Annotated in this window: 99 protein-coding genes, 2 tRNA genes and 7 pseudogenes; 44 read left to right on the forward strand and 64 right to left on the reverse strand. The window is 39.3% G+C overall.

What is annotated here, in order from left to right:
- From FTV25_RS06375 to FTV25_RS06385, 3 genes and pseudogenes are all read right to left on the reverse strand, one after another.
- Nucleotides 1-318: pseudogene (locus FTV25_RS06375) on the reverse strand (hypothetical protein); the annotation flags it as partial.
- An 11-nt stretch (nucleotides 319-329) separates the two neighbouring features.
- Nucleotides 330-2,333: a peptidoglycan DD-metalloendopeptidase family protein gene (locus FTV25_RS06380; RefSeq protein ID WP_180002690.1), complete on the reverse strand. Its 2,004-nt coding sequence runs from the start codon at nucleotides 2,331-2,333 to the stop codon at nucleotides 330-332.
- Nucleotides 2,334-2,350: 17 nt separating this feature from the next.
- Nucleotides 2,351-5,179: a type VI secretion system Vgr family protein gene (locus FTV25_RS06385; protein ID WP_180002688.1), complete on the reverse strand. Its 2,829-nt coding sequence runs from the start codon at nucleotides 5,177-5,179 to the stop codon at nucleotides 2,351-2,353.
- A 273-nt stretch (nucleotides 5,180-5,452) separates the two neighbouring features.
- Here FTV25_RS06385 and FTV25_RS06390 point away from each other — a divergent pair, with 273 nt between their 5' ends.
- The 3 genes from FTV25_RS06390 to FTV25_RS06400 all read left to right on the forward strand — a co-directional run bounded on the left by FTV25_RS06390 (nucleotide 5,453) and on the right by FTV25_RS06400 (nucleotide 9,605).
- Nucleotides 5,453-6,607 carry a methionine aminotransferase gene (locus FTV25_RS06390; RefSeq protein ID WP_180002685.1) on the forward strand — a complete coding sequence of 385 codons (1,155 nt, stop codon included), beginning with the start codon at nucleotides 5,453-5,455 and terminating at the stop codon, nucleotides 6,605-6,607.
- 103 nt (nucleotides 6,608-6,710) lie between these two features.
- Entirely contained in the window at nucleotides 6,711-8,075 is a 1,365-nt protein-coding gene (locus FTV25_RS06395) for an MATE family efflux transporter (protein ID WP_180002683.1), read from the forward strand.
- A gap of 162 nt (nucleotides 8,076-8,237) precedes the next feature.
- Nucleotides 8,238-9,605 carry an LLM class flavin-dependent oxidoreductase gene (locus tag FTV25_RS06400; RefSeq protein WP_180002681.1) on the forward strand — a complete coding sequence of 456 codons (1,368 nt, stop codon included), beginning with the start codon at nucleotides 8,238-8,240 and terminating at the stop codon, nucleotides 9,603-9,605.
- A 149-nt stretch (nucleotides 9,606-9,754) separates the two neighbouring features.
- On the opposite strand, the gene FTV25_RS06405 is transcribed toward FTV25_RS06400, so the two are convergent.
- The 11 genes from FTV25_RS06405 to FTV25_RS06450 all read right to left on the reverse strand — a co-directional run bounded on the left by FTV25_RS06405 (nucleotide 9,755) and on the right by FTV25_RS06450 (nucleotide 19,108).
- Entirely contained in the window at nucleotides 9,755-10,570 is an 816-nt protein-coding gene (locus tag FTV25_RS06405; protein WP_180002679.1) for an ABC transporter ATP-binding protein, read from the reverse strand.
- Between the two features lie 335 nt (nucleotides 10,571-10,905).
- Nucleotides 10,906-11,718 (reverse strand): ABC transporter ATP-binding protein, encoded by an 813-nt coding sequence (locus tag FTV25_RS06410; protein WP_180002677.1) that lies wholly within the window; start codon nucleotides 11,716-11,718, stop codon nucleotides 10,906-10,908.
- Between the two features lie 18 nt (nucleotides 11,719-11,736).
- Nucleotides 11,737-12,498 (reverse strand): ABC transporter permease, encoded by a 762-nt coding sequence (locus FTV25_RS06415; protein ID WP_180002675.1) that lies wholly within the window; start codon nucleotides 12,496-12,498, stop codon nucleotides 11,737-11,739.
- A 10-nt stretch (nucleotides 12,499-12,508) separates the two neighbouring features.
- The gene (locus FTV25_RS06420) at nucleotides 12,509-13,363 is read right to left on the reverse strand and encodes an ABC transporter permease (RefSeq protein WP_180002702.1); all 855 of its coding nucleotides are present in this window, start codon (nucleotides 13,361-13,363) and stop codon (nucleotides 12,509-12,511) included.
- A gap of 27 nt (nucleotides 13,364-13,390) precedes the next feature.
- Complete coding sequence (locus FTV25_RS06425) at nucleotides 13,391-14,458, reverse strand: ABC transporter substrate-binding protein (RefSeq protein ID WP_180002673.1); 1,068 nt, start codon at nucleotides 14,456-14,458, stop codon at nucleotides 13,391-13,393.
- 24 nt (nucleotides 14,459-14,482) lie between these two features.
- Complete coding sequence (locus tag FTV25_RS06430) at nucleotides 14,483-15,970, reverse strand: hypothetical protein (RefSeq protein WP_180002671.1); 1,488 nt, start codon at nucleotides 15,968-15,970, stop codon at nucleotides 14,483-14,485.
- Between the two features lie 13 nt (nucleotides 15,971-15,983).
- Nucleotides 15,984-16,199 carry a molybdopterin-binding protein gene (locus FTV25_RS06435; RefSeq protein WP_159124130.1) on the reverse strand — a complete coding sequence of 72 codons (216 nt, stop codon included), beginning with the start codon at nucleotides 16,197-16,199 and terminating at the stop codon, nucleotides 15,984-15,986.
- A 110-nt stretch (nucleotides 16,200-16,309) separates the two neighbouring features.
- On the reverse strand, nucleotides 16,310-16,492 hold the full coding sequence (locus FTV25_RS16065; RefSeq protein ID WP_257218928.1) for a helix-turn-helix domain-containing protein: 183 nt from the start codon (nucleotides 16,490-16,492) through the stop codon (nucleotides 16,310-16,312).
- A gap of 9 nt (nucleotides 16,493-16,501) precedes the next feature.
- A complete protein-coding gene (locus tag FTV25_RS06440; RefSeq protein ID WP_257218926.1) occupies nucleotides 16,502-17,014 on the reverse strand; it encodes a Crp/Fnr family transcriptional regulator in 513 nt (170 codons plus the stop codon).
- A gap of 118 nt (nucleotides 17,015-17,132) precedes the next feature.
- Entirely contained in the window at nucleotides 17,133-18,074 is a 942-nt protein-coding gene (locus tag FTV25_RS06445; RefSeq protein WP_171505607.1) for a TauD/TfdA family dioxygenase, read from the reverse strand.
- 185 nt (nucleotides 18,075-18,259) lie between these two features.
- Entirely contained in the window at nucleotides 18,260-19,108 is an 849-nt protein-coding gene (locus FTV25_RS06450) for an SDR family oxidoreductase (protein WP_180002669.1), read from the reverse strand.
- 219 nt (nucleotides 19,109-19,327) lie between these two features.
- On the opposite strand from FTV25_RS06450, the gene FTV25_RS06455 reads away from it, so the two are divergent.
- The 3 genes from FTV25_RS06455 to phoR all read left to right on the forward strand — a co-directional run bounded on the left by FTV25_RS06455 (nucleotide 19,328) and on the right by phoR (nucleotide 22,334).
- Nucleotides 19,328-20,020 (forward strand): TetR/AcrR family transcriptional regulator, encoded by a 693-nt coding sequence (locus FTV25_RS06455; protein ID WP_180002667.1) that lies wholly within the window; start codon nucleotides 19,328-19,330, stop codon nucleotides 20,018-20,020.
- Nucleotides 20,021-20,240: 220 nt separating this feature from the next.
- Entirely contained in the window at nucleotides 20,241-20,951 is a 711-nt protein-coding gene (phoB, locus tag FTV25_RS06460) for a phosphate regulon transcriptional regulator PhoB (protein WP_159124126.1), read from the forward strand.
- A gap of 24 nt (nucleotides 20,952-20,975) precedes the next feature.
- Nucleotides 20,976-22,334 (forward strand): phosphate regulon sensor histidine kinase PhoR, encoded by a 1,359-nt coding sequence (gene phoR, locus FTV25_RS06465; protein ID WP_180002665.1) that lies wholly within the window; start codon nucleotides 20,976-20,978, stop codon nucleotides 22,332-22,334.
- 52 nt (nucleotides 22,335-22,386) lie between these two features.
- Here phoR and FTV25_RS06470 read toward each other — a convergent pair whose 3' ends face one another.
- From FTV25_RS06470 to FTV25_RS06480, 3 genes are all read right to left on the reverse strand, one after another.
- Nucleotides 22,387-23,037 carry a glutathione S-transferase gene (locus tag FTV25_RS06470; RefSeq protein WP_179992735.1) on the reverse strand — a complete coding sequence of 217 codons (651 nt, stop codon included), beginning with the start codon at nucleotides 23,035-23,037 and terminating at the stop codon, nucleotides 22,387-22,389.
- A 120-nt stretch (nucleotides 23,038-23,157) separates the two neighbouring features.
- The gene (locus FTV25_RS06475) at nucleotides 23,158-23,556 is read right to left on the reverse strand and encodes an OsmC family protein (protein WP_180002663.1); all 399 of its coding nucleotides are present in this window, start codon (nucleotides 23,554-23,556) and stop codon (nucleotides 23,158-23,160) included.
- Between the two features lie 34 nt (nucleotides 23,557-23,590).
- Nucleotides 23,591-24,538, reverse strand: a complete 948-nt coding sequence (locus FTV25_RS06480) for a pirin family protein (RefSeq protein ID WP_180002700.1) — start codon at nucleotides 24,536-24,538, stop codon at nucleotides 23,591-23,593.
- 495 nt (nucleotides 24,539-25,033) lie between these two features.
- Between FTV25_RS06480 and FTV25_RS06485 the strand changes: the two genes are divergently transcribed.
- Nucleotides 25,034-26,386, forward strand: coding sequence for a GGDEF domain-containing protein (locus tag FTV25_RS06485; RefSeq protein ID WP_180002661.1), 1,353 nt, complete (start codon nucleotides 25,034-25,036; stop codon nucleotides 26,384-26,386).
- 159 nt (nucleotides 26,387-26,545) lie between these two features.
- A pseudogene (locus FTV25_RS16190) lies at nucleotides 26,546-27,774 on the forward strand (GGDEF domain-containing protein).
- Between the two features lie 53 nt (nucleotides 27,775-27,827).
- On the opposite strand, the gene FTV25_RS06495 reads toward FTV25_RS16190, so the two are convergent.
- Nucleotides 27,828-28,760, reverse strand: a complete 933-nt coding sequence (locus FTV25_RS06495) for a restriction endonuclease (RefSeq protein WP_004780654.1) — start codon at nucleotides 28,758-28,760, stop codon at nucleotides 27,828-27,830.
- A gap of 93 nt (nucleotides 28,761-28,853) precedes the next feature.
- Entirely contained in the window at nucleotides 28,854-30,422 is a 1,569-nt protein-coding gene (gene guaA, locus FTV25_RS06500; protein WP_180002660.1) for a glutamine-hydrolyzing GMP synthase, read from the reverse strand.
- A 481-nt stretch (nucleotides 30,423-30,903) separates the two neighbouring features.
- Between guaA and FTV25_RS06505 the strand changes: the two genes are divergently transcribed.
- Nucleotides 30,904-31,542, forward strand: a complete 639-nt coding sequence (locus FTV25_RS06505; protein ID WP_034704672.1) for a DedA family protein — start codon at nucleotides 30,904-30,906, stop codon at nucleotides 31,540-31,542.
- Between the two features lie 25 nt (nucleotides 31,543-31,567).
- On the opposite strand, the gene FTV25_RS06510 is transcribed toward FTV25_RS06505, so the two are convergent.
- The 5 genes from FTV25_RS06510 to FTV25_RS06530 all read right to left on the reverse strand — a co-directional run bounded on the left by FTV25_RS06510 (nucleotide 31,568) and on the right by FTV25_RS06530 (nucleotide 34,370).
- Nucleotides 31,568-32,161 carry a threonine transporter RhtB gene (locus FTV25_RS06510; RefSeq protein ID WP_180002659.1) on the reverse strand — a complete coding sequence of 198 codons (594 nt, stop codon included), beginning with the start codon at nucleotides 32,159-32,161 and terminating at the stop codon, nucleotides 31,568-31,570.
- A gap of 194 nt (nucleotides 32,162-32,355) precedes the next feature.
- Entirely contained in the window at nucleotides 32,356-32,748 is a 393-nt protein-coding gene (locus FTV25_RS06515; protein WP_108675631.1) for a hypothetical protein, read from the reverse strand.
- Nucleotides 32,749-32,761: 13 nt separating this feature from the next.
- Nucleotides 32,762-33,598 (reverse strand): ParA family protein, encoded by an 837-nt coding sequence (locus FTV25_RS06520; RefSeq protein ID WP_034704678.1) that lies wholly within the window; start codon nucleotides 33,596-33,598, stop codon nucleotides 32,762-32,764.
- 61 nt (nucleotides 33,599-33,659) lie between these two features.
- Nucleotides 33,660-34,052: a SirB2 family protein gene (locus FTV25_RS06525; RefSeq protein ID WP_180002658.1), complete on the reverse strand. Its 393-nt coding sequence runs from the start codon at nucleotides 34,050-34,052 to the stop codon at nucleotides 33,660-33,662.
- A gap of 9 nt (nucleotides 34,053-34,061) precedes the next feature.
- Nucleotides 34,062-34,370, reverse strand: a complete 309-nt coding sequence (locus FTV25_RS06530) for a BolA family transcriptional regulator (RefSeq protein ID WP_004780643.1) — start codon at nucleotides 34,368-34,370, stop codon at nucleotides 34,062-34,064.
- A 230-nt stretch (nucleotides 34,371-34,600) separates the two neighbouring features.
- Here FTV25_RS06530 and FTV25_RS06535 point away from each other — a divergent pair.
- The 4 genes from FTV25_RS06535 (at nucleotide 34,601) to FTV25_RS06550 (ending at nucleotide 36,750) form a co-directional block, all read left to right on the forward strand.
- Nucleotides 34,601-34,676: transfer RNA gene (locus FTV25_RS06535), tRNA-Gly, on the forward strand.
- Between the two features lie 45 nt (nucleotides 34,677-34,721).
- Nucleotides 34,722-34,797: transfer RNA gene (locus tag FTV25_RS06540), tRNA-Gly, on the forward strand.
- A gap of 349 nt (nucleotides 34,798-35,146) precedes the next feature.
- A complete protein-coding gene (locus FTV25_RS06545) occupies nucleotides 35,147-35,464 on the forward strand; it encodes a helix-turn-helix domain-containing protein (RefSeq protein WP_180002657.1) in 318 nt (105 codons plus the stop codon).
- Nucleotides 35,461-36,750, forward strand: coding sequence for a type II toxin-antitoxin system HipA family toxin (locus FTV25_RS06550; protein ID WP_180002656.1), 1,290 nt, complete (start codon nucleotides 35,461-35,463; stop codon nucleotides 36,748-36,750). The genes FTV25_RS06545 and FTV25_RS06550 overlap by 4 nt, the downstream gene beginning before the upstream one ends.
- Before the next feature lie 17 nt (nucleotides 36,751-36,767).
- Here FTV25_RS06550 and FTV25_RS06555 read toward each other — a convergent pair whose 3' ends face one another.
- Nucleotides 36,768-40,115, reverse strand: coding sequence for a DEAD/DEAH box helicase (locus FTV25_RS06555; RefSeq protein ID WP_180002655.1), 3,348 nt, complete (start codon nucleotides 40,113-40,115; stop codon nucleotides 36,768-36,770).
- 247 nt (nucleotides 40,116-40,362) lie between these two features.
- Between FTV25_RS06555 and FTV25_RS06560 the strand changes: the two are divergent.
- Nucleotides 40,363-40,599 (forward strand): annotated as a pseudogene (locus tag FTV25_RS06560) (hypothetical protein); the annotation flags it as partial.
- Nucleotides 40,600-40,628: 29 nt separating this feature from the next.
- Here the strand turns inward: FTV25_RS06560 and FTV25_RS06565 are convergent.
- Nucleotides 40,629-41,978: pseudogene (locus FTV25_RS06565) on the reverse strand (fructose-specific PTS transporter subunit EIIC); the annotation flags it as partial.
- A 12-nt stretch (nucleotides 41,979-41,990) separates the two neighbouring features.
- Here FTV25_RS06565 and FTV25_RS06570 point away from each other — a divergent pair.
- The 3 pseudogenes from FTV25_RS06570 to FTV25_RS06580 all read left to right on the forward strand — a co-directional run.
- Nucleotides 41,991-42,134: pseudogene (locus tag FTV25_RS06570) on the forward strand (IS4 family transposase); the annotation flags it as partial.
- Between the two features lie 120 nt (nucleotides 42,135-42,254).
- Nucleotides 42,255-42,389: pseudogene (locus tag FTV25_RS06575) on the forward strand (IS3 family transposase); the annotation flags it as partial.
- 113 nt (nucleotides 42,390-42,502) lie between these two features.
- Nucleotides 42,503-42,625: pseudogene (locus tag FTV25_RS06580) on the forward strand (VF530 family DNA-binding protein); the annotation flags it as partial.
- A gap of 624 nt (nucleotides 42,626-43,249) precedes the next feature.
- Here the strand turns inward: FTV25_RS06580 and FTV25_RS06585 are convergent.
- Both FTV25_RS06585 and FTV25_RS06590 read right to left on the reverse strand, forming a co-directional pair.
- A complete protein-coding gene (locus FTV25_RS06585) occupies nucleotides 43,250-43,651 on the reverse strand; it encodes an NUDIX domain-containing protein (RefSeq protein WP_034170792.1) in 402 nt (133 codons plus the stop codon).
- A complete protein-coding gene (locus tag FTV25_RS06590) occupies nucleotides 43,648-44,238 on the reverse strand; it encodes a TIGR00730 family Rossman fold protein (protein ID WP_159123826.1) in 591 nt (196 codons plus the stop codon). The genes FTV25_RS06585 and FTV25_RS06590 overlap by 4 nt, the downstream gene beginning before the upstream one ends.
- Before the next feature lie 519 nt (nucleotides 44,239-44,757).
- On the opposite strand from FTV25_RS06590, the gene FTV25_RS06595 reads away from it, so the two are divergent.
- The 9 genes from FTV25_RS06595 (at nucleotide 44,758) to glmS (ending at nucleotide 54,713) form a co-directional block, all read left to right on the forward strand.
- A complete protein-coding gene (locus tag FTV25_RS06595; protein WP_180002654.1) occupies nucleotides 44,758-45,726 on the forward strand; it encodes an alpha/beta hydrolase in 969 nt (322 codons plus the stop codon).
- 336 nt (nucleotides 45,727-46,062) lie between these two features.
- The gene (locus tag FTV25_RS06600) at nucleotides 46,063-47,574 is read left to right on the forward strand and encodes an aldehyde dehydrogenase family protein (RefSeq protein ID WP_166135102.1); all 1,512 of its coding nucleotides are present in this window, start codon (nucleotides 46,063-46,065) and stop codon (nucleotides 47,572-47,574) included.
- A 411-nt stretch (nucleotides 47,575-47,985) separates the two neighbouring features.
- Nucleotides 47,986-49,107, forward strand: coding sequence for a bifunctional 3,4-dihydroxy-2-butanone-4-phosphate synthase/GTP cyclohydrolase II (gene ribBA / locus FTV25_RS06605; protein WP_180002653.1), 1,122 nt, complete (start codon nucleotides 47,986-47,988; stop codon nucleotides 49,105-49,107).
- Between the two features lie 11 nt (nucleotides 49,108-49,118).
- Nucleotides 49,119-49,589, forward strand: coding sequence for a 6,7-dimethyl-8-ribityllumazine synthase (gene ribE / locus FTV25_RS06610; protein ID WP_004280926.1), 471 nt, complete (start codon nucleotides 49,119-49,121; stop codon nucleotides 49,587-49,589).
- Nucleotides 49,590-49,593: 4 nt separating this feature from the next.
- Nucleotides 49,594-50,043, forward strand: coding sequence for a transcription antitermination factor NusB (gene nusB / locus FTV25_RS06615; RefSeq protein ID WP_005233270.1), 450 nt, complete (start codon nucleotides 49,594-49,596; stop codon nucleotides 50,041-50,043).
- Nucleotides 50,044-50,060: 17 nt separating this feature from the next.
- Nucleotides 50,061-50,978 (forward strand): thiamine-phosphate kinase, encoded by a 918-nt coding sequence (gene thiL / locus FTV25_RS06620; protein WP_180002652.1) that lies wholly within the window; start codon nucleotides 50,061-50,063, stop codon nucleotides 50,976-50,978.
- A 22-nt stretch (nucleotides 50,979-51,000) separates the two neighbouring features.
- On the forward strand, nucleotides 51,001-51,477 hold the full coding sequence (locus FTV25_RS06625) for a phosphatidylglycerophosphatase A (RefSeq protein ID WP_051069698.1): 477 nt from the start codon (nucleotides 51,001-51,003) through the stop codon (nucleotides 51,475-51,477).
- Nucleotides 51,478-51,497: 20 nt separating this feature from the next.
- Nucleotides 51,498-52,862 carry a bifunctional UDP-N-acetylglucosamine diphosphorylase/glucosamine-1-phosphate N-acetyltransferase GlmU gene (gene glmU / locus FTV25_RS06630; protein ID WP_180002651.1) on the forward strand — a complete coding sequence of 455 codons (1,365 nt, stop codon included), beginning with the start codon at nucleotides 51,498-51,500 and terminating at the stop codon, nucleotides 52,860-52,862.
- A gap of 12 nt (nucleotides 52,863-52,874) precedes the next feature.
- Entirely contained in the window at nucleotides 52,875-54,713 is a 1,839-nt protein-coding gene (gene glmS / locus FTV25_RS06635; protein WP_180002650.1) for a glutamine--fructose-6-phosphate transaminase (isomerizing), read from the forward strand.
- 56 nt (nucleotides 54,714-54,769) lie between these two features.
- On the opposite strand, the gene FTV25_RS06640 is transcribed toward glmS, so the two are convergent.
- A complete protein-coding gene (locus FTV25_RS06640) occupies nucleotides 54,770-55,834 on the reverse strand; it encodes an acyltransferase (RefSeq protein WP_180002649.1) in 1,065 nt (354 codons plus the stop codon).
- A gap of 143 nt (nucleotides 55,835-55,977) precedes the next feature.
- Here FTV25_RS06640 and FTV25_RS06645 point away from each other — a divergent pair, with 143 nt between their 5' ends.
- On the forward strand, nucleotides 55,978-57,348 hold the full coding sequence (locus tag FTV25_RS06645) for a phosphomannomutase CpsG (RefSeq protein ID WP_180002648.1): 1,371 nt from the start codon (nucleotides 55,978-55,980) through the stop codon (nucleotides 57,346-57,348).
- Between the two features lie 73 nt (nucleotides 57,349-57,421).
- On the opposite strand, the gene FTV25_RS06650 is transcribed toward FTV25_RS06645, so the two are convergent.
- The 18 genes from FTV25_RS06650 to tviB form a co-directional block, all read right to left on the reverse strand.
- On the reverse strand, nucleotides 57,422-58,297 hold the full coding sequence (locus FTV25_RS06650) for a beta-1,6-N-acetylglucosaminyltransferase (RefSeq protein ID WP_180002647.1): 876 nt from the start codon (nucleotides 58,295-58,297) through the stop codon (nucleotides 57,422-57,424).
- A gap of 6 nt (nucleotides 58,298-58,303) precedes the next feature.
- Complete coding sequence (gene galE / locus FTV25_RS06655) at nucleotides 58,304-59,320, reverse strand: UDP-glucose 4-epimerase GalE (protein ID WP_180002646.1); 1,017 nt, start codon at nucleotides 59,318-59,320, stop codon at nucleotides 58,304-58,306.
- A gap of 22 nt (nucleotides 59,321-59,342) precedes the next feature.
- Nucleotides 59,343-60,998: a glucose-6-phosphate isomerase gene (gene pgi, locus FTV25_RS06660; RefSeq protein WP_180002645.1), complete on the reverse strand. Its 1,656-nt coding sequence runs from the start codon at nucleotides 60,996-60,998 to the stop codon at nucleotides 59,343-59,345.
- On the reverse strand, nucleotides 60,998-62,254 hold the full coding sequence (locus FTV25_RS06665) for a nucleotide sugar dehydrogenase (RefSeq protein WP_180002644.1): 1,257 nt from the start codon (nucleotides 62,252-62,254) through the stop codon (nucleotides 60,998-61,000). The genes pgi and FTV25_RS06665 overlap by 1 nt, the downstream gene beginning before the upstream one ends.
- An 11-nt stretch (nucleotides 62,255-62,265) precedes the next feature.
- Nucleotides 62,266-63,147 (reverse strand): UTP--glucose-1-phosphate uridylyltransferase GalU, encoded by an 882-nt coding sequence (gene galU / locus FTV25_RS06670; protein WP_180002643.1) that lies wholly within the window; start codon nucleotides 63,145-63,147, stop codon nucleotides 62,266-62,268.
- Nucleotides 63,148-63,173: 26 nt separating this feature from the next.
- On the reverse strand, nucleotides 63,174-65,048 hold the full coding sequence (locus FTV25_RS06675; RefSeq protein ID WP_180002642.1) for a nucleoside-diphosphate sugar epimerase/dehydratase: 1,875 nt from the start codon (nucleotides 65,046-65,048) through the stop codon (nucleotides 63,174-63,176).
- A 135-nt stretch (nucleotides 65,049-65,183) separates the two neighbouring features.
- The gene (locus FTV25_RS06680; RefSeq protein WP_180002641.1) at nucleotides 65,184-66,353 is read right to left on the reverse strand and encodes a DegT/DnrJ/EryC1/StrS aminotransferase family protein; all 1,170 of its coding nucleotides are present in this window, start codon (nucleotides 66,351-66,353) and stop codon (nucleotides 65,184-65,186) included.
- A gap of 31 nt (nucleotides 66,354-66,384) precedes the next feature.
- On the reverse strand, nucleotides 66,385-67,041 hold the full coding sequence (locus FTV25_RS06685; RefSeq protein ID WP_180002640.1) for a NeuD/PglB/VioB family sugar acetyltransferase: 657 nt from the start codon (nucleotides 67,039-67,041) through the stop codon (nucleotides 66,385-66,387).
- The gene (locus tag FTV25_RS06690) at nucleotides 67,034-67,645 is read right to left on the reverse strand and encodes a sugar transferase (RefSeq protein WP_180002639.1); all 612 of its coding nucleotides are present in this window, start codon (nucleotides 67,643-67,645) and stop codon (nucleotides 67,034-67,036) included. Before FTV25_RS06690 ends, FTV25_RS06685 begins: the two co-directional genes overlap by 8 nt.
- Before the next feature lie 3 nt (nucleotides 67,646-67,648).
- Nucleotides 67,649-68,791: a glycosyltransferase family 4 protein gene (locus FTV25_RS06695; protein WP_180002638.1), complete on the reverse strand. Its 1,143-nt coding sequence runs from the start codon at nucleotides 68,789-68,791 to the stop codon at nucleotides 67,649-67,651.
- 2 nt (nucleotides 68,792-68,793) lie between these two features.
- Nucleotides 68,794-69,657, reverse strand: a complete 864-nt coding sequence (locus FTV25_RS06700; protein WP_180002637.1) for a glycosyltransferase family 2 protein — start codon at nucleotides 69,655-69,657, stop codon at nucleotides 68,794-68,796.
- Nucleotides 69,657-70,697, reverse strand: a complete 1,041-nt coding sequence (locus tag FTV25_RS06705; protein ID WP_180002636.1) for an EpsG family protein — start codon at nucleotides 70,695-70,697, stop codon at nucleotides 69,657-69,659. Before FTV25_RS06705 ends, FTV25_RS06700 begins: the two co-directional genes overlap by 1 nt.
- Before the next feature lie 21 nt (nucleotides 70,698-70,718).
- Complete coding sequence (locus FTV25_RS06710) at nucleotides 70,719-71,786, reverse strand: glycosyltransferase (protein WP_180002635.1); 1,068 nt, start codon at nucleotides 71,784-71,786, stop codon at nucleotides 70,719-70,721.
- Nucleotides 71,787-71,808: 22 nt separating this feature from the next.
- Entirely contained in the window at nucleotides 71,809-72,825 is a 1,017-nt protein-coding gene (locus tag FTV25_RS06715) for a RimK family alpha-L-glutamate ligase (protein WP_180002634.1), read from the reverse strand.
- Nucleotides 72,822-73,886 carry a sugar-transfer associated ATP-grasp domain-containing protein gene (locus FTV25_RS06720; protein ID WP_180002633.1) on the reverse strand — a complete coding sequence of 355 codons (1,065 nt, stop codon included), beginning with the start codon at nucleotides 73,884-73,886 and terminating at the stop codon, nucleotides 72,822-72,824. Before FTV25_RS06720 ends, FTV25_RS06715 begins: the two co-directional genes overlap by 4 nt.
- On the reverse strand, nucleotides 73,879-75,162 hold the full coding sequence (locus tag FTV25_RS06725; protein WP_180002632.1) for a flippase: 1,284 nt from the start codon (nucleotides 75,160-75,162) through the stop codon (nucleotides 73,879-73,881). The genes FTV25_RS06720 and FTV25_RS06725 overlap by 8 nt, the downstream gene beginning before the upstream one ends.
- 1 nt (nucleotide 75,163) lies before the next feature.
- Complete coding sequence (locus tag FTV25_RS06730) at nucleotides 75,164-76,189, reverse strand: NAD-dependent epimerase/dehydratase family protein (RefSeq protein WP_180002631.1); 1,026 nt, start codon at nucleotides 76,187-76,189, stop codon at nucleotides 75,164-75,166.
- Nucleotides 76,190-76,210: 21 nt separating this feature from the next.
- A complete protein-coding gene (gene tviB, locus FTV25_RS06735; protein WP_180002630.1) occupies nucleotides 76,211-77,488 on the reverse strand; it encodes a Vi polysaccharide biosynthesis UDP-N-acetylglucosamine C-6 dehydrogenase TviB in 1,278 nt (425 codons plus the stop codon).
- 295 nt (nucleotides 77,489-77,783) lie between these two features.
- Between tviB and FTV25_RS06740 the strand changes: the two genes are divergently transcribed.
- From FTV25_RS06740 to FTV25_RS06755, 4 genes are all read left to right on the forward strand, one after another.
- Nucleotides 77,784-78,884, forward strand: a complete 1,101-nt coding sequence (locus tag FTV25_RS06740) for a polysaccharide biosynthesis/export family protein (protein ID WP_180002629.1) — start codon at nucleotides 77,784-77,786, stop codon at nucleotides 78,882-78,884.
- Nucleotides 78,884-79,312, forward strand: coding sequence for a low molecular weight protein-tyrosine-phosphatase (locus tag FTV25_RS06745; RefSeq protein ID WP_180002628.1), 429 nt, complete (start codon nucleotides 78,884-78,886; stop codon nucleotides 79,310-79,312). The genes FTV25_RS06740 and FTV25_RS06745 overlap by 1 nt, the downstream gene beginning before the upstream one ends.
- 35 nt (nucleotides 79,313-79,347) lie before the next feature.
- Nucleotides 79,348-81,537: a polysaccharide biosynthesis tyrosine autokinase gene (locus FTV25_RS06750; protein ID WP_180002627.1), complete on the forward strand. Its 2,190-nt coding sequence runs from the start codon at nucleotides 79,348-79,350 to the stop codon at nucleotides 81,535-81,537.
- A 267-nt stretch (nucleotides 81,538-81,804) separates the two neighbouring features.
- Entirely contained in the window at nucleotides 81,805-82,662 is an 858-nt protein-coding gene (locus FTV25_RS06755) for an IS982 family transposase (RefSeq protein ID WP_180002626.1), read from the forward strand.
- 29 nt (nucleotides 82,663-82,691) lie between these two features.
- Here FTV25_RS06755 and FTV25_RS06760 read toward each other — a convergent pair whose 3' ends face one another.
- From FTV25_RS06760 to rfbB, 12 genes are all read right to left on the reverse strand, one after another.
- Nucleotides 82,692-83,330 carry a sugar transferase gene (locus tag FTV25_RS06760; protein WP_180002698.1) on the reverse strand — a complete coding sequence of 213 codons (639 nt, stop codon included), beginning with the start codon at nucleotides 83,328-83,330 and terminating at the stop codon, nucleotides 82,692-82,694.
- Nucleotides 83,331-84,172: 842 nt separating this feature from the next.
- Nucleotides 84,173-85,138, reverse strand: a complete 966-nt coding sequence (locus tag FTV25_RS06765) for a GNAT family N-acetyltransferase (protein WP_257218924.1) — start codon at nucleotides 85,136-85,138, stop codon at nucleotides 84,173-84,175.
- A 72-nt stretch (nucleotides 85,139-85,210) separates the two neighbouring features.
- The gene (locus FTV25_RS06770; protein ID WP_180002625.1) at nucleotides 85,211-86,365 is read right to left on the reverse strand and encodes a glycosyltransferase family 4 protein; all 1,155 of its coding nucleotides are present in this window, start codon (nucleotides 86,363-86,365) and stop codon (nucleotides 85,211-85,213) included.
- The gene (locus FTV25_RS06775) at nucleotides 86,362-87,231 is read right to left on the reverse strand and encodes a glycosyltransferase family 2 protein (protein ID WP_180002624.1); all 870 of its coding nucleotides are present in this window, start codon (nucleotides 87,229-87,231) and stop codon (nucleotides 86,362-86,364) included. The genes FTV25_RS06770 and FTV25_RS06775 overlap by 4 nt, the downstream gene beginning before the upstream one ends.
- A 2-nt stretch (nucleotides 87,232-87,233) precedes the next feature.
- Entirely contained in the window at nucleotides 87,234-88,376 is a 1,143-nt protein-coding gene (locus tag FTV25_RS06780; RefSeq protein WP_180002623.1) for an O-antigen ligase, read from the reverse strand.
- 129 nt (nucleotides 88,377-88,505) lie between these two features.
- Nucleotides 88,506-89,393, reverse strand: coding sequence for a glycosyltransferase (locus FTV25_RS06785; RefSeq protein ID WP_180002694.1), 888 nt, complete (start codon nucleotides 89,391-89,393; stop codon nucleotides 88,506-88,508).
- Nucleotides 89,394-89,408: 15 nt separating this feature from the next.
- Nucleotides 89,409-90,653, reverse strand: coding sequence for an O-antigen translocase (locus FTV25_RS06790; RefSeq protein ID WP_180002622.1), 1,245 nt, complete (start codon nucleotides 90,651-90,653; stop codon nucleotides 89,409-89,411).
- Nucleotides 90,654-91,769, reverse strand: coding sequence for a DegT/DnrJ/EryC1/StrS aminotransferase family protein (locus tag FTV25_RS06795; RefSeq protein WP_180002692.1), 1,116 nt, complete (start codon nucleotides 91,767-91,769; stop codon nucleotides 90,654-90,656).
- 86 nt (nucleotides 91,770-91,855) lie between these two features.
- Nucleotides 91,856-92,944: an acyltransferase gene (locus FTV25_RS06800; RefSeq protein WP_180002621.1), complete on the reverse strand. Its 1,089-nt coding sequence runs from the start codon at nucleotides 92,942-92,944 to the stop codon at nucleotides 91,856-91,858.
- A 101-nt stretch (nucleotides 92,945-93,045) separates the two neighbouring features.
- On the reverse strand, nucleotides 93,046-93,471 hold the full coding sequence (locus FTV25_RS06805; RefSeq protein WP_180002620.1) for an FdtA/QdtA family cupin domain-containing protein: 426 nt from the start codon (nucleotides 93,469-93,471) through the stop codon (nucleotides 93,046-93,048).
- Nucleotides 93,472-93,476: 5 nt separating this feature from the next.
- Nucleotides 93,477-94,352, reverse strand: a complete 876-nt coding sequence (gene rfbA / locus FTV25_RS06810; RefSeq protein WP_104426847.1) for a glucose-1-phosphate thymidylyltransferase RfbA — start codon at nucleotides 94,350-94,352, stop codon at nucleotides 93,477-93,479.
- Nucleotides 94,352-95,410, reverse strand: coding sequence for a dTDP-glucose 4,6-dehydratase (gene rfbB / locus FTV25_RS06815; RefSeq protein ID WP_104427030.1), 1,059 nt, complete (start codon nucleotides 95,408-95,410; stop codon nucleotides 94,352-94,354). Before rfbB ends, rfbA begins: the two co-directional genes overlap by 1 nt.
- 747 nt (nucleotides 95,411-96,157) lie before the next feature.
- Here rfbB and FTV25_RS06820 point away from each other — a divergent pair.
- The 11 genes from FTV25_RS06820 (at nucleotide 96,158) to FTV25_RS06870 (ending at nucleotide 106,475) form a co-directional block, all read left to right on the forward strand.
- Nucleotides 96,158-97,234: a polysaccharide biosynthesis/export family protein gene (locus FTV25_RS06820; RefSeq protein ID WP_180002619.1), complete on the forward strand. Its 1,077-nt coding sequence runs from the start codon at nucleotides 96,158-96,160 to the stop codon at nucleotides 97,232-97,234.
- Nucleotides 97,235-97,664: 430 nt separating this feature from the next.
- Nucleotides 97,665-99,848: a polysaccharide biosynthesis tyrosine autokinase gene (locus FTV25_RS06825; RefSeq protein WP_180002618.1), complete on the forward strand. Its 2,184-nt coding sequence runs from the start codon at nucleotides 97,665-97,667 to the stop codon at nucleotides 99,846-99,848.
- 168 nt (nucleotides 99,849-100,016) lie between these two features.
- The gene (locus tag FTV25_RS06830) at nucleotides 100,017-100,721 is read left to right on the forward strand and encodes an FKBP-type peptidyl-prolyl cis-trans isomerase (RefSeq protein ID WP_180002617.1); all 705 of its coding nucleotides are present in this window, start codon (nucleotides 100,017-100,019) and stop codon (nucleotides 100,719-100,721) included.
- A gap of 48 nt (nucleotides 100,722-100,769) precedes the next feature.
- Nucleotides 100,770-101,459 carry an FKBP-type peptidyl-prolyl cis-trans isomerase gene (locus FTV25_RS06835; protein WP_005233205.1) on the forward strand — a complete coding sequence of 230 codons (690 nt, stop codon included), beginning with the start codon at nucleotides 100,770-100,772 and terminating at the stop codon, nucleotides 101,457-101,459.
- Nucleotides 101,460-101,622: 163 nt separating this feature from the next.
- Nucleotides 101,623-102,357, forward strand: a complete 735-nt coding sequence (locus FTV25_RS06840; RefSeq protein ID WP_159124503.1) for a dienelactone hydrolase family protein — start codon at nucleotides 101,623-101,625, stop codon at nucleotides 102,355-102,357.
- A 78-nt stretch (nucleotides 102,358-102,435) separates the two neighbouring features.
- Nucleotides 102,436-102,795 carry an HIT family protein gene (locus FTV25_RS06845; protein WP_005233203.1) on the forward strand — a complete coding sequence of 120 codons (360 nt, stop codon included), beginning with the start codon at nucleotides 102,436-102,438 and terminating at the stop codon, nucleotides 102,793-102,795.
- Nucleotides 102,796-102,961: 166 nt separating this feature from the next.
- Complete coding sequence (gene mutY / locus FTV25_RS06850; protein ID WP_125279707.1) at nucleotides 102,962-103,990, forward strand: A/G-specific adenine glycosylase; 1,029 nt, start codon at nucleotides 102,962-102,964, stop codon at nucleotides 103,988-103,990.
- Between the two features lie 90 nt (nucleotides 103,991-104,080).
- Nucleotides 104,081-104,584 carry a M23 family metallopeptidase gene (locus FTV25_RS06855; protein ID WP_171431287.1) on the forward strand — a complete coding sequence of 168 codons (504 nt, stop codon included), beginning with the start codon at nucleotides 104,081-104,083 and terminating at the stop codon, nucleotides 104,582-104,584.
- Between the two features lie 15 nt (nucleotides 104,585-104,599).
- Nucleotides 104,600-104,845 (forward strand): hypothetical protein, encoded by a 246-nt coding sequence (locus FTV25_RS06860; protein ID WP_004780440.1) that lies wholly within the window; start codon nucleotides 104,600-104,602, stop codon nucleotides 104,843-104,845.
- A gap of 21 nt (nucleotides 104,846-104,866) precedes the next feature.
- The gene (locus FTV25_RS06865; protein ID WP_179992911.1) at nucleotides 104,867-105,448 is read left to right on the forward strand and encodes a DNA-3-methyladenine glycosylase I; all 582 of its coding nucleotides are present in this window, start codon (nucleotides 104,867-104,869) and stop codon (nucleotides 105,446-105,448) included.
- Between the two features lie 4 nt (nucleotides 105,449-105,452).
- Nucleotides 105,453-106,475 (forward strand): NAD(P)-dependent alcohol dehydrogenase, encoded by a 1,023-nt coding sequence (locus tag FTV25_RS06870; protein WP_180002616.1) that lies wholly within the window; start codon nucleotides 105,453-105,455, stop codon nucleotides 106,473-106,475.
- A gap of 85 nt (nucleotides 106,476-106,560) precedes the next feature.
- On the opposite strand, the gene FTV25_RS06875 is transcribed toward FTV25_RS06870, so the two are convergent.
- Nucleotides 106,561-107,451 carry a LysR family transcriptional regulator gene (locus FTV25_RS06875; protein ID WP_180002615.1) on the reverse strand — a complete coding sequence of 297 codons (891 nt, stop codon included), beginning with the start codon at nucleotides 107,449-107,451 and terminating at the stop codon, nucleotides 106,561-106,563.
- A 113-nt stretch (nucleotides 107,452-107,564) separates the two neighbouring features.
- Between FTV25_RS06875 and dkgB the strand changes: the two genes are divergently transcribed.
- The gene (gene dkgB, locus FTV25_RS06880; protein ID WP_180002614.1) at nucleotides 107,565-108,371 is read left to right on the forward strand and encodes a 2,5-didehydrogluconate reductase DkgB; all 807 of its coding nucleotides are present in this window, start codon (nucleotides 107,565-107,567) and stop codon (nucleotides 108,369-108,371) included.
- Between the two features lie 9 nt (nucleotides 108,372-108,380).
- Nucleotides 108,381-109,556 carry an MFS transporter gene (locus tag FTV25_RS06885; protein ID WP_180002613.1) on the forward strand — a complete coding sequence of 392 codons (1,176 nt, stop codon included), beginning with the start codon at nucleotides 108,381-108,383 and terminating at the stop codon, nucleotides 109,554-109,556.
- A 53-nt stretch (nucleotides 109,557-109,609) separates the two neighbouring features.
- On the opposite strand, the gene FTV25_RS06890 is transcribed toward FTV25_RS06885, so the two are convergent.
- From FTV25_RS06890 to FTV25_RS06905, 4 genes are all read right to left on the reverse strand, one after another.
- A complete protein-coding gene (locus FTV25_RS06890) occupies nucleotides 109,610-110,254 on the reverse strand; it encodes an START domain-containing protein (protein ID WP_180002612.1) in 645 nt (214 codons plus the stop codon).
- Nucleotides 110,255-110,311: 57 nt separating this feature from the next.
- Nucleotides 110,312-111,133 carry a 4-hydroxy-tetrahydrodipicolinate reductase gene (gene dapB / locus FTV25_RS06895; protein ID WP_180002611.1) on the reverse strand — a complete coding sequence of 274 codons (822 nt, stop codon included), beginning with the start codon at nucleotides 111,131-111,133 and terminating at the stop codon, nucleotides 110,312-110,314.
- A gap of 521 nt (nucleotides 111,134-111,654) precedes the next feature.
- Nucleotides 111,655-111,852: a hypothetical protein gene (locus tag FTV25_RS06900; protein ID WP_004780426.1), complete on the reverse strand. Its 198-nt coding sequence runs from the start codon at nucleotides 111,850-111,852 to the stop codon at nucleotides 111,655-111,657.
- A 607-nt stretch (nucleotides 111,853-112,459) separates the two neighbouring features.
- On the reverse strand, nucleotides 112,460-113,359 hold a 900-nt coding region (locus FTV25_RS06905; RefSeq protein WP_180002610.1), incomplete at its 5' end, for an IS3 family transposase.

A 113,359-nucleotide genomic window follows, 5' to 3' on the forward strand; every position in this document is an offset into this window, starting at 1 on the left:
TAAATCTACAGTTGATTTTAAAGGCACAGTACCTTGATATAAAATATAAGTTTTTTGATTATTTAAAACTTCGACGCCATAACTCTTAAGAATGTAATCTCCACCAGAATATTTTTTGTTTTTATCCCCATAATCAACTAAACTTAATTTTAAATTTTTATTTAATTGAGAGAATCTACCAAATTGATCCAGAAATAAAACTGGTTCTTTAATTTGGGTAGCACTTTGCTGGTAATCATTCCAATCTATATTTTTTGCGTGACATAATAGTGAAAAGAAGCTACTGCTAATTATTACTATAGATTTAAGTATTTTCATATTTTAAGTGCCTAAATCAATTTGGTTATAAAAAAAGGAATAGGGTCAAATCTTCCTTGCAAGCCTGTACCGAGCAATGCTGAACTTCTTGCCTCGAAATGCAAATGTCCCCCTTTCGATATAGTAGTCATTCCCCTCGCATTTCCAGTAGAACCTGTTTTACCTAAAATTGTCTTAGCATCAACAACATCTCCTTTTTCAACATCTATGGTAGATAGATGTGCATAAAAAAAATAAATTGATTGGCTGTTTGTAATATTTTTTGATGCATAAGTTTTTTGCTTTTCAGGCAAGTCATCAATGTTTACTTCTAATACTATAATTTTGCCATATGCCTTTCCACTATCTGTTGCAATAGCAATAACCCCACTACATACCGCAAAAATATTTGTACCGGAATCAGCAGCTAAATCTATACCTTGATGGTTTCTAGTACCTCCATTTCTAACTTTCCCAAAAGTAGCACTTTTTACATTAGCTAGACCGGCAACTCTTAACTGGTTTATTGCTAAAGGATCTACCCACATTCCGCTGCCTCCAACAATTTTATTTTCTTGTATTTCGGTACTTGGTGTTGGTGTTGGTGTTGGTGTTGGTGTTGGTGTTGGTGTTGGTGTTGGTGTTGGTGTTGGTGTTGGTGTTGGTGTTGGTGTTGGTGTTGGTGTTGGTGAAGAAGTTTGCCCCAATAAAATTTTAATTGTTTCATCTAAAGATAAATTTATTCCAGAAGTTTTAGATTTATCCAATACATAATCATAAATATTAATATGTGCATCGATGTATGCTCTTAGCCATATTCCATAAGCAACTTTTGCATCGTTGTTATATCTTTTCAAATAATCTAAAGCATTTTGTTTACCCTTATTTCCAAATTGTGCAAGCAATAACATTTTTGCTCTTTCTGGGGAAAAACTATTGTTTATGAATGACCTCGCACCTCCAGCTCCTTCATGATGTAATAGATAAGCAAATTTAGCTATTGAGCTCGGCTCTGTTAATTTTTGATAAGGTAGTTTTGACCATTTAAAATTTATAATTGCATAAGCAGCTGCTGCATCAATCGAAAACTCAGAGTTGAATCTAAGATTTAAAAGTTGCTCCTCAGTAAGATATTTATTTTTTGAAGCATATTGCCCTATTAAAGATTCTTGGTTTTTACAAAGTTCAAGCCAAGTACCTTTAAGAAATTGTGTTAATCCTGCGGCATTTGTAGTGGTATTAAAACTTTTGGAATCCCATTCTCCATTACTTTTTTTTGCAGCTTCAGCATGAATTAAAGCTGCTAGACTATGTGGAGTAAATCCATGACGTTTCGAAGCGTCTATAACAAATTTTCTATATTTATTATTTACTGTATTGAGTATGAAGTTCTCTTCTGTAAATTGGCTTGCAATTATATGGGTACTATTACCTAAATCAGTTCTTTTTTGGCTATTTACTGGCTTAGGTAAAATTATAGATGGTTGACTAGTATCTATTTTTTCATTTACCCCTTTTTCAATAGGATCTGCTAAATTTTTTAAGGATTTTTTGATTTCCTCTATTGTCTGTTGAACTATACCCGATTGAGGATAGTGACTGCCGGAGACTTTCATTTGCCTTGAAGTCAGCCTTAAAACTTTTTTCCCTATTGGTAAAGTTTTATGATTAGCTATTAAATCAAAATTACTTTTTATATTTTTATAATAAACTTTTAAACCTTTTGAATGATCTAAGATTTCTATATCATTAATTACACCATCTTTAAAATTTATTTCTTTTGATTTACCATCATATTCTAGTTTTACAATTCCTTTTGAAATAGGTTTAAAAGATAAATCTAATAATATAATTTTTAAAATCAATTCAGCTTCAATCTTATTGATCTCATCAATATATATTTTTTGACCTACTTGTATTTTATGAATAGAAGAACCATTCAATTTATTAATTTTAGCTAATTTTTGTACTGTAATATTAAATTTTTTCGAGATACCCCACAATGTATCTCCTTTTTTTACAATATAATAATTCACAGAGAACACCTTTATAATTATTGAATATCTTCAATTTGAATTCCATGCTCACCCACATCAAATTCCTCCTCTAAATCTTTAGTATCTAAATCTTCAAAGATATTTGACCATTGCTTAAATCCTACCAATGCTTCATAAGCAACCCATTCTTGAGAAATAGATAATTGCGTTTTACCATTAGAATCAGTTTTACCTTCCCATAAAATTTCCTTATTTTCAGGTATAAACATAGTTACTTCAGCACCTTCAATTCCACTACCACCTAAACTATTAAATAAAAAATCTACAGCGTATGGTCCAGATTTAGGCAACTCAGGAATCTCATAAATAGTTTTGGCTCCTTCTTTAAATATATGCTGCCCCGCTTTACACTCAAACTTCCCATCTGTTACTCCAAATACACCTTGTCCATTAATCTTTAACTGAGAACCACCAGCAGTAAGCACAATTTCTTTAGGGCTTATAATTTCAATTCGATCTTCAGTTGAAATAATTTTTACTTTATGACGAGCAATTGTTTCTATTGCGTCATCTTGTGCCTGGAGTTCGACCTTTCCCTTTGCCGCAACGGCTTTTAATCCTTGTTGGGCTGCAAATAAACTGATCTTGTCCTGAGAGTGAGCAATCAAAGATTTCTGTGTGGAAAAATTAATATTATCCGCAGCACTGTGGTTAATCTGCTGATCAGCTGAAAGGTATAGATCTTCATTAGTTGAGAGTGCAATTGAATTCGGTGCGCACAGCAGCATTAAAGCCTGTTTAAAGGTTTCAGCCTTGCTTTGATCTTGCTGTTCAATCTGATCCAGAAATTTTTTCAGATGATCTAACCCTTCTAAGGGGTCTGTTTGCTGATTTTTGGCAATCTCACTTAAGGCTTTACTATGATTCAAACTAGATTCAAGCTGGCTTTTCGCAGGACTGGCATTTAAGTGATTGGCATTGGCATTTTCTTGTTTATAGGTAGAGAGAAGCAAGCCAGCTCCCGCTCTAAGTGCTCCCCATTGATCTGTTCTTAACTCAAAGCCCTCACCACGCCCGTCGCTAGCCTCATCTTCTTTTGGATGACTTAGATTTCCTAAATTTAGCTGACTGGCCCCATGACTACTTTGCAGCTGTGCACTAATCTGTCCAGTTGTATCATCGAAGCGAAGCTGGTTAAAACCTTCACCCTCCACCTCTTGAGAACGGATACCACTTAGTTTTTTAGTGAATGGCAACTGCCCCTTCTTATCAAACATAGTTTGATAACGTTCAGCTTCATGAATACGTCCAACAATAAAGGGACGATCAATATCCCCTTCGAAGAAATCAATCACTACGATTTCCCCGATACGTGGATGGAATCGGGCGCCATAACCTTCACCTGCCCATGGCGTTAGCACATCTACCCAGGCCGAATCAGTGTCATTATCATTGGCGCCAGCACCACCATCATGCTGATGATCTTCACTACGGGTAAATAAAAAACGAACCTTCACGCGTCCCCATTCATCGACATAAATAGTCTCACCTTCAGGCCCTACCACTTTCGCCCGTTGTGGATAGGCCACGGGCCGATGTTGTAGTGGATGATATTCAGGTATCACCAGAATATCTCGACGAATTAAATACAGCTCATTGCCTTGTCTCTCGTCATCCAGAACTTTCCAGCGACTGGACAGCATGAGCTGATCCACCTGTAGCAAAATGTCTTTTGGTAAATTATTCTGGTTATAGAAGTGTTTGCCCAAAATTAAAAATTCACGCTCATTGCACGGATGTTGATCAATTTCGGGATGATCATGCAGTTCAAACCAGTAACCTACTTGGGCATCACGAACACTACTGCTGGCCTTAAAATATTTGGACTGCATGGCATGATAGTGACTAAGTTGCTGACTAAGTTGATCCAGTTGAGCTGGACTGGATGATGTAGCCTGATCTTCTCTATTTAGGTCACTGGTCCAAGCTGGGCTGATGTTCCAGACATCTTCCAGATTTAAACTAGTATGATCCTGAACACTACTTTGCTGAATATTCACCAACTGCTGGTTTTGCTCTTGCTCCAAATCTATAGCTTGCCAGCGTTGCAATCCAACATTGTTTGGCACTAATTGGCGCTCAGCAATTAGGCTGGTGATAGTATCGAATTGCTCAGTTGCATGACTGCGATGGAAGCGGATGGAACGGCGCTTTAAGGCTTGAAAATATTGCTGCTCATCAACAAGACGCAGGACTTGTGGCTGAATGGTTCGAGCTGATATTGAAATGATTAATTCCTTTTCATCAATCAGCCAGTTAATACCCTCACTACGCCATAGGCGGGTCAGAAAGTCATAATCACTTTCATTGGACTGTATGACCAATGGCCGTACATCATATTCACGGTTTAGTCCGGAAAGATCCAAACTTAAACTTCTCGCAAATAAGCCACTTCGCTTTTGCCATTCAGTAAACAGAATTTCACTAATCGCTTTGACACTTTTATTCAAAAACACACGACTATTACGGCGTTTATGCCAAAGTGAAGTCGCATCTTCGAGAGTCAGCTGATAGACACTTAAAGCACCATCGCTATGCCCCTGTTTAGCTGCGGTAATGATACCTGTAGTCCGGAAAAGCTCACCTTGATCAGTGACCTGATCAACAGCAACCTGACAGCCAATAAACTGTTTTAAGGCAATATAAGGATGGGTGGATAGACAAAGTAATTCAGCATGTAGCCCCTCATTGATCCAGTGCCTGCCTTCAATATGCTGAATCAGAACCTGAGAATTTAAAATTTCATTAGAAAATCGGAGATGAAGTGCACGCTTCTGTGAGCTTAGACCCAAGCCTTCAAGCACCGTATAAATACTCTGTAGCATTTTATAATTATTATTTGAGGTTATTTTTATCGCACTGATTTTAGGGAATAAGCTTAGAACAATCCATCTTGGTATTTATTTCACATGAATTAACCACGAATAGCCTTAACCTGACCTTATATCCTCTATGCTTATGAAATAGAAGATGTATTCTGTTTCAACCTTTTCAATTTTTCTGATTATTTGCCGATTCACTTACTGCTACACTGAAAGCCGAATACTTTATATCTCCTACATCATCCTCGATTACAGGATAAGCCAGAGGCCAAGGACATGCTTGAGTTACATTCTAAACTCCCCAATCTGGGCGTCACCATTTTTAGTACCATGTCGGCCTTGGCACAAAAACTCGGGGCAATTAACCTGTCACAAGGTTTTCCAGATTTTCCTGCTCCACCGCAATTGATTGAAGCCCTCAGTCGGGCAGCTGAAAATGGTTTTAACCAATATGCACCGGGTGATGGCTTGCCAGTATTACGTGGGCTGGTCGCTGATCTTTATCAGCATCGTGACCAGCTCACTTTAGATCCGGTAGATGAAATCACCATTACCCCTGGTGCAACGATTGCAATTTTCTGTGCAATTCAGGCAACGGTACGGGCGGGTGAAGAAGTCATTATTTTTGATCCCAGTTATGACAGCTATGCGCCAAGCGTGAAGCTGGTCGGTGCCAAACCGGTACATATCGCTCTGGAATATCCTGGTTTTTCTGTGGACTGGAATCAGGTCAAAGATGCAATCAATGACCGTACCCGCATGATTGTAGTGAATACACAGCATAATCCCACCGGAACGGTATGGACAGAGCAAGACTGGCAACAGCTGATTGAACTGATTCGTGATCGTAATATCGTGGTTCTGTCTGATGAAGTTTATGAACATCTGGTATTTGATGAAGTTCGTCATCATTCTGCAGCATCATTTCCGGAACTCCGTGAACGCAGTTTTGTGATTGGTTCTTTTGGTAAAACCTTTCATGTGACCGGCTGGAAAACTGGTTTCTGTGTTGCACCGCCAGCCTTAATGCAGATGTTCAGACAGATTTACCAGTTTGTCAGCTTCTGTGGTGTAACGCCAATTCAGGTGGCTTTGACTGAATATATGCAGCTACATTCTGAACATATCCATGAGCTGTCCGGTTTTTATCAGGCCAAACGGGATTTGTTTAATCATGCACTGACAGACTCCCGTTTTCACTGGACGCCATCACAAGGCACCTATTTCCAGAATCTGGATTACAGTGAAATTCGTCCTGATCTGGATGCACTGTCGATGTGCCATTATCTGGCGAAACAACACGGTGTTGTGGCGATTCCGGTATCAGCGTTTTATCAGGAGCCGCCTAAAGATTTACACTTATTACGCTTCTGCTTTGCCAAAAAAGATGAAACCTTGATAGAAGCAGCACATATTCTTTCCAAAGTTTAAAAAAATAGACTTATTGGTTACTGAAAAGCTAAGGCGTTCTTGATGCGGATCAAGGATAATTTAGTCCTGATAAATATATGAAAAATCAAGAACAGGATGTCATATGGCACAGCAAGCATTGGTTCACCAGCAGAATTTATGGAAAACATTTTTTATTTTCCTGTTACCGCTGGTGGTTACCAACATCCTGCAAAGCCTGTCCGGTACGATTAATACTGTTATTGTCGGGCAAATGCTCGGCGTGCAAGCAATTGCCGCTGTGGCAGTATTTTTCCCGATTCTGTTCTGTCTGATGGCTTTTGTGATTGGTCTCTCTGCAGGTTCTACGGTTCTGGTAGGACAAGCTTGGGGTGCCAGAAACCTGGAAAAAGTGCGCTGTGTAGTTGGCTCTACCCTGTTTATGACACTGATTGGTGGCAGCCTGATTGCCCTATTGGGTGTATTTTTTGCTGAAAATATCCTGCAATTATTAGGTACAGATCCGGATGTGATGCACCTGTCTTTGCCTTATGTGCAATGGATGCTGGCTGGTAGCCCACTGATTTTTATTTATATTATTTATACTTCAATTTTACGTGGGGTCGGAGACAGTACTACCCCACTGTTTGCCTCTGCTTTGACGATTGGCGTTGGCTTAGTGGTGACACCAGTCCTGATCGCCGGTTATTTCGGTTTTCCTAAAATGGGGATCATCTCTCCTGCAATTGCAACCATTCTGGGCAACTTGGCTGTTTTGTTATTTCTCATTCTCTATTTAAATTATAAGCGTCATCCTCTAAGACCAGACTGGGCGTTGATCAAAGATATCCGTCATCAGCCCCAGCTCAGCAAGATTATCCTGCGCTTAGGTATTCCAACCGGGGTTCAAATGGTCACAACTTCAGTCGCTGGTCTGGTCATTGTAGGTCTGGTCAACCGTTATGGTGCAGAAGCGACGGCGGCCTATGGTGCCGTGAATCAGGTGCTGAATTATATTCAGTTCCCTGCCCTTTCTATTGCCATTGCGGCTTCCGTCTTTGGGGCACAGGCCATTGGTGCTGGTAAAAATGATTTGCTCAATAAAGTGACCCGAACTGCCTTAAGTATGAATATCTTGTTCACAGGTAGTCTGGTGATTCTGGCTTATCTGTTTTCTAAATATCTCATGGCACTATTTATTACTGATCCGCAGGTCGTGGTATTGGGTCAGCAACTTCTCTTCATTGTCCTATGGTCGATTTTGTTCTTTGGTGCTAGTGCAATTTTTGCTTCGATCATGCGGGCCAGTGGCACAGTAACAATCCCTATGTTGATCAATATCATTGCCATTATTGGAATTGAAGTACCAGCTGCCTATATGTTCAGCCGCTGGTGGGGTTTACAAGGGATCTGGTATGGCTATGCCCTTGCCTTTGTCTGTCTTTGTATTATGCAAGGCTTGTATTACCAGTTTATCTGGAAGAAAAAGACCATCGAGGCACTGGTTTAATCTTCCGGCCTGAACTACTGGATAAACCTTAGTAAACCACCTCTAAAGAGCGTATTTCCTGCTTAATCCATATTTTTTATATGGATTCATTTTTATTATATTTTTCAGGCATGAAGATCCTTGTTATAAGCAGTGTATTGTATAAAAACACAAGGTCTTCTCATGGCTAAACGACAAATTAAACTGGGTGCTTTTATTCCAACGACTTCGCAACATGCGGCAGGTTGGCGCCATCCTGAATCTCGTCCTCAGGATCATTTAAGCATTGATTATGCGATTGAATTAGCAAAAACTGCTGAACGCGGCCTGTTTGATGCCTATTTCCTTGCAGATGGTCTGGCAGTCAACTGGAGTCATGGCGCTTCCAAACATAATAAGAATGTCGGTTATAGCGATAAAGTTGTGGGCTTTGAACCCGTCACCTTATTCGCAGCGATTTCAGCCGTCACCCAAAATATTGGTTTTATTGCCACTGCTTCTACCACCTATGAAGAACCATATCTGTTGGCACGAAAATATGCCTCTTTAGACCATATCAGTAAGGGTCGTACCGCATGGAATGTCGTGACCACCATTTCTGCTGAAACCGCGCGGAACTTTGGTTTTAGTGCGCATCCGGATGCCAAAGTCCGTTATGAGCGCGCGGATGAATTTATTGAAGTTGTACAGAAGCTCTGGGACTCCTGGGAAGATGATGCATTCCTCTATGACAAAGAAAATGGTCATTTCTTTGATACATCTAAACAGCACGAACCCCTGCATAGCGGCAAATATTTTAATGTCCAGGGTGCACTCAATGTCCCTCGTCCACCACAAGGCTATCCAGTGATTGTTCAGGCGGGCCAATCTGAAGATGGACGTGAGCTGGCCGCCAAATATGCCGAAGTGATTTTTACCGCCCAGCAAAGCCTGTCTGATGCACAAGCCTTCTACCGTGATGTTAAAGGCCGTCTGGCTAAATACGGTCGTCATCCGAATGATTTAAAAGTAATGCCGGGGGTCTCTGTCTTTGTAGCTAAAACTGAACAGGAAGCCAAAGAAAAATATGAATTACTGAATCGTCTGATTCATCCAGATGTCGGTTTGGGCTTACTGTCTGGTCTGGCAGGGGATATTAATCTTTCAAACTATGATTTGGATGCCCCATTTCCTCTCGAAGATATTGAGATCAAGTCTAGCCGTCAGCAAATGATGTTTGAGATTGCTGCGAAGCATCACTTTAGTATTCGCCAGCTATATGAATATATTGCCTCTGCTCGCGGTCACTGGACACTGATCGGGACACCTGCACAGGTAGTCGACCAGCTACAGGAATGGTTCGAAAATGAAGCGGCTGATGGTTTTAATGTCTTGCCACCAACTACGCCTACCGGTCTGAATGACTTTGTCGATTTCATCGTACCTGAGCTACAACGCCGTGGTCTGTTCAGGACCGAATATGAAGGCACAACCTTACGTGAAAACTTAGGATTGAAACGTCCAGAAAATCAGTATGTGATTGCGCAACAAAATACTGCGGTTGCCTCTTAAACCATCCATTATAAAAAATGCCCGATAGGGCATTTTTTATTTCTTTAAGTTAAGTACTGGGGTAATTGATGCTAATAAAAATGACAAATATGGGCGAGGTTGTGTCGCTGTTGATTTCTGTTTAATTTAAAATGAATGAAGACCCTAGCCTACCAGCAAAACTGACCAGAGCCTGTGAGTAGCGGCTGTTGATCCTTCACGATTGAAAAATTTAATACTTTTAGAATTTCTTTTTTCAACTGCTGTAAACGCGTATTCTGGCGCTTGCGTGGATAAGATAAAGACACTTTTAAAACCTGTTCGATTCGTCCAGGATTAGCCTGCATTACCACAACTGAAGTGCTCAGTAATAAAGCTTCAGCAATATCTTGGGTCGCTAAAATCACGGTAATTTTTTTGGCTTTCCAGATTCGCTGTAATTCTTCATGCAGATGATGACGCATCAGCGCGTCCAGTCCAGCAAAAGGATCATCTAATAATAATATATCCGGTTGAGTAACCAGGCTTTTGGCAATGGTCACTTTCAGATTCATGCCAGCAGACAAGTGCGATGGATAAGCATCCTTAAATGGTGTCAGTTGCAGCAATTCCAGCTGTTCCTGAATTCTTCGGTTTTCCTCTTCTTTGCTTAAAGGGATTTGATGTAAGGCCATGCGGATATTTTCCGTCACACTGAGCCAGTTAAACAGTCGATGATCCTGATAGACAATACTGAGATTTGGAAGATGTTCAGCTGGCTGTTTTCCCTGAATCAGAATCTGGCCCTGCTGATGCTGTTCCAAGCCCATCAGTAAGCGTAACAATGTGGATTTACCGCAGCCAGCATACCCTACCACACTGACAAAATCACCTGCATGAATATCTAGATTAATATCTTCGAGGACTTGGGTCTGCTGATCTGGTGCGGTGCTATAACTTTTATATAAATTTTGAATCGTGATTCTACATTGAGATTGCTCCGTCATTTTTCCTCACCTTTTGCTGCAATACATATTTAATGATTGTTCTAGACTAGATCTATCCTACTTATGAACTTGGATAAATTTCTGTCTCTTTTAGATCTGCTGAAAATAGGGCTCTTTTGACTATAAAAGAGTTTAGGGTAAGGAGTTATCTTGATTTTTTATTTGGTTATCAAAAGCATGTATAGATTTTAATAGTTATATATAAAATTATATATTTCAATAACTTAAAATTTTTTCTTCTAGAAAACGTTATTTAAAATATTCCGAACAACCAAATCGCAACAATGCTTAGGGCAATAAAAAACCCGCGAATGCGGGTATTCAAATGGCTCTGCTTACCAGGCCAATTTATATTGTTCTAATTCATGCGGCACAAGCTCGACCTGATCCTGGAAGTCAAGCAAGATGTCATTTTTAATGGCCGCCAGACGGTAGTCTTCACGTTTACGCGGACGTTCCAGATCCACTTTCATAATACGTTTGATTCGTCCGGGATGTGGCTGCATTACCACTACGCGATCACCTAACAATACCGCCTCCTCTACATCATGAGTGACCAGAATAGAGGTGATCTTTTCCGACTGCCAGATCCGCTGTAATTCCTGTTGCAAGTTGGCACGGGTCAAGGCATCCAAGGCACCGAAAGGTTCATCCAGCAATAAAATTTGTGGACGATTCACCAGACTACGTGCAATTGCCACACGCTGGCTCATCCCCCCGGACAGCTGACTTGGATAGGCAGTTTTAAACTGGCTCAATTGCACCAGCTCCAGATGATAATCAATGAGTTCCTGCTTTTCGGCTTTGCTCAGACCTGATTTTTCCAGCGCTAAAGCTACATTCTGCTCGACACTCAGCCAAGGGAACAAACGGTGATCCTGAAACACAATACCGCGATCCAGACTGGTGCCCTGAATCGGTTTGCCATCAATCAAAATACTGCCTTGAAACTCGGCATCAAGGCCCACCAAAAGCCGTAATAAGGTTGATTTACCACAGCCACTATTACCGACAATACTAATGAACTCGCCTGGCTGGATATTCAAATTAATCTGATCTAATACCTGCAACTCTTCCCCATCTTTAGGGAAGAACTTGTCGAGTTTCTGGATCTCGACATGACCCTTAATATTCACCTGTTGATTCATGTTGTTATCTCACATCTTTTATTTATTGGCCGCCTGACGCCAGCGTAAGTTATAGTTTTCAAAAAACTGTGCTGCCTTGGAAAATAACAGCCCGACAATCGCAATAATGGCCATGCCATATAGCACCACTTCCATCTGGAACAGGTTCTGTCCGTCCATGATTGGATTGACCACGCCAACCGAGGACACAAAAAAATACTCCGCGCCCACAGTCGCCACCCATGAAAATACCAGCGCAATATTCAAACCGGCAAAAATACTTGGGGCTGCTGCGGGTAAAATCACTTTAAAAAAAGTACGTACCGGACTGAGCTGGAAGATCTGCGCCACTTCTTTAATTTTGACCGGCACATTCTTGACCCCGTCATAGGTATTAAAGAACACCGGATAGAACACCACTAAGGCAATAAAAATCACTTTTGAAACTTCACCGTGTCCAAACCACATGATCATCAGTGGAATCCAGGCAAATACAGCCACGTGTTTAATGGCATTCAGTGTTGGAGAAAAGATTCGATCCAGCCAGACATTTAGACCCAAGGCCAAACCCAGCACTGCACCCATCACTCCACCGGCAATAAACCCTGCCGTGTTGCGAAGTAGACTGGCGATAATGTTTTCTGTCACCTCGCCTGCCTGCCAGCTTTCTACAAAGGCCTGCCATACAGCAGCTGGCGGTGCCAGCAAAGCAGGATCAATCCATTGTTTTGCGGTCACGATCAACCAGGCAACCCACAGAACCAGAGGAATGACCCAGCCGCGATAATCTATTTTTTTCATGATATTTTCCCTATCTAGCCTGATCCCAACCACGGAACTGTTTTTGTATGAGGCGGATAATGACGTCAAAGCCAAATCCCACCAGTCCAATCACCACTACAGTTGCCATCACCACATCGAGCTGGAAAATCTGACGGCCATAGACCATCACATAGCCGATCCCTTCACTTGAGGCCAGCAGTTCTACTGCAACCAGAGCGCCCCATGAACTTGCCAGAGATAAACGCAGACCACCGATAAAACTGATAAAGGCACCTGGCAGAACCACATTTTTAAATCTGGACCAGGTGCTCAACTGATAAACTTCCGCGACTTCGGTCAATTGCTGTGGAATATTGCGCACGCCTTTAAATACATTGATGGTCATCGGTACCAGCGCGGCTTTAGCAATCAGAATAATCTTGAGGGCTTCATCAATCCCGACCAGTAAAATTAACAGTGGAATCCAGCCGATCACGGGTACCAGATTAATGGCTTTGAATGTGGGCCAGATATAGGCTTCTGCTCGACGTGACAGCCCCATAGTCAGACCTAAGACCAGTGCCAGTACAATGCCGGCACTAAAACCATAGCCAATCCGGCTCAGACTGACACTCAGATTGCTCCACAGTTCGCCAGTTTGATACAGATCTTTCAGGGCGACCCAGACCAGTTCAGGTGCAGGCAGCAATAAAGGATTCACCCAGTTCCGTTCTACCGACACATGCCACAGATAGAGCAGCGCGATGGGGAAAATGATTCCGATTCCCCATATGAACACCTGATTCTGTTTTAAAAAATTCAGAATACTTTTTCGGTTCAATCTGGATGCAGCACTGTCCTGTGTCGGTGTCTTGGCTGTTTCAAGCTCGATTTCCTGTAACATCACTCAACCTCCTCAAGGGCATGATGGTTATTGCCCATTGGCATTGAGAGGTTTCCAATAATTCTGTAAATTCAGTGTTTTTAGAGCATTATTGACATACTTCGGCTCAATCCATTTATCCACATCGACATTACCGCGAATCAGTTTCAAATCTTGACCCGCTTTAAGCTTCTGCTTAATGAGTGACACGTTATAGGCATCAAAAATCGGGGCACTATGACGTTTCAGATCTACCCCAATATGGGCTTTATTGATGTTGCTATACGATATTCCAGATTTTGCCCAGAGTTTAAACAGGGCATCTTTATTAGCGGGCTTGCTTTCCCAAGCCGCTTGTTTGACCAAAACATTCACTACACGCTGAACCACTTCAGGATATTTTTGCTCAAACTTGGAATTCACCAGTACATAGCCTGAGGTTTTATAGAGATCAGGTTCATTTTTGGTACTATAAATAATCTTGGCAATACCGCGATCGACTACAGGAAAAATATAGCTACTGCTCCAGATTGCATCAATATCACCACTGGCTAAAGCGGAATACGCCACTGGGCCATCCATGTTGACAAAACGGAAGTCTTTCTCACTGAATCCGTATTTTTTGACCACATTAATAATCGATAAATGCAGATTGGTTCCTTTAAAGAAGCCTATTCGTTTCCCTTTTAAATCAGCAATCGATTTAGCCGGAGAACCCGGTGCTACCACCAGATAAGTATTATCCTGTGAGCCAGCCATGGCGACCAGTTTAGTGTCCAGACGACTGGCTTTGCCAATCAGTCCAGGCAAATCACCAATCCAGGTAATATCGACCAGGCCATTGGCATAAGATTCATTAATCGCAGGACCCGCTCCTTTAAAGTTATTCCATTGTACTTTGATGCCATCTTTCTGGAATTCTTTTTCAAATAAACCCAAGGTCTGTGCAGTCGCATAGTAATTACCATAACCTACAGGGCGATTACCTGTACCGACCATCGGCGAAGCAAAACGGATCACGCTGGGTTTCGCCTCTGCGGCAGAGGTCTGAATCGCTGGCAGCAGTGTTGCTGTAGAGAGAAGGCCAGCAAAGAATACTTTTGACCATTTAAACATGTGAAAATTCCTCAAAATATAAAATTAGAATCCGTACTGGAATTGTGCGACCAGTTCGTTATAGCTCTTGTTTGTAATGTCGTTGTTGACATGGTTCAGGTTGATCTGAAACTTGGTGGTTTCCGCAAAGAATGCATTCAGGCCCAGACTGTGAATATCAACAGTTTGATCGGCTAAATTCTTTTCACGATCAATGGTGTCGTAGCGATAGAAGGTCTGGTAAGACTTTGGCCACCAGTCGTCATAACGGCCCTGATTACGGAATCCTTTGACAAACTGCTCACCAAAGTTCCAGAACAAGGTACCTGTGTGCGACTCACTTTCACGCTTATAGGTCTGTGCAGTTTGTGAAATGTAGGTGTCATCTTCACCTTGTACATATTCATAGGTCACACCGAATGGATGGTGGTTATAGTAAATATCGAAGCCTTTACGCAGCACATCGCCCTTACCAGCAAAGGCCGCGCTGGTACCATCAATTTCAAATAGATTGCTCTTGCCTTGATACCAGGACAGACCAAAACTCAGTTCACGCAGCCATGAGTTATATTCCGCAGGCAAGGTATAACGCAGACGTCCAATAAAGTTTTTGTCATCATTGTCATCCGATTTATTGGCTCCATTACCATTCACCAGACCAAAGGCATAGCTAATCATTGGCGAGCGATAGTTATATCCATAGTCCACGGTTGGTAAGGCATCCCCACGTACAATCAAGCCGACTTCACGCAGTGCCAGTCCATAACCTAGGCCCGGCAAACTGAACAAGGCATTGTTAATGGTAGGTTTTAGGTCTTCAGTGGCCTGAACTTCCTGGCCAAATGGCAACAGTTGCTGACCTAAAGTGACGCTCAAGCGCCCCGTGTCGGCACTTAAGGTTGGCAATACGTGATAAGTCAGTTGCGCATCCAATAAGTTCAGATAACTGTTATTGGTTCCTGTCTGTGGAGAAGTACCAAAACGCAGATTGAAATCCAGGTTTTTGCCTTCTTCATAGTCTTTGTACAGATTGCCAATAAAACCAATTTGGACTGCACCTAAATCAAACGAAGAGTGGCGGTCTTGAACTGCCATCCCGGTATTGGTACCCGTAGGTGGAGTGCGCTGTGCTTCATCGATATAAGAAGCTTTGGCCTGCACGACTCCATTAATCAGCAGTTGACGTGTTGATAATGCCGTTTTGGTATCGCGGTCACGTTGTACCTGATATTTATAGTTTTCCAGATCGCTTTGCAGACCTTGCAACTCGGCACGTGTCACAAAGCTTTGGTCATCATCAGATTCAGTTTCTGCATCAGCAGATAGTTCAGCCTCATCAGCAGTAGTGGCTTCTGTAACGGCTTCGTTCTGATTCTGAATCTGCGCTAACTGGGTTTTTAATTGTTTTAATGACTGCTCGAGTTGACTGACCTGTTGTTGTAACTGACCTACCTCCGCATCTGCATGCGTTAAGCCAATACTCGCGCTTAGCAGAGTCAGTACCGTTGCCCCTTGTTTAAAATATTGCTTCATACAATCGACACACCTACAGTTTTGCCAGTGAAACATCAGTCGATTTGATCAGCACAATCACCTGACTTCCTATCTGCAAATCCAGCTCTTCTACAGAACGTGTCGTAATTACCGAAGTGAAAATACCTGAAGCAGTCACCACATCGACTTCAGAAACCACATCACCTTTTACAATTTCCTGAATAGTACCTTTTAACTGGTTACGCACATTAATAGATTGAATTGTCATTATTAATTCCTGTTGTTTTGGTTGGAATTAATATGCATGATTTTTAATATGCAGAAAAATAATATAAATAGATTTTGATATATTATTTTATAAAATCCAAAAATATTATTTTAAATCCAGTTAATCTGATAATTTAAATATTCTTTGTTTTTAATCACGATATTTTCATATTGCCAATCCAGAATATTTTGACTGGCTAGATTCTTTATTTCTTTATTAATGGTTTGGCGTGAAGCAGAGAGTAAATCTGCTAAATCATGCTGGGAGATCTTGAGTTTAATTTCAGTTCCCAGAGGATGAGATCAACCGTACTGAATCGAAAGGTCATGCAAAACCTTGCATACTTTTTGATGTAAATTAGCGACTTGCAGGAATTTAACCTGCTGGATCAGATATTGCATCCGACGGCTGAGAATATTTAAAGCATCCTGCTTTAAGTGATTGTTATCATTTATTTCTTCTATAAATATATGCTGTGGAATTTGCAGGACCTTGACCTGATTAAAAGCATAATAATCATAATCAATCACTTGTGTATTGAGGCAAGGAAGCAGGTTAATCAGATGCTTTTCCGAGAAATAATTAAAGGCATGAAAACGACCTGATGGGCTTAAATATCCAATCTGGATAATCCCATCAAGCAATATATATAAAGCAGTATGGCAATTTTCTTTATTTAATATCAAATCGCCTTTTTGATATTTTCGAATCGTTGAATATTTTAAAATATAATCCAGCTTATCCTCAGAGATATTTTTAAATATATTTTTTAATATGTCATAATCCACATTATTTTTTGCAGTATGAATTTTCATAAAATGATCCACCCTATATTTTATTTAAATATTAGATGGATCATTAATGACTGGCGAATCATTTATTCTTGATTCTTTAGCTATTTATATGCAAAGTTTCCAATTGAATAAGAATTACTTATGAAACTTTTTCATAAATACCGTCTTCGCTGTTATAGCGGAAGTTGCTAATGTCCTGCTTGACATCTTTACGCAGTTCACGGCTTGGACGGCCATCCACACCGACTGGCACATCACCCTCTAAAGTTACACGGCGTACTACACGGTGCTGGTCACCATAATCATTAATCGCACGGTGTTGCGTTGCACGGTTATCCCAGATCGCCACATCACCTGCACTCCAGCGCCAGCTGACAATATTTTCCAGCTTCTCTACATAACTTTGGAACAGGTCGAATAAACGGCGTGATTCACTTGAGCTATAACCGACGAAGCTCTTAAAGAAATGGCCCAATAACAAGGTTTTTTCACCTGTTTCAGGATGAACGCGTACTAATGGATGTTCAGTTTCATATTCAGTTGAATTGAAGTAGTTTTTATATTTTTCCAAAGCTTCTTTTGGAACACTGACTTTTGCAGCATAGTCAAAGTTGTTGCTGTGAATCGCACGCAAGCTATCCGCCAGTGTTTTCAGTTCTTCAGGTAAATCATTGTAGGCAGCGGTTGTATTTGCCCATACGGTATTGCCACCTACTGCGGGTGCAACCACGCTACGAAGAATAGAAGCTTTTGGATAAGCATCAATAAAGCTGATGTCCGTATGCCAGCTGTCTGCACGTGCACCACGTGAATCAATTTCCAGAATATGTGCAGAGCCATCTTTTACCGGCACAGTCGGGTGATTTAACGGCGTGCCTAAACGTGCTGCAAAGGCTTCTTGAGCGACATCATCCAGATGTTGCTGATCTTTAAAGAAGATCGCTTTATGCTGCAATAATGCCTGGTTGATTTCATTCACCACTTCATCAGCCAAATCCGCTGACAGTTTTACGCCCTGGATTTCAGCGCCAATACGGCCACCAATTGGTTGAACCTGGATGTGTTTATATTCATAAGCCATGATCATTTCCTCTATCTATAATTATGTCGACCTTCGGTCTGTGAAATCATCATGCCGAATCGGCTTATCTAACGCTGTCAATTTATTGACATTCTTATGCACCATTTTTGATTTATAAAATACTTTAGCTACTTAAGTTTTCAGGCATAAAAAAACCCGCTTAGGCGGGCTTTGATCAGGGTGTTTTAAGCTGACTTTTTCTTCTGCTTGCCGAGACGGGTAGCTAAAGCCGTGACTTTCTGATAGCCAGTTGGCATGAGGCGCTGAATTAAATCAATCGCTTTGGCATCATTTCCAATCAGCAGACGGCGTTTATCTTTTTGTACCGCTTCCAGAATTTGACGCGCTGCTTCTTCCGGTGGGCAACGCAGCAGCTTATTGAAATTCTGTGCAGATTTTTCCGGATGCATTCCCAGACTACGAATACTGTCATTCATTTTCGCTGCAATGGCGATATTGGTACGGATTCCGCCCGGGTGTACACATAGCGCGCTTACGCCGCAGTTTTCCATATCCAGTTCCTGACGCAAGGATTCGGTAAAACCACGCACAGCGAATTTAGTGGCATTATAAGCAGACTGGGTTGGCTGAGCAGTTAAACCGAACAAGCTGGAAATATTAATGACATGACCATCACCGGTTTTCTTGATTAAAGGCAGGAACTCTTTGGTGCCATAGACCACGCCCCAGAAGTTAATACCTACAATCCATTCCAGCTCTTCATAGCTGGTGCCTTCTACAGTAGAACCAAGGGCCACGCCAGCATTGTTAAAGATCATATTCACGCTGCCATGATCTTTCTCGACCTCAGCGGCCCAAGCGTGCATTTCTTCCAGATTAGCCACATTGACCTTTTTGGTTGTGACACGAACATCAGTACCTTTCAACAGCTCAACGGTTTTAGCCAGACCCTGTTCATTCACATCGCTTAAAGCTAAATGACAGCCCTGCTTTGCTAAAAGCACCGCAAGTTGCTGGCCGATACCTGAACCTGCGCCAGTAATGGCCGCGACTTTATTATTAAAATTTTTCATTGAATTTCCTTGATTAAAACACTGCCCTTCCATGACAGCCTGTTTTTCTGTCGCATAGGGATACAGCACACGGTTTCAATATAGTTTTGACAATCCATATTGTCAATAATTCCAGCATGTCTCTACGGGCCAATTTTCAGGTTTGAATTTCAGCATAGGTCAAAGCCGGATTTATTGATAAGATACTTAAAATCTCAAGCACATGAGTCTATGGTCTTTATGACGGATGCAGTAAATTCAGGACAAAAACTAGCAAGTAAAAGTAAGGAACGTCAGTTTAAAGGGCTTTCCATGGCTGAGCGTCAGCAGGCGCGTCGTGAAAAGCTGATTGAGGCCGGGATCGAGGCTTATGGTCGTCATGGTTTTTTTTCAGTCACAGTGAAGGATATCTGTAACGAAGCCAAACTGACTGAACGTTATTTTTATGAATCCTTTAAGAAAAGCGAACATCTGTTCCAGACTATTTTCCTCAAGCTGATTGACCAGTTACAGCAGAATGTCATGCAAGCCATGATGCAGGCTTCTTCTGATCCAAAGAAAATGATCGAAGCCGGTCTGACTGCCTTGCTAACGACCTTACGTGACAATCCGGGTATGGCACGAATTATTTATATCGATGCGATGCTGGTTCAGGAACTGCATAATCAGGCTACGATTCATGAAACCATGGGACGTTTCGACCGTATGATTCAGGCCTTTGTCATGCTGATGATGCCGAACCTGAATCGTTCTGAACGAGAGATTTCCCTGGTCTCGACCGGACTCAATGGTTATGTTACCCAGATTGCCATTCGTTGGGTCATGAGCGGCTTTAAACAGTCACTGGAAGAAATTCTGTCTTCCTGTAGTCTGGTGTTCTTTGCTTTATTAGACACTTTGGGTACAGAAAAACCGACAGATCCGGTTAGATAATTTTAAATCAAGATAAGTTCCAGATAGATTTACTTGTAAGTGATCTACAAGCCTTTGAATTAACACCCTCTTATAAAATAACAGCTTAAATTGTGACAAATCTTTGCGAAAGGCCCCGGAACTACCTATTCTGCAATGATACTGTCATAATTAATCTTTGTAATAAGCCTGTCATAAATATAAAACGGTCCACCGTTTGCATGAAATAGGGTATTGCGCTGTGAAAGATGACTACATTCTAATTGTTGATGACGAACTGCCGATTCGTGAAATGATCCATACTGCTCTGGATATGGCGGGCTTTCAATGTTTACAGGCAGAAGATGCCAAGCAGGCTCATCAAATGATTGTGGACCAGCGTCCAGCATTGATTTTGCTGGACTGGATGATGCCAGGTGGCGTGAGTGGTGTGGATCTCTGTCGTCGTCTGAAACGTGATGAAAATCTGTCCGAAATTCCGGTCATCATGTTGACCGCGCGTGGTGAAGAAGATCATAAGGTTCAGGGACTGGATGCCGGTGCCGATGACTATATGACCAAGCCGTTTTCGACCCGTGAGCTGGTTTCACGCATTAAAGCCGTACTACGTCGTTCCAATGCGCTGAGTGGTGAAAAATCCATTGATGCTAACGGATTGGTATTAGATCCGGTCAGTCAGCGTGTGAATTTTGGCAGTACTATTCTGGACATGGGACCCACTGAGTATCGCTTGTTGGCATTTTTCATGACCCATCCGGAACGTGCTTATACCCGTGCGCAATTGCTGGATCAGGTCTGGGGCGGCAACGTCTATATTGAAGACCGGACCATTGATGTGCATATCCGTCGCCTGCGCAAGGTGCTTGAACCTTATGGCGCTGACCGCTATGTACAGACTGTACGTGGCACCGGTTACCGTTTCTCGACCCGTGCCGATGTTGCACTCGGTTAATTGTTTTTAGGTAAATCTTGTTTTATGTATGAGCCCTATCCTGTTCCCGAACTGTCACACGAGCACAAAAGACTCCGTTACAGCAGCCTATGGGATTTTGCCAAGCAAGATTTACGTCTACTTCTTCTCTTCCTGGTCATTGCCAGTTGTATTGGTCTAGGCATCGGTTATTTCTGGATCTGTATCGTTCTGGCCTTTGTTGCCTTCTTTGGCACACAGTTGCGTTCACTCTACCTGGTCAATGAATGGATCTCGAACCGTCCCTATGATGTACCGCCAAACATCAACGGAATCTGGGGCGCTTTACTGTTCAATGTCTATCGCGCCCAGCGTCAGGAACGTGTCGTTCAGGCTGAAATGGTCGAGCTGATTGACCGTGCACAATCCTCACTAGTCGCCCTGCAAGAAGCCGTGGTACTGATTGATGAAAACCAGCAGATTGAATGGTGGAATCCGGCGGCAGAACGTTTACTGGGGATTGGTCAGGAAGATCGCGGCCGCAATATTCTGAGTTTGCTGCGCCAACCGAGTTTTATTGATTACTATCATCATATTGATGATGCACCTGATGGCCTTAAAATGAAGTCTTCGATATTCGAAGATCATTATGTGCAAATCAAAATGACCCGTTTTGGCGGTGAAAGCCGCTTACTGGTCGCCTATGATGTGACCCGGATGCATAATCTGGAACAGATGCGTAAGGACTTTGTCGATAATATTTCGCATGAACTGCGTACCCCTTTGACTGTGCTCAGCGGTTATATCGAAACCTTTACCGATCAGGAAGATATTAGCCCGCGCTGGAAACGCGCCTTTGACCAGATGCAGTCCCAGACTCGTCGCATGAATGCACTGGTCAATGACCTGTTGCTGCTATCCCGTCTGGAAAATGACAAGAATATTGCCAAGAACCAGATTATTGACATGCCTAATCTGATGAACCAGCTGTTTGATGATGCGCAAGCCTATAACGTGGATTATGGCCATACCCTAAATCTGGATATTGACAGTCACTGTGACCTGATCGGCTCAGATATGGAAATTGCCAGTGCCTTCAGTAACCTGATTACCAATGCTATCAAGTACACGCCTAAAGGTGGAACGGTCACCATGGGCTGGCATGATGATGGTGAATCGGCCTATTTTGTCGTAGAAGATACCGGAATTGGGATTGATCCTAAACACTTGCCTCGCTTGACTGAACGTTTCTACCGGGTAGATTCTGACCGTAGCCGCCGTACTGGTGGCACAGGACTGGGTCTGGCGATTGTGAAGCATGTACTGATGCAACATCAGGCTCAGCTCGAAATTGATTCCCATGAAAATCAGGGATCCACCTTTAAGGTGATTTTCCCTAAAGAACGTCTCAGTTTCCCAGACTGATTCAAAAATAAAAAAAGGTGCAAATCGCACCTTTTCTTTTTTAGCGAAGGCTTTAAGACTTTAATGCCTGCTCTTTGGATAAGGCCCGGAAATAAGCTGCTCGATGCGAGATCCGTTCCAGATAGGCTTGAATCGCCGGATAACTTTTACCAGTACGGCTTTGCATGGCTTCGAGTGGGAAGCTCATCTGAATATCCGCAAAACTGAAACGACCGGCAAAATATTCATGCTGGCTTAAATGATCTTCCAGAAACTGGATATGGTCTTTTAAACGGCTTTGCACAAACTGCTTCTTCACCCCTTCACAAATTGTTTTAGCCACGGGACGTACCAGAAATGGCACTTGCTCAGGAACTTTAGTCATCACCAGCTGCATGACCAGTAAAGGCATCAAAGACCCTTCTGCATAATGCATCCAGTAGCGGTATTGCGCCTTGTTCTCAGCACTGATCGGTTGAAACTGATGGGTCGAATCATAGGTTTCTTGTAGATATTCCAAGATAGCGGCAGACTCAGCCAGTACCAGATTCTGGTCTTCCAGAATCGGGGCTTTACCCAGAGGATGAACCTGTTTCAAAGCAGGCGGAGCAGAATAGTTAGGCAAGCGTTTGTAATACTTGATCTCATAATCAAGTTCCAGCTCTTCCAAGGCCCACATGATTCGAAATGATCTTGATTGTTCGAGATGATGTAAAACACGCATATTAGACTCATGATTTTATTGTTATTACTGCGTGAGCATAGCAAAAAGTCTGGCTCTAACTAAAGAGTTTATCAGTCTACTTACATTTTCCCTACCGGATATAGCGTACCCTCTTTTAGCTTAAATCAGGCTGGTCCGAATCTCCAGACTGCGTAACAGGGTTTTGGTCACTGGGGTTTTGGCACAAATCTCTAGAATTTTCTGCTGCAAAGCCGAATCATGAGTAATATCAAAATTTAAGCGTCGTTCAATCCATTCCTGTCCTTCTTTATTGGCAAAGAATTCTGCTTCAACCTGAAAGTCGCCCAGTTCAATGTCCTTATGTTTGGCATACATGCGCAAAGTAATCATGGTGCAAGAGATCAGACTGCCTAAAAGCAGATCATAAGGTGCAGGACCTGCATCCTGCCCACCGAAGGATTCCGGTTTATCGGTTAGATAATGATGCTGACCATGACTGATTTCTCCCTGCCACGGTATGGTTAAGCTCTGTATTTTGGCAAGTGCGATACGGGCCATACTGATCCTTTGTTCTTATAGTTATATGAAAGATTTATCGAGAAGCACGCATATGTTCCGGAAATGCTGGTGCTTCCATACGCGGCCCATCATAGCTTGGAATGGTGCCAAAACGCGGGTGCCCCATCATCCACTGTTCACGGGCCAGCTTCAGTTCTTCCACATCACGACCAACCAGATTCCACCACAATAAAATAGGGCTTTCAAATGGCTCTCCACCAATCAGCAAGATTCGCCCACCCGCATGAATTTCGACATCTACATACTGTAATCCCGGCTCAAGAATCACCATATTATCTTCAGTCAGTTCATGCCCATTAATACTTGCCAGACCCTCAAGGGCCATAAAGCCATATTCAAATCTTGGATCTAAACTCAAACGGGCACGGGTACTTTCAGCAGCAAATAGATCCACCCCCAAGAGTTCGGTATGCACTTTAACCGGTGATATTGTATCCAGGAATTCCCCGACCAGGACCGTACATTGAATGCCTTGTTCTTCGATCACAGGTAATTCCGGATAATGATCAAACGCGGGAGCCATATTGATCTTGTCATCAGGCAGGGCGATCCAAAGCTGTGCTGCATGCATCTTGGTTTCAGTTTCCGGTGAAACCTCTGTATGCGAAATGCCATAGCCTGAAGTCATCAGATTAACCTGTTTCGGCCGGATCAATTGCCGGTTACCCAGACTGTCACTGTGCATCATGGTGCCTTCAATCATCCAGGTAAAAGTTTGCAGGCCAATATGCGGATGCGGTCCGATATCCAGGCCATCTCCCTGAGGAAATTGAGTGGGACCGGCATGATCCAGAAAACACCAGGCGCCAATCATGCGTTTATGCCGACTCGGCAAGGCGCGTTTAATGACTGTTCCCTGCCCGATTTCCGCACGCCGTAAAGGAACTTCCTGTATGAACTGATTGATATACTTTTCACAATCATCTGAATTTGACAGTTCAATATCATTATTATTCGACATGGTTGAGCTGACCTCGGCAAGTTCATTCTGGCTGTATGCTGCATCAAGACATCTTTCCCTGATCATTACAAGATGTCTACCTCATACAACAATGTACCGCGTCTACCCACAAAATCTATCTTTGGAAATATTTCGATACGTATAAAATGTGCTACTCATCAGAACAGTTCAAATACTTAAAGGCTTCAGTCTTCCAAATCCTGTAATCAAGATCTTGGTGATGAATCATATAATCATTCAAGCACCTTACATCAGTTCGTTTAAATCAACTTATTCATCATACTCATGTTTCACGTGAAACGCCTATTTTTATTGATATAAATGATTAAAATCAGCAATCTATAAAAATGTGATCCGTATAGCTTCATATTTACAAAACAAAAATTTTGTTACGTTTTCTTTTTAAAATTCGTACTACCCCCTGATTCTAGGGAGATTTTTTTTTATTCATTTGGTCCATAATAGGACCCAATAAAAATAAGATTGGATCAGGACATGTCATCCTCGAATGAAAATATATATTCAACGGCGAATATGTCTTTTCAAAACTCGACCACAGATAGATCATTAAAGTTGGCCGAATGTGATCTGCAAAATCGCCAGTTAATTGAAGATGCGCTTGTACATCGCGCTGCACCTATTCCTGCGCAATTCCAGCAGTACTTTTATAACTATCTTTATGTGCATCGTCATCAAAATCTTCGCCAGATTAATTACATGGCGCAGATCGCCTTTTTGCTGTATTTCTTTGCCGATATTTTTATTATTCCTGACATGTTTTTCCTGTCTGGCCTGATCCGGGTATCACTGGTCATTGCTGTCATGTTTTGCTGCTATTACCTGTTTAAGCATCAAAAGAATATCCGGGTTCTGGACATGATTTTGCCTGTGGGCACGACTGTGGCTGCAGCGACCTGGATTAGCCTGCTCCTGCTGTCGAGTAGCCCGCATGTGTCAACTTATATCTATGCCTCTGCGATTTTTGTTTTAATTACCAATCTCTGTGTACAGACCGAGTTTAAGGGTGCGCTGTATTGTTCTATTTTTATCGCCCTGTTTATCATGATTGGGGTAACCCATCTCATGAGTCTATCGCAGGCCTTTATTTTCGCCGTTGTTTTCACGCCTCTCTGGGCGTTTAGTATTTATATCAACTGGAATAATATCATCAACATACGGCGCTCTTTTTTACGCACTTTGCTGGATGAATGGAACTATCAAACCTTAAAAAATCTTGCTCATACTGATGATCTGACGCAGTTATTTAATCGTCGTCATTTTGTGGATATGGCGGAACGTTCAATCCATCAATGGCCAAAGCCTGCCAGCACCTGTCTTTTGATGTTTGATGTCGATTATTTCAAGAGAATCAATGACAATTATGGCCATGATGTGGGTGACCGGGTGCTACAACTGATTGCTGAAATTACCCGTAAAGAAATGCGCTCTAGCGATGTACTGGCACGTTTTGGTGGAGAAGAATTTATTGCCTTGCTGGAAGATACCCAGCTACAGGACTGCCTGATGATTGCAGAACGGATTCGCTGTTCGATTCAAAAGCAGGTGATGCACATCAATTCTGACCAGAAAATCCAGTTCACGATTTCTATCGGTATTGCTGAACTTGAATCTCCGCAACAGGAGCTTGAAGACCTGATTAAGCATGCAGATATTGCGCTTTATGAAGCTAAGAAAGCGGGAAGAAACCGGATTCGGGTCTATCATCCTAATATGCTGCAACCGACTAAACCCCTATCTCCAAATCCCTGGAATGTATTTAAACCACTGAATAAACAGGAGTATCCTGGCGCTCATCATAAAGCGAAACAATCTTGGTCTGCTTTGTAAGTTGAGAGCAAAATCAAGATTATTAGACAAGAATTTAAGAATTAGATCTAAATCTATTTGGGATGCTTTTCAAATAATTCCTAAAAGAATAGAATATTTTTCATACAAATATAAGTATTCATCTTATTCATTTCTTTGGATTTAATGTGGGAAGGCGATATGCCAGATAAATATGAAGAAGAAGCTCGCTTCCTGCTTCAGGATGCCCTTCAAGATCCTCTCGTTCGTATTCCTGCGTTTTTAAAACCTGCCTACTTTAACCATCAGAAACAGCTCACTTTAAAATATCTTTTACAGGTGAATCTATTTGCACAGGTGGCATATGCCTCCTACACCCTTGCCGATATTCTGGTGCTGAATAACATTATGAATTTGCTCATTCTGACCAAGCTAGGCTATACCTTGGTGATCGTACTAATAACCATCTGGATGTATCATTTTTACCGGAATTTGCCTGTATTTGACCTGCTGTTGCCGACCTCGATTATCAGAGCAAGTGCAATCTGGTTTTTTAATCTGAATCAGTCTGAAAGTCCGCATACGCTCATTTATCAATATGCTTCACTGGTCTTTATTGTCCTGGCCAATCTATTTGTACAGATTCGCTTCTGGCCTAGCCTGATTAATTCCGGTCTGATTACACTGGTGATTTATATTGGTGTGTATTTCAATACCCAAGCTGATCTGTATCAGATGTTCTTGTTTTCCCTGATCTATATGCCGGTATTGACCTTCAGTTTATATATCAGTTGGAGCTCTACACTAAAATCCCGTTTGGTATTCCTGTAACATACCCTGAATGAATATCATCGTCAGACCTTTGAAAATCTCGCCCATACTGACTCGCTGACAGGCCTGAATAATAGACGCTGTTTTAAATATCTGGTGCAACAGCTGATCCGAAAGAATCTTAAACAGCCTGCTCCAATCAGTTTGCTGGTCTTTGATGTCGATCATTTTAAGCAGATCAATGACCGTTATGGGCATGATGTTGGAGATCAGGTACTCCAGATGATTGCGCAGACCACACGTAATGAAATGCGGCGCCATGATGTGCTGGCACGGTATGAAGGTGAGGAATTTATCGCATGCCTGCCTGAAACTTCACTGGATTGGATGATGCGTTAAAAATTGCCGAATGTTTAAGACACAAAATCGAAAATATTGTGGTCAATCTGGAACATGGGCATCGTCTTGATTTCACCGTTTTAATTGGTGCGGCCATTCTGGAAAGCAGTGAAACGGATTTAATGGCGCTGATTAAACAGGCTGATATTGCCCTGTATCAGGCTAAAGCCAATGGTCGGAACAGAGTGGAATGTTATGACCCTGAACTGGATCAGAGCTTGCTTGGAGAGCTTCAAAACTGGCAGGTTAAACCGGCTTAAATTCATTTGAAAGATAATAAAAAAAGAGCGCCGAAGCGCGCTCTTTTTATGAGTTAAAAATTATCTTCATCAAAACGATCTTGATCAATTTTATAGATATGAAAACTGCGTTCTATTTGTACGCCTAAACCAAATTCAATCATTAAAGACGTTAACTTATCACCATCAATTAATACAATTCCCGACTTCTTTGCGGATTCAATTGCCTCTTTACTAAAATTAGAAGTAGTAATAAATACGCCTTTCTTGGCAACCTGATCCGCTAAAGCCCCTTTAAACTGCTGAATATCAGGACGTCCTACTGTATTTTCCCAACGTTTTGCTTGAATATAAATTTTATCTAATCCTAATCGGTCTTCACTGATGACTCCATCAATTCCACCATCGTTGGTTTTACCAATTGCTTGGGCTGCATCTTGATGTGAACCACCGTAGCCCATAGCAACAAGCAGATCTACAACAAGTCTCTCAAAAAATGAAGGAGACTTTTCCTTTACCATTTGAAGTAAATCACTTTTCAAATTGAACCTTAATAATTCAGTCGTAGTCTGAATTGTTTCTTCAGGTGTTTGTGTTTCTTGTAATTTATTTGAGTTTTCAAAATTTTTTAAAATTTCGACCTCTAATCCCTCTTCGTTTTTCTTTCCAAATTTAAAATCTATAAATCCATCAAACTGTGCTAAAAATTCATTAGTTATTGCTTCTAAGTTTTTTAAATCAATTTTTCTTCCTAAATCGCTAATTTCACAATATGCTCGTTTTGGTTGATGAATTAAACCTGCTTTGACTAAGTATGTCTTTGCCCAAGCAACTCGATCTTTAAATATATTTTTACCACTTGGTAGTACCTTATTTAGATCTTCTTCAGGTAAGCCAGAACGCTCAGCTAGGATATTGGCGGCATCTGAAATTTTAATTGGCCCTTCTATTTCTGATAATAATTTCATCAAAGGCAGCATTAACTGATCATAAGTAGGTAATGACATATATTTTTTAGCTTAAGAATTAATTTTTCTTGAGTATAAATGAAAAAAAGAGCGCCTAAGCGCTCTTTTTTATAGGTAATTTTCGTTAGAAAATTACTCCCATTCAATTGTTGCTGGTGGCTTAGATGAAACGTCATAAACCACACGAGAAACTTCAGCAATTTCGTTCATGATACGTGTAGAAATACGGTCAACCAAGTCATATGGCAGATGTGCAAAACGCGCTGTCATGAAGTCGATAGTTTCAACTGCACGAAGTGCAATTACCCATGCATAACGACGGCCATCACCGACCACGCCCACAGATTTCACTGGTTGGAATACGGCAAAAGCTTGAGCAGTTTTGTCGTACCAGCCGCTTGCACGAAGTTCTTGCATGAAGATGTCATCAGCAAGACGAAGAATATCTGCATATTCTTTTTTTACTTCGCCTAAGATACGAACACCAAGGCCTGGACCTGGGAATGGATGACGGTAGATCATGCTGTGTGGCAAGCCTAGAGTTGTACCCAATTTACGTACTTCATCTTTAAACAGGTCACGCAATGGTTCAACTAGGTCAAATGCCAAGTCTTCTGGCAAGCCGCCTACGTTATGGTGTGACTTGATGACATGTGCCTTGCCTTGTTTGCTGGCAGCAGATTCAATCACGTCTGGATAAATCGTACCTTGTGCAAGGAAGGTTACGCCATCGAGCTTACGCGCTTCTTCAGCGAAGACTTCGATGAATTCACGACCGATGATTTTACGTTTTTTCTCTGGATCAACTTCGCCAGCCAATGCAGAAAGGAAACGATCTTCAGCATCAGCGCGGACCACGCGGATCCCCATGTTGTCTGCAAACATCTGCATCACTTGATCGCCTTCGTTCAAACGAAGCAGACCGTTGTCTACAAATACACAAGTCAACTGATCGCCAATTGCCTTGTGTAGAAGTGCCGCTACAACTGATGAATCCACACCCCCTGAAAGACCTAACAATACTTTTTCATCGCCAATCTGTTCACGAAGCTGTTCTACACGCAGGTCAATAATATGTTCTGGTGTCCACAGACCACGACAACCACAAATCTGGTGTACGAAGTTAGACAGTAATTCTGCACCTTTCGAAGTATGTGTCACTTCAGGGTGGAACTGGATCCCATAGAAACGGCGAGTTTCATCAGACACCATGGCAATCGGACAGCTTGGTGTGCTTGCAGTCACCTGGAAGCCTTCTGGAATACGTGCAACCTTGTCACCATGACTCATCCAGACATGCAGCTGGTTTTCACGGTCTTGCAGCTGACCAATCAGCTGGTCACGTACCACGATATCCACTTCTGCATAACCGAACTCATGTACAGTACCTGGCTCAACTTTACCGCCAAGCTGTTCACACATGGTTTGCAAGCCATAACAGATACCCAGTACAGGTACACCTAACTCAAATACCACTTGCGGCGCACGCGGGCTGCCTTCCAGGTGAACACTTTCAGGTCCACCAGACAAGATGATACCGTTTGGATTAAATGCGCGAATGTCTTCTTCAGACATGTCATAGGCATACATTTCAGAATATACACCAGCTTCACGGACACGACGTGCGATGAGCTGACTATATTGAGAACCGAAATCCAGAATCAGGATACGATCTTCAGTAATTTGAGTATTGGTAGTCATGACAAACAACTATGAAAGGCAAACGAAAGATAAGCGCCGTATTCTAGCATTTTTATTAGGCTTAAGCACACTATTCCCATCCGCATAATAATTAAGCAGTTTATTTTTTAGATGGAATAACGCTTTCGATTCAGCAGAAGAGTCTTCCCTTCTCTCCACAGAATTCAACGTATTTACGCTATTTGGATTTCAATATTTTAGGATCGGCCAGTTAAGTAGCTATTGAAAGTTTATTTCACCTGTCTCTATCACGGTCTTCACTTGGATGGCGTTTAGGGTTTAACATGGGAGCCACCTTTTGATTTTTATTTTAATGACGTTTTCATGCCAAGCCGGTTTTCTCAGGAATTCACCGCCAATTTGTAAGATAAATTTTTAATTCACCCATCAGGGATGAGCGGGCAATTATTTTCCTGTTCGGTACTGACTTTCATGCCGCAGACTGTTACGATTTGATCACCTTTTCGCTTGTTTTTTCCCTATGGAACTGCTTGATTTTATCCTCCACGTTGATGATCACCTGCTCGAATTCATTACCAATTACGGCATCTGGATTTATGGCATTCTTTTCCTGATTATTTTTGTTGAAACGGGACTGGTGGTGATGCCGTTCCTGCCGGGAGACAGTCTGCTATTTGCATCAGGTGCGCTTGCGGCTTCAACGGGTGCTATGGATCCATGGGTACTGATTCCGCTACTGTTCACTGCGGCAGTGCTGGGCGACACCCTGAATTATCATATTGGTAAATATATTGGGCCACGTGTATTTGAGATTGAATCACGTTTTATTAATAAAAAGCATCTGCTTGCTACCCAGCAGTTCTTTGTGAAACACGGTGGTAAAACCATTATTTTTGCCCGTTTCATTCCTTTCGCACGTACCTTTGCACCTTTTGTTGCCGGTGCGGGAAGTATGAATTACAAATATTTCCTGACTTACAATATGATCGGTGGCTTTCTCTGGATCAGTTCGTTTGTGATCCTGGGTTATCTGTTCGGCAATATGCCAATCGTCAAAGATAATTTCACTCATCTGATTTTCGGCATCATTATTTTAAGTGTCATGCCAGGTGTAATTGGCTTTATTCAGCAGAAACTCAAGAAAAATAAAATTGCCTAGAAGCCTAGAGCTGTTGAGTGAACATTTACTCCAGCCAATTGATCAGCAAGGGCACCAGACAAAGCAGTAAAAACAGAGCCGACCCTTTATAAATCAGGTCGGCTTTTCTTTTTGCCGACTCTCCCGCCAGAATCGCTTGTCCAAAGATCATCCAGAACAACGCAACCAGCAAGGCAATCCCAGTAAAAATGGCAAAGACCAGAACAAAGTTACTCGGACTTTCCCAAGTAGAGAGCGGTAAGATTCCGGTTGCCAGAAGCGCTGCTTTGGGATTTTTTAGGGTTCCCTTAAACATCTGCCAGGGACGGATTTGAGGATGACTCTGATTATATTGTTCCAGTTGCCGAGCCTTGAATAAATGGAAGGTCATCCAGCCCACACCGATTGCACTCAGCACATGCACCAGTTCCTGAAAACTGGGCCAGATCGGTGAAAACAGATGAACCAGCAGAGCCCACCCATTGATCGCGTATAAATACCCCACCAAAATGACGGGAATATGCAGACTGGTTTTGGCTGTTCCCTGCTGATAGGCAGAACTGGCCACCAATGCATTGGCAGGTCCAGGGATCATCAGCACTGCTATTGTTGCAAAAACAAAGAGCCAGTTTTCAATCATGGTGGTTAAACATATCAGACAAGGTGATTACCTTAACCAATCTCGTGTTCTGATCACAAGACGAGATCTTTCAAAATTTTATGCGCATCGGTCATTTTTTCTGGCAAATACTGTGAACTCTGTCACTTGACCAATCACTTTTAAGATATAAAAAATGCCGACCTAAAGTCAGCATTTTTTTGATGTTTAGAGGACTATTTATTGGTATTTTGACGGACAATAATCGGGCAGGCTTTAAATTTTGCAGCTTGTACAATAGCTTCCTGTTCACCCAGTAGACGTGCCGTTTCAGTGCGTTTGGTATTGGAAGACTGCCCCATATTCACTGATACACTCGGACCAATGCCCCAGCCGCCGCGGCTGCCCCAGCCACCACCGACGCCTACCCCTACGCCGACACCTGTACGTTTAGGCGGCTCAACACCATTATCAAGATACTGCTGAATACGGTTGTATTCACCCTGAAGCTGCTGACAGTTGAGGGTCTGATAATGGGTCGGTGAAACATAGGTCGGTTTGACCGTCGTTGCACAGGCACTCAGCAAGCTAAGTATGCTGATTGCCAGGCTTATTTTCACAAGTTTCATAGTTAACTCGATCTTAATGCTGCTCTATCTCATTGAACAATGATTGATAGGCCTGAGTCAATTTATGATCAGTTGCCAAGTGAATTAATGGCTGATTTTTTTGATGCGACTCTTTCATCAGCACCGACGGCGGCAACATGCTGTTCAGCACTGGAAGACCTTCATCTTTCAGTTGCTGTACCACTTCGCGTGGCAGTTTTGCCTGAGCCTGAAACTGGTTGACCACGATGCCTTCAATTTCCAGACGTTCATTGTGATCATCCTGAGTTTCGATGACATTCTCAATCAAGGTTTGTAAGGCCCGTTTAGAAAACACATCACAGTCAAACGGAATCAGGACACGGTCTGCAGCAATCAGGGCTGAAAGTGTAAAGAAATTAAATGCCGGCGGAGTATCGATAAACACCCGGTCATAATGCTCAGCAAGTGGTTGCAAGGCATCGCGCAGCTTGTAAATCTTATGCTTGGATTCCAGTGCATGGGCCAAGGTGCCCAAACTCGGACTCGCCGGAATGACATCCAGATTTTTAAAAGGTGATTGATGCAGATAACTTTCCAGCCCTTTGGCCCGGGTCTTGAGAATGGAGCCAATCGCATTACCAATTAAGCTTTTGCTCTGCTGATTCCCCAATACATCTTCAAAATAGTTTTCAATATTCGGCTCCAGCGCCGGCTTGTCACTGGAATAGGTTGCATCATCCCCTAGTAAATACTGGCTGGAGTTTGCCTGCGGATCAAGATCGATTAACAGGGTTTTAAGCCCTTGATGTGCACTGATTGCAGCCAGATTGACTGCAATACTTGACTTCCCCACCCCACCTTTCTGGTTAAATACCACACGAGTATGCATAAACACCCCTCTTTATTTTTCTAATGATCAGTATGTTTTAGTTCATTGACTGATGAATAATTTAGCCAAAATTCGGCTTGATCATGACCAATACTATAATCGCAATAAGTGAAACCACAGCAATAAATAAGCCAGCACGGCGTTGTACCAGCAGGATTGAATCATCTTTTTTATAGGCTTTGCCCAAGGATGAAATCAGCACCAGGAATAAAATGATTTTGGCATAAAACCAAGGCTGTACATCAAAATTCTTTAAAAACAGGGCAATAATCCCAGTTAAGGCAATCACGCTAATGACCAGGTGCTGTAAAGCGACTAGAAATACACGTGCTTTCGGATTCGGCTGGTTGCCCTGTGTTCCCACAAACAGGGTAAGAGCACGTGCAAGAATGGCCACGATGGCCAGTCCTGCCGCAGACATATGAATAATTTTGACTAAAAGCTGGATATCCATAAAGTCCTCTTAGTTTTTCGGTGCATGTGCACATTCCGGACTAGACGTGTCCTGTCCTGTCCACTCTTCAGGCAAGAAAGCATGAATTGCCAAGGCATGAATTTTATCTTTAGACAGCAAATCACCTGCCGCAGCATAGACCTTTTGATGGCGTTGCACCGCACGTAAACCGGCAAAAGCTTCACTGACAATCACCGCCTTAAAATGCGATTCCTTACCCGGAAAATATCCACCATGACCCGAAGATTCATTCACGACTTCCAGATAGGTAGGTGACAATTGTGCCAAACGGTCTTTCAGTTGTTGTTCTAAGCTCATGGCCTGACTCCGATTCAAGATATGGGTCCAGTATACCCTGTTCTATCCGCTATTTCGGTGCAAGAAATGTCTGCAATTATTTGATTGTGCCGAGATTTCATTAAATTTTGCATAAATTTTGTCTAATTGTCTGGAAGCACAGAGAATATTGCTTTTATTTTATGCAATCGACACAAGATTTTTCATAAAGTTATTGACCCTGTTTTTGCATGCTGTATTATACACGGCATGCGGGAATAGCTCAGTTGGTAGAGCACAACCTTGCCAAGGTTGGGGTCGCGAGTTCGAGTCTCGTTTCCCGCTCCAAATTCTTTTTTGTTCATTTTTTAAAGTAAAAAATTGATCGACCCTGCGGGAATAGCTCAGTTGGTAGAGCACAACCTTGCCAAGGTTGGGGTCGCGAGTTCGAGTCTCGTTTCCCGCTCCAGATTCAAAAAGCCCTGATCGAAAGATGAGGGCTTTTTTATTGTTGTTTTATTCAATATTTTACTTCATAAGAAATTTTTATACTTAAAAAAGTAAGTTTACAAAAGTGCTCTTTCAAAACTGTGAACAAAAAACCGTGTAGATGATGCTCCAGAGTATCAATCATACAAGATAAAAAAAACTCCAAAACAAAAGATAGTATTAGCTACTACTAAGTGGCTTATGTTAAACAAGATCAGCTTGCCTAGATCCTAAATATTGATGCCGCGGAGCCTGTTAATAATTTCTGTCATTGCTTCTTAATAAAAAAGCAACTAATATGCTTCTTATACCACCAAAAAGCAATAAATATGTCTACACTAAATAAGTCTTTACTACAGCAAATCAAAAAAAGACGAACCCAATTGGGCTTAAAGCAAGTTGATATGCAATCCCGTACAGGCATTTCAAGACAGCAGTACCAAAAACTGGAAAGTCAGGGCAACCCTCGATTAGAGACCTTAGAAATTATAGCGGCAGGATTAAATGCTCAACTGATGCTCATCCCTGATGATAAGGTTCATTTGATTAGACAATTATTGAATGATGAAATTAAAGTCACTATTGAAGATCAGGATGACTTAATGACTAACCCATGGAAGGGTCTTCTCGGAGGAGAGGAACCATGAATACTGTTGCCGTCCTGAAATTAACATTACATCACGCTGTCGTTGGATACTTGGCAGGATTTCAGAGCGGAAAAAATATTCTGGTTTTTACAGATTCTTTCCGCTCTGATCAGCAACGCCCAACCTTGAGCCTGCTGACTTCCCCCTTGTATCCTCAAGTGGATAAGATTTTAGAAAAGACCTATGTTACACATCAGCGTTTACATCCCTTGCTATCAAACTTGCTACCAGAAGGTGCATTACGCGAACTGATTGCACAAAGCCTCAAAGTACATATAGACAATGAATTTCAGTTATTGGCAGCTTTAGGTCATGATTTACCTGGAGCACTCATTGCGACTCCATTAGATCCAGAAGAAATTCCAGATGAAATAAAATTCAAACTGCAGATCTCTAATCCAGATCAGATCTTAAAGCAAGAGATTCGAACAGATAATAAGTTTTCCTTGGCCGGCGTCCAAATGAAGTTTTCCATGAAAGCCAAAGATGGGCGTTTTACACTAGTCCAGGCAACGGAATCGTCTCTACTCGGGGACTGGATTATCAAAACTCCTTCTTCCAGACATGCTTTTGTTCCGCTAAATGAATATTCTATGATGAGCCTTGCCAAAATGGTCGGAATAGATGTCCCTGAGATTCGCTTGGTAGATATGGCACTCTTACAAAACCTTCCACCATTAAATTTACCCCAAGAGCAATATGCTTTTGCAATCAAAAGATTTGATAGACAGAGTACTGCTGATACTACAGAGCTTATTCACATCGAAGACTTTGCTCAGATCTTCGGTGCATATCCACAGCAGAAATACAGCACCACAAATTATGAGCAGATAGGAAAGATCATTTATCAATTTTCAGATAACAAAATTTTTGATATTCAGCAATTTGCCAGCCGTTTACTCGTCAATATTTTACTCGCCAATGGAGATGCACACTTAAAGAACTGGAGTATGATTTATCACGATAAAACAACGCCAAGATTATCCCCTGCATACGATATATTGATGACAAGTGTATATATTGAAAATGAGCGTCATTTCGCCTTAAATCTTGCCAAAAATAAAGATTGGTATTTAGCTGAGATGAAACACTTTGAACAATGGGCTGAAAAAGTCGGTGTTCCATGGCGTGTTATTGAAAAACAACTTCACGCGATCATGGACAAAGCACGGTCGGTATGGCCAGTGCTATTACTAGACTTACCTATGATTTCTGTTCATAAAGAAAAATTAAGAGAACATTGGAAAAAATTGCATCCAGACTTTCAGATACTTACAGATGATTAGGGTAATCTGAAACCAAACTAAAATTTCTCAAACAAGTTCATCACGTCATTTTCCGTCAGTTTCGCTTCGCCTTCATGATCTGTACTTAGAATAGAGTGTGCCAGTTCTGCTTTATTTTGCTGTAAGGCAAGAATTTTTTCTTCTATGCTTTTATTAGTAATCAGCTTATACACAAATACCGGCTTGTCCTGTCCAATCCGCCATGCACGATCTGAAGCTTGATCTTCAGCAGCAGGGTTCCACCATGGATCATAGTGAATGACCGTATCTGCGGCAGTTAGATTCAGACCAACCCCTCCTGCTTTCAGACTGATTAAAAATACCGGCACTTGTCCAGACTGAAATGCTGTAATGACTTCATCTCGCTTTTTGGTCTTTCCAGTCAGCTTCACATAGCCAATTTCTGCGTGATGGAGCTGTTGTTCAATCAGTTCCAACATTGAGGTAAACTGAGAGAAAATAAGAATTTTTCGTCCCTCTTCCACCATTGGAACAACCATATCCATCAACTGTTCAAGTTTGGCAGAATACGCCTGCCCGGTTTTAACTGAATCCAGTTTCAGCAAGCTAGGATGACAACAGACCTGACGCAGCTTCAGCAAGGCATCTAAAATTTGGATTTGACTACGCTTAAAGCCTTTTTCTGCCACAATTTTCTGAATATTTGCCTGCATCGTGGCGCGAACAGCCTCGTATAGCTTGGATTGCTGCTCATTCATGTCAATATTGACTTCAATCGTGGTTTTTTCAGGCAATTCCTTGGCAACGTCAGTTTTCAAGCGTCGTAAAATAAAGGGTTTAATGCGGTTTACCAACTTTTGCCTTAACTGCTGATCACCGCGCTTTTCAATCGGATGACGGTACTTTTTATTAAAAATTTCTTGTGAATATAAAAATCCTGGCATCAGGAAATAAAATAGTGCCCACAGCTCACCCAAATGATTTTCCATAGGTGTACCGGTTAGACATAGACGATGTCGCGCTGTTAATTGCCGTGCTACCTGTGCAGCTTTGGTACGCGGATTTTTAATATTCTGCGCTTCATCCAGAATGAGTTGATGATATTCATATTGCTTCAGTTGCTCTTCATCTCTCGCCAAGAGCGGGTAGGTGGTTAACACAATGTCATAGTGTGAAATCTGCTCAAAATACTGATGGCGGTCGGGGCCTTGTAGCAGCAGTACCTTGAGCTCAGGGGTAAATTTTTCCGCTTCTTTGAACCAGTTATGCATCAGCGATGTGGGTGCAACAATTAAGGCGGGTCTGTCCTGCAAATGACCAGCCTGCTTTTCCATGAGTAAGTGGGCTAAAGTTTGTGCTGTTTTACCCAAACCCATATCATCCGCCAGAATCCCGCCATGCTGGGTTTCCCTTAAAAACTGTAACCAGCCTAAGCCCTGCTGCTGGTATGGACGCAACTCCCCCTGAAAACCTTGTGGTGTCGGCAGTTGTTGCTGGTAGCCTTGTTTGAATTTCTGTACAAATTGCTGCAGCTGGTCACTGACCTGCCATGTCATCCCAAGATTATGCTGCAATTCTAATAATTGACTCGCATCATAGCGATCAATACTGCGCTCTTCTTGCTGTAAAATACTCTGCAGATGCAACAATACCGGCTTAATATCCCTAGCGGATAGAGCCAAATCAGGTTGATCAACTGCAGTTTTCAGGGTGAAAATTTGACTGTCATTCAGATGACCAAAAATCCGTGGATCAAGTAAATCAGGCTGTTCTTTCACCAAAGCCACAAGTGCATCGAGTAAATCATAGCTATTGCCTACACTGTCCTGAACGGTCGCCCCGATATTGAACCAGTCTTGTTGGCTTTCAGATTCAGTGATGGAAATATTTAAATTTTCAACATATTGCAGCTTAAATGGGCTGTGTTCCAGATGCTCTATCTGCCATCCAATCAATTCAATTTGATTGATGGGCATCAGCTGTTTGATCCAGTCTCCATAGAACGCAAAAACCATAGAATCAAGACGTTGTTTATCCAGTTTTAATTGCTGGTAATAATTAAGATCTTTCACCCACTTCAGTGATTCGACCAACAGCTGTAAACGCTGGATTGACTGTTGTTCCTGAACTAAATCCCGAAGCTGTCGCACCATTTTCCCATGCTGCTCACCAATAAAACTGTCACCTGATGTACCTGCTTTTATTCGCCCACCAGCATAGGAAAATTCAATTTCAGCACAAACAGACTCTTCCCATTTCCAATCAAATTTATCTAAAACACCGAAGCGTAAAATTGGCTGGGGACTTCCCTCAAGGACATCAATATGCTGAATAGACTCGGGCCGAGGCAGATTTTTCACGTCTGAATATTGATGAGTCAGTTTCTCAAACTCTGGCAAGAGCATAGATGGAAGATCAGGCATCTGTAAAAAATGGTACAGAAGATTTGCCGTATATTCACCATATAACTGGCCCACCGTGTTCTGTTGAATATCCACATAACATGGTGGATGGCTCGCGAGAATCTGAATATGTGGATTTGATTTCAAATCGAGTCGAATATCACCATTGACCAATTCAATGTTTAAATGCTCTGTCTGTTTGTTTACACCTTGTTGCCAGATCAGTTCGATGTGATAGCCTTGTTCTGACCATTGAAGTGCAGTATGGCTCTTTTTTTGCCAGTACACATCGCCACTTTGAATAAAAGATTTGAAATGCTCCAATAAAATTCTGGAGATATCAAGATTGCTTTGATAAAAGCGTTCGTCACTGTTTATTTTGGCATAATAATAAATCTGGTTAAATAATTGTCGTTTTTGTTCAGGTAAAGTCAGATGCTTTCTGGTGATATTTTCATATTGGGTATAATAACTTTCCCCCGCAATTGAGCCGTTTTTATTGCGTCTGGCCTTCTGAACATCAACTGTCAATTTCTTTAAGCTGACAGACTGATCTAGCAGGTAAATTAAATAATTGTTTGTTTTGACAGATTGCTCTGGTTCAGTCTGTTGTAAATACCGTTTAAAATCATTCAACCAGCGCTGCGCCTGATCATCCCCCCGTTGGCGTTTTGTGATTCCCTGCGGGGATTGAGAGTCAGCATAACGCTGCTGAAATTCCTGGCGATATTCCTGAAAGAATAACCGCGCTAAAGCAGCAGCATGTTTACAGTTATATCCAACCGGACAAGTGCAGTCGTCATCGATTAAACGGTCTTTTTGGGGATTATAGGTAATTGCGGTATCGTAATAATCTGTTCCTTCAATTTGGGCATACATCGTAACCCCGTCTTTTTCCTCAAAGAACTCAATCGTTTCCCTATCAATGTGTTTAGCATAGCTCAGACTGCGCTGAAGAGTTGCAGTACTAAAGCGAGATAGAAAATTGATCAATGAGGACATAATTACCAGAAACCAAAAATGTTTATACAATTATAACGGACAAAGCTGTCATTTCAGAACAGTACTGCTCGCCAACGTATCAAAAGGAAATAAATCCATGCTCAAAAACTTAATGTTTACTACAATGGATGGGGTGAATATTGGCTTTGGGGTACATTGGTCTCCTCAACCGCAATCACAGGTCGGCCATTAATCGCCTTTGAATACAGTGCAGAAGCGATCAGTAAAGGTTTAGAACTTTCCTCCACATCAAATGGATATCATGGGTGAGGCACTGAATATTCCTCGACAAGCTCTTGTGAAACTTAGTACTCAGGAAGCGAAACTTTGTGTCCAAGAAGTTGATGAAATTATTGGCTCGATTTGTAAGGTTACAATCTGATTCAGCAATATCGCTCATGACCTATTACCTGGACAAATTCAAGCAGAGACTCTCCAACTGATCCAAAATAGGATTGAGCATAATATTCATTTATTGCACTAAATAGCTTTCACAAAGCTTCTATGAAGGGCTTATTCTAACCGTTGTTTTATTACGGCATAAGCTACACCAGTCACCACACTTCCAATCGCAATCGCCAATAAATATTTTAATGGATAATTCATCGCATTCGGAATGATCAGTACCATTACACCGCCATGAGGAGTGACTAGTTCACATTTAAATAATGCAACCAAAGCCCCAGTTACAGCACCACCTGCGATCGCACATGGAAGCACTCGAATCGGGTCTTTGGCAGCAAACGGAATAGCCCCTTCCGAAATGAAACATAGGCCCAGAATTACAGCAGCCTTCCCTGCATCTTGCTCAGGTTTGGCAAATTTATGCTTTGCTAGAAAAGTTGCAATTGCCATACCCAATGGCGGTACCATACCCGCAGCCATGGTAATCGCCATCGGTCCGTATGTTTGTGACGTAAGTAAGCCCACCGTAAAGGCATAAGCCGCTTTGTTTATTGGGCCCCCAACATCAATATACATCATACTCCCAAGGATAACCCCCATGATCATGGCATTGGTCGTCCCCATATTGGCAAGGAAGTGTGTGAGTAATTCAAACAATTGTGCAACAGGCTGTCCAACCACATAAATCATGATTAAACCAACAGCTAAACTGGCCAATAGTGGAATAATCAATATTGGTTTTAATGCTTCTAGGCTACTCGGGAGTTTAAGCTGTTTCGATAAAAATAACGCAATATAACCTGCAATAAAACCTGCAACTAATCCACCGAGAAAGCCTGCCTCTAATTGTGTGGCAAGTAAACCGCCAATCAAACCTGGAGTTAAACCCGGACGATCCGCAATAGAATAAGCAATGTAACCTGCCAGCATAGGTACCATAAGAGTAAATGCTGCAGCATTTATTTGCTTTAAGGATGCGGCAAAGCTTCCTTCAACAGGATTGAGGCCAAACATAAACGAGATGGCAATGATCAAACCGCCCGCCACCACCATCGGCAGCATGAAAGACACCCCTGTTAAAAGGTGTTTATAAATTCCTGTTTTTTCTTTGTTTTCATTTCCTGTCTTAGTGGCTATTTGCTTACCCGTTTCAAGCACTTTGGCCTCAGCAATTGTATTTGCAAAAGTCTTATCCGTTTGCTTAAGGGCAAATCCTGTACTGCAGCGATATACACGTTTGCCTACAAAGCGATCTGTATTGACCTCAATATCCGTTGCTAAGATCACCACATCTGCTTTGGCAATACTTTCTGCCGATAAAATATTTTTAGCCCCAACCGATCCTTGGGTTTCAACATCAATCTGATAACCGTGCTTTACTGCACCTTGTTGTAAGGCTTCGGCCGCCATAAACGTATGCGCAACACCAGTTGGACATGCTGTAATGGCGACAAACCGTGTAACCCCTACATTTCAGTAAGTTTATTTCGCTACGGTTTGGACTATGTTCAAATGGCTATTCTACGTTTGATTGGTTTTGGAAAAAAAGAAGAATTTAAGAAAGTGCTAGCAATTTTAAGAAAGAAAAAGCCTGATAGGACAAGGATCCTATGAAATTTGTCGTGTACAGAGATCTGTGTTATAGCGTTTTAAAACATCAGACTGCCTATCAAAGAGATTATTTATTAGCCGAATAATCTCAAAACCTGATTGACTACCAAGACGGTATCTCAGGTCGCTGACTTCACATATATTAAAACTCATTCAGATTGGGTCTAAACCACATTTATTATTGATGTTTTTTCATGTGCAATTGTTGGCTGGAAAGTATCAACACGTAAGAATACAGATATGGTGCTTGATGCGCTGAGTTATGTATCGTCTTTTGAGCTTGAAGCAATGTACGATTATAAGATTAACCCGTTAGGTCAGGTGGCCTAACTTAAATAAAAAAGTCTCCGACAAACCCGGTACGGTTCAGTTTTTGCATAGACCCAAGTGTTAAATCATCATTACGATTCTTGCGTACCACACCATGGACACGTGAAAAAGTAGAAAGCTTATATTTGTACGTCTTACGCCAAAAGGCCAAACAGAAACCGTAGCCTCAGGCAACACCCCTCTCATCATAAAATTATACCAGTCAGTAAAACACTCTTAGATTAAGCATATGAATGTTGGTTATTATTGTTGATTATCACAATAAATTAGTGACCAAAAATCAAAGTACCCTACCCCACCTTAAATTACGTCACACAAAATTAAAACTCTATATAACTGTTATATATAGAGTTTATTAACATACCAATTATGTAATTTAGTGTATTTTATGTCGGTGACTCTTGCCAAGGTTGGGGTCGCGAGTTCGAGTCTCGTTTCCCGCTCCAGATTCAAAAAGCCCTGATCGAAAGATTGGGGCTTTTTTTATTGTCGTTCTCAATGACTAAATATTCTGACTAATCCTGCTTTTTTCTCAAATTAAAAAAATTTTCTTTAAATCTTGAATCTCTAGAACTCTGGTTCGATTTATCTTTTTAGGGAACTCCTGCTAAAAGGATTGCACTTCATACAGGTTTAAGCATCTAATTCATCCAAGCAATTAATGATAAAAAACCATAAAAAAAGCCCATTTGAGGGGAAATGGGCTTTTGTAAACATCAATATTAACGCTCTAATATGACAATCTGGTTAAATTTCATATCTATAGATTAAAATTTTTTGAGATCTCATTAGATTCCTAATAGCTGCTTACACCACGGAATTGAAATATCCCGAGTTAAAGGGGCTAAAGGCAGGTCTGGATGATTAAGATCAACCCATTGCATTTCCGCAAGTTCAGCCTGAACCTGAGGCTGACTTTTTAATTTAACCTGATACAAATAACTGACCAGCGAATGATTCAATTCGTTCGCAGCCACGGTTTCATATTTACCAATATAAGACAGTATTTCCATCTCACAGCCTGTTTCTTCCAGAACTTCTCTAGAGAGTGCCGCTTCAGGCAGTTCATTGGGTTCCAGCTTTCCACCCACATGCATAAAGAAATCGGTATCTTTTTTACGAACCAACAAAATCTGATTCTGTTCATTCAGAATGATAGCCGCAGCAATCGTAATCACTTTATTACTCATACCGATTCTACTACCTTTACGCTTTTATTCCATTTCGGTTCAGGCGCATGATAATGCTCCAAAGCATCCAAAACTTCCTCAATTGAACTTGAGGAAATCAAGGCATCGGTAAAACGTGACTGGGTAAATCCAGCCTCAGTCGTTTTCATCAAGAAATTCAGCAATTCATCATAAAATCCATGGATATTTAAAAATGCACAAGGCTTCTGATGAAGGCCCAACTGCCCCCAGGTCAACTGCTCAAAAATTTCTTCTAAAGTCCCCACCCCGCCCGGCAAAGCAATAAATGCATCCGCCAGATCAGACATTTTTGTTTTACGTTCATGCATATTTTTCACCACATGCAGCTCTGTTAACAGCGGATGGGCCAATTCTGCATCGACCAGATTTTGTGGAATTACTCCAATGACTGTTCCACCAGCATGTAATGCACTATCAGCCACAACACCCATCAGTCCAGCTCGGCCGCCACCATAAACCAGCGTGATTCCCCGTTTCGCAATAGACTCACCCAAAGCTTGCGCCTGTTCTTTAAAATTTTCGCTATTCCCCATAGCTGAACCACAAAAGACTGCAATAGATTTCATTTTTTATCCCCTCATCGATCAACATATTCTAACTGCATTAAAATAAAAAAATTGTCTTAAAAACAAGCAAAATAGCCATAATCGGCTAATTTATCGAAGCGCATGATTCAGAATAAATTCTCAATTCTACAGAAAAATACGGATAATTTTCAGTCAGACTTGTACGCATTGACTTACATCGATTCCGGTTCTTTACGGCTATCCCGAATAGTGGAATTTTCCTATGATACTTACATCAGGAACAGGAAGTTCCATATAACAATGACAATAGATAAGCACAAGGATTGTAAGGTACGACAGGAGTTATACCGAGCTAACCAATACGAAAAACCCCGGCAGGATGCCGGGGTTTTTTATTAATTTTTATTTAGTCAATCAGGCTGCCAATGACCTGAAATTTTATATTTGACTATTCTCTGAATGGTACTACTGATCTCGAATGGGTCAGACAGCAGGATTTGACAAATGCAAGCCAATCCACAAGGATAAGTGAATAAAAATAATCATGAGTAGAACAATATGTCCCATCCGCTTTCCAGCCTTGAATATCAACCTGATATTCTAGGTGAAGGTTATGAACAGGCCACTTTAGAATTCCCGCCAGATACTGAAGGTACAGTAGTTGCCACACTGATCCGCAAAAAGGCAGACCAGCCCACCCCTAAAGCTGTCCTTTATATTCACGGCTTTATTGATTATTTTTTCCAGACTGAAATGGCAGAGCGTTTTAATCAGCAAGGTTTTGATTTTTATGCACTGGATTTACGTAAATACGGCCGATCCTATCTGTCCCATCAGAAACTTTATAATGTCTATCATCTTTCAGAATATGATGCAGAAATCAGCCAGGCTCTTGAAATTATTGGACAGGAAGGCCATGACACGGTTTTACTCAGTGGCCATTCTACCGGCGGATTAATTACTACTTTGTATGCAGCACATCATCCAGATCATCCCTTAATTAAAGGCTTATGGCTCAATAGTCCTTTTTATGACTTTAATATGACGCCTTTTGAGAAAAAGTTTCTGGTGCCTCAATTAAGCCGTCTGGGAAAACGTTTTCCGGAAATGCTATTTCCTAGCCGCTTAAATCGTCATTATGTGCCTAGTCTGCATATTAGCTATCAGGGGGAATGGCATTTTGATCTGGAATGGAAAAAACCTAGCTATCACTGGGTGCGTCTGAGTTTTGTACATGCCATTCACGAAGCACAAAAAGAAATTCATCAGGGTGTACGTTTAAGTATTCCGACTTTGCTGATGCATGCCCACAAAACCACTTATCCCCTACGTTTTAATCGTAATACTCAAACCAGTGATGTGATTCTTCAGGTACGCGACATGATTGAACATGCGCAGAAAATCCAGGGCGATGTGAAACTCTGTTCGATTCAAAATGGGATACATGATCTGGTTCTTTCAGAAAAACCGGTCCGTGAGCAGGTCTATCAGCAGCTATTTCAATGGCTGGAAAATAAAGCCCTATAAGCCAGATGAATAAGATAGGTAGCAAGCTCTGCCTGTCTTATTTTTCAATAATTTTATTTATCTATTTCGCTTGGATATGAAATAAAAATATCAAGCTGATCAGTAATGCTTTTCACATACTAAAATCATGTCATTATAAAAATAAAATATTGAAATTTATAAAAATAATAAATTCCATTTTTATCCAAATGTTGCCTTTTGTAGCAAGCTTGTAAGTATTTATCCTGCGATTTTTTTCCCTCTCTATAGTAGAGCTGAGATGTTGAATCTGAGGGCTTTTGCAGAGCAGAAGTGGTTCGGCATTTATCAATAATAATCATATCAAGGAATAGAATTATGCGTTATGCAGATCCCAATACTGACGGTTCAAAAGTGCAATTTAAATCCCAATACGAAAACTTTATTGGCGGGAAATGGGTTCCACCCGTCAAAGGTGAATATTTTGATAATGTCTCGCCCGTAGATGGTAAAGCCTTTACCAAAGTTCCGCGCTCATCAGTGGAAGATATTGAACTGGCGCTGGATGCGGCTCATGCCGCCAAACAGCAATGGAATAACAGCTCCCCTACTACCCGTTCCAATATTTTATTAAAAATTGCCGACCGACTTGAAGAAAATCTTGAGTTACTAGCAGTTGCAGAGACTTGGGATAATGGCAAGCCGATCCGAGAAACCCTGGCAGCCGATATTCCTTTAGCCATTGACCATTTCCGCTATTTTGCCGGCTGCATTCGCGCCCAGGAAGGCGGAATTTCTGAAATTGATGAAGATACCATTGCCTACCATTTTCATGAGCCATTGGGCGTGGTCGGGCAGATCATTCCCTGGAACTTCCCGATTCTGATGGCTGCCTGGAAACTGGCACCTGCCCTTGCAGCCGGAAACTGTATTGTGCTGAAACCCGCTGAACAGACACCGGTGAGTATTTTGGTGCTGGTCGAACTGATTCAGGACCTGTTACCTGAAGGGGTGTTAAATATCGTAAATGGCTACGGCGTTGAAGTCGGCCGTCCACTGGCGACTAATCCACGCATTGCCAAGATTGCCTTTACCGGTTCTACCGCTGTGGGTCAGCTGATCATGCAATATGCCACCGAGAATATTATTCCAGTGACGCTGGAACTTGGAGGTAAATCTCCGAACCTGTTCTTTGCTGACATCATGGATCAGAAAGATGATTTCCTGGAAAAAGCCCTGGAAGGCTTTACCATGTTTGCTTTAAACCAAGGTGAAATCTGTACCTGTCCATCACGCGCCCTGATTCAAGAAAGTATTGCCGACCAATTCCTGGAACTTGCAGTAGAGCGAGTGAAAAAGATCAAGACTGGTCATCCCCTGGATACCGAGACCATGATCGGGGCTCAGGCTTCACAGGAACAGCAGGACAAGATTCTCGGCTGTATTGCAACTGGCCGTGAAGAAGGTGCAGAAATCTTGTTAGGCGGCAATGAACGTCAGGAAGTGGGACAAGGTTTTTATATCGAGCCAACGATTTTTAAAGGTTCCAATGACATGCGCACCTTTCAGGAAGAAATTTTTGGACCGGTATTGGCAGTGACGACTTTTAAAGACTTCGATGAAGCCATCAAAATTGCCAATGATACGATTTATGGACTCGGTGCCGGTGTCTGGTCACGTTCAGCACATACCTCTTACCGCGCTGGTCGCGCGATTCAGGCTGGTCGGGTCTGGACCAACTGCTATCACATCTACCCGGCTCATGCAGCCTTTGGGGGATATAAAAAATCCGGGATTGGCCGCGAAAACCATCGCATGATGCTGGATCATTATCAGCAAACTAAAAACCTGTTAGTGAGTTATTCAACCAAACCAGCAGGCTTCTTCTAAACTGATCTAAATTCGGGTGGACTTCGGTCCGCCTGATTCATTCATTATTTCAAACAGAATTTTAAACTGATTGGTAAAAATTTATAAAGAGAGTCATGAGGATATATTTGTATTTTTAAGGGCTGTATTAAACGAATAAATAAAACTGCATAAAAAATAAGAGATTATTTATAATTATGTTGATTTTAAATAAGTTTGTCATTTTTTATGCTTTCTGATCGTTTAAAAATCCAGCATAAAGCCTGTGCTTTCATTTAAAGTCGACTTTTCATGCTACGCAAGACTGTGTATAACAATGAACCTCTGAGGGAAAGCAATAAGCATAGGCAAAATTGCTTAAAAAGCGTTAGACTATGCAGTAATAATGTCATGATTCGGTCTGGTATAGATCAAAAAAGAAGGTGAAGGTTGATGCCGCTCAATACAGTTGAAGAGCTTGTAGCAGATATCCGTGCAGGAAAAATGGTTATCCTGATGGATGACGAAGACCGTGAGAATGAAGGCGATCTGGTGATTGCTGCGACCCACGTGCGTCCTGAAGACATCAACTTTATGATCACCCATGCGCGTGGTCTGGTTTGCCTGACTTTAAGCAAAGAGCGTTGCCAGCAGTTAAATCTACCCTTGATGGTGGATGCCAACGGCGCTCAGCACGGAACCAACTTCACCCTTTCAATTGAAGCAGCCAACGGCATTACTACTGGTATTTCTGCAGCTGAACGTGCGCACACCATTCAAACTGCGGTGGCTGCACATGCCAAACCAAGTGACATCGTACAACCTGGTCATATCTTCCCATTGATGGCACAGCCAGGTGGCGTATTGCACCGTGCTGGTCATACCGAAGCCGGTTGTGACTTGTCTCGTCTTGCGGGTCTTGAGCCAGCTTCTGTGATCTGCGAGATCATTAAAGAAGACGGCACCATGGCACGTCGTCCAGATCTAGAAATTTTCGCAGAAAAGCATGGTCTGAAAATTGGTACCATTGCTGATCTGATTCATTATCGCATGACCAATGAGCAGACGGTTGAACGTTTAGATCAGCAAACAATTGATACCGAATACGGTACCTTTGATCTCTATCGTTACCGTGAAATCGGCAACCCGGACATTCATTTAGCACTGGTGAAAGGCCAGCCTAAAGATGGCGTGACGACTGTACGTGTGCATGGCTTTAATCCGACGCGTGATCTATTAAAGCTGAACAAGCAAGATGGTGAACCGGCCTGGAATCTGGACCGTGCCTTAAAAGAAATTTCAAACAGTGATCGTGGTGTCCTAGTCTGGATTGGCCAACGCCATTTACAAGACTTAGGCCCTGCCCTAGATGCACTTACCACACCCAAAAATGTAAAATCCAATGCTGCACTTTCCCAGCAGTATCAGACCATTGGTGTCGGCGCACAAATTTTACGTGACCTCGGCGTGGAAAAAATGAAGCTGCTTAGCTCTCCATTACGTTTCAATGCCCTGTCCGGCTTTAACTTAGAAGTGGTGGAATACATCACCGCACAACAAACATCAGAGAAATAATCGAGGTTCCTATGGCAGTTCGCCGTATTGAAGGTATGTTGCATCTCGCGAACGAAGACCGTTATGCGATTTTAGTTGGTCGTTTTAATAGCTTTGTTGTTGAACATCTGTTAGAAGGTGCCATTGATACATTGAAACGCCATGGCGTATCAGAGGATAATATCACTGTTGTTCATGCACCTGGTGCCTGGGAACTTCCTGTGGTTGCGAAAAAACTGGCAGCTTCAGATCGTTTCGATGCCATCATCGCACTGGGCGCTGTGATTCGTGGCAGCACGCCTCACTTCGATTTTGTAGCTGGTGAATGTGCCAAAGGTCTGGGCGTAGTTGGCTTGGACACTGGCTTACCAGTGATTAATGGTGTATTGACTACGGATAGTATCGAACAGGCGATTGAACGCTCGGGTACAAAAGCAGGTAATAAAGGTAGTGAAGCTGCCTTGACTGCTATTGAAATGGTTAACTTGTTAAAGGCTATTTAACGCTATGTCGCAAACACTTCAAGCAACTTATGCAGCAAAACGTAAAGCACGTCGCTTTGCTGTACAAGGAATTTATGAATGGCAGATGAGCCACAATCCGGTGCATGAGATTGAAGCACGTACTCGTGTGGACAATGCCATGCACAAAGTGGATCTCAGCTATTATCATGAATTGTTGACTCAAGTGGTTGCCAATCATGAAGCATTGGATGCTTTGCTTATCCCTGTGCTGGATCGTGAACTTTCCGCACTTGATGGTGTAGAACTCGCTACACTTCGCCTAGGCGCCTATGAACTCAAAGAACATCTTGAGATTCCATACCGCGTGGTTCTGGATGAAGCAATTGAGTTAGCTAAACACTTTGGCGGTGCAGACAGCCATAAATACATCAATGGTGTATTGGACCGTTTAGCAACAACTTTACGTGCAGCAGAAAAACAGCAAGCCAACTAATCTAGTCGAATTGTTGTATGGCTGAGTTTTCGATTATCGATACCTATTTTAATCGTCAGAATAAAAATTCTGTCGATTTGGGTGTTGGCGATGACTCAGCCTTGCTCACCCCTCCTCCACAGCAACAACTGGTCATCTGTGCCGACACCCTCGTTGCTGGACGTCATTTTCCTTTAGACACCGATCCTCATGCGATTGGCTGGAAATCTGTCGCTGTTAATCTTTCTGATATTGCAGCCATGGGCGCGACCCCGCATAGCATTTTACTTGCCTTGAGCCTACCCCAAATTGATCATGACTGGCTAAAAGCTTTTAGTCAGGGTCTCTATGATTGCTGCGATCAATTTGGTGTGAGCTTAATCGGTGGTGATACCACCCAAAGCCCTCATTTGACCTTATCTGTGACTGCCCTTGGTTGGGTAGATACAGGACAAGCTGTGCCACGTTCAGGTGCCAAGCCTGGTGATCTGATTTGTGTATCCGGTACAGTGGGTGATGCTGCTTTTGCTTTAAATCATCTTGGTCATCCATTACAGAAACGTTTGGATTATCCAACCCCACGCTGTCAGTTGGGTACTGCCTTAAAAGGCCTAGCCAACAGTATGATTGATGTCTCGGATGGCCTCGCACAGGATCTGGGACATATTCTTAAGGCATCAGGTATAGGTGCAAAGCTAGCGCTTGAAAAATTGCCGCTCAGTCCTGCCCTGCAGGCATTAAATGATGAACAGCGTTGGCAATACGCACTCGCGGGTGGTGATGACTACGAATTATGCTTTACAATAAGCCCGCAAAACTATGAAAAATTATTGCAAAAACAGCTGGATGTTTCGATTAGTATAATTGGCTCCATTCAGCAGCAACACGGTTTAACTTTTGAAAAAAATGGCGTAGATCATTCACTTCAATTTAACGGGTACCAACATTTTGCATAAACCTGCGATCAATTTTAAAAGCATGTCATGGATCAACCGGCTCATTGTCTTTAGTGGGGTAGGATTTGGTTCTGGTCTGGCGCCTAAAGCGCCCGGAACTTTTGGTTCAGCTTTTGCACTTTTATTTGTACCCATCTGGCTCTACTTAGGTTTTGTAAATAGTCTTTTTGCCATTGTCATCATGTCCCTGGTTGGCATATATATCTGTGGCCAAACTGCCAAAGTCATGGGTGTGCATGATGATGGACGTATTGTCTGGGATGAGTTTGCAGGACAATCCATCACCTTTTTGCCACTGATCTATTTAGGTCAGATGAACTGGTTATGGCTACTCATTGGCTTTGCCCTGTTCCGATTATTTGATGTCTGGAAACCTTGGCCGATTCGAGTCATTGACCGTCAGGTTGGGGGTGGTTTTGGCATCATGCTGGATGACATTATCGCTGGCCTCTGGGCAGCACTTTGTATTTGGATTTATTTTTACTTTACGATGGCTTAAGCCATATCTAGGATTAGAACATGTCTACGACTGTGATTATTCTTGCTGCAGGTAAAGGAACCCGTATGCGTTCCAACTTACCGAAAGTATTACAACCGCTTGCAGGACGACCTTTACTCGGCCATGTGGTCGACACAGCAAAAAAACTCAATGCAGACAATATTATTACCATTTATGGTCATGGCGGTGAGCAGGTTCAGTCCGCATTTGCAGACCAGGATATCCAGTGGGTAGAACAGGCCGAACAGCTTGGTACCGGTCATGCCGTACAAATGACACTACCTGTTTTGCCTAAAGATGGTATTTCACTAATCCTGTCGGGTGATGTCCCTTGTATTAGCCAGCAGACGCTTCAGAATCTGCTCGATGCTACTCAAGAGCAAGGCATTGGCCTAGTAACATTAACGCTTGCAGATGCCAGTGGTTATGGTCGTATTGTACGTAAAGATGGTCAGATTCAAGCCATTGTTGAACATAAAGATGCTTCTGAAGAACAGCGCCAAATTAAAGAAATTAATACCGGTATTTATGCGGTCAGCAATACCAAGTTACATGAATGGCTACCAAAATTGTCTAATGATAATGCCCAAGGTGAATATTACCTGACTGATATCGTGGCAATGGCACTAGCAGATGGTATGAGTGTTGCATCTGTAGAACCTGAGCTAGCTTTTGAAGTGGAAGGCGTCAATGACCGTGTGCAACTGGCTGCTTTAGAGCGTCAGTTCCAAGCTTATCAAGCTAAACAGCTGATGCAGCAAGGTGTACATCTGATTGACCCAAGCCGTTTTGACTTACGTGGTCAACTCACTGTTGGTAAAGATGTGCGTATCGATATCAATGTCATTATCGAAGGTGATTGCGAACTCGGTGATAATGTTGAAATCGGTGCAGGCTGCGTAATTAAAAATACCAAGATTGCTGCGGGCACTAAAGTTCAGCCATATAGCATCTTTGATCATGCAATTGTGGGTGAACAAGCACAGATTGGACCATTTGCACGCTTGCGTCCAGGGGCAAAACTGGCAGCTGAAGTCCATATTGGCAACTTTGTTGAAGTCAAAAACTCAAGTATTGGTCTAGGTTCCAAAGCGAATCATTTCACTTACTTAGGTGATGCTGAAGTCGGTAGCGGTTCCAATATTGGTGCAGGGACGATTACCTGCAACTATGACGGCGCTAACAAATTTAAGACTATCATTGGGGATCATGCTTTTATTGGTTCTAACAGCTCTCTGGTTGCACCGGTCCAGATCGGTAATGGCGCGACAGTGGGAGCGGGTTCAACGATTACCCGTGATGTGGCAGAGAACAGTTTAGCGGTAGAACGTTCTAAGCAATTTGCCAAAGAAAACTATCATCGTCCGCAAAAAATCAAGAAATAAGAGGAAGTTAGTATGTGTGGTATCGTCGGTGGCATCGCGGAACGTAATATCAGCAATATCTTAATTGAAGGCCTAAAACGTCTTGAATACCGTGGTTATGACTCTGCGGGTCTGGCCTTAATCAATAATAGCCAGGTGCTCCGTGAACGTCGTGTGGGTAAAGTCGCGAACCTTGAACAAGCTGTAAATGAATCACAGATTAATGGTTCATTAGGCATCGCTCATACACGCTGGGCAACTCATGGTAAACCGACTGAAAACAATGCTCATCCCCATATTTCGGGTAATGTTGCTGTGGTTCATAACGGTATCATTGAAAACTACCAGGAGCTGAAAGATGATCTTGAAGCTTTAGGCTATGTATTCACTTCACAAACTGATACTGAAGTGGTTGCCCATCTGGTCAACGATGCACTGAAATCTACCCCTAGCCTGCTTGAAGCAGTACGTCAGGTCGTACCACAGCTGAAAGGTGCTTATGCGCTCGGGATCGTACATACAGATCATCCAGATGAACTGATTACCGTACGTGAAGGTTCACCACTGGTCATCGGTGTCGGTATTGGCGAGAACTTTATCAGTTCTGACCAATTGGCTTTATTACCGATCACGAATCGCTTTATCTATCTGGAAGAAGGTGATATTGCACGTCTGACCCGTACTACCATTGAGGTATTTGTGGATGGTCAACTGGTAGATCGCCCAGTCAAAGAACTGGATGCCACCGTGAGCAATGCCTCTAAGGGTGAATATAAGCACTATATGCTCAAAGAAATCTATGAGCAGCCTGAAGCGCTAAAACAGACTATTTCACAAGCCTTGAATGGCAATACCTTGCGTGAAGATTTTCTGGTAAATGCTGAACAGGATTTTTCAACAATCCAGCAAATCCAGATTATTGCCTGTGGTACCAGTTACCATGCCGGCATGATTGCCAAATACTGGTTTGAACAGCTGATTGATCTGCCTTGTCAGGTCGAGATTGCCAGTGAATTCCGCTACCGTACGCCAGTGATTGTCAATAATACACTCTATGTGTGTATTTCTCAGTCAGGTGAAACAGCCGATACCTTAGCTGCTCTGCGTGATACCCAAAAACGTGCTACATCAAAAGGTGTAAATATTACGACGATGACGATTTGTAATGTTGCAACTTCTTCAATGGTACGTGAAACAGATTACAGCCTGCTGACTTTAGCGGGTCCTGAAATTGGTGTGGCTTCGACCAAAGCCTTTACCACCCAGCTCGCAGCTTTGATGTTACTGGTACTGAAAATCGGTACAGTGAAAAATGCCATTTCAGCTGAACAGATGACTGAGATCACGACTGGACTATGGCATATGCCTAAGGTACTGCTAGATACTTTAAGTCATGATGATGAAATTCTGCGTCTCTCTGAACTCTTTGTAGAGAAACAGCATTGTTTGTTCCTAGGCCGTGGTACACACTTCCCGATCGCACTGGAAGGTGCACTAAAGTTGAAAGAAATTTCTTATATTCATGCAGAAGGTTATGCGGCGGGTGAGCTGAAGCACGGTCCATTGGCTTTAGTAGATAATGATATGCCAGTAGTAATTCTGGCACCGCAAGATGACATGCTGGATAAACTGAAATCCAATATGGAAGAAGTTCAGGCACGTGGTGGTGAATTATTTGTCTTCGCTGATGAAAATAGTGGCATTAAAGCCAAAGAGCGCCAGCATGTCGTGCATATTCCTGAAGTAAACGCTGTTTTAGCGCCAATTGTTTATTGTATTCCAGTACAGCTACTGTCTTACCATGTGGCAGTCCTGCGTGGTACTGATGTTGACCAGCCACGTAATCTGGCAAAATCAGTAACAGTTGAATAATTCATAAAATTAGCCTGTTATATGAGGATATTGACTACTCTCATATAACAGGTTAACTATATATTTCTTAAATTCTGAATAAATATTTTAATCTTTAATATCCATATAGAATTTGATTTAAATGAATTCTTAACTGCCCTATTTAAAGGGACTTCAATAAATTTATTTACATAGTATCCAATAAAAATACAGATCACATATAAAAATAAAGCAAAATTAAGATTCTGAAAAAAGTAATAGCTTATATATAACTTTGTTCCTATAACCAGTATGAATGGGTGACTCAGATAAATAGAATAAGACGTGTTCCCTAATCTATCTAAAATATTTACAAATTTATGATAGTGGTTTTTAAAAAAGCTTTCCAGACCAATCACACCAACCACACATAAAAAGGCTGGCACTCCTCTGTCCAAAGCACGACCAAATCCAGTTTCAAACACATTAAATATATTCTGAAAGAAAATAAATGCAGTTCCCAATAGAATCAGAATAATATTCAGCATAAAGTTTAAATTGCATTCTATATAAATGAGATATGCACAAATACCCAAGGCATACTCTAAAAGAATCACATTAAAAAAGAATACTTTATCTAAATTTAATACCAATATTCCTACAGCAGGTAAAAAAGTCAATACTGCTATTAATGCAATATAATTTATCTTATTTCTAAAAAAATAGAGAGATAAAGCAAAAATGATATAGAAATAAAAATCATAGCTTAGGGTCCAGCCATTTTGAACAAGGAACTTATGCTCCCCTGGAATTAATAAATAAGAAGCTATAATATTGGTATATCCACCACTCATATTAACGAGTTCAGGGTTATATAAAAAAATACAAAGAGCCACAGTGGTAAAGAACCAATACAGAGGCAATATTCTTTGCATACGGCCTTTTAAAAATTTTATAGGGGTTATATTCTTTTTAGCTGTCGTTAAACAGATAATAAACCCGGACATTACGAAGAAAATATCAACACCTGGCCCTCTAAATCGATACCATTCTAAGGACAGGATATTATACTGATGAACTTTATTTTCTATATGACTGAGCAAGACAAAACTTGCAGCAATAAATCTCAATATATTAATTGAATATAATTTATTATTAGACATATTTTTCGTCCTTATAATTTTTCTAATACAATACTTTATTTTTCAAATGAAACATTATTTTAATATTATGTAACCAGCTGAATGGTAAAAATCTTTATTTGGGTTAGAATATATTTTTCAATTGTACTCTTAAATAATAAATTATGAAAAAACTTTCTTGTTTCAAAGCTTATGATATTCGCGGCAAGTTAGGTATCGAATTAAATGAAGATATCGCCTACCGCATTGGTCGTGCCTATGGACAGATTTATCAACCCAAAACCGTTGTAGTTGGCTGTGATGTACGCCTTAGCAGTGAAGACTTAAAACAGGCGACCATTCGTGGTTTAAATGATGCAGGTGTCGATGTCCTCGATTTGGGTATGACCGGCACTGAAGAAGTTTACTTTGGTGCATTTCATCTGGATGTTCAGGGTGGCATTGAAATTACTGCCAGTCATAATCCGATGGATTATAACGGAATGAAACTGGTCCGTGAAAATGCTCGTCCAATTAGCGCAGATACCGGCCTTAAAGATATTCAGGCACTGGCTGAAAATAATGAATTCGCTGAAGTTACAAGTAAGGGTACGACAGAAAAATATAATATCCTGCCTGAATTTGTCGAGCACCTGATGAGTTATATTGATCCAGCAAAAATCCGACCAATGAAGCTGGTGGTGAATGCAGGTAATGGTGCAGCGGGTCACGTGATTGATGCAATTGAGATTAAATTTAAAGAACTCAATATTCCAGTCGAATTTATTAAGATTCATCATGAGGCGGATGGTAATTTCCCGAATGGTATTCCTAACCCGATTCTGATTGAAAATCGTGCCAGTACACGTGATGCGGTGATTCAACATTCAGCTGACATGGGTATTGCTTGGGACGGCGATTTTGACCGTTGCTTCCTGTTTGATGAAAAAGGGCAGTTTATTGAAGGCTATTATATTGTCGGTCTACTGGCACAGGCCTTCTTGCTAAAACAGGCTGGCGAAAAAATCGTGCATGATCCACGTCTGGTCTGGAATACTTTTGATGTTGTCGAACAATATCGAGGAACAGCAATTCAATCTAAATCAGGACATGCTTTTATCAAGGATGTCATGCGTGAGCACAACGCAGCCTATGGTGGTGAAATGAGTGCTCATCACTATTTCCGTGATTTTGCTTATTGTGATAGTGGCATGATTCCATGGCTGCTTGCCATCGCGGTTTTATCTGAAACCGGAAAATCACTATCTTCCCTAGTTGAAGAGATGATTGCCAAATTTCCTTGTTCGGGTGAAATCAACTTTAAAGTCGCAGATACTCAGGCGACGATCCAAAAAATCTTTGATCATTATGCCGACCAGCAACCAGAAATCGATCAGACAGATGGCGTTAGCCTGAACTTTGGGGCGTGGCGCTTTAATGTTCGTGCTTCCAATACTGAACCTTTACTACGCTTAAATATTGAAAGCCGTCGTGACCAGAACCCTCGTCCAATGCAGGCTTATGTAGATGAGCTCACCCAGTTAATTCAGGGATAATTTTAACTATTAGAAAAATCTTAAAAAGTCCCTTCAGATTAGACGAACTGTCCATTTTGAAGGGGGCTTTTTATTATGAATATTGAAAATATTGTTTGAGCAGATCTATATCGATATTTGCCTTCACTTTTCTGGCAAATAACATGCCTGATTGTTTCATCTTATCAAAATCAGACTCATCTAAAATTTTGGGATAATCTGGTCCTGACATCCAGTCGATATATCTTAATCCCCCTTCAGACACTTGTTCCTCATCTTCTGGATGGTAAATTCTTTCCTGAAAATATGAATTCTGAATAATGGTGTGAAAATATACTTCATCGGCACACAGTGATTTTCTAAAGGCCAAATCATAGTCTTTATTATTTTTTATAAAGTCTAAAATATATTGAACCGCCTGATAGCTTAATATAAACCATAAAGATCCTTTATATAGTTTTGGCAACCCTTCTATATTTTGAGTATAGAAACCAAGTCTATGTAAAAGAATAATTAGTTTGCATTTAATTTTCTCTGAAATTGATTTTTCTTTAATAAAAAAGAAATCTGGGTATAAATATTTAATCCGGCTTCTCGGATTTGCTTGAAGTTCATAACCGATATATTCCTGATTACTGCTTAAAAGATATTTTTCTATGCTTTCAATAGGCATTAATGGAATATCATCACCGGACAATAAAGAAAAATACTTATATTCAAATTGACTGGCATAATTTAAAAGTTTTAGAGTGGCCTCAATTTGAGTATAACCACCCCAATGCACATCCACTCTTTCTATCAAAAATTCTATTTGTGAGCTGCTTGGTAGCGATTTTTTTATATGATCAAGATCTGATTTTCTATCTACATGAATTAAAATTTTACTATGAGGACTTTTAATCAGCTCATTTACAAGATAAACAAGTGGATTAGTTAATTGATGACACATAATCCCATAAATAAAATTCATATTTTATTATCCATATCCATGGGGATTCTGCTTTTGCCATTTCCAGCTATCAGCTAGCATATCCTCCAAACCATACTGTGGTGCCCATCCTAATTCTTCTATTGCACGTTTATTATCTGCAAATGAAGTTGCCACATCACCTTCACGACGCGATACAAATTCAAATGCAATATTTATTCCATTTACTTGTTCAAAAGTATTTTTAACTTGAAGAACTGAACTTCCATTCCCTGTGCCAATATTCCAAGCTCTACATCCTTGAGATGTTAGTCGATTGTTTAATGCACATAAATGTGCATTAGCTAAATCAACCACATGAATATAATCACGTACTCCAGTCCCATCTACTGTGTTATAGTCATTACCAAAAATAGATAGTTTTTCACGACGACCTACAGCGACTTGAGTCACATAAGGCATTAGATTATTTGGAATCCCTCGTGGATCTTCTCCGATCTGGCCACTTTTATGTGCACCTACCGGATTAAAATAGCGCAATAAGGCAATTGACCAACGTGTGTCTGCAATTGCTAGTTTTTCTAGAATCTGTTCTACAATTAATTTAGTATACCCATAATTATTACTTGGCATACCTGTTGGCATTTCTTCATTTAACGGAGAAATATTGGCTTCGTCATAGACAGTTGCAGACGAGCTAAATACCAGTTTAAAAACCTGAGCTCGCTCCATCGCTTGCACCAGGCTAATTGAACCAGCAATATTATTATCAAAATAAGCTAATGGAATTTGTTGACTTTCACCAACTGCTTTTAAACCAGCAAAATGAATCACTGCATCAATTGGATTTTCCTGGAATATTCGATCCAGGATCTGACCGTCTCGAATATCACCTTCTACAAATTTCAGGCTTTTTTGAGCCAACTGCTGGACACGATTTAAAGACTCAACCGAGCTATTAGATAAATTATCCAATACCACGACATTATGCCCAGTATTTAATAGTTCCAAGCAGGTATGCGAACCAATATAACCTGCTCCACCCGTTACTAAAATTTTAGCCATATCTTTCCTAATTCAATCTTAATCAAGCTTTTAGGATTTTAATCAAACCCTGGGTTGAACCATCTAAACCGCTAATATCAGTTTGCTCACCATTCAGTATAGGCAATAATTGGTTGGCAATTTCCTTACCTTTTTCTACGCCCCATTGGTCAAATGGATTAATATTCCACAGTACCGACTGCACAAAAACTTTATGCTCATATAACGCAATCAGCATTCCCAGACTATAAGGATTTAATTCCTGTAATAAAATAGTGCTGCTTGGCTGGTTACCCTCATATTGTTTATAAGCTGGTAAACCCTGCAATTCAGTTTGATCCAAGGCATCATTACCAAATGCCAGTAAACGTGATTGTGCCAAACAGTTAGATAAAGCCAGATGATGCTGTTCAATCAAAGCATCAGCATTATCAACATAAGTATATTGTTGACTGTTATAACGTTTAACAGGAGCAATAAAATCACAGCTGACTGCTTGGGTGCCTTGATGTAACAGCTGATAAAAGGCATGTTGGGCGTTTGGTCCAACTTCGCCCCAAATAATCGGACAAGTGTCGAGCTGTACTTTTTCACCATTGCGCTGGATGGATTTACCATTGGACTCCATTTCCAGTTGCTGCAAATAAGACGCGAAATATTTCAGACGTCCATCATAAGGCAAGATCGCATGGGTCTGAATATCCAGAAAATTTGTATTCCAGGCACCCAGTAAGCCCATTAATACTGGAATATTCTGTTCCAGAGGCTTGTACTGGAAATGCTGATCTACGGCATAAGCACCAGCAAGCAGTTGTTTAAAACCGTCCACTCCAATACTGAGTGCAATCGGCAAACCAATACACGACCAGAGAGAATAACGCCCACCGACCCACTCCCATAACAACAGCTGATTTTCGGGTGCAATTCCCCAGGCTGTCATTTTTTCAGGTTTAGTGGATACCCCAATAAAATGATGCTTCACAATAGAAGGATGCTGGCCTAAAGATTTTTCCAGCCATAAACGCACTGTTTGAGCATTGGATAAGGTATCAATCGTTCCAAATGACTTGGAAGAAATAATGAAAAGCGTTGTTTCCGGACGTAACTGATGCAGCAATTCAGATAGCTGGCTACCATCCATCGTCGATACAAAATGCACATTCAAGGGTTTGGCAGATTGATATTTAAAATCCGAAAGCGCATGACTAACCATTAATGGTCCTAAGTCAGATCCCCCTACCCCGATATTCACTACATCCTGAATGACTTCACCGGTAGCGCCACGGCGTTGTCCGGCATGAATCTGCTCGACCAAAGCATACATACGATCTAGCTGAGCATGAACTTCAGCTGCCAGTTCTTCATGCTGCTGGTCCTCTTTCGGCAAACGTAAGGCCCAGTGCATGGCTGCACGTTGTTCAGTATAGTTAATCGTCTGAGTGGAAAATAAAGACCCGATCCAGGATCTTAGATTTTGTGTCTCTGCCCATTCAATCAGATGCTGCACAGTATCATGATTGACTCTATGTTTGCTATAGTCAAAAACTACCTCCTCAAATTGTACCGAGTATTGGTTAAACCGTTCAGGATCTGCTGCAAAGAGTTGGCGTAAATGGATCGATTTCAATTGTTCTTTTACAGAATTCAGCTTTTTATAAGCATTATTGCTATTCTGGTCTGATTTAAGCTGGTCTAACATTAACGTCCCACCCCAATATAGTTAAAACCGCGTGACTTGATATAAGCAGGGTCATAGAGATTACGTCCATCCAGAATCAAAGGATGCTGCATCAACTTGCTGAGATAAGCATAATCTGGGCTACCATACTGTTTCCAGGCCGTGATTAAACACAATGCATCTGCATCTTCTACCGCCTGATACTGGTCTTCACATAAAATTAAATCGCTACGTTGACCATAAATCTGTTCAATATTGGTCAAAGCCTGTGGATCGTGCAGTTTCACTGTTGCACCTTGCGCCCACAATGCTGCCAACATGGCATGTACCGGAGATTGCTGGATACTTGGGGTATTTTCTTTAAATGCAGCTCCCCAGATGGCGACTGTTTTCCCTTGCAGGTCTCCACGGAAATAATTCCATAGCTTACGGAATAACAACTCTTTCTGTTGCTCATTGATATCCCAAACCTGTTCCAGTAACTGGTTTTTTACCCCAGAGTCCGCCACGGCGTGAGTCAGCGTCCGGATATCATGAGAAAAGTTTTCTCCACCAAAGCCTACCCCTGGAAATAAATAAGCTGAACCAATACGATTATCGGCTGCCATACCCTGACGGACCTGTTCAATATCAATCCCCAGTTTTTCAGCGACACTTGCCAGATCATTCATATAACTGATCCGGGTAGCCAGCATGCCGGAAATACTCAGCTTGGTAAATTCTGCATCCAGTATAGGCATAAACAGATATTGCTGGGCACGAGGAAACAAGGGACGTAACAGCTCTCTAACTTTGAGCTGTACATCTGGCTGATCGCAACCCACAATCAGTTGAGTCGCTTGAACGAAACTGCGAATAGCATTTCCTTCCTGAATAATATCTGGAAGATAGACCCAGTCATCATTCGGTAAAAGTTGCTGGAATCGCGCTGTACCATGCAAACCAAAGGTGGATGCATTAATCATCAGTTTAGGATGGGCAAAGCAGGCATGATGAATGGTATTTAACATCTGAAATGCCAGCTGCTCTTCTGTCGCATTAAAACTAAAGAAAAAGACATCCTGATTAAAATTCAAATGCTGAAAATCACAACAGTTTAAAAAACCGGACTCTTCCTGTTTTTGTAATAATAGTTGTAAGGATTCATCCTGAAAGTAAGTCCGGGCAGGCTCATCAGGACTAAAGCTATTACACCATATGACCTGATGGCCACATTCAGCTAACAGGGCCGAAATGACCCCCGAGAATAAGGTTTTTCCTAATACTGCAACTTTCATAGCACTCCTTGTTATAATTCTAAAGAAAGCTCCTGAATCAATGATTTAAATTCAGCACCGAGTTTGGGATGATCTACGCCATAATGCAATACAGCCTTAAGATAGCCGAGCTTGCTACCACAATCAAAGGTTTGACCCTTCATCCGATAAGCTTCGACAACTTCTGTTTGCTGCAATAGTGCAATCGCATCAGTTAGCTGGATTTCATTACCTGCCCCTTTTGGTGTCTGCTCCAGTAGTTGCATAATCTTTGCCGGAAGGATATAACGACCTACCACAGATAAATTCGACGGTGCGGTACCAATCGCCGGCTTTTCCACAATACCTTGCATCACCGTACTTTCACCTTCCGCAGGCGAAGCAGGCACATCCACAATCCCATATTGATCAACCAGATGATCAGGAACTGCTTCAACCATGATTTGTGATGCACGAGACTGTTCATAACGTTGAATCATACGAGACAGGTCATTTTGAGTATCTTGATCCTTAATCAAAACATCTGGTAACAGGACAGCAAAGTCATCATCACCAATGACAGCCTTAGCACAAAGTACCGCATGACCAAGGCCTAAAGGCTGTGGCTGACGTACGCTAATCACACTAACATGTGGGGGTAAAATTTCAGTAACTTCTTTAAGCAAATCGGTTTTATTTTTTTGCTCAAGTGTAGTTTCAAGTTCAAAGTTACGGTCAAAGTAATTTTCAATCGATGCTTTGGAAGAATGCGTCACCAAAATAATTTGCTCAATTCCAGCCGCAATCGCCTCTTTTACCACATATTCAATTGCCGGGCGGTCAACTACCGTCACCATTTCTTTGGGAATGGATTTGCTGGCTGGTAAAAAACGTGTGCCAAGTCCTGCGACAGGGAGAATTGCTTTTTTAATCATTGTATTCAACCTAATTATTTCCAACTTTAATTTACTTTAATTTCCTGACCACGCTGATAACCATCGACATAATGTTCAAGCTGCATTAAAGCCCAATCTACATCACTTTGAGTCGCTGTCAGCACATGCATACGATTAAATACTTCCAGAATTTCAGCTAAAGGATAGTGTTTTTCTACTGATCTTAAAATTCGCTTATGTGAAGTAATCTCTGTATTTTCCTGGTCAATTAACAGCTCTTCATACAGTTTTTCGCCTGGACGCAGTCCTGTATATTGAATTTCAATGTCACCATCGGGATTTTGACTGTCTTTCACCTTTAAGCCACTCAGTGAAATCATTTGACGAGCCAGATCCTGGATTCGCACTGGCTCCCCCATATCGAGCAGGAATACATCGCCACCTGTGCCTAAAGCACCTGCCTGAATCACCAACTGCGAAGCTTCAGGAATTGTCATAAAGAAACGTGTGACTTCAGGGTCAGTGACGGTAATAGGTCCACCTTTGGCAATCTGTTGTTTAAATAAGGGAACAACTGAACCGGATGAACCTAAGACATTCCCGAAACGTACAATACTTATCTGGGTTTGATTTTGTGCTTCAGCCATGGCCTGACAATAAAGCTCTGCCATACGTTTGGTAGCCCCCATGACATTGGTTGGACGTACTGCTTTATCAGTTGAAATCAGCACAAAGGTCTCGACCCCTTTTTTGACAGCTGCATTGACACTAAAGGCCGTCCCTACCGCATTATTTTTTAAGCCGGCCAATGGATTACATTCTACTAAAGGAACATGCTTATAAGCAGCAGCATGATAGACGGTTTGAACGCTATATTGCTCAATGACCCGTTCCAGTTTACTTTCATCCACTACCGAACCAAGAATTGGAATAATTTCACAGCTGGCACTAAGACGTAATTCTTTATCGATACTATATAAAGCAAACTCTGTCAGCTCATAGATAATAAGTTTTACCGGTTGATTTTTAATGATTTGACGACATAGCTCTGAGCCAATGGAGCCTCCTGCCCCTGTAACCATTACAACTTTATCTTTGATATTTTTTTCTAGTAGTTCTGCTACTGGAGGAACTGGATCACGTCCTAAAAGGTCAATAATATCGACTTCCTGAATATCAGAAACTCGAATTTCACCATTGACCAGTTTAGTCAGCCCTGGAATTTCAGTAATTTTTAAATGGGCAGGTTCCAAGAATTTTACAATCTCGCTTTTGCGGATACGTCCCACTGAAGGAAGAGCAATCAGAATTTCATCAATACGTAGTTTGGTAAAAGATTTTAATGCGATTTCTGGTGCATAAACTTGAATTCCCCCAATATTCTGACTGCTCAATGAAGGATTATCATCAATAAACATGACTGGTAAATGCTCATTAGAACGATTTAAAGTTGCTGCAACCTGCTGTCCCGCATAACCTGCACCGTAAATCGCAATCCGTTTTTTCGATACTCCTGCATATAAGTAAGAACGAACAATAAAGCGGATCAATCCCCGACTAAACCAGACCCAGGCAAACATCATGAAGCCAAACATCAAAGGAATAGAAGTAGGAATGAACGCATGTGTTGCATACGCAAGCAAATACAAACCAATGACTGCCAGAACAGTGGCTAGCCCTAATTTAACAATAAAAAATTCATTAAAAGTACGAACAATAAACCGATAAACACCACAAACAAATAAAGCCAATACGGCAATGGCACTAACCCAAACTGTACCAAAAGGAATATTGGGAACGACTTCTGCACCCAGATCGAATTGACGAATGGCATAGCAAAGCCAGATCAGGACGGGAAATATGCAGAAGTCCAAAATAACGAGAAATGTCTGTTTAGCCGCACGTGGAGATTCAACTAAAGGTAGAATGATAGATTTCACTTGCTGTGTCTTCTCAATAATTATTTATAAATTTTTACCTCATATTAAATATTAGAGAGAATTGAGGTAAAAACTTGGATAAATGTTTAAAGTGTACCTATAAAGATACACTTTACATGATTGAATCCTAGAGAATTATATGCGACTAATCACCTGCTGAATAACATCTTTAGTTGTTTGAATATTATTTTCTGTTAACGTTGGATGCACGAGGAACATTAGACTGGTTTCGCCCAGTTTTTGAGCATTCCTTAAACGCTCTTTTGGACGCCATGGCGTATCATCAAAAGCATGCTCTAAGTAAACTTCTGAACAAGACCCACTAAAGCATGGTACACCTTCTGCATTAATTTCAGTCATGATTCGGTCACGTGACCAGCCTTTTGGTAAAGCATCAGTATTGACTTGTACATAGCATTTATAGGCAGCATGTACATAATCATCTGATGGGCGATGAACTGTAAAATATGGGCTATCTGCAAATGCAGCAAAAATTTTTTCCATATTTGCATTACGCTGTACTGTCCATTCGGACATCTTTTTCAATTGAATCCGTCCAATCACAGCCTGCATTTCCATCATGCGCCAGTTCGTACCAAAAGAGTCATGTAACCAGCGGAATCCCGGTGGATGCTGTTTGTTATATATACTGTCAAAGTTTTTACCATGATCTTTATAAGACCACATTTTTTTCCATAGTGTTTCATCATTGGTGGTAACCATGCCGCCTTCACCACCAGTAGTCATAATTTTATCCTGACAGAATGACCAGGCACCAATATGACCGATTGAACCTGCAGATTTTCCTTTATACATGGCACCATGGGCTTGGGCACAATCCTCAATCACATACAGGCCTTTTTCTTCAGCCAATTGCATGATTGGGTCCATATCACACATCCAGCCAGCGAGATGCACACAAATAATCGCTTTGGTATTAGGCGTTAAAACTGCTTCAATCGTACGACGTGAGATATTTTGCGAGTCCATTTCCACATCGGCAAAAACCGGATTTGCCCCAGCAGTCACAATGGAGCTAGCAGATGCAAGGAAAGTACGTGAAGTTACAATCACATCATCACCCGCCCCGATCCCCAAGGCTTTCAAGGCTACATCCAAAGCCACGGTACCATTCGCCAATGCTACTGCATATTGTGTGCCAGCAAATTGAGCAAATTCTTTTTCAAATTCACGGCATTCCTGTCCAGTCCAGTAATTAACCTTATTGGACAATAAAACCTGGGAGACAGCATCAGCTTCTTCTTGCGTAAAGCTTGGCCATGGTTCAAATGCAGTGTTTAACATGATAATTCCTGATTTTCAAAACTCTAAAAACTTATTTTTTCTCTAAAATACGTGCCGGATTGCCAACTACTGTCACGCCTGGTGGCACACTTTTAGTCACTACTGCGCCCATTCCCACCACTGCGCCCTTACCAATCACTAAAGGTTTGTCTGGTGTGCCTTGCTTAATAACAGCACCTGCACCAATATAAGCATGATCTTCAATATGAATATTGCCGTTACATTTTACTCCAGGAGCAAAAGTAACATAGTCGCCAATTATACAATCATGCTCCACATAGCTATATAAATTAGCGTGAAAACACTTACCAATTTTGATATTAGAAGTAATCGTCACAAATGGGCTTAATGCAGCGCCTGAGGAAATTTCAGCATTATCCATACGCACAACATTATCTGCTTGAACAGTCCATAACTCAATTGCATCCTCTTCAAGTTTTATCGCAATTTTTTCACGAATTTGACTATTAGCGATCGCAATTAAAGCGAATTTTTTATCAGCTTTTAATGCTTTAAAAGCTTCATAAGTCAAAGCCACATGACCATTAATTGTAATTTTCTCAGTTAAACTATCATCAATAAAATAAATTTCAGCTTGAATATTATCACGCTCTAGCTGTTCACGTGCTACTGGCATTAAACTACGGCCACACCCAGATGCACCATAAATTGCATAGATTTTAATCATGATGATGATCCGTCTTAGTGCCAGTAAATTTTGTCATTGTCACTTCACCAGCTTCATTAATATCATCTTTAGCAATAACTTTTTTTACTGTCTTCAGCATAATTTTAAAATCAAGCCAAATTGATTGATTTTCAACATACCAGGTATCCAGCTTAAACTTTTCTTCCCAACTAATCGCATTACGGCCATTCACCTGTGCATACCCTGTCATGCCTGGACGCACATTGTGACGTTTAGCTTGTTCGGAGTTATAAAGTGGCAGGTATTCCACCAGTAATGGACGTGGACCAACAATACTCATATCGCCTTTAATCACGTTCCACAATTCCGGCATTTCATCTAAGCTTGTAGAACGCAGCATTTGACCAAAGGATGTTAAACGTTCACTGTCTGGTAATGGATTACCTTGTTTATCAACCGCATCTTTCATGGTTCGGAACTTGATCATCTCAAAAGGTTTGCCATGTAGACCGGGACGCACCTGACGAAACAGAACAGGTGAACCCAGATTTTTTTTTACTTTATAGGAAATAAATGCATATAGTGGCAAAAGAATAATAAGAGCTGTAGAAGCAATAATAATATCGAATAACCGTTTCAACATAAATCACTCCACAAGAATTTTATTATAGAAGTCAAAAACATCTTTAGATGTTTTTCTAACATCTAAAGTTTGTTTGAGTTGTTTTGCTCCTTCTTGAGCCATACTATAAGCATGTTGAGGATTTGATAATGCTTCTAAAATTGCTTCGGCCAAAGCCTTAGGGTTTTCTTTGGAAACTAACCAACCTGTAATACCTGGTTTGACTATATCAGGAAATCCGCCAATGTCAGTTGCAATAGTTGGCACAGCCATAAGGAGAGATTCTGCCGCACCACCCAAATTCTCAGAATGTGAAGGATGTACCACGACATCTATATCAGGATACAGATCAGGTACATCTTTACGTGTACCTAAAAATAAAATTTGGTCACCTAATTTTTTCTTTCCATAATCTATAATAGATTGAAAATATTGTTCTGCACCAACCCATGGTCCACCAACTATTACACATTTAACGTTTGGTTGAGAGGCTAAAACTATTTCCATAGCATCTATAAGATCCTCATGCCCTTTTAAACCACGCGTTTGTCCTAACCATTTTTTAGGCGCATAAGCATATGCAACCATACCAACTATTTTAATATTTTTAATAATATTAAATTGTTCTCTTAAAACACCTTTATTTTTTTTCTTATAAGTGGATATATCTGTTCCATAAAAAGTCGTCATTAAGCGCTCTTGATTAATACCCGAAGCTAAATAAATTTGTTCAGAAAATTTGCAAGTAGGTATCCAATAATCATATTTATCAGCACTTCTTATATCTAATGCACGAGTTAATTTCTTTTCTAAATGTAAAGGGCCTGGCACTTGAAATATTTTTTTAATTCTTAGACCCTTCATCGCAACACGCATAAATATGGTAGTACCGACAAAATGTGAATGAACTATATCTGGTTTAATCTCTTTCAATAATGAGCGAAATAAACTTATATTGGAAAGAAATAAATTAGGCTTTTTAATTAAAGAGGAAAAGTCAACATTTAGAATATAGACTTTAGCACCTAAATCTGAATATTTTGGCGCTAGACCATTATTATTAGGCAAGAAAACATGTATTTCACAACCTAATTGAATTAATTGTTCAATTTCCTTAAGAGCCCAAGATGCCCCCTCTGTTGTCTTAATTAGGTGAATAATCTTCATAATTAAATATCACCTAAAATATATTTGATTTTATGATCGATATCTACAGCAATCTGTTCATCCATAGTTTGGGTAGATCTTCGAGTTAAAAGTATATCAAGCATTCCTATAAAATTTAATATATAAACTACTAATATTTTAAAATACATTTTTATATTTATTCTTAAATAATTAAAATTAGATATATACTTTTTATACTCAGAAATAATAGAAATCTGATTTCTATAAGCACGCAATAACTTTACATAAGTAACATTTCCATCTTCACGATAATAGTAAAGCGGTTCAGCAATCTTGTAACACTTTAAATCATTATTAAAAAATGCTCTATTCCAAAGTTCATAATCTTCAGCGATAATTCCTTCTCTATACTGATTACGTAGATACCATGATTTTCTAGCGAGAATTGAAGCATGAACAATACCAATATTTCCAGAAATTATATCATATTTAGAAAGTGAATAATTTTTATAAGTTCTTATACCACGAATTGTATTATCATTTGAAATAGAGGCAACGCCTGTTGAAACAAGGTCAATATCTGTATATTTTAATAATATTTCAATTTGCTTTTCTAAACGGCAAGGATCAACCATATCATCTGCATCCATACGTGCAATAAAATCCCCTTTAGCCTCGGCAATGATCTGATTTAAACGAAAAGGTAATTTTTTGTTCTCACCATCTGAAATTACTCTAATTCTATCATCTTTGAATGAAGAAGCTATTTGTAAGGATTTATCTGTAGAGCCATCATCAATTAGAATTAACTCCCAATTCGTATATGTTTGAGCTAATATTGACTTAATCGCACCTACCAAGAAATCTTCACAATTGTAAAATGGGATACCTATAGTAACTTTCATCAGAATATCCTAAATAAATCATTAATACTATATGGGACTAATAAAGAAAAACGGGTTGTAGTTAAATAAAAATAAATAATACAAAATATACCATAAAAAAACAATAAAGGCTTATGTTTAATTCTAATAAATAAGTAGGGAATAATTAAACAAGACAACCAAGAAAAATAAAAAAGAAGCCTTTGTGGACCTGATGCTGAAGCCCCCAACAATGCTATAGGAATTAAAAAAATAACCCCTAGAGAATATAATTGAAATATTTTATTAAATAAAATTTCATTTTTATTTTTATTAAAAACAATAAAATATGAAAAAAAACCAATTAAGAAATAAAAAATTAAGGTTAAAAATCCACCAGAATTTTCAGATTCAAGTGAATAAGAGGCGTACCTTTCATTACTTAATGATATAATCTTTATTATTAAAGGACTTAAAACAAATGATCCTAAAAAAACAAAAAAAGCCTTATATAAAAAATTAATATTTAAATGAACTAGAAAGTAAAATGGTATTAATATTAAAGCTGATTTATGGAAAAGACTAGCAATTAAAATTAAAATTAAGTACTTTAAAATTTCCTTATTAACTAAAAAAATTAAAGATAGGCTAGCAATAGCCATAGCTACACCTTGTCTTAAGCCATTAAAAAAAAATGTATAATAGCCAAAACAAATAAAAGTAAAAATAGAAATAGAATAATTTAAGCTATATTTTCTTAAAACATACAAATATGATAAAACAATAATACAAGAGAAAGTAAAAAATAGCCAAAAATAGTTTTTAGTAAAATATAAAATAAAATATTCAATTAGTTTATAGCCCCATTCTATTCCATCATTAAAGTTATAATAATCAATTGAAGAATAGATATTAAAATTTAAAGTATAATTTTTTGTATCAGCTCCCACTTCTTCTGATCTAACAGCAGCAAATAAAATAAGAAAAAAAGAAGGCAATAAAAAAGCCCTCCTATTAATTGAATATTTCTCCACAAAAACCACAAGCATTACTATAAATAGTATAAAAAAATAGGGTAACATTTAAATCTCTCAAGTATCCAGTTAGGAACCAGTTCCAGAAATATATTTAAAATATTGATCTGAGATAACATCAAAATTAAGCCTTTTCGACATTAATTTAGCCTGAAGCCCTATACTTTCTCGCAACTCCTCTTTTTCCATTAATAAATCCAAGTACTCAGAAAATTTTTGAATATTTTTTGTTTCTACTAAAAAACCATTTGTTCCATGTTCAATTAAATCACTAGGTCCAGTTACACAATCAAAACTTACACAAGGTAAACCAGCCGACATAGCTTCTGCTAAAGCATTAGGAAAACCTTCAGAGATAGAGCTAAAAGCAAATATTGATGACTTAACCAACCAATCATCAACATTATTAGATTTACCCACTAAAAAAACTTGACCAGATAAATCTAAATCTTTTACTTTTTTTTCTAAAATTGATCTCAATACTCCATCACCTACTAACACCAACTTCCAACCTTGTCTTTTTTTACAAAGTGCAAAAGCCTCTAATAAATATTTTTGTCCTTTTTCAGGCACCAATCTGCCAACATTTACTATTATTTTCTCTCTATTCAAATCTAATGTATTAATTTCTCTAATTGGATTTGGTATAACAACTGATTTACTAGCATTAATCTCATTGTCAATAAAAAATTTATAATCCATAGTTTGAGCAATAATACCTGTAGCTAAAGGATATAATTTTTTCCTTAAAATTTTATAGTACTGTGGAATGCTAGTTAAAGGGCTATCTCTTTCAGAGATAAATATCTTTTTATTTAAACCTAATGAAGCAATAATTATTAAAATATTACTCTCTCTTAAAAAACTTAAACAAACATCCGGATTAATATTTATTATTATTTTTCTAAGCTGTAATATTAAGTTTATTAAGCAAAATATCTTATTTTTACTATTACTATTATAATTTAAACGATACACTTTAATATCTCTATTAATTTTATAGAAATCTTTTGTATCAGTAAATATGACCATATGTAATTCACATTTTCTTTTCACAACCCAATCATTAGCTAAACTAGATATAACCCTTTCAGCACCACCTGAACCTAAAGAAGGTATTATCATTAACAGTTTCAAAGGAAATTCCTATTAAAAAATACTAACTATTACAGAGCAATATATGCTCCAACATCCATTCTTGAGGATTAAAAGGTGACTTTATCCAATTTAAATCAGAATCCCAATATCCTTGACAAGCATCATATGCCTCAACAGAAAAACCATAACTAATTTCTATAATTAATGGTTTTCCTTTACCATCTATTATAAAATCATATGCGACACATTGTGATTTTAACTTTTTATTAATATCAAAAGCCATTTTTATACAATCTATTGGAATTTCTTGTGGATTATATAAAATATTACCACTTCCTGATGCTCTAAAATCATTTTTTCTAATCAACCTTTTAATTGAAAAACATTTATTTCCAATAACAATTACTCGAATATCTGAATCATTATTAGGTATGAAATCCTGAAAATAAATATATCCCCTTTCTTTTGGTTGATTCTTAGAGAATTCCGGTGAAAAGAATAAACGAAATATTCCTTTTAAAATTCCTGCTAAACTATCTTGTTTTAGTTTGAATTTATTATAACGCTCAATAAGATTCCCAACTTTATCAAATTGACTGAAGCCAACTCCGAAAGCTTTATTAATTAACTTGAAAGCCTGATTCTTATTTCTTACTAGTTTTACATTAGTTGCACCAGCCCCTCCTTTTAATTTAAAAACTTTCGGATATATAGTTTGATCTGCCCAAACTAAAGCTTCTTCTTTATCATAAAACACATAACTATTTACTAACGGAGCATTTATAGCTTCTAATAGATATTTTTGCGCAACTTTATCATCAAAGTGCCATCCTGTATTAAAATTCGGAAATACTTTAATCCCTGCATGCTCTAAAGCGAATAATATTCTCTTAGCTGTTAAAACATCTTTATATTTGGCATGATGATGATGCCACATGAAGATATCATATTTCTTTAGTTCACTAATTATAGTGTTAGAGAATGCATCGACAATTGCGTACTCAATATTATTGAGTTCACAATATTTTATCCAACGTTCTGAAAAGTCACCTTGTCCTTTATGAATAGCTACTTTCATTCTACAACTCTTTTAATCAAATCATCTGTATATTCGTTAAAAAAACCTTCACCAGCATATTGAGCAAATCTTATAGTTTGATTATAAAGATTTATTTCCAAACATCTCCAATTATTATTAATATCAAGACACATGTCTAAACTAATTAAATTGCATAGAGGTATTTCATTAGAAATTTTTTCAACAGATTTTAAAAGATCGCTATAGCAAGGTATAACAATATCAGAAAAATAAATATTACTATTTGGATGAAAGCTATATTTTTCACAATATTTACTTATTGCATAACTGTTTAACCTTCCATTTGAATCAATTTTGCATGATAATCCACCAGCAGACACATTATCTAACCCACCATTAATACCAAATCTTATACTATTATTCAAAATTTTAAATTTACCTGTATCATCTCTATATAGACATGATCTAATACTAGATATTCCAGAATGAATTTTATCTATATAACTATTTTGATATATTTTTTCTTGAAAAACTAGATGGCTATATCTATTTAATGCCTGTCTAATATCAGCCTTACTCTTTAAAAAATAAACTCCATCACCACCAGCTGTACCTAAACTAGGTTTACATACTATAGGAAAAACAATATCTAATTGATCTATAAAGTTATCAATATTAGTAATAATATTAAAATCCCTATCATAATAAATATTATCAATTTTATGAAAATATGATTTTGGGAAAAACTCAGAAACCTTGAACCACTTTTCATATATATTTTTTATAGCCAAAAAAGATGATTCTTTTAACGCATATTTATTTAAACTAGGCTCAATAAATGATGCAAATATATTCTCTGGCACTATATTGTAATCCAATTTACCAGAAAGATTATAACAAAGTAAGAATGTATTTATTTCTACCTTAACACCAAAGCAACTCCACTTCCTTATGTAAGCATCTATATCTTTCTTACTTAACTTATTAACAAATAGCTCCTGATTAACTTTCATGTAACGTTCTTGAAATGCTTTAGTATGGACATAAAAAAGATATTTTTTCTCTACAAAAAATAAAATTTCTTTTAAAAAATTAAACATTGTTATTTCCTACTAATTTAAGATTTCTCTTAATATTTAAAGCTTTTTTCATTACCAAAAAACCTAGAAGAGCTTGAGTTAAAACAAGTGTAATACTTGCTCCAATATAACTATAGATATAAACCAAAGGCATAGCTATTATAAAACCAAACAAAGAACTTATTAACGTAATATTTCTCAAGGCTTTAGTATGATTTTCTAAAATTAAATAATTTGTACCATATATATGATTTAAACCTACTAAAAATATAGATAATGATGATATTTTTAAAACAATAACGGCATTCTCAAATTCTTCTGTAAAAAAGAAATCTATTAAGATAGGTGATATTAAAAATATAAAAATAGTTACAACTATAGAAAAGGATATATATAATTTTGCAAATAAAGTATGCTTATCTATATTTCTAGCTAAATATGGAAATAAAACACGTACTATTACTCCCATGAAGGAATGAGCTATACCGATAAATTTTCTACCAGCATCATATATTCCACTAGCTGCACTTCCGCTCCATATTCCTAGAAAAACTATTGCTAAACTATTATAGAGATTAGGTAAAAGATTATTAATAAAAACATCAGAGCTCTCTTTCATTAGCTTCAAAATATTTTTAATTGATGTGAATTTCAGTTTAATTTTAAAATTAAAGAGAATACTATAAATTGCATATATTCCAACACTAATTGATCCCAATGCATATAAAATAGGATGAAGAATAAAATCCTCTTCCTCTTTTATAAAAATAAAGATAAGAAAGGTAAATAAAAATTTAGATAATAAAGAAAAGATAGTAATGAACTTCATTTTTTCTATTGCTTGAAAAAACCATTCTGACAAAAGTATTTGCCCAGGAATTATCAAAAAGCTAGCAAGAAGAATATTTTTATTCTCATTAAAAAATGGTAAAATTGAAATCATTATGTTTAAAACTATAAACATAATAATCATTAATGAAATCTTAGTCCATAGGACAACAGAGAATATTTCTGAAATTCTGTCTAGATCATTACGACTTTTTGCTACATCTCGTGTTGCAGTATAATTAAAACCCCAATCAGTAATTGTTTGAAACCAAACAATTACTGCTGCTGCAAAAGCAATCTTACCAAATCCCTCAACACCAATTACTCTTGCTAAATATGGAATAGTAATTAGTGGCAATAAATATGTAGCCACCTGAAGCAAAGTTAGATAACCAAAGTTGTTAACTAGAGCTTTCCCATCTTTACTGGCGTTTAAGCGGTTTTTAAGAGCCTTAATTTGACTAAGCATATTATTTACTGAAATTGATATACCAAGGCATGGCCTGATCAATTCCTTGAGCAATCACAAATTTAGGGCTATATCCAAGTAGATTTTTAATCTTTTCAATACTTGCTTGCGAATGACGGACATCCCCTGCACGAAATTCTCGATGTATAGGTTGTTTGTTATATTCTACACCATTTACATTTAACGCAGCTTTAATGGCATTAAATAAATCATTAAGTGTAGTACGATCCCCCACTGCCACATTATAAACCTGATTTTTGGCTTCATCATTTTGCGTAGTTGCGGCTAGAATATTAGCTTGTACTGTGTTTTCAATAAAACAGAAATCACGGCTGGTTTCACCATCACCATTAATAAATACATCATCACCAGCAATCATGGCTGCAGTCCATTTTGGAATCACTGCTGCATAGGCACCGTTAGGGTCTTGGCGCTTACCAAATACATTAAAGTAACGCAACCCAATCGTTTTGAACCCATAAGTTCGGGCAAAAACTTCAGCATACAGCTCATTAACATATTTAGTCACGGCATATGGTGAAAGTGGCTTGCCTATATTTTCTTCAACTTTTGGTAATGCCGAATGGTCACCATAAGTTGAACTGCTAGCAGCGTAAGTAAAGCTTTCTACCTCGGCATCACGTGCAGCAGTCAGCATATTTAAAAAGCCGGTAATATTGGCTGCGTTGGTGGTAATCGGGTCAGCAATCGAACGTGGTACAGAACCTAAAGCGGCCTGATGCAACACATAGTCCACTCCTGCACAGGCTGTCTGACAATCTTCAAAATTACGGATATCACCTTTATAAAACTTGAAGTTTGCCCACTGTTCAGGCTTGACCAGACTTTGCACTTCATCCAGATTATGCTGATGACCTGTAGCAAAATTGTCCAGACCAACCACATTTTGGTTCAGCTTTAACAGGGTTTCCAGTAAATTTGAGCCAATAAAGCCTGCCACACCGGTAATTAACCAGGTTTTTGGGTGCTGCTTTAATTGCTTACATACAGTTTGATATTGGCTCATTCTTATAACTTCCTTAATAAATTATAGACGCAGGTCAGATTCAGACTGATCCAGTACATATTTTAAATCATATAAAATATGCTCTGGCTTGCCTAAAGCACGAATCTCTGCAGCACCCATGGCTTTAAACTGCTCATGTGCTACTGCCAGAATCACTGCATCATATTGACCTTGCTCTAAGCTATTCACCGGAGTAATTCCGTATTCATGTTGAGCTTCGCTTGCATCTACCCATGGATCATACACATCCGCCTGAATATGGTATTCTTGTAACTCCTGCACAATATCAATGATCTTGGTATTACGAATATCCGGACAGTTTTCTTTAAAACTTAAGCCTAAAACTAGAACCTTAGCACCTTCAACCTGAATTTTTTTCTTGATCATCGCCTTGACCAGCTGGGTCACCACATAGGCCCCCATACCATCATTTAAACGGCGACCCGCCAGAATAATTTCAGGGTGATAACCGATAGACTGCGCTTTATGGGTTAAATAGTACGGATCGACACCAATACAGTGTCCACCTACCAGTCCTGGACGGAATGGCAAGAAATTCCACTTGGTACCGGCAGCCTGCAAAACTGCTTCAGTATCAATGCTCATTTTATTAAAAATCACGGCCAGTTCATTAATCAGGGCAATGTTGACATCACGCTGGGTATTTTCAATGACTTTTGCAGCTTCAGCTACTTTAATACTGGTTGCTTTATGCGTACCTGCTTCAATAATCAAATTATATACTTGATCAACGAACTCAGCGACTTCAGGAGTTGAGCCTGAGGTGATTTTTAGAATATTAGTCACACGGTGAAGCTTATCACCTGGGTTAATTCGCTCTGGACTATAACCTGCAAAAAAATCCTGATTAAATTTCAGATCAGATACCTGTTCTAAAACAGGAATACAAGTTTCCTCAGTTGCACCAGGATACACTGTGGACTCATATACAACCACATCACCTTTTTTGAGTACTTTACCAATACTTGTTGATGCTTTTACTAATGGTGTTAAATCAGGCTGTTTAAATTCATCAATTGGTGTGGGAACAGTGACAATAAAAAAATTACAATTTTTTAAATCTTCTAAATTAGTAGAATAGCTTAAATGAATAGCTTGTTTGAGTTCTTCTGGAGATACTTCTAATGTATGATCTTGGCCATTTCTAAGTTCATCAATTCGTTTTTGATAAATATCAAAACCCACTACTGGTACTTTTTTCCCAAATTCTACTGCAAGTGGCAAACCTACATAACCTAAACCAATCACCGCAATTTTTAAATCTGCAATAGATAGCATGTCAACGCCTTATTTATACTGTGCTTATAGAGAGAAAATCTTCCGGCACGAATAGTATCAGAAAACGATATAATTTCTATTATGATTTGTGCTCAAATAACTTAAATTATAAAGTAATGTATATTTTTTGTGAAAATTTGGTATTTTATTTAATACAATTATTATCTGTTATAAACCTAATTTTTCGCTTTAAAAAAACTGGTAATAAGTTACAAATTGTTATGTATATAACTGGTAACTTCGGTAGAATAACTTCAATTTGAATGAATCTAAAAATTAATATTTAGGAAAGCCTGTGCGACACTTTCGATTAGCTGTTTTATTGGCAGGTGGTATCACCACTACAGGGTGTGCAATCACCTCTGGTTTACAAACAAATGACTTACCTAGTGAGGGTGTTTATCAAACTGATCTAGGCACTACAGTAAATGTCATTAAGCTAGATCAAGAATCAATTATGGCTGCTCAGCCTGCTGTACATAATATTCAACAAGAATATGCTCATCTTTTTAGTACATCACACCGCAGCTATCAGTTGAGTCCGGGTGATATTTTATCTATCTATTTATGGGCTTATCCAGAACTTACCTCTGCAAGTAATATTACGAGTGATCAGTCTGCACAAGCGAATGGCTTCCAGATCGATTCAGATGGCTATATTCATTTTCCAATTATTGGACGCTATCAAGCTTCAGGAAAATCAGTAGCTCAGGTCAATCGTGAATTACGTAGCCAGTTATCACGTTACTTAAAGACTCCAGATGTCATCGTTCGGGTATTATCATATCAAGGTAAAAGATATTCGGTTCAGGGCAATGTTGTAAAAGGTGGCCAGTTTTATCTCAATGATCAACCTGTGAGTGTTTATACAGCATTAGGAATGGCAGGTGGTATCAATCCTGAGCAAGGTGATAATACTTCTATTACATTAGTCCGTCAGGGACGTTCCTATAGTTTAAATACCTTAGAATTAGAAAAAGCAGGATTCTCTCTACATAATTTATTAATACAGCCTAATGACACCTTATATGTCAATAATCGTGAGAATCAAAAAATTTACGTTATGGGTGAGTCAGGTAAAAACCAGTCACTACCTATACGTGACCAAGGCATGAGTCTTAGCGATGTAATTGGGGAAAGCTTGGGATTAAATCCACTTTCTGCTAGTCGCAGCAAAATCTATGTAGTACGAAGTAATATAAATTCTCCAATGACAGAAATATATCATATGGATCTCAGTAATATTGGGGACTTTGGCCTAGCAAATCAGTTTAAAATGCGTAGCAATGATATTGTTTATGTAGATGCTTCAGGTCTTGCACGCTGGCAACGTGTAGTTAACCAGGTTATTCCTTTCTCAAATGCATTGTATAATTTAGATCGTTTGGGGAACTAATGAAAATTAACAATATTTTAGTGGTTTGTATTGGCAATATTTGTCGTAGCCCAATGGCAGAATATTTTTTAAAACAGGAATATCCTCATTTAAATATTGAATCTGCAGGTATTTCTGGTTTAATTGGTCATGCGGCTGATGAAAAAGCGAGTCTATGTATGCAACGCTTTGGAATTGATATGAGTCCTCATGTTGGAAAAAAACTGAATGCAGAACTCATTAAAAAAGCCGACCTAATATTAGTTATGAGCCAAAATCAGCAAAAACATATAGAACAAACCTGGCCTTTTGCTAAAGGTAAAACCTTTAGACTGGGGCATTGGCAAAGTAAAAATATTGCCGATCCTTATCAGCATGATCAAACAGTCTTTGATGAAACTTGTAGATTGATTCAAGACTGCATTACTGACTGGAAAAAATATATTTAAGTTTTTTAATATTTTCACTTTTTGATATTTAAATTATGAGCCAAACTGCCAATACCGAAGATACTATTGATCTGAAGGAATTATTTTTTTCCTTAATTGCTCAATGGAAACTGATCACGATCTGTATATTATTGAGTTTAATTGCAGCTTTATTATATCTAAGGATCACTCCAGATACCTATAACGTAGATGCCCTGGTACAAGTAGAAGATAATAAAGGTGCATCAGCAGCTTTATTAGGTGACCTTTCTAATATGATTGAGCAAAAATCTCCGGCTCAAGCTGAAATCGAGATTTTAAAATCACGTCTTGTGCTTGGTTCAGTAATTAACCAGTTAAACTTAGACCTTGTAATTTCTGGTACTGAAGATTCGATCTGGAATCGATTATTAAAAAATCATAATTATGATATCCAATATACGACAAAATCAGTACTCTTCAAAGATAATGAGCAAAGTTTTGATGTAAGACAGTTTAATATTCCAAACTATTATAAAAATAAAAATCTGTTATTAAGTTTCGATCATAATAAATATAATTTAACTGATGCAGCAACAAATGACATTATATTTACTGCTCCTTTAAACCAAACCAGTCAAATTCAATCAAGATATGGTCTTTGGAAAGTCGCCATTTATAGCAAAGATCCCTTAGATTCTACTTATAATATTAAAAAGCTGACTTTACCTGCAGCAGTGCAACGCATACTTAATAATTATTCAGTGGCTGAAAAAGGTAAAATGACGGGTGTACTTGGATTAAATTATCAGGGCCAAGATAAACAGCATATTACTCAAGTATTGAATGCCATCTTAACAGCCTATAGCCAGCAAAATATTGAACGTCGTTCAGCTGAATCTGCCCAAACATTGAAGTTTCTAGATGAACAACTCCCTGAGTTGAGCCAACAGCTAGATCAGGTAGAACGTGAATTTAACCAGTTCCGTCAACAATATAATACTGTGGACTTAACTAAAGAATCAGAACTGTATTTGACTCAGAGTATCGCTCTAGAAACACAAAAAGCCGAACTTGAACTTAAAGTTGCTGAAGCTTCTGCACGTTATACTGAAGAACATCCAGTAATGGAACAAATGAATGCTCAACTTGGTGCAATTAATAGCAAAATTGCAGCATTGGGTAATACTTTAAAGCAGCTTCCTGATTTACAGCGTCGTTACTTACAACTTTATCGCGAGGTTGAAGTTAAACAACAGTTATATACCGGATTACTTAATACTTATCAACAACTTCGCATCGCTAAAGCTGGTGAAATTGGCAATGTACGTATTGTTGATACTGCCGTAGAACCAATTGAACCGATTAAACCAAAGAAATTACAAATTATAATTTTATCTATTTTCTTAGGCGGTTTTTTAGGAACATTACTTGCTTTATTGCGCAATATGATGCGTTCAGGAATCAAGGATTCAGCACAAATTGAAAGAGAGTTAGATCTGCCTGTATATGCAACAGTTCCTCGATCTCCTCTCCAAGAAAGTCGCGTCAATTTGCTGAAAAAGAAAAAGAGCATTCCTATTCTTGCGGTTAAGGATAGTAGTGATATTGCAATTGAAAGCTTACGCAGTATGCGTACTGCAATCCATTTTGCTTTGAGTAATGCCAAAAATAATATCATTGCGCTTTCAGGACCTGCTCCTGAAATCGGCAAATCATTCATTACTACTAACTTGGCAACTATTTTAGCCCAAGGAGGAAGCCGCGTATTAGTGATTGATGGTGATTTACGTCGTGGTTATTTAAATAAATATTTTAATAAAGAAGTACAACCTGGTTTATCTGAACTATTAAATCATCAAAATAGTTATGAAGATGTTGTTCAAAACTCGCAGGTTGATAATTTATTCTTTGTTACTCGAGGTAAAAGTCCAGTAAATCCATCTGAATTACTCAGTACAGATAAGTTTAAAGTTTTTCTTGACCAAGCTTCTGCTAGTTTTGATTACGTATTGATTGATACTCCGCCAATATTAGCCGTAACCGATGGTATCATCATTGCACAATATGCTGGTGTAAATCTATTAATTGCACGTCATGGTAAAACACAAATTAAAGAACTTGAAATTACTGTCACTCGTTTTGAACAGGCTAATGTGAAAGTTAATGGTGTTATTCTGAATGATGTACAAAAAGGGCCAGGTAATGGTTATGGGTACGGATATAACTATGCGTATGCTTATAAGGCTTCAAAAGATGGTGATTAAGATAAATTTAATTCATAGCAATTAAATTTGTCTTAAATATAAAGATAACCTCATTGTTATCATAAAGCTTCAAACTAAGGTAGAGTAATCAAATTAGTTTGAAGCTTTTTATATTTATCCTACTATGAAGTTAGTTATAGTCTTATAATGACTGATAAAATTAAAAATAATTATTTAACCCGAATCATGGATAAGAAATTCAGTTGAAAAAAAAGATGGCTAAGTTGATAAGTGAGTTACCACACAAACTATTTAACCAGCCATCCTATGTTCGAGTTTACAACTTTATTCTGTACGATTGACGATTTTTTTCAGAAAAATGAAGCCATCTATTGGCAATATTTAAAACAAGAAAATCCGAAGGTCAGGCAGAGATCAGGGGTTCTTTGTTTATCTGAAATCATTTTTATCGCGGTCTGGTATAAGAACTCTCAACTTCATCATTTCAAAGCCTTTTATGGCATGATACAGCGCTTTTATTATAAGCTTTTCAAGGCCCTCCCATCCTATCAGCGGATGGTTCATTTAATCAATCAACATCAACTCGCACTTCAAGCATTGCATATTTCTCTAACTTCTAGCGCTCAAACAGCTTGTGCCTGGGTTGATTCTACAACTTTACCCGTATGTAAGAATCAGCGTATCCAACGTCATAAATCTTTAAAAAAGATTGCCACACGAGCTAAAAGCTCAATGGGGTGGTTCTATAGATGTAAATTACATGTATTAGTAGATGCTCAGGGTCAATTTATTCAGACCCAACTGTCAAATGGCCATACTTCAGATATAAAAATTCTGCCGAAGCTAGCTCAAGGCTACATCGGTAAAATCTTTGGTGATCGTGGCTACATCAGTGAAACTTTAAAAGAAAAATTGGTAAAGCAGGATATTGAATTAATTACCTATCATCGCAAGAATATGCGACCAGTGAAGCTATCATCAGAAGATGAAATGATGCTAAGACAACGCAATAAAATAGAGACCATCTTTAGCTTACTGAAGCAACAATATAACTTGGTAAGCAGTCGCCATCGTTCCATTTCAGGTTATTTGGCTGGGATTTATGCATCCTTGTGTGCTTATCAAATCTGTCATCACAATAAGCCTCAATTTACAACGATGTAAAACTAGGCTTATCCATGATTGGGGTTAAATTATTTCACTTCTTTTGCACGTAAGTGGCTTTCAGTGACTTCCTTTCTACAAAATCGTGCAGCACCAACTTCTTGATCTGGTGCATTAATTCCTTCTTGATTAAACATCACCTTAGCTGTTTTAAACATAATTTTAAAATCTAGCCAAATATTATTTTGCTCAACGTATTGAACATCTAAGTCGAATTTTTCTTCCCAAGATAAGTTATTACGTCCACTGACTTGGGCAAGCCCTGTCATGCCGGGTTTTACCTCATGTCTTCGCATTTGTTCAGCCGTATAATGTTCTAAAAATTCTTTCATTTGAGGTCTAGGCCCAACAATACTCATATCACCTTTTAAGACATTTATAAGCTGAGGCATTTCGTCCAAGCTGGTAGAACGTAGTTTTTGACCGAATGGTGTAATTCGAAATTTATCTGGTAAGGGATTACCTTCTTGGTCAAATGCATTTCTCATAGAGCGAAACTTAATCATTTTAAAGAGCTTTCCATTTTTACCAGGTCGTTCTTGATAAAAGAAAATTGGGGAGCCTAGATTTCTACGTACTTTATAAGCAATGATGATAAAAACTGGCAACAATATAAATATAGCAGTAAGAGAAATAATAATATCGATTAATCGCTTAACAACTTTTATATCACTCCTAAAAAGGTCAGCACTAGAATATAGATGAGGGTAAGATGTTAAGGCATTTTTTAAAATTAGATCTTTCTTCCCCCGATAATACCAGGATTTTTTTTTCTCTAGCTTAGCCACTTTATTTATCCGTGGAGAAAATTGAATGATTTGGTTCTTATACCCTTCTTTTTCTACAAGATTTTTTTTAAAAAAAATATTATCTTTTTCAATAAATAACGATTTACGTGTTGTAATAGAGCTTTTTACAAAGTTTTCGATCTTATTTTTTTCTTGTTGTAGATCCATTAATAAACACCTCACTATGTCTATCTACGCATCATATCAATTGTATTTTTATTAAAGTAGAGAGACTATTGTTAGCCAATTTCATATTTTAGTTTTTTAGAAATATTATTATTATTTTTATTAAAATATATATTTAACTAAATTTAGTTAAATTTCACCTAATAAAAAACTTAAGTTTATATTTTTTCTATAAATATTAGCCACTTATATTAAATTAAAATAAATAATTTATAATTACACTAGATCAGTTAATAATGAAATATATTTCATTATTAAGGTAAATAATTTTTTAAAATATAGCAAATCTCACACTAAATAAAATGTGACAAAATGTAATTTATTTATAAATAATGAGTCTTATATCACAATAAAATACTATTTTAAGCTTATAATTAAATATATTCTAATTAATTATACAATCAAGATAACGTTATTTTTATTCTATTGAGACCGTCTTAAATATATAAAACCAGATAAGATAAAAAAATTTAAGAAAACTAGAAATCCACCTCTAATAATAATGAGGTGGAATAATTCAAGTTAAAATTAGGTGATCATAAATCTATACTATAATAATCATGCACAATACCACGTGCACCAAATCTTTCTTTTTGATCAATCAATCCAATGTTTAAGTATTTCCCTTCATTTTCATTAGAAGTACCGAAATCAAATATTTTGGCATTTTTCTTACTTTTGTCTATTAAATGATCAATGAGATAATCTAATACCTTGTTCTCCCTACCTTTATCATTACTAGCCAAATATTGAGTATGAACTACTCTTTCTGTTTCAAAAGTCACTGCTCCTGCCACAATATTTCCATCAAGACAACATTTATATGCTCTTATATTATTAGGGAAACGACTTTTTAATAAATCTATTTCATCTTCATTATGTACAGGTTGTTGGTTATGATGCTGATGGAGTACTTCTCGGATTACTCCCCAAACCATACTAGGCTGTTCTACCTCCTCACAGCTGACCCCATTTTTTTTAAGCTTATTGACTGATCTTCTTTTACTTTCTGAGTATGAATATTCTTCATTTAGAGCAATAGAAACACTAATATCTCGTCGATAAAGCTTGGCATCATTTCGAAATAAAGCGTACAAGTCTTCTTGAGCAGGATAATTATGATAAATAACAGGAATGCATTTATATATAATCTTATCAATATTTTTTTGTTTTAAATAAATTTTTAATAAATTAAATAATTCCAGCATATCAGCTGCATGAATATCTCTATTAATTAAAAAACCACCAAAAGTTAAACCTTGATGACTATAAAAAATATTATCTCTAATATTTCCAGGCAATAAGGCTACAATTTTCCCTTTTTCATTTTTAAATATTAGTGATAAATCCTCAAATCGATCAGCATGATATTCCATAAAATCACGATTAAACATAAAATGATAATTTTTACATTTTAATAAAAATTCATTCCATATTATTTTATCTGAAGCTTCATATTTATGTATTTGAAAACCTAAGTCTTCTTTCATTATAGTACCCATATCTATATCCTAGTTATTATTTTTAAATCAAATATAATTTTTCTATTTATTAAAAAAATACTATTACTTTTTTTAAAGCCCATTAATGCCCATCATTTGTAATAGTCTATGGTTTATATGATCCGCATTAAAATTCTTTCTAGCATAGAGAAATCCTTGATAGCCCATTTTATTTATTTGTTCAGGATGTTCTATAAAATAAGTCATTTTCTCTACCAATGCAGCCACATCCCATTTAGGAATTAGGAAACCTGTCACCCCATCGACTACAGTTTCATTGCAGCCTGGAACATCAGTGGTGATGACTGGACGTCCTATAGCCATTGCTTCTTGTGTACTACGGGGCACCCCCTCTCGATAATAAGATGGTAATACAAAAACCGCGCTATTACGTAGCCTTTGATCTACATCAGTCACAAAACCATTATATTCGATAATACCTGTTTGTATTAGCTGATCTAATTCAGCTTGCTTTAAGCCAGTTGGATTTTCAGGATCTAATCCACCAATAATTTTAAACACAACTTCAGGATATTTTCTTTTTACTATTCTTGCTGCTTCTATATATTCAAATATTCCCTTTTCAGCGATCAATCTGGCTATAAATATAAATGATATATTTTCCTGATTATTCCATTTTGTATAAGCATAATCTTGTAAATTAAGACCAATTGGTCCCAAGACTTCGATCGCATTTTTTTTATGTGGCAAATTATAATGATGGACTAAATCCTTAGGATCATCATGATTTAAAAAAATAATTTTATCTAGATATGGAAATGCAAGCCGATATAGTGACACCTGCACAAAACGTATGAATTTAGCCTTTAAGCTTTGGCCATATTTATGAATAGTAAAAGGTGATCCTAGTCCTTCAATCATGCCATAAATATAAGGCACTTTAGTCTTATAAGCAGCTAGCGTTGCATAGATAACAGGCTTAGTTGAATAGGAAAATACAATATCAGGTTGAATTTCTTTTATTTTTTTAGCCAGCTGATAAGTTGAACGTAGATCAGCCAAGGGATTCAGCCCTCCTCGACTAAGCTGATATGTCACTAAGGTGACTCCTAAATCTTGAATTTTGGCCAACCATTCATTTGTATATTCAGATACAAAGGCATAAACATGATAATTCTGTGCCAGACAAGACAAAATAAAATCTTTTCGAAAACCGTAAAGATTAGAGGCAGTCGTTCCAATGATGATAATTTTTTTAGAGATCATGGCTTTATACGCTCTATGAGTTCTAATTGTGCAGCATAAAAATTTTTATCAGAGTCAGAGACTGATGTAACTCTACACTTATGTAGTATCTGCATTAAGTTCAAAAAATTTAGTACTTTTACAATAATTTTTTTAATTTCAAACTTTAAAACAATCTTATTTTTTTCAAGATCGGAAATAGTACTATTATAATATTTATTGATTACTCCGATCTGGGTATTATAACCACGGATCATTTTTTCTTTTTTTACATTTTCAACTTCTCTATAAAAATATAAAGGTTCCTGTAAAACGACGTAATTAAAATCATTTTTTATCGCAGCTGAAAGCCATAGTTCATAATCTTCAGCTAAGCAATTATCGACTTGGTACGGGTTTCTTTTACACCACTCCTTTCGGGCAAGTAATGAAGGATGCAGTATATTAGTAACACCTTGCAAAATTTCTTTGGGTTGCATTTGATGATTAGAATAGATTCTCTTTCCTAAAATTTCATTCTTGTCTCCAATTGAATATAAGCTGGTGACGACAACATCAATATCTGGATTTTCATTTAGTACTTTAATCTGTTTTTCAAGACGATCCACTGCCATTAAGTCATCAGCATCCATACGTGCAATAAAATCATACTTTGCTTCATTGATAATCTGATTTAAGCGGTAGGGTAATCTTCTATTATGCCCATCAGCTATGATACGGATTCTCGGATCATTAAATGAGCGGGCAATCTCTAAAGATCGGTCTGTTGACCCATCATCTACCAGAATTAATTCCCAATTTTGAAAAGTTTGCGCTAATACCGATTTAATGGCATCTTCTAAATATTTTTCAGCATTAAAAAATGGTATTCCTATAGAAATATACATATTTATTCTTCCTTATTATTATTTGAAAATAGTAAAAAAGCGGCCAATAAAAACCAAAAAATCAGTGTTCTTGCGCTATAAGTTGTAAACCCATATAGCATCGGCCCCAAGAATATCAACTTGTTTGAAAATGATAATTTTTTAAATATTTGATATAAAAAGATTAAAAATAAAGAGATGCCGACGATCCCATAATAAAAAAGGATACCTAACCAAGTTGAATGAATTTCGTTCCCTTTCGGGTTATATAACCAGTGCGCACCTTGGCCAGCACCAAAAATTAAATATTGAGGATATTCAAGGAAGTTAAAAAGACCTCGTCCTTCTGCCTGGCTGTCTTTTTGATCCAGGCCTTCGACAAAACGCAGAACCACACTATCAAAAGCCCCTAAATGATATAAAAAGTAACTGAGGGTACTAAAAATGACTAATATGCCAAAAAATACAAATATTCTTTTATTCAGATCCCCTTTTTGACTAAATATAAATCCTAAAGTCAGCATTAAGAAGCCAATTGAAGCAGACCTTGACATGGTCAATAGAATTAAGAATAAAGCTAAAAAATAAACGATTATCTTTTTTAAATTACTTTCAGAAATATATAAAAAAATAGCACAGGTAGTTAAAACCCAAAATGCCATCTGATTGGGATCATTAAAAAGACCATTGTATCGTGGTTCAAAATTGTAACGACCTAATCCACTTGCCCAGATCGCAATTTCTATTACATAGGAAAATGGAATAAGAAACAGTATTTTTTCATAAAAAAAGTTAACTTGAGAGGAACTCAAATTCATTAATAATAAAAAAAACAACAAGTTAAAGATCCAGTAAATGGTAGAAACCATATAACTGGGATCTAGAACGATCAAATACCAAGCAAAATTTACACAAACTGTATATGCGACAAAGATTAAGGCTACACTTGAGTATTCGATGGTTATTTTTGAGCTACGGCTGAATAATAAAAATATAGCCGCCATAATAAAAAGGTGACTAAATTGTGGAACCCCACTAGACCAAAAATAAAACTGAGATAAGAAAAATGACAGCAAGATAAAGTATATAACCACTTTATCTTTTAAATTAATATCATCTAAAAAAATAATGTTATTTTTTGAATTACTTTCATTTAAAATAATCATTATCCATTCCTTTTATTATTATCTAATGCCTAGAATCAGCAAAAGAAATGATTAATATTTTTATATTACTAACTAAATTATTTTATTAAACATAGTTAAAATATAATTATTTATAAAATTTTTTAATTATTAAAAATCTTTTTTTATTAAGAGCCAATAAAAAAATCTAAAAAAATCATATGTTAAAATTTCTGTAGGATATTCTTTTAAAATTTTTATCATCTTTTCTAATGATTTCTTTTTAGATAATAGCCCTAATTCAAATGCATTAATCCACAAAGCTCTCTTTTTTGCTTTATTAAATAAAATATGATTCTGATATTCACTTAGAATCATCATTCTTGAATCGTGCATAAGAGTCGTTTGCTTATGCATATTATTGTCATGCAACCTATACTTTGCAAAAAGCACAGGAAGATAGCATAACTCCCCTTCTTGCGCTAAAAGCAGCCACATATACCAGTCTTCTATTTGTACTTCTGCATTGTAGCCACCTATTTTTTTTAAAGCTTGAGTACGAATAAGTTGTGTAGTAGCGGGCAAATCATGTTCTAACAATAAAATCTGGTCGAAGGTATAACTTTTTCTTTTTTTAACTCTATTTTTCACAAGATTAGAATCATTATCAATAATTGATACTCCTCCAAATACAGCTATACAGTTCTTATTCTGGCTTAGAAATTTGGTTTGTATTTTTATTTTATCTTTTAAGATTATATCATCAGAAGCAAGGGAGGAAAAATATTCCCCCTGTGCCCATTCTAATGCTTCATTTAGAGTTGTGCTTAAGCCCTTATTTGGACGATGTCTAAACTCAAATCGGGTAAACCGTTTTTCACATAATGGAATTAATTCTTGTATTTTTTCTACTGAAGCATCTGTAGATCCATCATCAATAATAATTAACTCAATATTCTGATAAGACTGGTCAATGACACTCTTGATGCTATCACGTATAAACCTTTCATGATTATAACTTGGTATAACTATAGAGACTAAGGGTTGTTCACTTATCATCATATTATTCCCTCTTTATTTTAATTGTTTAAATATAAATAAACTGATTACGATCCAATACAGCCCATAATTTATGAGATGAGCAATAGAAACACCTTCGAAACCAAACACTTGAGTACATATATAAGTTAAAGCAATGAGAGACACTGTAAATATAATCTCTGTACAAATATAGAGTTTAGTCATTGCTTTGCTGAGCATTAAATAAGCCAGTATCCAGCTTCCTATCTTCAAGGCATCTCCCATCATTTGCCAAAGAAATAAATCCTGCATAGGGGCAAAAGATGGACTAAATAATAATTTGATAATCCAATCACGTAGTATGAAAACACAAATTCCACCTACAACAGCAAGTGGAAAAATAAACTTATAGCCTAAATAGACCTCTTTCTTAATTTCATCAATTGCATTGAGTTCTGATAAGCGCGGCAAGTAATACACACCTAATGTAGTGGTTACGAGCAAAAGATATACTGTGCTTAGACGGATCATCGCCTCCCAATAGCCCGCATAAGCCAGGCTAAATTCTTGGGTTAAGTAAGCCCGAATTAACATTTGCGATAGCGGCACACAGATCGCACTGACTAATGCCATAAGAATAAACGAAGCAAACTTTTTGGTAATTCCTAAGTCTATTTTTCCTAATAGAGAGGAAAACTCAAACCAGTCTGCTCTATGACAGAGTATTAATGTCACTATAAATGCAATTGACTGATAGATGGATAATGCAATTAAAGCCCCATATAACTGCAACTTGATTGCCAAAACACCAGTGATCACAAGTGCAAATAAACTACCGGCAATATTTGCAAGCACCAGCTTTAAAATTTCTTTTTTCCCATTCAATATGGCTAAAAATAGCGTATTAAAATTGAAAAATATTAAAAAAATGGCAAACCATATAAAAATCGTTTGGTACTTAAGTGATTGAAATATATATAATGCCAGCTGCTTTTGAAAAATAAGTATGAGAATCGCAAAAACGAAACTAAATAGAAAAACAATACTCCCTGCTGTTTTCCAGACTGCACGTTGTTTAGTCTCATCTTCATGATATTCAGCCGTATATTTAACTACTGCAGTATTAATGGCACTGCCAGCAAAGGTCGTCACCATTTGAATAAAATTCTGGAATTGGCCGATCGCTGCATATCCAGTGGGTCCTAGATATACAGCCAGAATTTTATTCAGTACAAACATGGTGATGGTCTTAATCAAAACTGCTACACCATTCAGTACGCTGGTCCTAAATAGATTCATCTATGCCTGAAAACCATTACATAACCGAACAACCTGCTTTGCTTCATCCATAGATAAAGTGGGTCCAATCGGTAAGCTTAGGACCTCCGCATGAATCTGTTCTGAAACTGGAAAACTTAAGCCATTCCATTCCTGATAAGCCTGCTGCTGATGAGGTGGAATTGGATAATGAATGAGTGTCTGTACTCCGTTTTCTGCTAAATATTGTTGTAATTTTTCCCGATATTTTGTTCTGATCACAAATAAATGCCAGACATGTTGAGCATAAGTCTCGGTATCTATATTTTTGCACGGGAGCTCAATTGCGGGATTATGAATTTCTTTTAAATACAGATCTGCAATGTGCCGACGATGCTGATTCTCCTGATCTAAAAATTTAAGTTTCACATTCAGGATGGCAGCCTGAATTTCATCAAGACGACTATTTACACCTGGTACCAGGTTTTTATATTTTTCATGTGAACCATAATTACGTATAGCTTTAAGCATCTGCGCTAACTCAGCATCGTTGGTGGTAATTGCTCCTCCATCACCGAGTGCGCCTAAGTTTTTACCAGGATAAAAACTGAAACCTGCAGCATCTCCCCAATTTCCTGCTTTTTGACCATTTATTTCAGCACCATGACCTTGGGCCGAATCTTCTAAAACCAGCAAGTTATATTTTTTGGCAATGGCCATAATTTCTGGCATTGCAGCGAGCTGTCCATATAAATGCACAGGCAAAATTACCTTTGTTTTTGGAGTTATGGCTGTCTCAATTTTCTGGGTATCAATATTAAAAGTCGTTATATCCGGTTCAACCAGTACCGGTTTCAGATTATTCTGTGAAATAGCTAAGATACTTGCAATATAGGTATTTGACGGGACAATGACCTCATCTCCTTCATGGAGTTTTCCTAATTCTTTCCATGCGCGTAGCGTTAAAATAAGCGCATCCAAGCCATTAGCAACACCTATGGCATATCGTGTTCCACAATAATTTGCAAAATTATACTCAAATTCTTCTAATTCTTTGCCACAGATATACCAACCAGAGTCGATTACCTGAGTGCAAGCTGCAATCAGTTGATCACGGTATTGAGTATTTATCGCTTTCAGATCAAGAAAAGGAATCATTCTTATCAATCTCATATAAAAATTTATATTTATTTTTAATCTCATATTAATTAAAATTAATATACCTATAGTATTTAAATACAATCCTATTTATTTAGTTCATAACCTTTAGATTTAAAGCTTGGCTCCAATAAAAATTGTTTTACTTTCTTATTTAGTGGTTTTTCAATAAACCTATACATTAAAAAGCTAGCGATTAGAGTGACAATAAATATAAAAAAGGAAAACAGCATTAAGTCCATATTCAATGAAAATATTTTTCTTATATAATTTAAAACCTGTATTTCCAAAACATGCAGTAAGTAAAAAGAAAAACTGATTTCCCCTGCTAACACCATATATTTATTTGACAAAAAATGGGTAATTATACTTTTTTTCTGAGCAACATGAGACAGTGCAAAAATTAAAATAATTGCTGCCATAGGCAACCAATAGTAAATTGAATACCTGTAACTTATATCTATTTTATTATGAAATACAAAGAATAAAATAAAAAGTAAAATAGCTCCTAATTCAAATATAATTATAGGTTGCTTAATTTTGGAATAGCCCACTTTAAATTTTTCAAAAATATCAAATAGGATAATACCCAGTAAGAAGTCAGAAAAACGCACATATGGTGAAATATATAACCAATAGTGATCCTGATTTTTATCAAGCTGAATATTTAGAATCAAAATACCTATAAGATAGAATATAAAAATATAACTTCTTATTTTTTCAGAAATTAAAAATGCAAATGGAAACAGCAGGTAGAAGAACATTTCATCAGAGATACTCCAGGACGGAGAATTCAATGAGAAATGGATCTCTTCTGATGTAAAAAAGCTTTGTATCAGAAAAACATGCTGGATTAAATATTCCCACCCCTTGCCAGACTGAGCAAAGGTTAATAAGAATACTAGGGCTGTTGTAGCAATATGTACGGGATATATTCTAGCTAGACGAGAAATATAAAATTCTCTTTTTGAAATATTTCCAATTAAAAACTTTTCTTTATAATTGTAAGCTAAGATAAATCCACTCAAAATGAAGAAAAAGCTGACTCCTAAAAAGCCTTCGTCAAAGATACTATTAAAAATATTGGCATAATCTGTTTCTTTTAGAAAAGCCAAATGACTCAGAAAAACAAAAAGTGCGAAAAACATACGCAATGATGTAAGCGGCTTAATCACGTCATATATCTCCTTAATATTTATTATTATTTTTTTAATTCTATCTTCTGAAGCTTATTCTTTTGCAAGGCCTTCATTCTAATGAATTAACTTTAATTTTATTATTTAGTGATCTGCTCAACCAAAGTCTGATCTACTTCTTTTAGAAACTGGTCATAATTACGAATGTAATCACTTTCATCATAGTAATCACTTGCCAGTACTAATAGGATGCAATCTTCTGAAAAATCATGCATCTCATGCCAAACCATAGGTGGGATTAATAATCCCTTATTAGACTGAGCAATCAAAACTTCCTGTTTTTCTTTGCCATTATCCATCAGCATTTTACAGCTACCTTGAATTCCAAAAGCAATCTGTTGAAGTTGCTTATGTGCATGGAATCCGCGTGGAACATCAGGTTGAGCGCCAGCAATATAATAAAGTCGCTGTATACTGAAGGGTATATTCCGATTGGCTTCTGCGACGACCAGACTGCCGCGGTGATCTCCCAGGTTAGGTAATTCAATCCACTTAATTAAGTTCATGCTCATTACCCCACCAAAGAAATCAGATATTGACCGTAGCCATTCTTATGCATGGTATGACCAATCGCTAAAACTTGCTCTTTACTCAACCAGCCATTGTTCAAGGCGATTTCTTCTAGACAAGCAACTTTATAACCTTGACGTCTTTCGAGGGTTTCAACAAATTGAGCCGCTTCAAGCAAACTACCCTGGGTACCTGTATCTAACCAGGCAAATCCACGTCCCAGAAGTTCAACATTTAGGTCACCACGTTCCAGATAAGCCTGGTTAATTGAGGTAATTTCCAGCTCACCCCGTTCTGAGGGTTTGACCTGTTTGGCAATCTGGATGACATCATTGTCATAAAAATATAAACCTGTCACCGCAAAGTTAGATTTTGGATTTTGGGGCTTTTCTTCGATTGAGATTACCCGTTGCTGTTCATCGAACTCTACGACACCAAAGCGTTCAGGATCTTTCACCTGATAGCCAAATACTGTTGCACCTTTTTGTCGTGCTGCGGCCTGACGTAACATCGGTGTAAAACCTTGGCCATAAAAAATATTATCGCCTAGTACCAGACATACATTGCTTTGACCGATAAATTTTTCACCCAGGATAAAGGCTTGTGCCAGACCATCAGGACGAGGCTGGATCGCATAACTCAGCTCCATGCCAAATTGCGAACCATCCCCTAATAAGCGCTTAAACCCTTCAATATCTTCCGGCGTACTGATCACTAGGACTTCACGAATACCGGCCAACATTAATACCGATAAGGGGTAATAAACCATTGGTTTGTCATAAATCGGAAGTAACTGTTTTGAGATTCCTTTGGTAATAGGATGCAAACGTGTACCTGAGCCACCTGCCAAGATAATCCCTTTTGTTGTTCTTAACATTATACTGCCTCCCCTAAACGTTCACGCTGATAAGAACCATCCTGAACACGCTGACACCATTCCAGATTATTCAGATACCATTGCACCGTTTTCCGGATACCTGTTTCAAAGGACTCTTGTGGCTTCCAACCCAGTTCGCGCTCGATTTTTGAAGCATCAATCGCATAACGCAAATCATGACCTGGCCGATCGTTAACAAAAGTAATGAGGCTTGTATAAGTTTTTCCCTCCAGACGAGGCTTGAGCTCATCCAGAATTTTGCAGATGGTTTTAACCACCTCAATATTCTGTTTTTCATTATGCCCCCCGATATTGTAGGTTTCTCCCACGATGCCTTCGGTTGCAACCTGATATAAAGCACGCGCATGATCTTCTACAAAAAGCCAGTCCCGGATCTGTTGACCATTGCCATAAACCGGCAATGACTTACCATCCAGGGCATTTAAGATCATTAAAGGAATCAATTTTTCAGGAAAGTGATAAGGACCATAATTATTTGAACAGTTCGTGATTACGACTGGCAAACCGTAGGTTCTATGCCAAGCCCGAACCAAATGATCCGAACTGGCTTTACTTGCTGAATAAGGTGAGCTTGGTAAATAAGGCGTAGTTTCAGTAAATAAGTCTGTTGTACCTTCTAAGTCTCCATATACTTCATCCGTTGAAATATGATGGAACTTGAATCTAGACTTTTTAATCGTAGATAGATTTTGCCAATACTTTCGTGCTACTTCCAATAAGGTGTAAGTTCCCACAATGTTTGTATTAATAAATTCTGCCGGACCATCAATCGAACGGTCCACATGAGACTCTGCAGCCAGATGCATGACGATATCTGGCTGAAACTCTAAAAATAATCGGGTTAAAGATACATGGTCGCAAATATCAGTTTGCGTAAATTGATAACGGGGATGATCCGATACAGAAATAAGTGACTCCAGATTACCTGCATAAGTTAACTTATCAACATTTAATACATGATGTTCAGTCTCGTTAATGAGATGCCGAATGACGGCAGATCCAATAAAACCGGCCCCACCGGTTACCAATATATTCATCACCATTTTGATTATCCTTTAATATTTTTTATTTTACTTTTCACAAATTATTTTTAATGTATTGGTGCCGTCTAGGCACGTCTGTTTTTATTGATTTGTCTATAAGATATATTAATTTTATTACACAAACTACCCATAGAACAGCTAATCATCAAATGTAGTTACATTTTAAAAATCCGGATAATTTTTTTTAAACTTAATCCATCTTATATAGGCTTCAAGTTTTCAGATAATTTTCCACTAATATTAATTTAACAATCATCAAACCCAATTAAATATTATTTTAATTAACAATAGATTATTTTGATTACTATAAAAATAAAGTATTTTAAAATCTATTAAAATATAATTGAATATTAAGAAAAATCAATGATCTAAAAAACCTCTAGATTAGATAAAAATTATATGAAAATACTTTTCTATATTAATTTCAGACCTTAATTCCTTCTATCACTAGAGAATAGTACTTATTTAAAAAATAACAATTGGAAACAATTAATATTCTTATGTCATCTTAAGCAATTCACTATATCTCTACAGCTTATTTAATCACGGTTTCACGTCTATTTTCGTCAATCTTACAGTTAAATTCCAGCTCAGACTTATTAAATTGACTTAAGAATAGCTATAGACAAGGCATGTGATCTATTATATTTTTTAGACGTTAATCACATAAACCGAATTCAAAAAAATTAATAATTATTAATAAATACCAATTCTGAACATATAAAAATAAAGGGGTTTCAAGTGAACTATAGACACCTTTTAGGTACTTTTACCTTAAGCCTATCTCTGGTTGGATGTGCAGCAACATCCGGCTTTCAAACGTATGATTTACCGACAGAAGGAATCTATCAAACTGAACTGGGAACTCCAGTCAATCTGGTGAAACTGACTCAGGATACATTACCTGTAGTACAGTCTGCGCAAACGCATAATCTCAGTCATTATGCTCCACTATTTCAGACTGAGGTGCAGGATTACCGCTTAAATCCAGGAGATATTTTATCTTTCCAGTTATGGGCTTATCCTGAAATTAGTGCCATTCCTACAGCAAGCGACAATAATAATGGTTATCAGATAGACCGGAATGGTTATATCCAGTTTCCATTCATCAATCGTTATAAAGCAGCCGGAAAAACCCTTCCACAAGTGAATCAGGAAGTGCGACGTCTGTTGATTCCTTATTTGAATAACCCGGATGTGGTCGTGAGAGTAATTTCCTATCAGGGACAGCGTTATTCAGTAGTAGGGAATGTGAAATCAGCTGGACAATTTTACCTGACTGACCAGCCGGTAAGTGTGTATACGGCGCTGGGCCTGGCTGGCGGGATTAATGAACAAGGTGATTCCACTTCAATCCAGCTCGTACGCCAAGGTGTGACCTATGATCTGAACACGATTGCTTTGGAAAAAGCGGGTTATTCCTTACATAAGCTACTGATTCAACCCAATGACACCCTGTATATCAGTCCTCGGGAAAACCAGAAAATCTATGTCATGGGTGAAGCCGGCACCAATAAACCATTACCTATCCGTGACCAGGGCATGACACTCGCCGATGTACTGGGTGAAAGCGAAGGTATTAATCCATATTCTGCCAATCCGAGTCGAATTTATGTCTTGCGTGGCAATTCTGACAACAAGATGACTGAAATCTATCACTTAAGTCTAAAAAATCTGGGAGATTTTGGTCTGGCTAAACAGTTCAAGATGAATAGTAACGATATTGTCTATGTTGATGCTACTGGTCTGACCCGTTGGGAACGCGTAGTGAGTCAGATTCTTCCATTTTCATATGTCGCTGGTTCAGCTATACGATAGGTGAAAGTATGAAAATTAAAAATCTTTTAGCAATCTGTTTTGGACATGTTAATCATCAATTAGTGAATAAACATTTATTTATAAGATCTATCCGTACTTTCAGATTAAATCTATAAGGCTGGATCAACTAAATAATGACTGTTAGTACTAATAAAAACACTATTTTTAATTCCTCCATGGACTTCATCTGTAACTCCATGGTGCCCGAAAACCAGATATGAAACAGATTAGATGAAAGACAACATTATTCTGATCAGAATCAGAATGTCTGGTCTTTAGCGGACTCGACATACCCAGAGAGGATAAAAAACAGAATATTGAGAATCCTTTCTCGCAGGGCAGCAAGTCATTGATGCAGTCTTTTTTGAGTTAATTCAAAATGGCATCAGCGACTGGAAAAATCACTTTTAAACTTTTAGATAGTAAAATTATGAACAAAAATAACAATACCGATAATATGATTGACCTAAAAGGGGTGTTCTTTTCCCTGCTCGCGCAATGGAAGCTCATCCTGCTATGTGGTTTGCTCAGCCTGATTGTAGTGCTGCTTTACATACGTACCGCAGCAATTAACTATAAGGTTGATGCAATCGTCCAGGTCGAAGAAAGTAGAGGCTCATCAGCTGCTTTACTTGGTAGCCTATCCAGCATTGTGAGTCAGATGTCTTCATCCAATGCCGAGATTGAGGTTTTAAAATCACGTACGATTCTCGAATCCGTAATTGACCGTTTAAATCTGGATCTGCATATTGCCAGCACTGAAGACTCTTTTATTAACCGTTTGATTCAAGGCAGAACTTCTCAAACTGAATATCAGACCGAAACCGTACGCTTTAAGGATGGTCAAAAAAGTTTTGATATCCGTCAGTTTGACGTCCCTGTAGCCTATCTGGATAAAAATCTGCTGCTGAAATTTCAACAACAGAGCTTTAGCCTGATCAATCCACTGACCGAAGAAATCGTCTTTCAAGGCGCACTAAACCAGCCGGTTGAGGCTAAAGCTGCACAGGGCGACTGGAAAATTGCCATCTTTACTCAAGATAATCTCGATAACAGTTATCAGGTGAAAAAGCTCTCATTGCCTTCAGCGATCGATTCTATTCTTGCCAATTATACGATTACAGAAAAAGGTGATCTGAGCGGCGTTTTGCAACTTCGCTATCAAGGTCAAGATAAACAGCACATCACTAAAGTCCTGAATACGATTTTAGCAGTTTACAGCCAGCATAATATTACACGCCGTTCGACAGACACTGCACGAACACTGGCTTTCCTGGATGAACAATTGCCGGATTTAAGGAAACAGCTTGATGATGCAGAATTTGCCTTCAATCGCTTCCGCCAAAAATATAATACCGTTGATATCACCAGAGAATCAGAATTATATTTAAATCAAAGTGTTAATTTAGAATCACAAAGAGCCCTACTTGAACAGAGACAGGCAGAAATAGGTGCCAAGTATGCAGCTGCCCATCCAGCCATGCGTGAAATTACGGCCCAACTTCGCGTAGTGAATGGCAAGATTCGTGAATTGAATTCAACACTTAAAAATATTCCAGAGATTCAACGCCAGTATTTACAACTGTCTCGTGACGTTGAAGTGAAACAGCAACTGTATACCAATCTGGTAAATTCTTATCAGCAACTGCGTGTTGCTAAAGCAGGTGAAAGCGGTAATGTTCATATTATTGATACCGCACTTGAGCCAGTTGACCAGATTCAACAAAAACAGCCTCTGATTTTATTTTTAACCTTCTGCTTTGGTATTTTCCTGGGCATCCTGGTGGCATTGTTCCGTAACATGCTACGTTCTGGTGTGAAAGATAGCAGTCAGATCGAATATCAGTTAGACCTGCCAGTCTATGCCAATATCGCTCATTCTACTGTTCAGAAGCCTGGCCTGAAATTACTGAAAAAGAAAAAAATGCCTTTCTTATTGGCATTGAAACACAGTGATGATATGGCAGTTGAAAGCTTAAGAAGCATTCGTACAGCGAGCCACTTTGCTCTGACTCAGGCCAAAAACAATATCATGATGATTTCAGGTCCAGCACCAAAAGTTGGAAAATCTTTTGTTGCCAGCAATCTGGCCGTCATCATGGCAGAGAAAAATAAGCGTGTACTGATCATTGATGCAGACCTGCGCCGTGGTCATATACACAAATATTTTAATCTGGATAACCAGTATGGATTAACTGAATATCTGAATGAACACGTGTCTTTGGATAAAGTGGTACAAACCACCAATGTGCCGAACTTAAATGTCATTAGCTGTGGTGAAAATGCAACTAATCCAGCTGAGCTTCTGAATTCAGAACGCTTCCAGGAGTTGTTGCAAAAACTGATTCCACACTATGACCATATTATTATTGATACTCCACCGGTACTGGCTGTTACGGATGCGATTATTGTTTCCCGATACGTCGGACTTAATCTGGTTGTAGCACGCTATGCAAAAACCCAGATGAAGGAACTGGCACTTACAGTAAACCGCTTTAAACAGGCTGGCAGTACTGTCAATGGTCTGATCCTGAACGATATCCAGCGTTCAGCAGGTGGCAGCTATAGCTATGATTATACATATAGTTATAAGCCGAAAGCCAAAACCAGCTAATCTAATAGCTCCTAAAAAAAACCAGCAATCATTGCTGGTTTTTTCTTTTTTGAGTCGTACCAAATGCAGGTATTCACTTGCTAAAAAACCACCCGTTCTACAAGATTTCTTAAAATTTTCTGCTAAGATGGACTGAACCTCAACGATAACATTAGATTGGACAAATACATGAGTAAGGCCTTACCGATTGCCGTCGCTGTTCTTTTAGGCGGTGCCGCGCTAGTACCTGTTTACTATGCAACTCAAAACCCTGCTACTCAAACTACAAAAGCATCTAAAGATGCCTCTGCTGTCTCTAAAATCAGCTATGCACTCGGTTATGAAGTGGCGCATCAGACTCCTCCTGAGCTGGACATTAACAGTTTTGTGACCGGTGTACGTGAAGGACATGCGCGTTCTGCACCTGCCTATACGGAAGAAGAATTACAGGCAGCTTATGAGCAGTTCCAGAAAGAAATGCAAAAAAAGCAGCTTGATAGTGCAAAACAGGCTCAAGCTTCAAGTGATACTTTCCTGACTGAAAATGCGAAAAAAGCAGGTATTAAAACAACTGCTTCCGGCTTACAGTACCAAGTCACGAAAGAAGGTACAGGTAAACAGCCAAAAGCCTCTTCAATTGTGAAAGTACATTACACTGGTAAACTGGTAGATGGCACTGTATTTGACAGTTCAGTAGAACGCGGTGAACCGATCGAGTTTCCATTAAATCAAGTCATTCCAGGCTGGACTGAAGGTCTGCAGCTGATGAAAGAAGGCGGTAAGGCAACTCTATATATTCCGTCAAATCTGGGTTATGGTGAACAGGGTGTCCCTGGTACGATTCCTCCGCATAGCACTTTGATTTTTGATGTGGAATTAATCGAAGTAAAATAATACAAATAGGGAGAGCGACCAGCTCTCCTTTATTTTTGAGAATTGATAATGAAAATACAAATCAGTTTAATGGTTTTGCTGCTCAGTTCAGGCAGCCTTTTTGCTAAAGAGATCAATAATACAAGTAGTGAAGCTGAGAAGATTGGTTACAGCTTTGGTTATCTGATGGGTCGCAGTAATGCAGACACTTTAAAGGATCTTGATTTAGATGCATTTAGCCAGGGCTTAAAGACAGCCGCTGCTGGACAAAAATCCAGTTTAAGCGATGAAGAAATGACCCAAGTGCTGACTCAGTATAAACGTCAAAGTGATGCCAAAGAACTGATTGTGCTGAAACAGAAAGCTGAAGAAAATGCCAAAGCTGGCAAAGCATTCTTGCAGGAAAATGCGAAAAAGCCAGGCGTTAAAACTACCAAATCTGGTCTGCAATACCTGGTACTGAAAGAAGGTAAAGGGAAATCACCAAGTGCTAACAGTAATGTCCGTGTGCATTATGAAGGTCGCCTGATTGATGGTACCGTTTTTGACAGTTCGATTGCCCGCCAGCAGCCAGTCGATTTCCGTACCACCCAAGTGATTACTGGCTGGACAGAAGGCTTACAGCTGATGAAAGTCGGTGCTAAATACCGCTTCTTTATCCCCGCTGATCTGGCCTATGGACAGATTGGTTCGGGAGATATCATTGAACCAAATAGTACCCTGATTTTTGATATCGAATTACTGGAAATTATTAAATAAAAATTCCTTTAATTGTAAAAGTTAAAAAGAGAGGCAAATTATTTGCCTCTCTTTTTTTGTACTGATGAGAAACGAATTAGTTGGAGCTTTTCATGTATATTCATAGCAGTTTTGCTATTTTATAGTTTAATCAAAATATTCAACAACAATAGAGGACTTCAGCATGGCAGCAATCAAGACCCGCGAAATTCAATATACTGCGCAGGATGGCAGCACTTTGATTGGTTATTTTGCCGCACCAGAAACTGATGCACCTGTAGCCGGTGTTATCGTGGCACCCGAATGGTGGGGCCGCAATGACTATACTGAACAGCGTGCCCGTGAACTGGCGGAACATGGTTATGCCGCGCTGGCAATTGATATGTATGGTGACAAGAAAGTGACCACCAACTCTGATCAAGCCTATCAATGGATGATGCAGACGTTTGAAGATCCGGACACCATTGTGAACCGTGCGAAAGCTGCTTTAGATACTTTGGCGGCACAGGATGAAGTCAATCCGGAAAAACTGGCGGCAATTGGTTTCTGCTACGGCGGTAAAGTGGCTCTGGATCTGGCTCGCTCAAATGCACCGTTAAAAGCTGTGGCTACTTTCCATGCCAACCTGTCTCCTAAAGCACCTGCACAGGAAGGCCAAGTACAGGCAGAAATTCTGGTCCTACATGGCGAAAAGGACAGTATGGTGAGCCTGGATGATGTCGCCAGCTTTAAAGAAGAAATGCAGGCGGCTAAGGTCGAGCATAATGTGATTGTATTTGAAAATGCCAAGCATGGATTCAGTAACCCGCTGGCGGATGAGCGCGCCAAGGCCAATGGTGTCGATCTGGGCTACAATGCTGAAGCAGAGAAACAAAGTTTGGCTGCCATGTATGAATTACTAGCACGACAACTCGCCTAATAACAGATAAATTGATCCGGCTCATGATCGAGCTGGGTCATACATGAAAAAATAAATTCAATGAAAGGAGCCAATATCATGACTGAAAATAACTGCCCGTACTGTAATTTTGACGAATACGATATTCTGGCTAAAAATGATTTTGCTGTCGTGTTACCTGAACCCAACTCCCTGTCCAAAGGACATTATGTAGTTACTCCATTACGTCATGTGGCGTCATTTTTTGAAATCACAGATAAAGAACGTAAGAGCATGATGTCCTTACTTGAACAGGCTCGTAATGAATTGCAATTACGCTATCAGCCTTCCGGTTTTCATGTCGGGTTTAATGATGGCGAAGTATTTCAGGAAAAATCAGAACATTTACACATTCATATTATCCCACGTTATGAAGGCAAGGTATTAAAGCTGGATGCACGCTGGGGCATTGAAGAATAAGAATTTAAATTTTTTTCCCGAGTGAATGCTTTTCGAAGTGTTCACTTGTCCCTTCCATTTATTCATTTTTACTCTTTTTCAGTCTTGCTGTTTTAGCAGACTTTTCATCTTTTAGCTGGGTCTCTTCAGTTATACTAGGCCTCGTTTTCCAGTTTGTTCTATCTTCATGTTTGTATTTTCAGATGCCCTTTTAGAATGGTTTGATGTGCATGGCCGTCATGATTTGCCGTGGCAAGTGGCTGATGATCCCTATAAGGTCTGGGTCTCTGAAATCATGCTACAGCAGACTCAGGTCAAAACCGTGCTGCAATATTTTGAGCGGTTTATTCAACGTTTTCCGACAGTACAGGACTTAGGTACAGCTTCTTGGGATGAAGTCGCACCCTATTGGGCTGGGCTGGGCTATTATGCTCGTGCCCGCAATTTGCATAAGGCAGCCGGTATTGTAGCAAGGCAGGGGCATTTCCCGACGAGCCTAGAAGAATGGATCGCCCTGCCCGGCATTGGCCGCTCAACCGCGGGAGCCTTAATGTCTTTGGGTTTACGTCAGTACGGCGTGATCATGGATGGTAATGTCAAACGGGTGCTGGCACGATTTTTTGCGATCGAAGATGATCTGTCTAAACCGGTTCATGAACGTGCCTTGTGGGAGCTTGCTGAACAGCTTTGCCCGGTTGAACGGAATCATGACTATACCCAGGCGATTATGGATCTCGGTGCGACCGTCTGTACTCCGAAAAAGCCTTTATGCCTGTATTGTCCAATGCAGCAACATTGCAAGGCACATCAACAGGGTCTGGAAAATGAATTGCCCTTTAAAAAAGCCAAAAAGCCGGTACCGGTCAAAGCAGCTCAAGTGCTGTTGATCCAGTCAGGTGATGAATGGCTATGGCAGCAACGTCCTAATAGTGGTCTTTGGGGCGGGCTTTGGTGTCTGCCAATTATTGAAGACACTCATACATTTGAACAACTGTGCCAGCAACTGGGTCTGAAAAATCTCGTACAAAAGATCCAGATCAGCCACAGTTTCACCCATTTTACCTGGCAGCTTGAAGCCATGGTTTTTGCAGTCGATGCAGATCAGCAGGAACATCTGGCGATTGAGTTACAGGGCTTCTGGATGAACCCGGAAACTGCGGTCAATGCAGGTATTCCAACCGCCATGAAAAAATTGATTTCTACCGTAAATTTATGACATAGTCTGGAACAAGAAGAATCATACTGGCCTCATTTAAGGATAAATATTTTGCGCCATTCTCTTGCGTTTGTCGGGCTTTCTTTGGTGATGTTATTTCTGGTGGCGTGTAGTAGCGCACCGAAACATCCTTCTGCGGTTCAACTTAATCCGGCACTGGTCAAAAAACTGAATCATATGCGTATGCCCTCTTCTCTGCCAATTCCGGTAGATCGGGTTCAGGCTCGTGAATTGAAAGATACTTGGGGAGCTTCGCGTAGTAGTGGCCGTTTGCATGAGGGCATTGATATTCTGGCTCCACGTGGAACCAAGGTTCGTAGTGCGACGCCTGGTCTGATCGCGGATTTACGGAATAACAATTTGGGTGGTAAAGTAGTCTGGATTCTGGGTCCAGGTGGTGCCTGGCATTATTATGCACATCTGGATGGTCATAAGCGTGGCCTGAAAGTTGGTGACTATGTCAAAAAGGGCGATGTCATTGGTTATGTCGGTAATACTGGCAATGCCCGGCATACTGCGCCACATCTGCATTATGGTCTCTATTTAAATGGTAAGGGCCGTGGTGTTGTTAACCCTTATCCATATTTACGTTAATTTTAGGAAGTTTACATGTCAGAAGCGTTGATCAACCGTCTGGTCGAATTTGCTGAATCAGGCAATCAACAGAAAATCGTGCTCAATGGCCAGACCTATCAGGGCTGGATCATGGAAATTACCGAAGAGGCGCTTCTGATCAGTACCGGTTATGCCGACAAAAGTGGTAAGGATATGTGGATCCAGTTCAGCGATCTGCAGCAGGCAGAACTCTCCTACTGGGATAATCAGCAAGATCAGTGGACGACATTTAAATTATAAGATAATCAAAAGGAGCATCCCTTGACGATCCAACGCTGTGGCTGGTGCTCTGATGATTCTCTGTATACTGCTTACCATGATCAGGAATGGGGACAGGCGCTGCATGATGAAAAACGCCTATTTGAAATGCTGTGTCTGGAAGGCCAACAGGCCGGTTTAGCCTGGATTACCGTACTCAGAAAACGTGAATCTTATCGCAAACATTTCTTTCAATATTCGATTGAAACGATTGCTTCTTTTACAGATGAGCAACTCACCGCAAAACTGCAAGATGCTAGTCTAATTCGGCATATCGGTAAACTAACTGCGATTCGTGATAATGCCCGGACCTGGCAACAGCTTAAATCTCAAGAAATTGATGTGGTCACATGGTTGTGGTCCTTTGCCCATCAGCCCCGGTTAAATAATGATGTTGCAGATTATCGTCAGGCTCCAGCACAAACCATTGAAAGCCAGAACATGTCCAAAGCCTTAAAAAAAGCAGGCTTTAAGTTTGTCGGTCCTACGATCTGTTATGCCTTTATGCAGGCAGTTGGCATGGTCGATGACCATGAAAATCACTGTCACTTTAAAACAATATCCTCCCATTCAAATAAGAGCTGAATCTATGTCCACTAATACTATTCAAGCCTATGCCGCAATGTCTGCCGGTGCTGCTCTGGAACCTTATCAATTTGATGCAGGTGAACTTCAGCCGTATCAGGTCGAAGTGAAAGTTGAATACTGCGGCCTATGCCATTCTGATATTTCAGTACTCAATAATGACTGGGGATCTTCGGTCTATCCTGTGGTGGCCGGACATGAAGTCATTGGAACCATTACACAACTGGGTTCTGAAGCCAAAGGTCTAAAAGTAGGTCAACGTGTCGGTATTGGCTGGACTGCGGAAAGCTGCCAACATTGCGATCCTTGTATTTCAGGCCAGCAAGTGCTGTGTACCGGTGGTCAGGTTGCAACCATCGTCGGTCATGCAGGCGGTTTTGCAGATAAAGTCCGTGCTGGCTGGCAATGGGCAATTCCCTTACCCGAAGATCTGGACCCAGAAAGTGCTGGCCCCCTGCTCTGTGGCGGGATTACTGTATTTGACCCGATTCTAAAACATCAGATTCAGGCCATTCACCACGTCGGTGTCATTGGTATTGGCGGTTTGGGACATATGGCGATCAAGCTGTTGAAAGCGTGGGGTTGTGAAATTACCGCCTTTACTTCAAATCTGGATAAAACCGATGAGCTGAAAGCCATGGGTGCAGACCATGTAGTGAATAGTCGTGACCCAGCAGCGCTTAAACCGCTTCGTGGTAAATTTGACCTATTAATGAGTACTGTCAATGTCACACTAGACTGGCAGGCTTATTTATCAACACTGGCACCAAATGGTACTGTACATATGCTGGGCTTATCATTGGAACCCATGCAAATTTCTGCAGGTTCACTGATTGGTGGTGCTAAATCTGTGACTGGCTCGCCGACAGGTTCACCAGCAGCTTTACGTCAATTACTAAAATTTGCGGCACGTAAAAATATTGCGCCACAGATTGAACTGTTCCCCATGTCGGAAATTAATGCTGCGATTGAACGTCTGCACTCAGGCAAAGCCCGTTACCGGATTGTACTGAAAGCCGATTTCTAATTTTTACTAATCATCAGTAAATCTAGATCTGCCCTAGCATCATGTTAGGGCAGATTTTTTATGGCTATATTTACATATAATTGGTTTATAAATATTTAGCCAGCTTCTGAGCCAGAAATTCAATAAATAGATGTACCCGTTTAGGCAGATGCTCCTGACGGTAATAGACTGCATGAATTTTTTGATAATGTAGCTCAATCTGATCTTCAAATAACGCCTGTAAACGACCCGCCTGCAAATCGTCCTCGACCAGAAAGCGTGACAGACAGGTAATACCTACCCCGTATAAAGCTAATTGACGGACAGTTTCCCCATTGGGTGCTCGAATCTTTGGCTTTACAGTGATAGGTTCGCCATTCAGTCGAACCGGCCAGGTATTCAGATGCGTAGGCTGACTAAATCCCAGTAAAGTATGGTCCGATAAATCTGCCACTGATTGCGGTCTGCCTTTCTGCTGTAAATATTCAGGACTGGCCACAATATACAAACGGCTGCGGCATAATAATCTGGCATGCAGGCTGGAATCATGCAGTTCTCCAAAGCGGATCGCGACATCGGTTTTATGTTCCAGCAGATCAATCACCTGATCATGATTATTTAGTTCAATTTCGATGTGGGGATAACGCTGCATAAATTCCTGAATTAGCGGCACGATTACATGCAGTACAAAAGGTGTCGCTGAATCGACCCGAATCAATCCTGAAGTATCACTATCTGATTTCAGTAAGGCATCTTCAGCTTCTGCCAGATCATTGAGAATTTTGCGCGCCTTTTCTAGAAATAGCTGGCCTTCTTGAGTCAGTTTCAGCTTACGTGTGGTTCTTTCTAAAAGAGTAACATTTAACTTATTTTCCAGACGTTGCAATGCCCGACTGACACCCGAAGTGGTTTGTCCCAAACGCTCTGCCGCCATGACAATAGAACCACTATCCACAATAGTGACAAAAGCCTGTAATTCTTCAATCGTCGATTTCATTTGTCACTCTTTTATTGATTTTCGGTCAATAATATTTTGCAAATTCAGCTATTTTTTCGCAACAATAAAAAGCACAAAATACTCAACATCGAAAATACTTAAAGATTAAAGCTATGAATATTGTTCCTCAATTTGGTGTTGGTACCTTTCGCCTGTCTGGACAGACCGTCATTGATTCAGTCAAAACAGCCCTGGAAGTCGGTTATCGCGCCGTAGATACGGCACAGATTTATGCCAATGAAGCGGAAGTGGGTCAGGCTATTGCAGAAAGCCAAGTTAATCGTAACGAGCTATTCATTACCACCAAAATCTGGACAGATCATTACGCACCAGACAAATTAATTCCAAGCCTCAAAGAAAGCCTGCATAAACTACGTACCGATGCAGTCAATCTAACGCTCATTCACTGGCCTGCACCTCGTTTAGGCGTTCAAATTCCTGAGCTGATGCAGACTTTATTAGAAGCCAAACAGCAAGGTCTGACTGAGCATATCGGTGTGTCCAATTTCAATATTGAGCTGACCCAACAAGCCATTGATACGATTGGTCTAGAGCATATCGTAACCAACCAGATTGAACTCAGTCCTTATCTGCAAAATCAGCGTCTGGTCAGTTTCCTACAATCTCAGAAGATTGATGTCACCTCTTATATGACACTAGCTTATGGCAAAGTGCTGAATGATCCTGTCCTGCAAGGAATTGCTGCACAGCATCAGGCTTCGACTGCACAAATTGCACTGGCTTGGGCCTTGCAAAAAGGTTTTGCTGTGATTCCTTCTTCAACCAAACGTGAACATCTGCTTGCCAATCTTGCAGCGCAGGAGATACAACTGTCTCAAGAAGAAATGGCTTTGATCAGCACCTTGGAGCGCAATGGCCGTGAGGTTGATCCGGACCAGCTTGCGCCTATCTGGGATTAAACAGAAACCATGAAAGTTAATTTTCCTTTGCTTGCACTGGCGGTTGGTGCCTTTGCAATTGGTACCACTGAATTTTCTCCAATGGGTTTTCTGCCAGAAATCGCCCGTGATCTAGAGATTTCGATTCCTCGTGCCGGGATGCTGATCAGTGCCTATGCCTTAGGGGTGATGTTGGGTGCACCACTAATGACCCTCTGGTTAAGCCGTTATTCCAAACGTAAGTCTCTCATTTTACTGATGGCGATTTTTACGATTGGTAATATTCTGGCGACATTAGCGCCTAATTATCTGGGGCTGATGGGGGCACGCATCATTACCAGCCTGAACCATGGTGCTTTCTTCGGGATTGGTTCGGTTGTCGCGGCCAGTGTCGTTCCGAAAGATAAACAGGCCAGCGCTGTAGCCATGATGTTTATGGGCCTGACCATTGCCAATATTGGCGGGGTGCCACTGGCAACCTGGATAGGACAACATATCGGCTGGCGTATGGCTTTTCTGGGTATTTCCCTGCTTGGTTTGCTAACCATGTTCTCCTTATGGAAAGCCTTGCCTGAAGGCCAAAGCAGCCAGAAACCAGATGTAAGGCAAGAACTACAAGTATTGACCCGCCTGCCTGTTGTTTTAGCTTTATTGACTACCGTGATGAGTGCGGGGGCCATGTTTGCCCTATACACTTATATTGCCCCGAGTCTGCAAAGTTTTACTCAGGCTTCCCCTGCATTGATTACTTTGATGCTGGTGTTGATCGGGGTAGGTTTCTCGATTGGTAATCATCTGGGTGGCAAGTTTGCAGATTTATCCTTAAATAAAACCCTGATTGGCTTTTTAATCTTGCTTATGCTGATGATGCTGCTCTTCCCGATTCTGGCAAGCACAGCTCTTGGCGCAGGTCTGGCATTAATCATCTGGGGTGCTGCTGCCTTTGCCGTAGTTCCACCTTTACAGATGCGAGTCATGTCCGTGGCTTATGATGCGCCTGGACTGGCTTCTTCGGTAAATATTGGTGCTTTCAATCTTGGGAATGCTTTGGGTGCAACTGCGGGTGCCAGTGTGCTAAATCTGGGACTTAGCTATAGTGCGGTTTCATTTGCCGGTGCTAGTCTGAGTGCTGTTGCTTTGCTTCTGGTTTTAATTCAAATGAAACTGGCTCCACAGCAAGATATGACTGCGCAGCAATACTCTTAAAATTTCCTTCATAAAAAAAGTCCGCCTGATGCGGACTTTTTTATATTAGCTATTTAGCGTAAAGCTTCAGGTAAAACAGGCGTTGTCACAGGTTTAGCCAGTTCGGTTTTCATCTTTTGCAGCATCTGATAAGGCTGCTGTTGCACAAACATATTCACAAAGGTTAAAGGAATCGAACCTTCAGGATTGGCATAGCCATAAGTCGATACCTTAACCTTGTTATTCGCCAGTTTCTGGAAGGTCCAGTCTCCCTGATAATCAGTCAAACGTACATAATTCGGATTTAGGGCATAACCGGTCTGAATCGCTTTATTCTTGATCGTAATCTGTCCATTGGCATCCTTAATCATTTTACCCTGCACAATCAGATCACGGTCTTTTAAAGGGAATGGAAAATCCAGCACCATATACAAGGTGAAATCGCCTTTTTTATCATCACGCGACAGCACCTTGATACTGCCCATATAAGGCACCCATTTCACTGCATGATCAACATCCAGAATCAGAGAAACGGCATTCTCAATCGGGACATTGTAGGTGGTTTCGGCTTTATAGAGAAAAACGGGATTACGCTCATCCTGATAGGTCCAGACTTTAATATTATTTTTATTAATGCTGAGCTTGGCATTCTGCACAGAGGTCGACTGTGCTGTAGCGGCAAAGGCTACAGCACACGCCATTAATATTAATTTCTTCATTCCATTGTCATCTTATTTTAGTTTTAAGTTATTTTTATATAGGATTTTGACGAAAATTTATACTTGAATATCGTTAAAACCAAGTACATCCTTCATGTCATATTTACGTGCATCACGACCAACGACCCAAGCTGCGGCACGTACGGCACCCGCTGCAAAGTTCATACGGTTGGTGGCTTTATGCGTAATTTCAACACGCTCGCCTTCGCCAATAAACATTGCAGTATGTTCACCGACAATATCACCGCCACGAATGGTCTGAAAACCAATGCTTTTACGTTCACGAGGACCCGTATGCCCTTCACGATGATACACCGCATCTTTTTTCAGATCACGACCCAGTGCTCCAGCAATCGCTTCACCCATCATAAGAGCTGTACCTGATGGCGCATCTACCTTATGACGGTGATGTGCTTCGATCACTTCAATATCGACCGTATCACCAAAGACTTTAGAGGCAAGTTCTAGCAGTTTGATCGAAACGTTCACACCAACCGAATAGTTCGCTGCATAGACCACTGGAGTTTCTTTTGCAGATTCCTCCAGATAAGCTTTTTGTTCGTCATTCATACCAGTCGTACCAATCACGATCGCAACGCCATTTTCACGGCAGATTTTAAGATGATTCACCGTCGCAGCAGGCGCAGTAAAGTCGATCACCACGTCACAGTCTTTGACCACTTCTTCAAGATGGCCGACAACCTTTACACCCAAGCTCCCTACGCCAGCCAGTTCACCGGCATCTGCGCCAATCAATGAGCTTTCAGGGCGCTCAACAGCTGCTGCCAATTGGTAACCGGCTTCTTTCACCGCCTGAATAAGGATGCGTCCCATACGGCCGCCTGCACCTAAAATCCCAATGCGTGGTGTCGCTGACATAACATAGTCCTGATGTTGATTCGAAATTGCTCTTACTATAGCAAAACTCGCTCATAACACTAAGATTGATCGCATAAAAATCAATGAAAAGAATTAAAGAAGGTCATGAGGGATTTTGATATGCAGTCCATATCAACAATAGTTTATGGACGAGTAAAAAGAAAAATAATTCCATTAGAGGAATAATGATTAAATAGTTAGTCAGAGATAAACTCATTTAAAGAAAAATTCTAGTTAATAAGAATTAGATTTTAATTATAAATAATTGAATTTTATAATATAAAAATATTTTTCCATAATAAGTATGATCTTGATTTTTCATATTTAGATCATTTGCATTTAAGGAAAATATATTGAAACTCCAGTTTGACTGCCTCAGCAATATTGAACTAAATACCCATCATCGCGTACTGAAGCATATGCCCTTAGCGCATGGCATTATTTTCGATGAAACACGATGGATTGTTTGAGTAAATGAAAGTGTAAATCCATACTTTTTTAAATTTAGGAATGTTTAAGGATCAAGCATCAAGTAGTTGACCAACTTCCAAGCTGGTATATCCACGTTCTTTAAAGATCAACACAATCGCTTTTTTATAATCTTCACAAATAGATGTTTTATATTTAGTGATGAGTTGAATCTCGGAATTCAGCTCCAGGTCATTTTTTAAGGTCAAAACTTCGGTAGAGATCTTATTAAAAATCTTTAAATTAAACATATAGGCACCTGTTATCAGTTGTAGCGGCCCGACTACAACAAATACCTGCCTTAGCTCAGCTAGACACCCTTGGTCGCAAGGATTACAAATTAGAAAAAGTTCTGCAAGTTTTGAGGAATTGATAGATTAAATAACCTTCTAAATTCTTCCTATTTAGCAAGATTGTCGGCCTAAAAATTAATTTTATATATCAAATTCTTAATAATCTCATAATTGCTAAAAATTTAATAGGAACCAGTTTTTGTAACAATTCTTTTAATATCCCAGATTATTCATAATATTTTATTAGTTAAATAAATGATGAGATCATTAATTCAGGATCTTCATATCCTGATGATGAGGTCTTAAAAGACAAAGTATTTTTCTCTGTCTGGCTAAGGTAAGAACCAGACTCTTTGTACGCTTTGGCTCACATCAATCTCGGCCTTTTGCTGCTATTCAGAATACTGGAAGTTTCCTATGATGAATTCATCAGGAACAGGAAGTTCCAAACAAGAATAACAATAGATCAGCAGAAGGACAGTAAGGTACGACAGGAGTTATACCCAGCGAACCCATACGAAAAACCCCGGCAGGATGATCTGACCCCCAAAAGTTAGACAGTAAGTTAGGCAATTTCTAAGAACTGATTTCTGTATTCTACAGGGGTCAGTCCTTTTAATTTAACCTTGATTCGCTCATGGTTATAATAGTGAATATATTCTTTCACTTTTTGCTCCAATTCATCAACTGATTTAAATTCTTCTCCATAGAAACATTCAGATTTAAGTATTCCAAAGAAACTCTCCATAGCAGCATTATCTAAACAATTCCCCTTACGTGACATGCTTTGGGTGAGCCCTCGTTCTGCTAATTGTTTCTGGTAAAATCTCATTTGATATTGCCAACCTTGATCAGAATGGATCATTGGCTTCTCATTTATATTGAGTGTCTCTATAGCTTCTTTAAGCATATCTTTGACCAGTCCAAATACTGGTCTATGTTCCATTTGAAATGCAATGATTTCACCGTTAAACAGGTCCATGACGGGAGATAAGTAAAGCTTGTCACCCCGAATATTAAATTCAGTCACATCAGTAACCCATTTTTGATTAGGTCGCTCAGCCTTGAATTGACGCTGCAATACATTGTTTGCAATTTTACCCACTTGCCCTTTATACGAACGGTATTTCACAACCCTAATACGTGATTTAAGCTTCATAGATATCATCAATCGCTGTACACACTTATGGTTCACGATCAAGCCTGTATTTCTCAATGCAAGCGTAATTCTGCGATACCCATAACGCCCTTTATGCTGATGATAGATCACTTCGATTTGCTGTTTTAAATCACTGTATTTATCATTGAGTTTTGATGACTTCTGATGATAGAAATAGGTACTACGCGCCATCTTAGCTGCACATAGCACATGCTTTAGTGGGTAGTTTTGCCTTAATTCAGATATGAATCTTGCAGCTGTTGCTGTTCGACTTTTTCCTGTTCTTTCTGCTTCTGAATCAAGGCT

The sequence above is a fragment of the Acinetobacter sp. YH12249 genome, assembly GCF_013417475.1.
Lineage (GTDB): Bacteria > Pseudomonadota > Gammaproteobacteria > Pseudomonadales > Moraxellaceae > Acinetobacter.

Excerpts from the sequence above, each read along its gene's own strand:
- FTV25_RS06385 (WP_180002688.1), bottom strand. The coding sequence starts at position 5,179 with ATGCTACAGAGTATTTATACGGTGCTTGAAGGCTTGGGTCTAAGCTCA.
- FTV25_RS06390 (WP_180002685.1), top strand. The coding sequence starts at position 5,453 with ATGCTTGAGTTACATTCTAAACTCCCCAATCTGGGCGTCACCATTTTT.
- FTV25_RS06395 (WP_180002683.1), top strand. The coding sequence starts at position 6,711 with ATGGCACAGCAAGCATTGGTTCACCAGCAGAATTTATGGAAAACATTT.
- FTV25_RS06400 (WP_180002681.1), top strand. The coding sequence starts at position 8,238 with ATGGCTAAACGACAAATTAAACTGGGTGCTTTTATTCCAACGACTTCG.
- FTV25_RS06405 (WP_180002679.1), bottom strand. The coding sequence starts at position 10,570 with ATGACGGAGCAATCTCAATGTAGAATCACGATTCAAAATTTATATAAA.
- FTV25_RS06410 (WP_180002677.1), bottom strand. The coding sequence starts at position 11,718 with ATGAATCAACAGGTGAATATTAAGGGTCATGTCGAGATCCAGAAACTC.
- FTV25_RS06415 (WP_180002675.1), bottom strand. The coding sequence starts at position 12,498 with ATGAAAAAAATAGATTATCGCGGCTGGGTCATTCCTCTGGTTCTGTGG.
- FTV25_RS06420 (WP_180002702.1), bottom strand. The coding sequence starts at position 13,363 with ATGTTACAGGAAATCGAGCTTGAAACAGCCAAGACACCGACACAGGAC.
- FTV25_RS06425 (WP_180002673.1), bottom strand. The coding sequence starts at position 14,458 with ATGTTTAAATGGTCAAAAGTATTCTTTGCTGGCCTTCTCTCTACAGCA.
- FTV25_RS06430 (WP_180002671.1), bottom strand. The coding sequence starts at position 15,970 with ATGAAGCAATATTTTAAACAAGGGGCAACGGTACTGACTCTGCTAAGC.
- FTV25_RS06435 (WP_159124130.1), bottom strand. The coding sequence starts at position 16,199 with ATGACAATTCAATCTATTAATGTGCGTAACCAGTTAAAAGGTACTATT.
- FTV25_RS06440 (WP_257218926.1), bottom strand. The coding sequence starts at position 17,014 with ATGAAAATTCATACTGCAAAAAATAATGTGGATTATGACATATTAAAA.
- FTV25_RS06445 (WP_171505607.1), bottom strand. The coding sequence starts at position 18,074 with ATGGCTTATGAATATAAACACATCCAGGTTCAACCAATTGGTGGCCGT.
- FTV25_RS06450 (WP_180002669.1), bottom strand. The coding sequence starts at position 19,108 with ATGAAAAATTTTAATAATAAAGTCGCGGCCATTACTGGCGCAGGTTCA.
- FTV25_RS06455 (WP_180002667.1), top strand. The coding sequence starts at position 19,328 with ATGACGGATGCAGTAAATTCAGGACAAAAACTAGCAAGTAAAAGTAAG.
- phoR (WP_180002665.1), top strand. The coding sequence starts at position 20,976 with ATGTATGAGCCCTATCCTGTTCCCGAACTGTCACACGAGCACAAAAGA.
- FTV25_RS06470 (WP_179992735.1), bottom strand. The coding sequence starts at position 23,037 with ATGCGTGTTTTACATCATCTCGAACAATCAAGATCATTTCGAATCATG.
- FTV25_RS06475 (WP_180002663.1), bottom strand. The coding sequence starts at position 23,556 with ATGGCCCGTATCGCACTTGCCAAAATACAGAGCTTAACCATACCGTGG.
- FTV25_RS06480 (WP_180002700.1), bottom strand. The coding sequence starts at position 24,538 with ATGTCGAATAATAATGATATTGAACTGTCAAATTCAGATGATTGTGAA.
- FTV25_RS06485 (WP_180002661.1), top strand. The coding sequence starts at position 25,034 with ATGTCATCCTCGAATGAAAATATATATTCAACGGCGAATATGTCTTTT.
- FTV25_RS06495 (WP_004780654.1), bottom strand. The coding sequence starts at position 28,760 with ATGTCATTACCTACTTATGATCAGTTAATGCTGCCTTTGATGAAATTA.
- guaA (WP_180002660.1), bottom strand. The coding sequence starts at position 30,422 with ATGACTACCAATACTCAAATTACTGAAGATCGTATCCTGATTCTGGAT.
- FTV25_RS06505 (WP_034704672.1), top strand. The coding sequence starts at position 30,904 with ATGGAACTGCTTGATTTTATCCTCCACGTTGATGATCACCTGCTCGAA.
- FTV25_RS06510 (WP_180002659.1), bottom strand. The coding sequence starts at position 32,161 with ATGATTGAAAACTGGCTCTTTGTTTTTGCAACAATAGCAGTGCTGATG.
- FTV25_RS06515 (WP_108675631.1), bottom strand. The coding sequence starts at position 32,748 with ATGAAACTTGTGAAAATAAGCCTGGCAATCAGCATACTTAGCTTGCTG.
- FTV25_RS06520 (WP_034704678.1), bottom strand. The coding sequence starts at position 33,598 with ATGCATACTCGTGTGGTATTTAACCAGAAAGGTGGGGTGGGGAAGTCA.
- FTV25_RS06525 (WP_180002658.1), bottom strand. The coding sequence starts at position 34,052 with ATGGATATCCAGCTTTTAGTCAAAATTATTCATATGTCTGCGGCAGGA.
- FTV25_RS06530 (WP_004780643.1), bottom strand. The coding sequence starts at position 34,370 with ATGAGCTTAGAACAACAACTGAAAGACCGTTTGGCACAATTGTCACCT.
- FTV25_RS06545 (WP_180002657.1), top strand. The coding sequence starts at position 35,147 with ATGTCTACACTAAATAAGTCTTTACTACAGCAAATCAAAAAAAGACGA.
- FTV25_RS06550 (WP_180002656.1), top strand. The coding sequence starts at position 35,461 with ATGAATACTGTTGCCGTCCTGAAATTAACATTACATCACGCTGTCGTT.
- FTV25_RS06555 (WP_180002655.1), bottom strand. The coding sequence starts at position 40,115 with ATGTCCTCATTGATCAATTTTCTATCTCGCTTTAGTACTGCAACTCTT.
- FTV25_RS06585 (WP_034170792.1), bottom strand. The coding sequence starts at position 43,651 with ATGAGTAATAAAGTGATTACGATTGCTGCGGCTATCATTCTGAATGAA.
- FTV25_RS06590 (WP_159123826.1), bottom strand. The coding sequence starts at position 44,238 with ATGAAATCTATTGCAGTCTTTTGTGGTTCAGCTATGGGGAATAGCGAA.
- FTV25_RS06595 (WP_180002654.1), top strand. The coding sequence starts at position 44,758 with ATGTCCCATCCGCTTTCCAGCCTTGAATATCAACCTGATATTCTAGGT.
- FTV25_RS06600 (WP_166135102.1), top strand. The coding sequence starts at position 46,063 with ATGCGTTATGCAGATCCCAATACTGACGGTTCAAAAGTGCAATTTAAA.
- ribBA (WP_180002653.1), top strand. The coding sequence starts at position 47,986 with ATGCCGCTCAATACAGTTGAAGAGCTTGTAGCAGATATCCGTGCAGGA.
- ribE (WP_004280926.1), top strand. The coding sequence starts at position 49,119 with ATGGCAGTTCGCCGTATTGAAGGTATGTTGCATCTCGCGAACGAAGAC.
- nusB (WP_005233270.1), top strand. The coding sequence starts at position 49,594 with ATGTCGCAAACACTTCAAGCAACTTATGCAGCAAAACGTAAAGCACGT.
- thiL (WP_180002652.1), top strand. The coding sequence starts at position 50,061 with ATGGCTGAGTTTTCGATTATCGATACCTATTTTAATCGTCAGAATAAA.
- FTV25_RS06625 (WP_051069698.1), top strand. The coding sequence starts at position 51,001 with ATGTCATGGATCAACCGGCTCATTGTCTTTAGTGGGGTAGGATTTGGT.
- glmU (WP_180002651.1), top strand. The coding sequence starts at position 51,498 with ATGTCTACGACTGTGATTATTCTTGCTGCAGGTAAAGGAACCCGTATG.
- glmS (WP_180002650.1), top strand. The coding sequence starts at position 52,875 with ATGTGTGGTATCGTCGGTGGCATCGCGGAACGTAATATCAGCAATATC.
- FTV25_RS06640 (WP_180002649.1), bottom strand. The coding sequence starts at position 55,834 with ATGTCTAATAATAAATTATATTCAATTAATATATTGAGATTTATTGCT.
- FTV25_RS06645 (WP_180002648.1), top strand. The coding sequence starts at position 55,978 with ATGAAAAAACTTTCTTGTTTCAAAGCTTATGATATTCGCGGCAAGTTA.
- FTV25_RS06650 (WP_180002647.1), bottom strand. The coding sequence starts at position 58,297 with ATGAATTTTATTTATGGGATTATGTGTCATCAATTAACTAATCCACTT.
- galE (WP_180002646.1), bottom strand. The coding sequence starts at position 59,320 with ATGGCTAAAATTTTAGTAACGGGTGGAGCAGGTTATATTGGTTCGCAT.
- pgi (WP_180002645.1), bottom strand. The coding sequence starts at position 60,998 with ATGTTAGACCAGCTTAAATCAGACCAGAATAGCAATAATGCTTATAAA.
- FTV25_RS06665 (WP_180002644.1), bottom strand. The coding sequence starts at position 62,254 with ATGAAAGTTGCAGTATTAGGAAAAACCTTATTCTCGGGGGTCATTTCG.
- galU (WP_180002643.1), bottom strand. The coding sequence starts at position 63,147 with ATGATTAAAAAAGCAATTCTCCCTGTCGCAGGACTTGGCACACGTTTT.
- FTV25_RS06680 (WP_180002641.1), bottom strand. The coding sequence starts at position 66,353 with ATGTTAAACACTGCATTTGAACCATGGCCAAGCTTTACGCAAGAAGAA.
- FTV25_RS06685 (WP_180002640.1), bottom strand. The coding sequence starts at position 67,041 with ATGATTAAAATCTATGCAATTTATGGTGCATCTGGGTGTGGCCGTAGT.
- FTV25_RS06690 (WP_180002639.1), bottom strand. The coding sequence starts at position 67,645 with ATGTTGAAACGGTTATTCGATATTATTATTGCTTCTACAGCTCTTATT.
- FTV25_RS06695 (WP_180002638.1), bottom strand. The coding sequence starts at position 68,791 with ATGAAGATTATTCACCTAATTAAGACAACAGAGGGGGCATCTTGGGCT.
- FTV25_RS06700 (WP_180002637.1), bottom strand. The coding sequence starts at position 69,657 with ATGAAAGTTACTATAGGTATCCCATTTTACAATTGTGAAGATTTCTTG.
- FTV25_RS06705 (WP_180002636.1), bottom strand. The coding sequence starts at position 70,697 with ATGTTACCCTATTTTTTTATACTATTTATAGTAATGCTTGTGGTTTTT.
- FTV25_RS06715 (WP_180002634.1), bottom strand. The coding sequence starts at position 72,825 with ATGAAAGTAGCTATTCATAAAGGACAAGGTGACTTTTCAGAACGTTGG.
- FTV25_RS06720 (WP_180002633.1), bottom strand. The coding sequence starts at position 73,886 with ATGTTTAATTTTTTAAAAGAAATTTTATTTTTTGTAGAGAAAAAATAT.
- FTV25_RS06725 (WP_180002632.1), bottom strand. The coding sequence starts at position 75,162 with ATGCTTAGTCAAATTAAGGCTCTTAAAAACCGCTTAAACGCCAGTAAA.
- FTV25_RS06730 (WP_180002631.1), bottom strand. The coding sequence starts at position 76,189 with ATGAGCCAATATCAAACTGTATGTAAGCAATTAAAGCAGCACCCAAAA.
- tviB (WP_180002630.1), bottom strand. The coding sequence starts at position 77,488 with ATGCTATCTATTGCAGATTTAAAAATTGCGGTGATTGGTTTAGGTTAT.
- FTV25_RS06745 (WP_180002628.1), top strand. The coding sequence starts at position 78,884 with ATGAAAATTAACAATATTTTAGTGGTTTGTATTGGCAATATTTGTCGT.
- FTV25_RS06750 (WP_180002627.1), top strand. The coding sequence starts at position 79,348 with ATGAGCCAAACTGCCAATACCGAAGATACTATTGATCTGAAGGAATTA.
- FTV25_RS06755 (WP_180002626.1), top strand. The coding sequence starts at position 81,805 with ATGTTCGAGTTTACAACTTTATTCTGTACGATTGACGATTTTTTTCAG.
- FTV25_RS06765 (WP_257218924.1), bottom strand. The coding sequence starts at position 85,138 with ATGGGTACTATAATGAAAGAAGACTTAGGTTTTCAAATACATAAATAT.
- FTV25_RS06770 (WP_180002625.1), bottom strand. The coding sequence starts at position 86,365 with ATGATCTCTAAAAAAATTATCATCATTGGAACGACTGCCTCTAATCTT.
- FTV25_RS06775 (WP_180002624.1), bottom strand. The coding sequence starts at position 87,231 with ATGTATATTTCTATAGGAATACCATTTTTTAATGCTGAAAAATATTTA.
- FTV25_RS06780 (WP_180002623.1), bottom strand. The coding sequence starts at position 88,376 with ATGATTATTTTAAATGAAAGTAATTCAAAAAATAACATTATTTTTTTA.
- FTV25_RS06785 (WP_180002694.1), bottom strand. The coding sequence starts at position 89,393 with ATGATAAGTGAACAACCCTTAGTCTCTATAGTTATACCAAGTTATAAT.
- FTV25_RS06790 (WP_180002622.1), bottom strand. The coding sequence starts at position 90,653 with ATGAATCTATTTAGGACCAGCGTACTGAATGGTGTAGCAGTTTTGATT.
- FTV25_RS06795 (WP_180002692.1), bottom strand. The coding sequence starts at position 91,769 with ATGATTCCTTTTCTTGATCTGAAAGCGATAAATACTCAATACCGTGAT.
- FTV25_RS06805 (WP_180002620.1), bottom strand. The coding sequence starts at position 93,471 with ATGAACTTAATTAAGTGGATTGAATTACCTAACCTGGGAGATCACCGC.
- rfbA (WP_104426847.1), bottom strand. The coding sequence starts at position 94,352 with ATGTTAAGAACAACAAAAGGGATTATCTTGGCAGGTGGCTCAGGTACA.
- rfbB (WP_104427030.1), bottom strand. The coding sequence starts at position 95,410 with ATGAATATATTGGTAACCGGTGGGGCCGGTTTTATTGGATCTGCCGTC.
- FTV25_RS06825 (WP_180002618.1), top strand. The coding sequence starts at position 97,665 with ATGAACAAAAATAACAATACCGATAATATGATTGACCTAAAAGGGGTG.
- FTV25_RS06830 (WP_180002617.1), top strand. The coding sequence starts at position 100,017 with ATGAGTAAGGCCTTACCGATTGCCGTCGCTGTTCTTTTAGGCGGTGCC.
- FTV25_RS06835 (WP_005233205.1), top strand. The coding sequence starts at position 100,770 with ATGAAAATACAAATCAGTTTAATGGTTTTGCTGCTCAGTTCAGGCAGC.
- FTV25_RS06840 (WP_159124503.1), top strand. The coding sequence starts at position 101,623 with ATGGCAGCAATCAAGACCCGCGAAATTCAATATACTGCGCAGGATGGC.
- FTV25_RS06845 (WP_005233203.1), top strand. The coding sequence starts at position 102,436 with ATGACTGAAAATAACTGCCCGTACTGTAATTTTGACGAATACGATATT.
- mutY (WP_125279707.1), top strand. The coding sequence starts at position 102,962 with ATGTTTGTATTTTCAGATGCCCTTTTAGAATGGTTTGATGTGCATGGC.
- FTV25_RS06855 (WP_171431287.1), top strand. The coding sequence starts at position 104,081 with ATGTTATTTCTGGTGGCGTGTAGTAGCGCACCGAAACATCCTTCTGCG.
- FTV25_RS06860 (WP_004780440.1), top strand. The coding sequence starts at position 104,600 with ATGTCAGAAGCGTTGATCAACCGTCTGGTCGAATTTGCTGAATCAGGC.
- FTV25_RS06870 (WP_180002616.1), top strand. The coding sequence starts at position 105,453 with ATGTCCACTAATACTATTCAAGCCTATGCCGCAATGTCTGCCGGTGCT.
- FTV25_RS06875 (WP_180002615.1), bottom strand. The coding sequence starts at position 107,451 with ATGAAATCGACGATTGAAGAATTACAGGCTTTTGTCACTATTGTGGAT.
- dkgB (WP_180002614.1), top strand. The coding sequence starts at position 107,565 with ATGAATATTGTTCCTCAATTTGGTGTTGGTACCTTTCGCCTGTCTGGA.
- FTV25_RS06885 (WP_180002613.1), top strand. The coding sequence starts at position 108,381 with ATGAAAGTTAATTTTCCTTTGCTTGCACTGGCGGTTGGTGCCTTTGCA.
- FTV25_RS06890 (WP_180002612.1), bottom strand. The coding sequence starts at position 110,254 with ATGAAGAAATTAATATTAATGGCGTGTGCTGTAGCCTTTGCCGCTACA.
- dapB (WP_180002611.1), bottom strand. The coding sequence starts at position 111,133 with ATGTCAGCGACACCACGCATTGGGATTTTAGGTGCAGGCGGCCGTATG.
- FTV25_RS06900 (WP_004780426.1), bottom strand. The coding sequence starts at position 111,852 with ATGTTTAATTTAAAGATTTTTAATAAGATCTCTACCGAAGTTTTGACC.